An 82,118-nucleotide genomic window follows, 5' to 3' on the forward strand; every position below is an offset into this window, starting at 1 on the left:
GCATGCCGACATCTTCTGCGCCCTGCAAACGCGACTCTCACGTCTGGGCGCGGCATGATCGGCCAGCGGCGAAAAACGATACGATTGACTGGGCAACTTCATGATTCCGGCGCACCGGAGGGAGAACGCATGGGCTGACGCAGCCAAACTGGCCGGAAATCTTGCCATTTAACTTCAAGCGTGACGGATAAGCGCAGCCTGGAGCGCAACAGCGCTGGACAACGGCCCGAGCACAGCAGAAAATCCGCAAAAAATAGTCGCTTTGCGGATGGGAATGTGTCTGTCAATTTCGGAGCACGGATTCAGGTGTATGCATGTCCAATAGAACTGAGGACAAACAACGTCAAAAGTTAGAGTTTTTTGTGCTCTTGAACTTGAGCTAGCCTTAATTTTAGACATAATTTTCTCTAATAAATTCTCATGGCGAAATTAAGGGGCGAGCACGGCTCGGCACGTTCAATTTCGTTATGCAACCAGGGGTCTGCTATAAACTGCATTTGTGGACTGAGTTGCTAAAAACAGTAATGCCGGCTAAGCGCCAGGCCAAGAGTGTTACGAGAAGCAATATGTCGTTCGATGTATTCATTGCACCAGCGCGCAGCTTCGGTTGTTGAATATCTGATGAGTCGATGCTGGCGACCGGTTCCTGCGCATCTGAAAGCTATCGAAGTAGGAATTGTGCTGCGACTTTAAAAGCTTCGCTTTACGAAGGCGCGCGTCGCAGCAGAATATGCCTGCTGGAACAACGTCGACCTGCTCGATTCGCTCAATGAGCGGCAGTGAACAACGCGGGGACATCTAGTCCGGCCTACTAGCCGGCCAGAGCGGTTCGTGGCTTGACGTGGGCGTGGCCGCGCCGTTGATATTGGCTGGGATTGGAGGGCGCCTTGCTAGTCGCGGTGCCTCGCGAGAGGCGCGGGTGACGTACAAAGTGTCGCTCTCCACCCACCGCACCGGAGTTTGCCGGACAGCTAAGTAAGTGCGCATAATTCTTGTCATTTCCAGCTTCCATAAGCGGCGCCTTGCTGCGTTGCTCACCGCCGCAGTACTCGCACTGCGGCGCGGCGTGCGCCTTGCAAGGCATCCGCTTCTGTTCGCTATCAACCACGATAATTTCTGCACGCTTGCTTAGTCGTGCGATTCCGGCTGCAGGGTCACATGGTCGATGCCGTGTTTGGCGAGCAGCATCTCCTTGACCGTGGCCAGCACTTCCGGCCAGTCGCGCAGGTTGCCGATGCGCAGGTGGCCGATCAGGGCTGGCTGGCCGGGCGACATGTCCCACACGTGCAGGTCATGCACCGACAGCACGCCCGGCACGGCGGCCAGGTCGGCGCCCACTTGCAGGTAGTCGATCTGGTGCGGCACGCCTTCCATCAGCGCATGGTAGGAGTCGCGCAGCACGCCGATGGTCGACTGTAATATCAACACCGATACAAACAGCGACAGCAGCGGGTCGATCGGCATCCAGCCGGTGAAGTAAATCACGGCGCCGGCGGCAATCGCCGCGATCGAGCCGAGAATGTCGCCCATCACATGCACCAGCGCGGCGCGGGTGTTGATGCTGTCCTGGTCGCGCGCGAGCAGCCATGCCACCAGCAGGTTGACGGCCAGGCCGATCACGGCGACCACGAACACGGCGCCGCCCTCGACCTGCTGCGGGCTGCGGAAGCGGTGCAGCGCTTCGAACACGATCCAGCCGACCACGGCCAGCATGGCGAGCGCGTTGACGAAGGCGGCCAGCGCTTCGGCGCGGCCGAAGCCGAACGAGTGGCGCGCCGAGGGAGGACGCTTGGCGATCAGTTGCGCCAGCAGGGCCAGGCCGAGCGCGGCGCCGTCGGTGACCATGTGGCCGGCGTCGGAGATCAGGGCCAGCGAATTGGAGAGGAAGCCGGTCAGCACTTCGATCACGGCGAACGCCAGGGTCAGGCAGAGGGCGAAGGCGAGCGCGCCCTCGCTGCGGCCGACGCTGACGTGGGTATGTTTGGCGTCGCCCTTGTGGTGGGCGTGCAGATGGGCGGAGGAGGGGGTGGGTTTGGCGTGCATGACAGGAGTGTAATAGAAAACGCCAGCGCATTTCCCTGCCGTCAGGCGGGGTACTTCAAGGCGCTTGAACATCGTGTTGAAAAAGCGCTTGTCATTCGGGGAATGGCTCTCTATAATGCTGGTCTTCGGGCGGTTAGTTCAGCTGGTTAGAATACTTGGTCGACATCCAAGGGGTCGGGGATTCGAATTCCTCACCGCCCACCAGAACATGCAGTACTGAGTAAGAGAGAGAAAGGCACCATGGTTATGACACCGCGAACTACGACGGAGTTGTTCCAGCGACGCTAGTCGAGGTGCTTCCTTTTGCTTGTTCAAAATGAAAAACGCGGCTAGTCCGCGTTTTTTTTCGTCCGCATTTTTGCGCACCCCTTTGTTTGTACTTTATTTGTCATTCCCTATCAGTTTCGTTCAGGAGAACAGCATGGTTTCAGTCCGCCTTCCCGATGGTTCAGAGCGCCAGTTTGATGGCCCAGTCACCGTAGCCCAGGTTGCAGCGAGCATCGGTACAGGCCTGGCCAAAGCGGCGCTGGCCGGCAAAGTCGACGGCAAGGTCGTCGACACCTCCTTCCTGATCGGGCAAAACGCCGATCTGGCCATCATCACCGATAAAGATCCCGAAGGCCTGGACGTGATCCGTCACTCCACCGCCCACTTGCTGGCCTACGCGGTCAAGGAACTGTATCCGGAAGCCCAGGTCACCATCGGCCCGGTGATCGAGAATGGTTTCTTCTACGATTTCGCCTACAAGCGCCCGTTCACGCCGGAAGACCTGATCGCGATCGAAAAGAAGATGGCCGAACTGGTCAAGAAAGATGAAAAAGTCACGCGCACCGTGTTGCCGCGCGACGAGGCGGTGGCTTACTTCAAGTCCATCGGCGAAGCCTACAAGGCCGAAATCATTGCCTCGATTCCCGCCGGTGAAGACGTGTCGCTGTACGCCGAAGGCGGTTTTACCGACCTGTGCCGCGGCCCGCACGTGCCCAACACGGGCAAGCTGAAAGTATTCAAGCTGATGAAGGTGGCGGGCGCCTACTGGCGCGGCGACTCCAAGAATGAAATGCTGCAGCGTATCTACGGCACCGCCTGGCTCAAGAAGGAAGACCAGGAACTGTACCTGCACAACCTGGAAGAAGCGGAAAAGCGCGACCACCGCAAGCTGGGCAAGGCGCTCGACTTCTTCCACTTCCAGGATGAAGCGCCGGGCTTGATCTTCTGGCATCCGAAGGGCTGGACCATCTGGCAACAGGTTGAGCAATACATGCGCAATGTGTATCAGGTCAATGGCTACCAGGAAGTGAAGGCGCCGCAGATCCTCGATCGCGGCCTGTGGGAAAAGACGGGTCACTGGGACAATTATCGCGAAAACATGTTCGTCACCGAGTCGGAAAACCGCTCGTACGCCCTGAAACCGATGAATTGCCCTGGCCACATCCAGATTTTCAATTCCGGCATGAAGAGCTACCGCGACCTGCCGCTGCGCTACGGCGAATTCGGCCAGTGCCACCGCAACGAGCCGTCCGGCGCGCTGCACGGCATGATGCGGGTGCGCGGCTTTACCCAGGATGACGGCCACATTTTCTGTACCGACGAGCAGATTCCGGGCGAAGTCGCCGCCTTCCACGCGCAGGCGATGGAAGTCTACACCGCCTTCGGCTTCGAGAATATCGACGTCAAGCTGGCCCTGCGCCCGGACAGCCGTATCGGCAGCGAGGAAAGCTGGGACATCGCCGAGGAAGCGCTGCGCAGCGCGCTGCGTGCCTGCAAGGTGGAATGGACCGAGCTGCCGGGCGAGGGCGCGTTCTACGGCCCCAAGATCGAATACCACCTCAAAGACAGCCTGGGCCGCGCATGGCAGGTCGGCACGGTGCAGATCGACCCGTCGATGCCGGGCCGCCTGGGCGCCGAGTACACCGCCCCGGACAACACCAAGAAGGTGCCGGTCATGCTGCACCGCGCGATCGTCGGTTCGCTCGAGCGCTTCATCGGCATCCTGATCGAAAACTATGCCGGCGCGATGCCGCTCTGGTTGTCGCCAGTGCAAGTGTCGGTGCTCAATATTTCCGATGCGCAAGCCGACTACACCCAGGAAGTCGCAACGAAGTTGCGCAAACTCGGGTACCGCGTTCACGCTGATTTGCGCAACGAGAAAATTACGTTTAAAATACGTGAACATTCCGTCCAAAAAGTACCGTACATCCTCGTGATCGGTGACAAAGAACGGGATGCCAACACTGTGGCCGTGCGAGCTCGTGGCAATGTCGACTTGGGAGTCATGTCCCTCGATGCCCTGGTGGAGCGCCTCAAACACGAGGTCGATTCCAAAGCTTGACGAGTTAAATCTCGACGCGGCTAATTCATCAGATTTTAAAAGGAAACAACATAGCTACTGACAAGTCGCATCGCATCAATGGCGAAATCACCGCCCCCGAAATGCGTTTATCCGGGGTGGAAAACGAGCCGCTTGGCATTGTGAGCCTGGCTGAGGCTTTTCGTCTGGCCGAAGAAGCGAACGTAGATCTGGTGGAAATTGCGCCGACCGCGCAACCACCGGTATGCCGTCTGATGGACTACGGCAAGTTCAAATATTCGGAGCAGAAGAAGGCGCACGAAGCCAAATTGAAGCAAAAGATCATCCTCGTGAAGGAAGTCAAATTCCGTCCGGGTACCGATGATGGCGATTACAATATCAAGCTGAAAAACCTGATGAAGTTCCTCGATGAGGGTGACAAAACCAAGATCACGCTGCGTTTCCGCGGTCGTGAGATGGCTCACCAGGACATCGGCTTCCGCATGCTGGAACGTTTGAAGGCCGATCTTGAGCCGTATGGCCAGGTCGAGCAGTTCCCGAAGATGGAAGGTCGTCAGATGATCATGATCCTCTCGCCGAAGAAGAAGAAGTAAGCAAAGAACGGGCTGCCCAGGCAGCTTGTGCAAAGAAGCGCCCCGCCACGCAAGTGCCAGGGGCGCTTTGTTTTGTGGGCTTGCCATCGGCTATCCCCGGCGCCGTCATCCCCGTGCAGGCGGGGATCCAAGATCGTCGCTCAGGGGCCAGGCTACGGAGCAAACTTGGGTCCCCGCCTGCGCGGGGACGACGGTTTTTACGCCGGCAACTGAGGAAATGCGCTTGGCTGCGGGTGTGTCCAAGGCAACTTTCCCCCAATAAGCTTGCATTCGCACCCAACTTCTGTGTTATGATCTCCGGCTTCCTCCTTCACTGGCGGAAGACAATGTGAAAGCAGGCATCTAAGTGCAGCACAGCGTTGCCACCTGCAATCCTATAATGGAGCTGTCCGACAAGGACAGAACTGCTATGCCTAAAATGAAGACCAAAAGCTCCGCGAAGAAGCGTTTTCGCGTGCGTCCAGGTGGAACCGTTAAATCGGGTCACGCTTTCAAACGTCACATCCTGACCAAGAAAACCACCAAGAGCAAGCGCCAACTGCGCGGAATCACGAACGTCGATGCAGCGGATGTCAAGTCCGTCATGCGTATGATGCCGTCGGCTTAATCTCACCACTCACATTAAGGAGTTACTATGCCTAGAGTAAAACGTGGGGTTACAGCTCGTGCCCGTCATAAGAAAATTCTTGTACAAGCTAAAGGCTACCGTGGTCGCCGCAGCCGAGTATACCGTGTTGCCAAGCAAGCAGTCATGCGCGCTGGCCAATACGCTTACCGCGATCGCCGCAACAAGAAACGCGTATTCCGCCGCCTGTGGATCGCCCGTATCAACGCCGCTTCCCGTGAGCATGGCGTAACGTACAGCGTATTCATGAACGGCCTGAAAAAAGCATCTATCGAACTGGACCGTAAAGTCCTGGCCGATATGGCTGTGATGGACAAGCCGGCCTTCGCCGCGATTGTCGCAGCAGTGAAAGCCAAGATCGCTGCGTAAGCAATGATCGATGCAAGCGCCGCCCCCGGGTGGCGCGCAAAGAGCGGGGCAGAGGTTCAAACCTGTGCCCCGTTTTTGATTGTGGCGCGTGCGCCAGTCCCGCTCAACAGGAAAAAAACATCGCATGAACTCCCTGGAAGAACTCGTCGTCTCGGCACAGGCTGACTTTATCGCCGCCGAAGATGCTGCCGCACTGGAAAACGCCAAAGCCAAGTACCTTGGCAAGACTGGCCAGATTACCGAGCAAATGAAGGGCTTGGGCAAGCTCGACCCGGAACAGAAAAAGACCCAGGGCGCGCTGATCAACGCCGCCAAGGTCCGGATCGAAGCGGCGCTTGGCGCACGGCGCGACGCGCTGGCCAACGCCCAGCTCGAAGAGCGCCTGAACGCCGAAGCGATCGACATCACCCTGCCGGGCCGTGGCCGCGCCAAGGGCGGCATCCACCCGGTGATGCGTACCTGGGAACGGGTCGAGGAAATCTTCCGCTCGATCGGTTTCGACGTGGCCGATGGCCCGGAAATCGAAAACGACTGGACCAATTTCACGGCGCTCAACAGCCCGGAAAACCACCCGGCCCGTTCGATGCAGGACACCTTCTACATCGAAGGCAATGACAGCACCGGTAAACCCTTGCTGCTGCGCACCCACACCAGCCCGATGCAGGTGCGCTACGCGCGCACCCACACGCCGCCGATCAAGGTGATCGCGCCCGGCCGCACCTACCGGGTCGACAGCGATGCGACCCACTCGCCGATGTTCCACCAGGTCGAAGGCCTGTGGATCGCCGAAGACATTTCGTTCGCCGACCTCAAGGGCGTGTACCTGAATTTCGTCAAGGCCTTCTTCGAGACCGACGACCTGCAGGTACGCTTCCGTCCCTCGTACTTCCCGTTCACCGAACCGTCGGCCGAGATCGACATCGCCTTCGGCAGCGGCCCGCTCAAAGGGCGCTGGCTGGAAGTGTCGGGCGCCGGCCAGGTACACCCGACGGTGGTGCGCAATTTCGGGCTCGACCCGGAAAAATTCATCGGCTTCGCGTTCGGCTCCGGCCTCGAGCGCCTGACGATGCTGCGTTACGGGATCAACGACCTGCGCCTGTTCTACGAAGGCGACCTGCGCTTCCTGAAGCAATTTAACTAATTCAAGGTGTACTGATTATGCAATTTTCCGAAAATTGGCTCCGTACCATGGTCGATCCGAAGATGACTTCGGATGAATTGGCTCACCTGCTGACCATGTCCGGCCTGGAAGTGGAAGAAGTCGACGCGGTCGCGCCGCCATTCTCGAACGTGGTCGTGGCCGAAGTGCTGGAAGTGGCCAAGCACCCGAACGCGGACCGCCTGAACGTGTGCAAGGTCAATGTCGGCACCGGCACCTTGCTCACTATCGTGTGCGGCGCGCCCAACGTGCGCGCCGGCATGAAGGCCATCTGCGCCATGGCCGGCGCAATCCTGCCGCCGGGCGCGGACGGCAAGCCTTTCGTGATCAAGGTCGGCGAACTGCGCGGCGTGGAATCGCAGGGCATGATGTGCTCGGCCAAGGAACTCAAACTGTCCGAGGAAACGAGCGGGCTGATGGAGTTGCCGGAAGATGCGCCGGTCGGCCAGAATATCCGCGACTACCTCGCGCTGAACGACCTCAAGTTCACCATCAAGTTGACGCCGAACAAGGCGGACTGCCTGTCGGTGCTGGGCGTGGCGCGTGAAGTGTCGGCCCTGACCGGCACCCCCCTGGTCTTGCCGCAAACGCGACAGGTCGCGGTCAACGGCAGCGAAATCCTGCCCGTCAAGATCAGCGCGCCGGACCTGTGCGGCCGCTTTAGCGGGAGGATCATCCGCGGCCTGAACGCCAAGGCCGCCACGCCGGACTGGATCCGCCAGCGCCTCGAGCGCAGCGGCCAGCGTCCGCTGTCGGCCCTGGTCGATATTTCCAATTACGTCATGCTGGAGCTGGGCCGTCCATCGCACGTGTTCGACATGGACAAGATCCATGGTTCGCTGGACGTGCGCTGGGGCAAAAAGGGCGAGTCGCTCAAGCTGTTGAACGGCAACACCGTGGAAGTCGACGACTGGATCGGCGTGATCGCCGATGAGCAGGAAATCGAATCGCTGGCCGGCATCATGGGCGGCGATTCCACCTCGGTCTCGCTCGAGACCACGCATATTTACCTGGAAGCGGCGTTCTGGTGGCCGAACGCGATCCAGGGGCGCGCGCGCCGTTTTAACTTTTCGACCGATGCGGCGCACCGCTTCGAGCGCGGCGTCGATTTCGCCACCACCGTCGAGCACATCGAGCGCATCAGCGCCCTGATCGTGGAAATCTGCGGCACCCAGGATACCGTGGTCAGCCCGATCGACGACCAGATCGTCAACGTGCCGCTGCCGAAAGCGGTCACCCTGCGCACCGCGCGCGCGCAAAAGGTGATCGGCGTGCCGATCACGGACGCCATGGTGGCCGACATTTTCACCCGCCTGGGCTTGCCGTTCACGCAGGAGCCGGGCGTGTTTTCGGTGACCGCGCCGACCTACCGTTTCGATATCGAAATCGAGGAAGACCTGATCGAGGAAGTGGCGCGCGTGTACGGCTTCGAGAACATTCCAGCCTTGCCGCCGGTGGCCGCCAGCCAGATGATCATCGCCCCGGAAAACACCCGCTCGCTGTTCGCGGTGCGCCACCAGTTGGCCGACCTCGGTTACCAGGAAGTGGTCAACATGAGTTTCGTCGATTCCGCGTGGGAAACCGACTTCGCCGACAACAAGGACCAGATCAAGCTGGTCAACCCGATCGCCAGCCAGATGAACGTGATGCGTTCCTCCCTGATCGGTTCCTTGGTCGCCAACGTGCGCTACAACCTGAACCGCAAAGCGGGCAGGGTGCGCGCCTTCGAAGTGGGCGCCATCTTCCGCCGCAACGCGCAAGCGCTGGACGGTCCGTTGTCGATCGCCGGTTTCGAGCAGCCCAAGCGCGTCGCCGCCATTGCCTACGGCCCGGCGCTGGACGAACAATGGTCGGTCAAGTCGGTAGCGGTCGATTATTTCGATGTCAAGGCCGATGTGGAAGCCCTGTTCGCGCCGCGCACCTTGCGTTTCGTCAAGACCAGCCACCCGGCCCTGCATCCGGGACGCTCGGCGGTGATCGAACTGGACGGCCAGGAAATCGGCTTCATCGGCGAATTGCACCCGCGCTGGCTGCAAAAGTACGATTTGCCGCAGGCCCCGGTCCTTTTCGAAGTGGATGCCATTGCGTTGCAGCAACGATCCGTGCCAAAATATGAAGAGATTTCGAAATTCCCCGGCGCCACGCGCGACCTGGCCTTTGTCGTGAAAAACACGCTGGCGGCGCAGGACCTGCTGGACGCTTTCACTGCGGAATTGCAGGTAAATCCGGCAGGAAAGATTGTGCAAGCCATTGTTTTGTTTGATGAATATCGCGGAAAAGGATTGGAGGCTGACGAAAAAAGCCTTGCTTTCCGCTTTAGCTTGCAAGATACTCAAACCACCCTGCAGGACGATGTGGTCGAAGGCGTCATGAAGGCGCTGGCTGCGTCGGCCGAGCAGAAACATGACGCGAAGCTGCGTTCATAACCGATCCCACCAGCAGTAACGACACGAGGCAGGGCTGTAAAATTAATAACAACGACGTTGATTCCGCCGTACTCCAGTCGGCGCTGGCGGCCGACCTGCACCGCGCGATGCAGGACGCCAGGGTTCGCCAGGACGCGGCGAAGAATCTGCCGACCCTGACCAAGGCCGAGCTGGCCGAACTGCTGTTCGAGCAGGTCGGCCTGAACAAGCGCGAAGCCAAGGACATGGTCGAGACCTTCTTCGACGAGATCAGGAACGCGCTCGAGCGTGGCGAGGCGGTGAAGTTGTCGGGCTTCGGCAACTTCCAGCTGCGCGACAAGCCCCAGCGCCCTGGCCGCAATCCCAAGACTGGCGAAGAAATTCCCATCACGGCGCGCCGCGTCGTGACCTTTCACGCCAGCCAGAAGCTCAAAGGCATGGTTGAAGAAACCAGCCCGATGGCGCGCGCCGCCTGAAGTGACCCATGAATGATCGTGCGAGCAAGTCCGACCTGATCGTGTTGCCGGCCATCCCGGCCAAGCGCTATTTCACGATCGGCGAGGTCAGTGAGTTGTGCGGCGTCAAACCGCACGTACTTCGCTACTGGGAGCAGGAATTTACCCAGCTTAAACCGGTCAAACGACGTGGAAACCGCCGCTATTACCAGCACCACGAGGTGTTGCTGATCCGTCGTATCCGCGAACTGTTGTACGAACAAGGCTTTACGATCAGTGGGGCGCGCAATAAACTCGATAGCCGCATCGGCGCGCTGCTGGCGCCGCCCGAGGACGATGCCGCCCCTGACCAAGAGACGGCGGCGCCGCCCGAGATCGACCGCGCCCTGATCCGCAGCGAACTGCTGGCCATCCTGGCCGTGCTCAAGGGCGCAAGCTAGGACGGCGGCGAGCTCCCGTGGCAGATTGCAGGGGGCCTCGTGCCCCCTGTTTTTTGCGGTCCATCCGGGCGGGCCGGGCCGCGCGGAGCGTCATACGTGTTTGTACTGAACAGCCAGAGTGCTAGAATACTAACGCATGCGCAGTGCCGGGCGCGCGGTTCGCCTCGGCTCTTTCCTATGCAAGGATAATTTAAGGGAAGACAATGATACGCGTTGCCATATGTGACGATCACCAGATAGTACGTGCAGGTTTCAAACAGATCTTTTCTTCGTCACCCGACTTCGATGTCGTGGCCGAAGGGGCCACCGGGCGCGAAGCCCTGGACATCGCGCGCCGCGAAATCTGCGACGTGCTGCTGCTCGATATCGCCATGCCGGACCAGAGCGGGATCGACATCCTGCGCACCATCCGCCAGGGGCAGCCGAACCTGCCGGTGCTGATCCTGTCCGGCTATCCGGCGCAGCAATATGCGCTGAACCTGTTCAAGATGGGCGCCAACGGCTACCTCAACAAGGAATGCGAAGCCGACGAGCTCAAGACCGCGGTACGCACCGTGTTCCAGGGCCGCCGCTACGTCAGCTCCACGGTGGGCGAACTGCTGGCCCAGAGCTTCGACCGCGATCCCAACACGGCGCTGCATACCGAGTTGTCGGACCGCGAGTTCCAGGTGTTCCTGCGCCTGGCCAAGGGCGCGACCGTGTCCGACATCGGCGTGGCGCTGTCCCTCTCGATCAAGACGGTGTCGACCTACCGCACCCGGATCATGGAAAAAATGGGCTTGCAGTCGAACAGCGACCTGACCTATTACGCCATGAAGAACAACCTGCTCGACTGATCTTGCGGGCGCGCCGGCCGCGCCTGACGCCTGTTTTGCCCGCCGCGCGGCCTGCCGCGCCGGCGCGTCCCTCTCTCCTACAGTCCAGCTTGGCTGCGGCACGGCTTTTCCCGGTCTATAATTTGTTTCTGCCCGGCTCTGCAGTGCGCAAAAGGATTCCCAGGATGTATTTTTCCACCGAACCAGCGGTCACCACCGGCTTGCCCTTGTATAAGACCGTGCTGTGCCTGACGTGCGTGCTGATCCTCATCATCAATGGCGTGAGCCTGTTCCACAACCTCGGCCAGCTCAAGGGCGCCAACGACATCCAGGGCCAGACCGCCAAGGTGATCGACAAGGTCCAGTACGTCAATGTGCTGATCATGGATGCCGAAAGCAGCTTGCGCGGCTACTTCCTGTCCGGCTCCGAAGTCTACCTGGGGCCGCTGCGTACGGCCTCGTCCGAGATCGACGCCCAGTTCGCCGAGCTCGACCGACTGCTGGCCGAGACCCCGTCCCAGCGCCGCAGCCTGGCCCAGCTGCATACCCTGGTCTACCGCAAGCTCGACACCATGAACCAGGTGCTCGACGTCTACCGTGCGGGCGGGCTCGATGACATCGTCAAGATCGCCGGTTCGTCCGACAGCAAGTCCGACATGGATGAAATCCGCCTGCAGGTGGTGATTTTGGTGCAGGAGCAAAACGAATTGCTGGCCGCCCGCAGCGCCACGTTTGCGCGCGAATACCGGAACGCCGTGTTTTTGGGCATCAGCATCAACGCCATGGCGATCCTGGTGCTGGCCTTGTTCTACCGCCTGATCCGGCGCAGTTATGTTGCCCGGGCGACTACCCAGCGCGCGCTGGAAAGCGCCAACGACAAGCTCGAATCGATGGTGGTGCTGCGTACCGAGCAATTGTCGGTGCTCTCGCGCCACCTGATCAGCGTGAGCGAAGAAGAAAAGGCGCGCCTGGCGCGCGAACTGCACGATGAACTGGGGGCCAACCTGACCTCGATCAATATCGACTTGAACGCCGTGGCCGACACCGTGCGCGCCGGCGCGCCCGAGCTGGCGTTGATGCTCGACCGCGCGCGCGCCACCCTGGTCGAGACGGTCGAACTGAAGCGCCGCATCGTCGACAACCTGCGCCCCAGCCTGCTCGACCACCTGGGCCTGGCGGCCGCCGTGCAAAGTTACTGCGAGGAATTCGGGCGGGTCACCAAGCTCGACTGCGAAGCGCTGATCGACGGCGATATCGATGTCGCCGGCCCGACGCATGCGATCGCGGCGTTCCGGATCATCCAGGAGTCGCTCAACAATATCGCCAAGTATGCGCGCGCGCGCCACGTGATCGTCCACCTGGGGCGCGAAGCGGGCGGTCTGGCGCTGGAAGTGAGCGATGACGGGGTCGGCATCGACGCCGACGCTGTGGCCAAGCCGAAATCGCATGGCTTGCTGGGCATGCGCGAGCGCGCCTTGCTGCTGGGGGGAAGCTTGCGGGTGAAGCGGGGCGTAAACAACGTGGGAACCTGCGTGGAAGCCTTCATTCCGCTCTCGCGCGTGGCCGACAGCGGCGAGGCGGCGCCGCTCCCTTTTAGGTCCCATGACGGCCGATAGTCCTCCTATCGACCGTCATGGGCGCTAGCGGGCTACATCCATCAGAAGGCGATCGTATTCGGTCTTTGCGACCTTATAGCACTCGCCGGCGTACGCTTCGAGGCCCTGGCGGTCAATCACGGTGATGTTGCCGCGACGGTATTGAATCAGGCCATCGTCCTGCAACTTTCCGGCCGCGGCGGTAATGCTTTCGCGACGCACGCCGAGCATGATCGAAATCAGTTCCTGGGTCACTTTCAGCTCGTTCGATGCGGAACGGTCGAGGCGGTCGAGCAGCCAGCGGCACAGCTTTTGTTCGATCGAGCTGTGGCGGCCGCCGACGGCGTTCTGGGCCATCTGGGCGAACAGCGCATTGGTGTAGCGCATCAGAAGCTGGGGCAGGGCGCCGCCCTGGTTGAAGGCGTCGCGCAGGTACTGGGTCTTGAGGCGGTAGCCGTAGCCGGCGCTCTGGACCACGGCGCTGCACATGGCGCGTTCGCCCATGAACAGCGACATGCCGACCACGCCTTCATGGCCGACCACGGCGATCTCGGTGGTGGCGCCGTCTTCCATCACGTACAGCAGGGACACGATGGCCGTGGTCGGGAAGTAAACGTTTTCGAGCTTGCTGCCGTATTCAAACAGTTCTTTGCCGAAAGGCAGGGCGACCAGTTCCAGGTGGTCGAACAGGGTTTCGAGATCCTTGCGGGGAAGCGCGGCCAGCAATTCGTTTTGCTGGGTGCCGCTAAAGCTGACAACGGGGCGGGCTGCAACTTTTGACTCGTGCGCGCTGGCAGGAATCTGGCCCACCGGCGATGTGTTCTGGGCGGTAGTACCAAGTTGAGTGTTGTTCATTTTTATTCCTCACTATCTGAAACGGACTTCAAGGGCGCTTCACTTTCACTTGCAGCGAATCGCGATGTACGAACAGTAAAGCTTCCGTCTGTTGGCGAACATAAGACTGGCAGTCGCCCCCATGTAGGTTCAATGCATAAATTCTTGTAATCCCAGTCCTACTGGGGAAAAATGCGAAAAATTGTCATTTTGCTCATGCTTTAAGGTGGGGAAACGCACAGAAGATGCACAAAACCACGTTTTCGAGGGGTGCCAATCCTTGGAAGCTGCCCCCGCCATGCCCCATAATATGAATATCGCAACTTACTGAAAGCCCCGGCATGCACGTACTACTGGTCGAAGACGATGCCGTGCTGGCCGACGGCCTGACCCGCCTGCTGCAGGGACACGCGATGGTGGTCGACGTGGTCGGCAGCGGCACCCAGGCCGACCAGGTGCTGCAGCGCGCCGAGGTGGCGGTGGTGGTGCTCGACATCGGCCTGCCCGGCATCGACGGTTTCGAGGTGGTGCGGCGCCTGCGCGCGCGCGGCAGCGCGGTGCCGGTGTTGCTGCTGACCGCGCGCGACGCCATCGAGGACCGCGTGCGCGGCCTGGAGCTGGGCGCCGACGATTACCTGGTCAAGCCCTTCGCCACCGCCGAACTGGTGGCGCGCATCAAGGCCCTGGCGCGCCGCAATACGCCCAAGCCGGTCAGCCTGTCGCTGGGCCGCCTGACGCTCGACACCTCGTCCAAGCGCGCCCATATCGAAGGGCGCCCGGTGGAGCTGTCGGTGCGCGAATGGGCCGTGCTCGAATACCTGTTGCAGCACAGCGCCCGCGTGGTATCGAAGCAGCAGATCATCGACGCCATCCTGCCGTGGGGGGAAGATGTCAGCCTGAACGCGGTCGAGGTCTACATTTCGCGCCTGCGCATCAAGATCGCCGACGCCGGCATCAGCATCCGCACCATCCGCGGCTTCGGTTACATGCTCGAGCAGGATGTATGACCAGCATCCGGGTGCGCCTGCTGCGATGGCTGATCGTCCCGATCCTGCTCATCAACCTGGCGGGCGCGGCGCTGACCTACATGCTGGCCTGGATTCCGGCCCAGCTGGCTTTCGACCAGAGCCTGGCTGACGCCGGCGGGGCGCTGGCGGCGCGCCTGTACGGCGGCCCCGGCCAGCCGGGCATCGACTTGCCGACCCAGGCCGAGCAAGTCTTGCGCGCCGACGATGTCGACGCCCTGTACTTCATCGTGCGCACCCACGACGGCAAGGTGATTGCCGGCGATGTCGATTTTCCGCGGCTGGCCGCGCCGTCCAGCCGCGCCTACGACGACGTCATGCGCGGCGAGGAGGTGCGGGTGTCGAGCCGGGTTGCCGGCAAGGGCGCGCGCGCGGTCCACATCGGGGTGGCGAAAACCATGCGCAAGCGCCTGCAGGTACGCTCGGCCACCTTGCGCGCCCTGGTCTTGCTGGAAACCCTGTTCACCCTGGCCCTGGTCGGCCTGATCTGGATTTCGGTGACCAACGGGCTGCAACCGCTGGCGCGCATGCGCGCCAACCTGCTGCAGCGCGACGCGACCGAGCTGGCCGCGATCGAGCATGCCGGGGTGCCGCTCGAGTTGACCCCGGTCACGGCCGCCTTCAATGAACTGCTCGACAAGGTGCGTTCCGGCGCCAAGGCCCAGCACGATTTCCTGGCCGATGTCGCGCACCAGCTGCGCACCCCGCTGGCCGGCATCAAGCTGCAGCTCGAATGGCTGGCGGCGCGCTACCCGGGCGAGCCCGAGACCGTCCATTCGGTGCGCCTGATGCTGCTCTCGAACGAGCGCATGATCCGCCAGACCAACCAGTTGCTGGCGCTGGCCCGGGCCGAACCGTCGCGCTTCGAGAAAACCCGGCTCGAACGGGTGGACCTGGCCGTCCTGGTCGAGCAGGTGATCCAGTATTTCGTCGACGAGGCCGGCAAGAAGCGGATCGATATCGGCTTCGAACTCAAGCGCGCCATCGTACCCGGCAACAGCTTTTTGCTGCGCGACCTGATCGATAACCTGATCGACAACGCGGTGCGCTACACGCCGCGCGCCGGCACCGTCACGGTGCGCTGCTTTACCGAGGACGGCGTGGCCGTGCTGCAGGTGGAAGACTCCGGGCCCGGCATCGCGCCGCACCTGCGCGGTCGCGTGTTCCAGCGCTATGTGCGGCTCGACGACAAGACCGAAGGCAGCGGCCTGGGCCTGGCGATCGTGCGCGACATCGCGCTGGCCCACAAGGCGCGTATCGATGTTGCCGCCGGCCCCGGCGGGAAGGGCACCCTGATGAGCGTGCATTTTCCGCTGATTTAGCAAAAAAACATCAGTTTACGTGCATTTGTCAGGCTTTTGTCAGCCTTTCCTCAGGGAACTGCAAGGTTGGGTATTTATAATAAGCAATATCCAAGGAGCCTGTCCGCTCCCAACCTTTTGAAAGTTCATCCATGACCTATCCGGCGTTTCATGCCAGTGTGCGCGGCGCGGGCCTTGCCCGGCTCCCCGCGCCACGACGCGCACGCGGTTTCACGATGGCCGAGTTGCTCATCACCGTCGTCATCGTCGGTGTCGCCACCGCCGTCGGCTTGCCGCTCATGAAAGATTTTGTCGATGATTCGGCGGTGTCGGCGCAGGCCGAACAAATGCTGGCGGCGGTCAACTATACCCGTTCCGAGGCGGTCAAGCGCAACACCCGGGTCAGCATGTGCCGCAGCGCCGACGGCGCCGCCTGCGGCGGCGGCACGGCTGGCGACTGGCACGCCGGCTGGCTGGTTTTCGTCGATGGCGGCACTGTCGGCAGCATGGACGGCGACGACCTGCTGCTGCGCGTGCAGCGCGGGGTGCCCGGCAAGGCCGTGCTGACGGCGAAAGGCGACGTGGCCGATTTCATTTCATACAACGGCACCGGCCAGACCCGCACCGCCGCCAATGCCGGGCAGGACGGCTCGGTGTATTCCTGCCAATCCTCGATCAATGCCAAGCGCCGCGTTCTCGAGTTCCGGCCCGGCACAGGTTGGGTCGGCGTCAAGATTGTTAATGGAGCAACTGCATGTTCAGACTAAGCAAGGAGAAAACGATGAAGCGCCAGCAAGGATTTTCGCTGATTGAAATTTTGGTCACGATGTTGGTCATGAGTGTGGGGCTGCTCGGCATCGCCGGCATTATCCTGACCAACCTGAAAAACAACCAGAGCTCCCAGGCCCGCGGCCAGGCCACGGTGCTGGTCAACGACATCATCGACCGCATGCGCGCCAACCGCACGACGGCCGAGACCCTGGTCGGCGGCGTGTCGCCGTATGCACTTGCCATCGGCGCCAATGCGCCGGTCGACACCAGTGTGGCCTCGGTCGACCTGGCCCAGTGGCGCGCGGCGGCGGCGCAGGCGATACCGAAAGGCGTCGGTTCGGTAAGCTACACCCCCGCTACCCGCAAGTTCGTCATCGTTGTGCAATGGGACGATTCGCGCGTCAAGGCCGACGCCACGACGAACGGCCCGGCGGCCCAATCAATTTCCGTGGAGACGCAATTATGAGCGGTCCTATTCCCTTCGCGCCGCCCAGGACGCCGCACGCCGGCGCCGGCGGTTTTGGCCTGATCGAGGTGCTGGTCGCCATGACCTTGGGCCTGGTGTTGCTGGGCGGGGTGGGCTACCTGTTCATCGGCAGCAAGCAGATGTCCGTGGCCCAGAGCGATGGCGTGCGCATGAATGAGTCGGCGCGCAATGCAACCGATGTGATGGGGCGGGCCTTGCGCCAGGCCGGCTACAAGCTGAACGTGGACGTGCCGCTCCAGCCCGGCCCGCTCGGTGGGTTGGATGGCGGCGGCGCCGCCGCGACGGCGGGGTCGGATATCCTGATCGTGCGGCATGATCCGGCCTGGACGGCGACCTCGGCGACCGGGCTGCGCACCGGATCGGAAGCGAACTGCGAAGGCGCGACGGTGGCGTCGAATAATCCGAATGACCCCGGCACCGGCGCGCCCGGCCTGAACACGGCGCAGGTGGTCTACCAGTTCCGTGTGGTGGAGACCCAGCTCAAGTGTTTCGCCACGGACAATCAAGCGGTCGACACCAAAACCGGCGTGGTGGTGGCCGAGAATGTCGAAAACATGCAGGTTTCCTACGGCATCGGTAGCGGCGGCGAAGTCGTCAACGCTTACGTCGACAGTCCGACCGCGGCGGAGTACCGCCAGGTTTCGGCGGTACGGATCAGCCTGCTGGTGCGCGGCCCGTCCACCAAAGGCGTGGTCGGCGGTACCCAATCGATCAACTTCAACGGCGGCGCAGTGGCCATTGCCGATGGCCGCCTGCGCAGCGTGGTCACGACCACGTTCATGGTGCGTAATCAGACAAGGTGGAATTGATGAGAACGAATACGATTGCGCGCTACCGCGCGTCCCAACAAGGCGCGGTGCTCGTCAGCGGCCTGATTTTCCTGGTGGTGCTGACCATGTTCGTGCTCGCGCTGGTGCGTGGCGGCACGCTCGAAGAACGCCTGGCGCGCAACTCGCGCGACCAGCAAGTGGCGCGCGAAGCGGCCGAAACGATGCTGCGCTTTGCCGAAGAAACGGTGTTCAACCGCGCCCCGTTCGACCCGTTCGACAGCACCCAGTTCACTGCGGGATGCGCAAACGCATTGTGCCGCAACCAGGTGGAAACCGAGAATTCCGCCACCGTCGACTGGAAGAATGACAAGGTGACATCGAGCTTCGTCAACGACGTCGATCACGTCGGCAAGCTGACCGTGCAACCACGTTACATCATTGAATTGATCAAGGCGCCCGTGTATATCAATTCGAATACGCCATGTTCGCCCGGCATCGCCAAAGTGACGGCGCGGGCCACGGGTAATGGCGGTGCGGTCGCCATCGTGCAGTCGACCTACCGTTTTCGTGTTTTCAGCAAAATTTGCGACTAGTGCAGTACTCACAACCGTCGGAGAATCATCATGCAACTAAGAACTAAAATAATCGCGGGGGGCGGCCTGGTGGGCTTGGCCGTTGCCGCGCTCGTGACGGTGAATGCGGCCGGCGGCTTCGACCCGCGGACGCAGCCGGTCGGCTATATCGGCCAGCCGGTGCCGTCGAGCCTCGACGTCTCGAAGGGCACCGAGAAAATGTTTTCGATCGACTATAACTCGTTCGACTGGAGCGGCAACCTGCACGCCTATCCGATCACCGCGGCCGGCGTCGTCAGCCCGACCGACTCCTGGACCGGCGGCGCCGCCGCCCAGATCGCGAAACAGTCGGCGGCCAGTCGCATCATCGTCACCCGCAACGATGCCGGCACCAGCCCTGCGGGCATCCCGTTCCGCTGGGCCAGTATGGCCAAGGGCGACACCGGGCACCGCAAGCTGCTCGACGCCGCGGCCATGGATGCGGCCGACTCGGACATCCTCAATTTTGTGCGCGGCGATACCAGCAAGGAACTCAAGAACGGCGGCGGCTTGCGCTCGCGCGGCAGCGTCCTCGGCGACATCATCCACTCGACCCCGGTCTACCACACGGAAGGCGCCAACAAGACCGTGTTTGTCGGCGCCAACGATGGCATGCTGCACGCAATTAATGCTGCCACCGGCGCGGAGCGCTTCGCCTATGTTCCCGGCGCGGTCATGACCAACCTGCCGGAGCTGACCAAGGCAACGAACTTCCAGCACCGCTACTTTGTCGATGGCGGCATTGCCTTGCGCACCATGAACGCGCAAACGATCCTGGTCGGCGCCCTCGGCGGCGGCGGCAAGGCCCTGTATGCGCTCGATGTGACCACCCTGCCGACCGACGAGGCCAGCGCCGCGTCCAAGGTCTTGTGGGAGGTGAGCAACAAGACGCCCGACTTCGAAGACCTGGGCTATACCTACAGCACGCCGGTGCTGTTCAAGCTCAACGCCACCACTCCGGTGGTTGTGGTCGGTAACGGCTACGACAGCGCCCCCGCCTCGGGGTCCGGTCATGCCGTGCTGTACGTGATGAACGCCAAGACCGGCGCGCGGATCCGCCAGATCGACACCGGCGCGGGCTCCAAGGACGCGCCGAACGGCCTGTCGTCGCCTTCCGTGCGCGACAGCGATAACGACGGTTTCCCCGATACCGCGTATGCCGGCGATCTCCAGGGCAATATGTGGATGTTCGACTTGGTCAACGGCGGAACGCCGAAATTGCTGCATGCCGCGACCGGTACGGGGCGCGCGATCACCATGGCCCCAGGCCTGGCGCCCCATCCGTCGGGCGGCTCGATGGTGCTGTTCGTCACTGGACGGCTGTTGAGCCCGGACGACCTGACGTCGCCGGAGGTGCATTCTGCGGTTGGTGTATGGGACAAGGCCGACATCACCAAGGGCACCTATGTCACGCAGGTCTTGACCGAGCGGGAGTACACCAAAGGCGCGGAGAAAGTGCGCATTCGCAGCGTCACCAACAATCCGCTGAACTATACCGGCAGCGTCAACAAGGGCTGGCAAGTGGCCTTTCCTGCTGGGGGTGAGCGGGTGGTGGGCGATGGCGCCTACGTGAACGGCAATGTGTTCCAGTTTTTCAGCACCAACCCGACCCTCACGCCCGATGCCAAACCGCCCGGCGAGAACTGGTGGATGCAGTTGAACTACCTGACCGGTGGCGACACCCACAGCGTGGTGTTCGACCTGAACGAAGACCGCAAGTTTACCACCGACGATCTGATCTACGTTACCGAAGGGGCGACCAGCGCGGCCATCTATCCGGTCGGGCGCCACATGGGCGGCGGCGTGCGTTCGCAACTCGTTGGCGTATCGGCCGGCGGGGTTGACGTGTTCCAGGCCGGCTTCGACCGCAATGGCGCGCCAAAACCGCCGGTTGTCGTGAGTGTTCCCGACAAAGTCGTCAACGGCGAGCGCGGCGTGGAAGGCGGTCACTTCGATACCGACTTCTTCTGCTACGTGCGCTGCGGTAACACGAAACGCACTGACGGCAGCCCCGTGTACACCACGAACTATTTCGACACCGGCTACTGGTCGCGCGGCAGGGCTGCCGATAGCAGCGCGGTAGACCGCATCGGGATCAATTATGTTCACGTCCACGAGTACGATGACATCTATGACGTGATCGGCTTGAGCATGATTAACCCGAGCCAGGAGATGCAACGCCTGCATACGGTCAACGCACCCGTCGTCACCACCGCGTCCGCACCGGACACGCCGACCTTGAAATCGGCACTCCAGTATCCGGCTGCCGCGCAGACGGTCGGCACGCCCGAAGTGTTGACCACCAAGGAGAAGACAAATACGCAGAAAACCGAGATCAGTTATCTGCCTGATTCGGCGATCGAGTACGTGTCCGGCCCGGTTCCGACCCTGGTCAACTCAAAACTTGTAATGGTAACAACGAAGAAATATACCTCGACCGTCGTCGTGATCACGTACAGCTATTCGGCATCGGGTGATAACAAACTGCCCTACTTGCAGAAACGGACCAGGACCGAAAAAGCATGGGACACCGTCCTCACCGAATCTGCGACCTCGACCAACACGGAGTTCAAGCTGCTCATGGCCAACCAGCAGCATTCGCCGGCCATCAGCTTCAAGGTGGTGGGCGCGCTGATCGCGGGCAAGCAGGCTGAGTACGACGGCCCCGTGACCGGATACCAGACCCAGGACGCAATGAAGGTGTCGGAAATGACGAAGTATTCAATGGCGTCGGTGAAGGAGATGATGTGGTCGATGCCCTTGAAAGCCTTTACGGTCCTGGAGTGGGTGCCCGGAGAAAAACGCACGGGCGTACACCCGATGCATCCGAATTGCGCCGGCGTCGCCACGAGCAAGCCGGAACCGGGCACAGGCGGTGCATGGCGCAATGGCGCGCTGACCCTGCAGGTCGTCGCGGCCGACATCACCCAGAATGACATTGAAATGAATGTGGCCGGTCAGCCGAAGCTCGGTTACCGCCTCAAGCCCTCACGCTACGAGTCAACCGGCGGCAAGCTGATCGCGGAGTACCTGATCTATTGGCACCATCCGGTGGTCAGGTGCATGAACAGTACAGGCGATGCGGCCTACTCGATGGCCCCGGCGTTGACGGATAAACTGGCAGGCGATCCAGCCATTCCGGGCGTGCCAGCAGGGGGGTCGAAAGATCCGCACGGCGTGTTTGTGCCGAAGCCGGGGACGACCGTAGGCGACATTCCGCCGCCACCGAAAGATACCGTCATCACGAACCTTGACGGCAGCATCACCACGATCGTGTGGAGCCATGTTCCACAGGGGACCGACGGCGCCTACATCGTCAAGGGCGTGTCGACGACCGTGTGGCCGAATGGCGGCACTGGCGGCGGCCCGGGCACCGGTAACTCTGGCGGCGTGCTGGTCGGCGGCGAGACCGAGCCTTGCGTCGGTGCTGATTGCGACAAGACGGATGGAACGGGGGGGCCAACCCTTACCGGGCCAAAGAACGCGAAATCGCCCGATATCGGCCGCATCAACTGGCGGGAGCTGCAGCGATGAGGACAGGCGCACGCACCATGCCGGGGCGGCGCCGCTCCGGCGGCTTCACCCTGATCGAGTTGATCGTGGCGTGCGCCGTGGTGGGCGTCCTGTCCGCCATCGCGTTCCCGTCCTATACCGAGTATGTGCTGTCCTCGCACAGGTCGACCGCCAAGGCCATCCTGAGCGAGCAGGCCCAGTACATGGAGCGCTACTACACGAGCAAGGGCAATTACACGGGCGCCAAGGAGCTGGTCTTGCAATCGCCGAAAACGGGGCAGGCGCGGTATGTGATCAAGCTCGACCCGTTGGCGGCCGACAGTTTTTCAGTCACCGCCACGCCGCAGGGCAAGCAGGAAGCCGATAAATGCGGCACGCTGACGCTTGACAGCACCGGTTCGACCAAGGCCAGTACGAGCGCGACCAACTGCTGGTAAGGCGGCGGCAGGCAGTAGCAGCAGGCGCGGCTCCCCGCCGCGCCTGAATCAGTTCACACGAGCAGGGCAAGTATCGGTAAAATCGTGGGTTTTGTGCGAGGCCATGTTATGGCTGAGAATATGGCCAACGATACCGATACTTCCCTTCCCGCTTCAGACCTTCCCGATTCCGACACGCCAGTATCCGGCGCGACGCTCGCCCCGGCGGCGATTGCCCGCGAAGTGGCGCGCCGCCGTACTTTCGGCATCATTTCCCACCCCGACGCAGGCAAGACCACCCTGACCGAAAAGCTGTTGCTGTTTTCGGGCGCGATCCAGATGGCCGGCACGGTCAAGGCCCGCAAAAGCGGCCGTCACGCCACTTCCGACTGGATGGAGATCGAAAAGCAGCGCGGCATTTCCGTGGCCAGCTCGGTGATGCAGTTCGAGCACCGCGAGCACGTCATCAACCTGCTCGACACCCCCGGCCACCAGGACTTTTCGGAAGATACGTATCGGGTGCTCACGGCGGTCGACTCGGCCCTGATGGTGATCGACGCGGCCAAGGGCGTGGAAGCGCAGACCATCAAGCTGCTGGCCGTGTGCCGCATGCGCAACACCCCGATCGTCACCTTCATGAACAAGATGGACCGCGAAACGCGCGATCCGCTCGACCTGCTCGACGAACTCGAATCGGTCCTGAAAATCCAGTGCGCCCCGGTGACCTGGCCGATCGGCATGGGCAAGAACTTCCGCGGCGTGTACCACCTGCTGCGCGATGAAATCATGCTGTTCAAGGCCGGTGAAGAAAAGGCCGATGGCGCTTTCGAGATCGTCAAGGGCATCGACAATCCGAAGCTGGCGGCCATGTTCCCGCTCGAAATCGAGCAGCTGAAAATGGAAGTCGAACTGGTACACGGCGCCTCGCACCCGTTCGAGCTGGAACAGTTCCTGGCGGGCGTACAGACCCCGGTGTTTTTCGGTTCGGCCATCAACAACTTCGGCGTGCGCGAAATTCTCTCGGCGCTGGTCGACTGGGCGCCGGCCCCGCGCGAGCGCGACGCCACCGTGCGCGTGGTGAGCCCGGGCGAACAGCGGTTTTCCGGGTTCGTCTTCAAGATCCAGGCCAATATGGACCCGGCCCACCGCGACCGCATCGCCTTCCTGCGCGTGTGCTCGGGACGCTTCGAGCGCGGCATGAAGGTCAAGCACCTGCGCCTGGGGCGCGAGATCAAGGTGTCGTCGGTGGTCACCTTCATGGCGTCCTCGCGCGAACAGGTCGAGGAAGCCTACGCCGGCGACATCATCGGCTTGCCGAACCACGGCAACATGCAGATCGGCGACAGCTTCTCGGAAGGCGAGATGCTGCAATTTACCGGCATTCCGTATTTTGCCCCGGACTTCTTCCGCTCGGTGCGCATCCGCAATCCGCTCAAGATCAAGCAGTTGCACAAAGGCTTGCAGCAACTGGGCGAAGAAGGCGCGGTGCAGGTCTTCAAGCCGGTCCAGGGCGGCGAGCTGGTACTCGGCGCGGTCGGGGTGCTGCAGTTCGAAGTGGTGGCCAGCCGCCTGCTCAACGAGTACGGCGTCGACGCCGTGTTCGAAGGCACCAGCATCAGCAGCGCGCGCTGGGTCAGCGGCGACGACAAGCGCATCCTGTCCGACTTCGAAGCGGCGCTCGGCCACAACGTCGCCTACGATGCGGCCGGCAACATGGCGTACCTGGCCACGTCCAACGTCAACCTGCGCCTGACCGAAGAGCGCTGGCCCAAGCTGACCTTCCACGCCACGCGCGAACACGCGGTCAAGCTGGCGTAAGGCGCCGGCCGGCGGCTACCCCCGCAACCGTCGTCCCGCATCACTGCGGGCGACGGTTTTTGCGTTAACACGACAACCATGACACCCGCCGGCCGGCGCTTACTTGGCCGGCGTGGCCAGCGGCTGCTTCCTGTCGACCATGAACACGCCGACCAGGCGCATGCCGGCGCTGCCCGGGTTGTGGGCGTCATGCACCACCCCGGCCGGCACCACGAAGGCGTCGCCGGCGCGCAACAGGCGCGCCGGCGCGCCATCGACCAGCAACTGGCCTTCGCCTTCGAGCACGTAGCCGATTTCGTCGCCCGGGTGGGTGTGGCGCCCGGCGCGCGCGCCGGGCGCCAGTTCGACCCGCATCACCACCGCATCGGTGCCGGGAAACGAAGCCGCGGCGCGGTGTACCAGGGTGCGCACGATGCCGCCCGCCGCCGGGGTGAGCGTGAGCGTGGGCGTGGGCGTGGCGCAGCCGGCCAGGCCCAGGCCGAGCAGGCAAGCCAGGGCAGGACGCCTCATGGCGTCGCTTTCGCGTCGCGCGCGATGGCGCGCGCCAGCAGCCAGGCGTCGATCACGCTGGCCAGCCAGCACACCAGCATCACGCTGGCGGCCAGGTTCATCATGGGCGAGGCGGCGTCGCCCTGCTGGTGCAGGCGTTCGGCGATCAGCACCGGATCGGCCGGCAGCGCGCCGCGCAGGACTTCATCGACCAGCGCCGAGGCGCTGTCCATCACTTTTTTGAAAAAATAGATGGCCGCCATCAGGGTCGGCACGATGAACAGGCAGGCGCGCGCGCGCCGGCGCAGGTAATACTGGCCGGCACCCGGAAACACCAGGCCCGACAATAACAGGGCGACAACTGAACGATCCATCTCTCTTCCTAGACTGGTTGGCGCGGTCCGCACGATTGATCCTGCGCAAACCGGCGCCCCGCGCGAACGCGTAAATTAACCTATGCGCTCAGGAAACATTGCGCAAACTCATCTTGCGCAGGCCGGCTGGCAGACAATGATACCTGCGCCGGCGCCGGAATGCGCGTTCATCGACGTTGAAGGACATCATAGTGAAGATTCTCATCAAGGCTGGCGTCTGGCTGGCCTGTTTCTGGGGCGCGGCGGGGGCGTGCGGCGTGGCGGCGGCGGCCGAGCCGAGCGAAAAGGATGCGGTCGCGCTGGCCGAAAAGGGCGCGCGCTTCATGCGCCTCAAGGGCAAGGAAGAAATGATCCGCCTGATCATTGCCCGGGACCCCGAGTACAACCAGGGCTCGCTGTACCTGGCCATGCGCGACCTGGGCGGCATCACGGTAGCCCATCCGACCGTGGCCCTGATCGGCAAGGACCTGCGCGATGTCCCGGATGCCGACGGAAAACTGTTCCGCCACGAGATGATTGCGGTTGCCAACGGCCCGGGGCGCGGCTGGGTCGACTACAAGTTCAAGAATCCGGTCAGCGGCAAGGTCGAGGCCAAGACCACGTATGTGTTGCGCATTGGCGACGTGGCCCTGGAAGCCGGCGTCTACAAGCACTGACATGCTCGCGCGCCTGCGTATCGGTCCCAAGCTGCTGCTCGCGCCGTGCATGGTGCTGCTGCTGCTGGTCGCCTCGTCCGGCAGCGCCTGGCATGCGATGGCGCGCCAGAACCAGGCGCTCGGGATCGTCGTCAACGAGCGCGCCGCGCGCATCCGCGAGGCCGGCGAACTGGCGAGCGAGCTCCAGCAGGTACACGCGCGCATGTATCAGCTGCTGACCTGGATCGGCGCCAGTTTTTCGGCGCCGCGCATCGATGGGCTGGGCCAGGATATCTATCGGCGCCACGCCGCCATCGAACACAGGTTCGCGGCCCTGGCGCGGCGCGGCGGCGGTCATGGCCCCGAGCAGCGCTTCATCGCCCAGGCCGGGGCCGCGCACGCCACCTATGTGCGCGCCATCCTCGAGGTGATCGAGTTTTCCCCGGTCGATCATTCGATGAGCGCGAACGCCATGTCCAAGGCTGAACAAGCCTTCGCCGTGGTGGCGCAGCGACTGGCCGAACTGGCGCGCTTCGAGCAGGAACTGAGCGAGCAGGCGTGCAGCCGCGCGGCGGCCGACCTGGCCGCCTGGTCGGTGCTGCTGCCGCTGCTGGTGGCGCTGGCGCTGGCGGCCACGCTCGGCATCAGCATGCTGGTGCGGCGCGCGCTGTTGCGCGGCGTGGCGGGCATCAGCGAGGCGGCCGGCGAACTGGCCGGCGGCAAGCTGACCCCAAAAAACCGCAGCTACAGGCGCGACGAAATCGGCGACAGCGCGCGCACGCTCGACGCGGCCGTCGGCGCCCTGAACGCCACCCTGAAAAGCATGTTGGCCTCGGCGCGCTCGATCGACACCGCCTCGCGCGACATCGCCACCGGCAGCGCCGGCCTGTCCACCCATGCCAGGGCCCAGGCCGGGGTGCTGCGGCGCGCGGCCGGCACGGTGGGCGAGCTTGGCGCGGCGGCCGGCGTCGCGCAGGAGGGCGCGCGCGGCGCCAACCGGCTGGCCGACGAAGCGTCGATGCAAGCCCTGTGCGGCGGCGGCGTGCTCGATCGCCTGGTCTTGTCGATGGCGGCGCTGCGCGCCAGCGCGCAGCGCATGGCGCAGGTGGTGGGGGTGATCGACAAGCTCGCTTGCCAGACCAATGCGCTGGCGCTCAATGCGGCGCGGGAAGCGGCCAGGATCGGGGAGCAGGGCAGCGGCTTTGCCGCCGTGGCGGGAGAAGTGCGCACGCTGGCGCAGCGCACGGCTGGCGCGGCGCAGGAAATCGAGGTCCTGATCGCGCATGCGCTGGCCGGCATCGACGGCGGCAGCGCCATCGCCTCGGAGGCGGGCGCGCGCATGGCCGGGATTGCGCAGTCGGTGCAGCAGGTGGGGGAGATGGTCGGCCGGATCGGGCAAGCGAGCGTGGACCAGGCCGGCGTGATCGGCGCGGTGAGCAAGGCGATCGTCGAGATCGACCAGATGACGCGCCACAATGCGGTACTGGTGAAAGAAGCGGCAGCGGCGGCCCGGCGGCTGCAAGGCCAGGCTTCAAGCCTGTCGACAGCGCTCGGCGGATTCGAGCTTGACGAGAGCGGGCCCGAGATGACGGGGCCGCCGAGGAAAGCGGCGCCGCATCTGCGGCTGGCCTCCCGGCGGCCCTCACTTTAGAGGGGGGGAGGTCCCCTTTACTCGTAGTCGCTGATCGGCGCGCAGCCGCAGAACAGGTTACGGTCGCCGTACACATTGTCGGCGCGGCCGACCGGCGGCCAGTACTTCTGCTTGCGCAGCGACGCCACCGGGAAGGCAGCCGCCTCGCGGCTGTACTTGTGCTCCCAGACGTCTGCGGTGACCACTTCGGCCGTGTGCGGCGCACCCTTGAGCGGATTGTCCATGCGGTCGTACTCGCCGCGCTCGACCTTCACGATCTCGGCGTGGATGGCGATCATGGCGTCGATGAAGCGGTCCATCTCGGCCTTCGACTCGCTTTCGGTCGGCTCGATCATCAGCGTTCCCGGCACAGGGAAGCTCATGGTCGGCGCATGGAAACCGAAGTCCATCAAGCGCTTGGCCACGTCTTCGTTGCTGATGCCGGTGGCGTCGGTGATCGGGCGCAGGTCCAGGATGCACTCGTGCGCCACCAGGCCGTCGTGGCCGGTGTACAACACCGGATAGTGCGGCGCCAGCCGGCGCGCGATGTAGTTGGCGGCCAGGATCGCCGTTTCGGTGGCGGCGGTCAGGCCTTCGCCGCCCATCATCGCGATGTACATCCACGAAATCGGCAGGATGCTGGCCGAGCCGAACGGCGCCGCGCTGACCGCGCCGATGCCCGCCTCATCGCGTGTGTAGCCGGTCGAACGCTGGTTCGGCAAGAATTTGGCCAGGTGCGCGCCCACGCCGATCGGGCCGACGCCGGGGCCGCCGCCGCCGTGCGGGATGCAGAAGGTCTTGTGCAGGTTCAGGTGGCTGACATCGCCGCCGAAGCTGCCCGGCGCCGCCACGCCGACCAGCGCGTTCATGTTGGCGCCGTCAATGTAGACCTGGCCGCCGTGCGAATGGATGATCTCGCACAATTCCTGAATGCCTTCTTCGAACACGCCGTGGGTCGATGGATAGGTGACCATCACGCAGGCCAGGTTGGCGCTGTGCTGCCCGGCCTTGGCCTTCAGGTCCGCCAGGTCGACGTTGCCGCTGGCGTCGCAAGCGGTGACGACCACCTTCATGCCGACCATATTGGCCGACGCCGGGTTGGTGCCGTGCGCCGACGAGGGGATCAGGCAGATATTGCGATGGCCTTCGCCGCGCGATTCATGGTAAGCCTTGATCACCAGGAGGCCCGCGTACTCGCCCTGCGAGCCGGCGTTCGGCTGCAGCGACACGGCCGCGTAGCCGGTCAGCGCGCACAGCATGTCTTCCAGCTGGCCGATCATCTCGCGGTAGCCGACCGTTTGCGCGTCGGGTGCGAACGGGTGGATGTTGGAGAACTCGGGCCAGGTGACCGGGATCATCTCGCTCGTTGCGTTCAGTTTCATGGTGCAGGACCCGAGCGGGATCATGGTGCGGTCCAGCGCCAGGTCCTTGTCGGCCAGGCCGCGCAGGTAGCGCAGCATTTCGTGTTCCGCGTGGTAGCGGTTGAAGGTCGGATGCGTCAGGTAGGTGCTAGTGCGCGCCAGCGCTTCCGGGAAGCCGTCCTGCGCGCTCGCATCAAACGCGTCGAAATCCGGCGCGGCCGGGGCGTTCGGGACGCCCTGCGCAAAGATGGTCCACAGCAGCGCGATATCGTCGCGGGTAGTGGTTTCGTCGAGCGAGATGCCGACGTGCTTGTCGTCGACCTTGCGCAGGTTCACGCCGTGTTCGGTGGCGATGATGTGCAGTTCGGCCGCGCGCGCGCTCTTGACGGTGAGCGTGTCGAACCAGGTCGTGTTGACGATCTCGTAGCCGAGCTGGCCGAGCGTGGCGGCGGCGATGGCGGTGAAGCGGTGTACGCGCCGGGCGATGCGCTGCAAGCCCTTTGGACCGTGGTAGACGGCGTACATCGAGGCCATCACGGCCAGCAGGACTTGCGCGGTGCAGATGTTGGAGGTGGCTTTTTCGCGGCGGATGTGCTGCTCGCGCGTTTGCAGCGCCAGGCGGTACGCCTTGTTGCCTTGCGCGTCGATGGTCACGCCCACCAGGCGGCCGGCCATGCTGCGTTTGAATTCGTCGCGCGTGGCCAGGTAGCCGGCGTGCGGGCCGCCGAAACCGAGCGGCACGCCGAAGCGCTGGCTGTTACCGACGACCACGTCGCAGCCCCAGTCGCCCGGAGGCGTCAACAGGGTCAGGGCCAGCAGGTCGGCGCAAGCGACAACCATGGCGCCGGCCGCGTGCAGTTTTTCGACGGCGGCGCGGTAGTCGCGCACATCGCCATTGACGCCGGGGTACTGGATCAGCACGCCGAAGCAGGGCTCGCTCAGGGCGCCGATGTCGGCCGCCGCGATGGTGCGCACTTCCACGCCGATCGGCTGGGCGCGCGTCTGCACTACTTCGAGCGTTTGCGGCAGCACGTCGTCGGCGACGTAAAACACGTTCGAGGCCGACTTGCCGACGCGCTGGATCAGGGTCATGGCTTCGGCGGCGGCGGTGCCTTCATCGAGCATCGACGAATTGGCGATGCCCATGCCGGTCAGGTCGGTGATCATTTGCTGGAAGTTCAGGATCGCTTCCAGGCGGCCTTGCGAAATCTCGGGCTGGTAAGGCGTGTAGGCGGTGTACCAGGCCGGGTTTTCGAAAATATTGCGCAGGATGACGCCCGGCGTATGGCTGTTGAAGTAGCCCTGGCCGATCATCGACTTCATGACCTTGTTCTTGGCGGCGAGCGCCTTGAGTTTGCCCAGCGCCGCCTGCTCCGGCATCGGCTCGAAGAACTGGCCCAGTGCCAGCTTGCTCTTCTTGCGGATATTGGCGGGCACGATGGCGTCGATCAGCGCCGCGCGCGACGGGTAGCCGAGCGTGGCCAGCATGGCTGCCTGTTCGGCGGGGGACGGGCCGATATGGCGCGGGATGAACGAGTCGCGTGCTTCGAGTTGGGTCAGGCTGGTGCGGGTCATGGTAGTGGGGGCCTGTAGTGGAGCCGAAAAAGGGACTGCCGCCGCTGGACGCGGCGGCGGACTGAAAAGAAAAGGCCGCCGGCGACGGGGGTCGCGGCGGCCGGGAGTTTTTACTCTGCGGTGGCTTTGCCGTAAGCGGCGGCGTCGAGCAGACCGTCGATGGCGCCGGCGTTGCTCGGCTTGAGCTTGAACAGCCAGGCCGCGTAGGCGTCGGTGTTGATCGAGTCCGGCGCGTCGGCGACGCCGTCGTTGACGGCGATGCACTCGCCCGAGACCGGCGAATAGATGTCGCTGGCCGCCTTGACCGATTCGACCACGGCGGCGTCATCGCCGGCAGTGAAGACCTTGCCCACTTTTGGCAGTTCGACGAACACGATGTCGCCCAGCGCGTCCTGCGCGTATTCGGTGATGCCGACGGTGAGGGTGCCGTCAGCTTCGGCGCGCACCCATTCATGGGACTCGGTGTATTTCAGGTCGGCTGGGATGTTCATAGTGTTTGCTCCAAGAGGTCGCGGTAATGTAAATGCTACTGAATGAATGTGATGCCCGGATCAGGCGGCGAGGATTTTACCGTTTCGCACGAACGGCAGCTTGACCACGCTGGCGGCCAGTTTTTTGTCGCGGATTTCGACATGCACGGTGTCGCCCACAGCCACGCCCATCGGCACGCGCGCCAGCGCGATCGCTTCCTGCATGGTCGGGCTGAAGGTGCCGCTGGTGATTTCGCCGGCGCCGCCGTCCTGCGCCAGCACTTTCTGGTGGGCGCGCAAAATGCCGCCTTTTTCGCGCAGGATCAGGCCCACGTACTGGGCATTCTGGCCCATCGCCTTGAGCGCGGTCTTGCCGATGAAGTCGCGCTCGGAGACCAGGTCGATGGTCCAGGCCAGGCCGGCGTCGAGCGGGTTGACCGTGTCGTCCATGTCCTGGCCGTACAAATTCATGCCCGCTTCCAGGCGCAAGGTGTCGCGCGCGCCCAGGCCCGCCGGCTTGACGCCGGCCGCCACCAGCGCATTCCACAGGTTCTCGGCCTGCCCGGCGGGGAAGGCCAGCTCGAACCCGTCTTCGCCGGTGTAGCCGGTGCGCGCCACCATCACCTCGCCGAACGCGGTGTCCTTGACGATGACGGCGTTGAACGGCTTGAGTGGCTCGGAGGCGGCCTGGGTGCTTGGCAGCACCTGCCACACCTTGGCGCGCGCGTTCGGGCCCTGCACGGCGATCAGCGCCATTGGCTCGTTGCCGTCGCGGCGCTGGGTAATGGTGACGCCGCTCCTGGTGGCGTCGTTCTGGGCTTTGACCCAGGCCACGTCCTTTTCGGCGGTGCCGGCATTGACGACCAGGCGGAACCAGGTCTCGCTGAAGAAGTAGACGATCAGGTCGTCGATGACGAATCCCTGCGGATTGAGCATGCACGAATACAGGGCCTTGCCGGCCACTTGCAGCTTGTCGACGTTATTGGCCAGCAGGGCGCGCAGGAAAGGGCGCGCGTTGGCGCCTTCGATATCGACCACGCACATGTGCGAGACGTCGAACATGCCCACATCGCCGCGCACGGCGTGGTGTTCTTCGATTTGCGAGCCGTAATTGACGGGCATGTCCCAGCCGCCGAAATCGACCATCTTGGCGCCGGCGGCGCGGTGTGCGGAATTGAGCGGGGTCGTTTTAAGCGTCATGGAATCCTCAAGGCAGAGTGAATGGGGGGTACGACGAGCAGACATGGCGCGGCCAAGGGTGTACCTTTTGCCGTTCCGTCTTGCTTCGCGCCCCTCTGTCCTTGGTACCTGAGAGATAGCGGATGGTGCTCCGCCTGCCCCTTCGGTGGGCCGCCGGCATGCTGCCGCGGCCGCTCTCCAGAGTTCAGCCGTTGGCGCTGTGCGCCGCCGACCCCTGACCGGTCCTTTTGCCTGAGAGTTTTTGGGTGATGCCCCTTCGGCGGCAGCGTGCGCTGCCCTCTCCCGATCAAGACTGTGGAGGATATGCCAGCAGGGCGGAACTGTCAACCTTGCCAGGGGCGCGCGCGGGTGCGCACGAATGAGGTGCGCGGAAAACCATGCTTGGCGCGATTTGTTAAAATAATTCATCCACTTTGCGAGCAGACAGCCATGAGCGAAGAAAAAACGATCCCATCGACGGATGCCTGGTTCACTTTGTCGGGCGATGTCAACAGCGATATGGTACACCGCGTGTTCGACGCGGTGGCTGGCATGAGCGAAAACGGCGTCGAGACGGCGCACGTCTTGATCCAGTCGAACGGCGGCTATGTCAGCGACGGGCTTTGCCTTTACAACTTCCTGGCGAATGCGCCGGTCAAGTTTGTGATGTACAACGCGGGGGCGGTGGCGTCGATCGCCGTGATCCTGTTTTTGTCCGGCAAGCGGCGCTACGCCAGCGAAACGGCGCGTTTCATGGTACACAAGTCGCATGCAACGGCCTCGCCGGGTGCGCGTCCGGATGCGCTCAACATCATAGTCGAAGGCTTGCGCGCCGACGACGCCCGCACCGAATCGATCTTGCGCAAGCACATACAACTGTTGCCCGAGCAGTGGGCGATCCACCAGTATTCCGACCTGCACCTGACCGCGCGCGACGCCAAGGTGGCGCGCATGGTCAATGACGTGGCCGACTTTTCCCCGCCCAAGGGCGCGCGCATCCGCAATATCTAGGGCCGCCGGTCCAGCCGCTCGCCGGGCCGGTGTACGCCACAGGGCCGCCAGCGGGCAAAAAAAGAGCCTGTCAACGGCCAGGCCGAGGCAGACTCTTTCTATTGCTTCCTGTTGGTGTGGTGCATGGCGCCCTCCGCAAGCCCGGCGACGCCGCTGGCGTCACGCTAATCAGCTTTTGCCGCTGCCGCTTTTACTGCCGCTGCCGCTGCCGCTGCCGCTGCCGGAACCCGAACCCGACTGTTTGCTGCCCGAGCCGGAACCGGACTGTTTCGAGTTGCTGTCATCATTCTTGTGGCTTTGACGGCCCGCTTCCACGTGCTGCTCGTGGGTACCGCCCTGGGTGCCGCCGCTCTTGCCGCCCGAGCCGCTGCCGGATCCTTGCGAGCCCGATTGCTTGTTCGAGCCGGAGCTATCGCTTTGCTTGTTGCCCTGACCGCTTTTCTGATTCGAATTCATGTTCATTCCTTTTCAAAGTTTGAAAATGTCGTGCCCGCCGGTGGAGCTGAAGAGGCGCTATCGTCAGCGTTTCCGGTGACACAATCATGCGAGCCGCACTGTTGAAGAGGTATCGGAATGCGCCTTGAACTCGTGTAGGATTAGTTCCTACAAAATTGAAATAAATGCTGACAGGAACATTCTTAAGGATGCGGCGGGATGCGGCTGCCGCGTTGCGCCTCGACGGCGGCGTTGACCGCCAGCAGGGTGGTCTGGAACGCCAGCTTGTCGATGATGCGCGTCATGTGTGCCAGGCGCGCCGCTGCCTCTGTGGAACACGACGCTGGCGCTGCCGGCCGGCCGGGGAGGGCGGCGCGCGCCGCGCTGTCGATGCGCGCGCCGTGCGCGCCGCCGCGTTGCATGGCCCGTTCGATCAGGTCGCCGCGCGGCGCCGGCAGCGTTGCGGGCAGGCGCCGCGCCGGGGCGGGCGGCGCGCTCATGCCGGCCCTGAGCCAGAGGCCGAGCAGGGTCACGCCGGCGCCGTTGGCAGCGATACAAAACCAGACCCACCCGCGCGCGGTGGCGTAGCTGGCCTCGGCCCCGGTAGCGATCGTGCCGGACGCTGCAAAGCGCAGGGCGTCGCGATTGTCGGCTAAACTTTGGGCTGCCGGCGCCGGCGCCGTTACCGGGTCCGTTACCGGGTCCGTTACCGGTTCCATCAGGGCAAGCTGGCTCAGCAGTACAACGGCCAGCCAGGCGCTGAGTGCGACCAGGATGGCGAAGCAGAGCGTCACGGTCAGCTTGAGCTTGGCATGGCGGCTGCTTGTCATGGCATGGTCCTTGAGAAAGGGGTTGCTCTATGGAATTGTTATTATGTTAGAGAAACGATCAAGCTCGGATTTGTTTTTAATCAACAGTTGAAATGACGATGTAGGGCTTCTTATTGAGGGAAAAGCAAGAATGGGCATACTCACCGTGCGATTAAACAAAAAATAACACTTTGTTTCAAACTTTCCGGTTGCCGGTCGGCAATAATGTGAGAGAATGTTTGTTATGGCAAAAGATCTTTAACCCCGAACGAGCAGACAATGGCTCCACCTTCACCCTCCACAGCTTCAAGGAAGACAGGTCCGTCACGCCACGAGTTGCTGGAAACGCTGCTGGGCAGCGTGACCAAGCACGTCAATGACCAATTGATGGCGGTAGCGACACGTCTCGTTGCGGCGTTGCTGGATGTGACCGACCCCGCGCTCGATGCGCGCACGGTGTTCCTGCGGGTGAAGTCGGGCAATTTGCTGAAAAACAACACTTACGCCTTCTTTCACGTAGCCGCCTCCGGCCTCGTGCGCGCCATGCGCGCCGAAATCGACTTGCTGGCACCCTCGCCCAAGAAGACCGTGGCGAGCTTGCCCACCACGCTCGAACTGGTGCCTTACGAAGAAATGGACAGCCGGGTCGCGTTCGACGCCATCAGCCGCCCCTTCGAAATGCAGTATGCGACCCAGATCGCCACGCTCAATGTCCGTCTCGGTTTCTTGCTCGAACGCGAAGTGCTGCGCATCAGCCAGAATCCGTTCCGGCCCGAGATGTTCCTGTCGACGCTGCAACAGGCCTGGCGCGAGTTCGAACCGGATATCGAGGCCCATGGCCTGATCCTGCCGATGCTGCGCCCCGCGCTGCTGTTCGACTTCGCGCCGATGTACGACGCCCTGTGCGACCTGCTGATCAACAAGAACGTGCAGCCCGGTTCGGTGGAAGCGTTCAAGATCAAGAAAACCGAAAGCGCGGTCGCCGCCAAGAAAGCGCGCGCCAGCAGCCAGGCCGAGCTGGCCAAGCAATTGCGCCAGTTCCTCAGCGATGAGGAACAAGCGCCGGCGGCGTCGTTCGACATTCCGATGATCCCCGACCTGCCGGCCATGGCGCCGTCCGCCGGCGGCTGGCGTCCGAGCGGCGCGGCCGCGTTCCAGGGCGCGCCCGGCGCCGACAGCGCGGCGGCCAGCCTGCCCGCGCCGTGGCAGGGCGGCGCGCCGGCCCAGGGTGGAGCAGCAGGGCCGGGTACGCATGCCGCCGCCGGCTTTGCGGCGCCGCAGTTTGCCGGGGGCGGCGGCATCGCCGCGGGCGCGTTCGGTCACTCGGCCGAGGCTGGCCAGGTGATGGTGCCGGCCTCGCTGCTTGAGGTGCTCAAAGGCTTCCAGGGTGTCCAGGGCGGCCTGCCGGCCCAGTTCGGCAACGTCGCGCCGACCCCGGTGGAAGCCCAAACGGGCAATCTCTTCTATTTGCCGCGCTTGAAGGAAAGCATTCCAAAAGGAACACTTTCGCGTGGCGACGAGAGCACCATCGACCTGCTGTCGAAGATTTTCGAGACGGTGTTCCTCGACCCGAACATTCCCAAGGATTCGCGCGACCTGATCCAGTCGCTGCAAATTCCGGTGCTCAAGGCCGCGCTGGCCGACAAGAATTTCTTCTTCGAAGAAACGCACCCGGCGCGCCGCATGATCGACCTGATGTCGACCATGGGCCTGGAGCAGCGCTCCGGCCCGGACGATCCGCTGTTCCAGGTGATGCAGCGCAGCGTCGAGCGGGTCGGGCGCGACCAGGACGAGGGCCGCGAGCCGGCCGATGTGTTTTCGGAAGTGGTGGCCGAGCTCGAAGAAACCATCAAGGCCGAGGAGCATGTGGCGGCCAGCGCCATTGCCGCCCCGATCGCGGATGCCTTGCGCAAGGAAAAAGTTACCGCCGCCACGCGCTCGGCCAGGACCGCGGTTGCGGCCCGGGTCGGCAGCGGCCAGGTGGTCGCCATGCTGGAAACCTTCCTCGAAAAGAAGTGGACCTCCGTGATGACGGTCGCCTACAGCGTCGAGGAAGACAAGCCGGGGGCGGTCGGCAACGCCACCAAGACCATGGATGAGCTGATCTGGAGCGTCAAGCCGAAGATCACGCACGAGCAGCGGCGCGACCTGATCGGCAAGCTGCCGAGCCTGCTGGCAACCCTGAACAAATGGCTCGACGTCATCAAGTGGCAAGATGCCGACCGCATCCAGTTTTTCGCCGACCTGGCCGAGTGCCACGCGTCGATCGTGCGCGCGCCGCTCGACATCACGCCGGAACGCCAGCTCGAAATCGCCGTTGAAGTTGCCCAGCAAGACGCGATGCGCCGGCTGGAAAAGGAAAACGAAGCGCTGGCCGAGGCCGAGCAAGCCGCCCATGCCGAGCTGGACGACGCGGAATTGGGGGTCGACGCCCTCGAACGCAATATGTGGATCGAATTTACCGATCCGGACGGCAGCATCCGCAAGGTCAAGCTGGCCTGGATCAGCCCGCTGCGCACGCTCTACATTTTTTCGACCGGGGCGCGGCAGGAAGCGTTTTCGCTCTCGTCCGACAAGCTCATCGAAGCCTACCGCGCCCAGCGCGTGCGCGTGATGACGGTCGAAGGCGTGGTCAGCCGGGCGCTGTCGCAAGCCATGGACGAGGCGCTCAGCGACTCGGAGAAGGCGCAATCGGTCGCCGCCTGAGGGGGCCGGGCACGCGCGGGTGTTTCCTTAGTATCCGCACATTGTTAACATTCGCGTATCATGCGGGCCGGGCAAGGCCGGTGCCGCGGCGCCGGCCTTGCCCGGCTTTTTTCACTTCCGGTTGTTGTCTATGAATTGGTATCACCTTAGCGCGCTGGGCGGCATCGCCGTCACCGCACCCCTGGGCGTGGCGATCGCCGTCTGGCTGGCCGCCGCCCATTGCCGCCGCCGCGCCCTGTACTGGTGCCTGCTGTTCGGCGCCACCCTGCTCGTTGTCATCGGCAGCAAGATCGCCTTCCTCGGCTGGGGCGTCGGCATCGAAGCGGTCCATTTCGCCGGTTTCAGCGGCCACGCCACGCGCGCCGCCGCCGTGTTCCCTGTGGCCGCCTACCTGGCCCTGTGCGGACGGGCCAAGGCCTGGCGCTACGTGGCCGTGGCCCTGGGCGTGGCGCTGGCCGTGGCGGTGACGCTCTCGCGCGTGATGGTCGGCACGCACAGCGTGTCGGAAGCGATCCTCGGCTGCCTGCTGGGGCTGGCCTGCGCCGCCGCCTTCATCGCCCTGGTGCGCTCGAACCGCCAGTTCCAGCCAAGCCCGGTCCTGATCGCCGTGAGCCTGGCGCTGCTGTGCATTCCCTACAAGGGCGAGGCGCACAGTTCCCAGCAATGGATGACGGGCCTGGCGCTCGGCCTGTCCGGCGCCGACCGCGTCTACACCACGGCCACCTGGGGCCCGACCCGCAATCCCTACTCGCCGCCATGCCCGAAGGCGGAACGCTACTTCAATTACGTGTGTTTTTGACGCCGCAAGCGCAGGCCCGGTGGGCAGGCGCCGCGCGGGGGCGCTTTCGCAGGCCGCGCGGACGGCTCATCCCCGAAAACATGACAACAAATGGTATGATGGACACCTTCAAGATTCCCGAGCTATCTATACAACGTGCGCCTGTCTTCCATTAAATTGTCGGGATTTAAGTCATTCGTCGATCCCACCAATTTCCAGGTGCCGGGGCAGCTCGTTGGCGTGGTCGGCCCGAATGGTTGCGGCAAGTCGAACATCATCGACGCGGTGCGCTGGGTGCTGGGCGAATCGAAAGCGTCCGAGCTGCGCGGCGAGTCCATGCAGGACGTCATTTTCAATGGCTCGACCCACCGCAAGCCGGCCGGGCGCGCCTCGGTCGAACTGGTGTTCGACAATAACGACGGCAAGGCGTCCGGCCAGTGGGGCCAGTACGCCGAAATCGCCGTCAAGCGCACCCTCACGCGCGACGGCACCTCGACCTACTACATCAACAGCCAGCCGGTGCGCCGGCGCGATATCCAGGACATCTTCCTCGGCACGGGCCTGGGTCCGCGCGCCTACGCCATCATCGGCCAGGGCATGATCTCGCGCATCATCGAATCGCGCCCGGAAGAGTTGCGCGTGTTCCTGGAAGAAGCGGCCGGCGTATCGAAGTACAAGGAACGCCGGCGCGAGACCGAAAACCGGCTGGGCGACACGCGCGAAAACCTGCTGCGTGTGGAAGACATCTTGCGCGAACTGAACGCCAACCTCGAAAAACTCGAGGCCCAGGCGGTCGTCGCCAACCGCTTCCATTCGCTGCAGGCGGACCAGGAAGAAAAACAGAAGCTGCTCTGGCTGCTGCGCAAGAACGAAGCGCAAACCGAGCAGAATCGCTACTTGCGCGAGATGGAACAGGCCCAGACCGGCCTGGAAGAGCAGACCGCCAGGCTGCGCCACGTCGAACTCGATCTCGAACACCTGCGCCAGGCGCACTTTTCGGTGGGCGACCGCCTGCACACGGCGCAGGGCCACCTGTACCAGACCAACTCCGAAATCGGCAGCCTGGAAGCGCAGATCAAGTTCGTGATCGAATCGCGCAGCCGCCTGCATAACCAGTTGGCCGCGCTGAACGCCCAGCGCAACCAGTGGCAGGCGCAAAGCGGCGACTACCAGCAGCAGATCGAGGAAGCCGAGTACCTGCTCGAAGAGCTGGGCGGGCGGGTGGAGCAGTCGCAGATGAACGCCGAAGCGCAGGGCGAGCGCTTGCCCGAGCTGGACGCGGCCTGGCGCGCGGCGCAGCACAAGACCACCGAATCGCGCGCCCGCATCATGCAGGCGCAGCAGCAGATCGAACTCGAATCGGCGCACCAGCGCAACGCCTCGAATATCCTCAATGGCCTGCAAACGCGGCGCGAGCGCCTGCAGCAGGAAAAGAACGGCCTCAACCTGCCCGACAGCAGCCACCTGGCCAACCTGCGCATGCAGCTGGAGGAAAAGCAGCAGGCGCTGGAAGAGCAGACCATGCTGCTCGAAGAAGCGAGCGAACAGCAGCAGCGCACGGAAGAAGAACGCGGCGCCGCCCAGGCCCAGGTCAATCTTGAGGCGGCGGCCAACGCGCAGCTCGAAGCGCGCCTGTCGGCCTTGAAGCAACTGCAGGAACGCGTGCAAACCCAGGGCAAGGTCCAGCCCTGGCTGCACAAGCACGAACTCGATGCGCTGCCGCGCCTGTGGCAAAAGCTCGGCATCGAACAAGGCTGGGAAACCGCGCTCGAATCGGTGCTGCGCGAGCGCACCGGCGCGCTCGAAATGTCGAACATCGAATGGGCCAAGGCTTTTTTCAGCGATGCGCCGCCGGCCAAGCTGGCGCTGTACGCGCCCTCCATCGCCGGCGTCGCCGCGGCGCCCGATACGCCGGGCATGAAATCCTTCGCCAGCCTGCTCAAGCTGAACGAGCCGGGCCTGCGCGGTTTGCTGCAAGACTGGCTGCACAATGTGTTCGCCGCCGACGACACGGCCAGCGCCTTTGCCGAGCGCGCGCGCCTGCCGCAGGGCGGCTCCTTCATCACGCGCCAGGGCCATGTGGTGACGCAGTCGAGCGTGCGCTTTTACGCGGCCGATAGCGAGCAGGATGGCATGCTGGGACGCCAGCAGGAGATCGACAACATCGGCAAGCAGCTGCGCGCGCAAACCATGCTGGCCGACGAAGCGCGCGCCCGCGCGGTGCGCGCCGACGCCGCCATGTCGGACCTGACGCGCCGCCTGCAGGATGCGCGCCAGCGCGTCGCCATGCTCACCCAGGGCGTGCATGCGCTGCAGATCGAGGTGGTCAAGCAGTCCGAAGTCGAAGCGCGCTTCAACCAGCGCAGCACGCAGATCCACGCCGACCTGGCCGAGATCGCGGCGCAGGAAGAAGAGCAGCAGCAGATCCGCATGGAGTCCGAAGAAAAATTCGAACAGCTCGACATGGAACTGGCCGACCTGCAGGGCGCGCACGAAGATGGCCAGACCGAATTCCTGGCGCGCGAACAGGCGCTGGCGGACGCCCGCGAAAAACTGCGCGAGCTCGAACGGGCCGCGCAGGAAGCGCAGTTCGCCGAAAAATCCCAGCGCAGCAAGATCGAAGAACTGCGCCGCAGCATCGCCACCGCCACGCAGCAGGCCAGCCAGGTGGGCGAATCGATCGCGCTCGGCCAGATGGAGCTCGAAGCGCTGGAAAGCGGCGCCGCCAGCGACGGCTTGCAAGACTTGCTCGAGCGCCGCACCAACCAGGAAAAGGCGCTGTCGGACGCGCGCCATGAACTCGACCAGATCACGCAGCAACTGCGCGCGGCCGAAGACGCGCGCACCCAGTCCGAACGCAGCCTGCAACCGCAGCGCGACAAGATCATGGAAATGCAGCTCAAGGAACAGGCCGCGCGCCTGAACCAGGAGCAGTTCGCCGAAGCGTTGAAGACGGTCGACGCCGACGAAGCGGCGCTCAGCGAAAAGCTCCATCCCGACATGAAGCCGTCCTACCTTCAGGGCGAGGTGACGCGTTTGACGAATGCCATCGCGCTGCTCGGGGCGGTCAACCTGGCCGCGCTCGACGAGCTGGCGCAGGCGTCCGAGCGCAAGAATTTTCTCGATGCCCAGAACAACGACCTGGTCGAGGCGATCAACACGCTGCAAGACGCGATCGCCCGCATCGACAAGGAAACGCGCGAACTGCTGCAAGATACCTTCGACAAGGTCAATCACCATTTTTCGGAACTGTTCCCGATCCTCTTCGGCGGCGGCAACGCCAAGCTGGTGATGACGGGCGACGAGATCCTCGACTCCGGCGTGCAGGTCATGGCGCAGCCGCCGGGTAAAAAGAACGCCACCATCCACTTGCTGTCGGGCGGCGAAAAAGCGCTGACCGCGACCGCGCTGGTGTTTTCGATGTTCCGTCTCAATCCGGCGCCATTCTGCCTGCTCGACGAGGTCGATGCGCCGCTGGACGACGCCAACACCGAGCGCTTTTGCCGGATGGTGAAGCGGATGTCCGACCATACTCAATTCCTTTTCATCTCGCACAATAAAATTGCGATGGAAATGGCCAATCAACTGATCGGTGTGACGATGCAGGAGCAGGGCGTATCGCGCATTGTGGCGGTGGACATGGAGTCCGCCGCGAATTTTGCTACCGAGGCACAAGCAGCATGACAGATTTACAAATGAGCCTGATCGGCGCGGCCGGCGTATTCGTCGCCGGCGTCTTCGCGTATAACAAATGGCAGGAGCACAAGGCCAAGAAGAGCGTCGAACGCGCCTTCGCGTCCGAGCACGACGACGTGCTGCTGCGACCCGGCGACATCGTGCGCAACGAACCGACCCTGGACCCCAATCCGGCGCCGGTGCTGACCGACGTCGTGGCGCCGGTAGCGGCGCCTGTTTCCGCGCCGCCCGCCGCCAGTGGGGCGGTGACGGCGCCGCCCGCCGCGCGCGCCGACGACGACGCCCCCGTGGCGCCCGCCGTTCCGATGGCGCCCGTGGCGGCGCCGGTGGAATTGATCACGCCGGCCGCCGAACAGGCCACCAGCCTGGTCGACCCGCTGATCGATGTGCTCATTCCGCTGGCGCTGGAAGCGCCCGTGCGGGGCGACAAGATCCTGCCGATCCTGCACACCCTGCGCCACGTCGGCAACAAGCCGGTCCATTTCATCGGCCTGCACGTCAACGGCGACTGGGAGCCGATCGTCCACGGCGGCGTCTACACCAAGCTGCAGGCCGGCGTGCAGATGGCCAGCCGCACCACGGCGCTGAACGAACTCGAATACTCCGAACTGGTCACGCGCCTGCGCGCGCTGGCCGACGACATCGGCGCCGAGCCGGAAATTCCGGACATGATCGAAGTCATGGGCGAATCGCGCACCTTGCACCGCTTCGTGGCCGGGCACGACGCGCAATTGGGCGTGAACCTGATGTCCTACGGCGCGCCGTGGTCGATCGCAACCCTGATCGGGGCGCTCGAAAAGCAGGGCTTCGACGTGCGTCCGGACGGCCGTTACATCATGCCCGACGGCGATGGCGGCCAGCTGTTCACCCTGACCACCAACGTCACCCTGGGCGCCGATACCACCTCGCGCCTGACCTTGCTATTGGACGTGCCGTGCGTGGCGCCGGCGCGCAACGGCTTCGGCGCCATGCTCGATTGCGCGAGAGCCCTGGTGGGCCGCCTGGACGCCGTCATCGTCGACGACAGCGACCAGCCGCTGACCGACCAGGCGCTCAACGAAATCAACAGCCAGGTGCTCGATTTCTACCAGGAGATGGACGCGGCCGACATTCCGGCCGGGTCGACGCGCGCCATGCGCTTGTTCAGCTAACAGAAGAAGATCACCGTGACCACCACAACAACAACGCAGGACAGCGATTACCTCGGCCGCATGGCGCAGCTGACGGCCGAACTGAATCGCCATATCTTTTCGTATCACGTGCAGGACGCGCCGACCATCCCGGACGCCGAGTACGACCGCCTGTTCCGCGAACTGCAGGCGCTCGAAGCGGCCCACCCGGAAGCGGTATCGGTCGATTCGCCCACCTACCGCGTGGGCGCGACCCCGCTGCCGGAGTTCAAGCAGGTCACGCACAGCATTCCCATGCTGTCGTTGAATAACGGCTTCGACGACGACGACATCGTCAACTTCGACCGCCGCGCGCGCGAAGGGCTGGAGGCGGAGCAGGTCGAGTATGCCGCCGAACTCAAATTCGATGGCCTGGCGATCAGCCTGCGCTACGAAAATGGCGTGTTCGTGCAGGCCGCCACGCGCGGCGACGGCGCCACCGGCGAAGACGTCACCGCCAACATCCGCACGGTGCGCGCGATTCCGCTGCGCCTGCACGGCGAGACGGTGCCGGCGGTGCTGGAAGTGCGCGGAGAAGTACTGATGTACAAGGCCGATTTCGCCAAGCTCAATGCGCGCCAGCGCGACGCCGGCCAGAAAGAATTCGCCAATCCGCGCAACGCCGCCGCCGGCAGCCTGCGCCAGCTCGACTCGCGCATCACGGCCACGCGCAGCCTGCGCTTCTTCTCGTACGGCGTGGGCGCGCTGGAAGGCGCCGACATGCCGCCATCGCACTCGGCCCTGCTGGACTGGTACCAGACGCTCGGCCTGCCGGTATCGGGCGAGCGCTCAGTGGTCAGCGGCGCCCAGGGCCTGATCGACTACTACCGCGACATCGGCAAGCGCCGCCCGACCCTGGCCTACGAAATCGACGGCGTGGTCTATAAAGTGAATCGCCTCGAACACCAGCAAAAACTCGGATTCGTCTCGCGCGCGCCGCGCTTTGCCATCGCCCATAAATTCCCGGCCGAAGAAGCGCTGACCCAAGTGCTCGACATCGAAGTACAGGTCGGCCGCACCGGGGCCATTACCCCGGTGGCGCGGCTGGCGCAGGTCAATGTGGGCGGCGTGAACGTGACCAACGCCACCTTGCACAACGAAGGCGAAGTGCGGCGCAAGGATATCCGCATCGGCGACACGGTCATCGTGCGCCGCGCCGGCGACGTGATTCCCGAAGTGGTGTCGTTCGTGGCGGACCGACGCCCGATAGATGCGCGCGAATTCGTCATGCCGGCCAACTGCCCGGTGTGCGGCTCGCCGATCGTGCGCCTGGACGACGAAGCCGTGGCGCGCTGCTCGGGCGGCTGGACCCATTGCAGCGCCCAGAAGAAGGGCGGCCTGATGCACTTCGTGTCGCGCCGCGCGATCGACGTCGAAGGGCTGGGCGACCAGCTGATCGAACAATTGGTCGACAAGGGCCTGGTCAACACCGCCGCCGACCTGTACACGCTCGACAAGGCCAAGCTGGCGGGCCTGGACCGGATGGCCGCCAAGTCGGCCCAGAACGTGATCGACGCGCTCGAAAAATCGCGCGACACCAGCATGGCGCGCTTTATCTACGCGCTCGGCATCCGCAACGTCGGCGAGTCGACCGCCAAGGCGCTGGCCCAGCACTTCGGCAACCTGGAGGCGCTGCTGCACGCAGCCAGCTTCGAAGGCGGCCTGCAACTGCTGGAAGTGCCCGACGTCGGCCCGATCGTGGCGCGCTCGATCAGCGAATTCCTGACCGACGCCGACAACCTGGCGCTGGTGCGCACCATGGCCGGGGTGCTGCGCTGGAAGGAAGGCGAGCATGTGATGAAAAACACCGGCGCCATGGCCGGCAAGACGTTTGTCATCACCGGCACCCTGCCGACCCTGTCGCGCGACGAAGCCGGCGCGCTGGTCGAAGCGGCCGGCGGCAAGGTATCGGGCTCGGTATCGAAAAAAACATCGTACGTCGTTGCCGGGGCGGATGCCGGCAGCAAACTGGCCAAGGCGCAGGAGCTCGGCATCACGCTCCTCGACGAAGCGGCCCTTCTTTCACTGCTGGCGACAGCATCTTCCACGGAACCGAATCAAGATGAATCCAGTTAGAAAAGCAGTCTTTCCCGTAGCCGGTCTGGGTAGCCGTTTTCTGCCGGCCACCAAGGCCCAGCCGAAGGAAATGCTGCCGATCGTCGACAAGCCGCTGATCCAGTATGCGGTCGAAGAGGCAGTCGCCGCCGGCATCACCGAAATGATCTTCATCACGGGCCGCAACAAGCGCGCCATCGAAGACCATTTCGACAAGGCCTACGAACTCGAATCGGAACTCGAAGCGGCCGGCAAGGAAGCGCTGCTCGAGCTGGTGCGCAATGTCATCCCGAAGAACATCAACTGCATCTACATCCGTCAATCGGCGCCCCTGGGTCTGGGACATGCGGTGCTGTGCGCGCGCCCGGTGGTGGGCGACGAGCCGTTCGCGGTGCTGCTGGCCGACGACTTCATGGACACCGATCCGGGCGAGCGCCCGGTGCTGGCGCAGATGACCGACGTCTACGCCTACGAGCAATGCAGCGTGCTGGCGGTGCAAGAGGTACCGCGCGCGAACACGCGCCAGTACGGCATCGTGAAAGCCACCTCGTACCGCGAAAACCTGGAGCTGGTGTCGCAGATCGTCGAAAAGCCGATGCCGGAAGTGGCGCCGTCGACCCTGGCGGTGGTGGGGCGCTATATTTTGTCGCCCAAGATTTTCCGCTACCTGGAACACATCGGCACCGGCGCCGGCGGCGAAATCCAGCTCACCGACGGCATCGCCGCGCTGATGGCGGCCGAACGCGTGCTGGCCTACCGCTATACGGGCCAGCGCTACGATTGCGGCTCCAAGCTGGGCTACCTGACGGCGATGACGGCCATGGGCCTGAAGCACCCCGAAACCGGCGAGGGCTTCCGCACCTTCCTCGAACAACTCCACCGCGAGCAGAACTTCTCATGACGGTCCGCGAGATTCTCAAGATGGGCGATCCGCGCCTGCTGCGCGTGGCCGAACCGGTCACCGAGTTCGGCACGCCGGCCATGGACGCGCTGATCGCCGACATGTTCGACACCATGCACCATGCGAATGGAGCCGGGCTGGCGGCCCCGCAGATCGGCGTGAACCTGCAGCTGGTGATTTTCGGCTTCAAGGACAACGGCCGCTACCCCGACGCGCCGGCGGTGCCGCAGACGGTGCTGATCAATCCTGTGCTCACGCCGCTCTCCGACGAACAGGAAGAGGCGTTCGAAGGCTGCCTGTCGGTGCCGGGACTGCGCGGCAGCGTGCCGCGCTTTACCCGCCTGCGCTACGTAGGCGTGGACCAGCATGGCAATCGCATCGATCGCGAAGTCGATGGTTTTCATGCGCGCGTGGTGCAGCATGAAGTCGACCACCTGCTCGGCATCCTGTATCCGATGCGGATCACCGATTTCAGCAAATTTGGCTACACCCAGGTCATGTTTCCCGACCTCGATCCCGACGACGACGATTGATCACCATGATATTGAAAAATTTGACGGCCATCGGCCTGGCGCTGCTGGCCTGCGCTCCGGCGCTGGCGCAGGATGCGGCCACTCCCGAGGCCAAGGCGTTCGACGGCAGCGCAAAACGCAGCCAGCTGTGGCTGACCAGCGGCTTTGCGACCTACCACTTCCAGAGCGACCAGGACCTGAACGGGCGCAATCCCGGGCTTGGCGTCGAGTACCGCCTGTCGGAAGACTCGGCGCTGACGGCGGGGCGCTTCTTTAACAGCGACCGCCAGCACTCGAAGTACGCGGGCATGTATTACCAGCCGCTGTCGTATATGGGCGTGCGCTTCGGCGCGGTGTTCGGCGGCTTCGACGGCTATCCCAAAATGCGCGACGGCGGCTGGTTCTTCGCTGCGATTCCGACCGCCACGTTCGAATACCAGCGCGTGGGTGTGAACGTGGCGGTGGTGCCGACCTATAAAGACCGGCTGCATGGCGGGATTTCGGTACAGCTCAAGCTCAAGCTGTTCGAATAGCCGCTATTTGAGGTGCTGCGCGAAAAAGGCCCGCGTCCTGTCGTTGGCCTGGGCTGCCGCTTGCGCGTCGAAGTGTACGCCGTTCCAGCGCCCGAAAGCGTGCTTCTGGCCGGGATAGGTAAACAGATGCACCAGCGGGTTGCCCTCGGCGGCCCTGGCGATGCTGGCGCGCGCGTCCGCCGAGATGTATTCGTCGGCTTCGCCCAGGTGCATCATGAGCGGGCAAGCGAGCGTCTTGAAGGCGTCGATGTGCTTCTCGGTCCCGCCGCCGTAGTAGGCAACGGCGGCGTCGGGGCTGGCCCGGGTGGCTGCAAGAAAAGTCAGCAGGCCTCCCATGCAAAAGCCCATGACGCCGGCCTTGCCGGTGGCGCCAGGCAAGGCACGCGCCGCCGCCAGGGTGGCGGCGATGTCGTCGACGCCTTTGTCGATGTCGAACGCCTTGTACAGCGCCGTGGCTTTTGTCCATTCGGCGTCGCTTTTGTCGGTCAGTTGCACGTTCGGTTCGAGGCGCCAGAACAGGTCGGGGCAGACGGCGATGTAGCCTTGCGCGGCCAGCCGGTCGCAGGTCTCGCGCAGGTCGGCGTTGATGCCGAAGATCTCCTGCAGGACGACGACGATTGGTGCCGGCGTGGCGGCCGGACGGGCGACATAGGCGCCAAAGCTGCCATCCGGCGTGTCGATGGTGATGCGTTCGTTCATATGCTGCCTCCTCTCGGTAGTGAGGAGGCGATCATGGCACAAACCGGCAAATCGGCTCGCCCGCCTAGCAGGCGGGAATCCTGGGCCAGCGTTATGCAGACCGACTTGGGTTCCCGCCTGCGCGGGAACGACGCTCTAGCGCTTGGTTCGCCCCAGCGGATCGCCCTTGTTCCAGGTCGGCATGCTTGCCGCATTCGCCACGTCGTATCCCAGGTTGAGCGTGAACTGCGCCTGCTGCACCATGCCGCGCAGGTCCCAGGCCGGGTTGTACTCGTCGCTGACCTGATGGTAGTGATCCTTGAAGCCCACCATCTTTGCGCTGGACGCGCCGTGCTCATGATCGAACTCGAAGCTGCCGTCGCCCGAGAACACGGCCGATCCCACATTAAACGCCGGCACGCCCGCTTTCGCGAAATTGAAATGGTCGGCGCGGAAGTACGCTCCTCCCAGGTCGGGCATCGGCGGCGCCAGGCGCAGGCCCATCGCCCCGGCTACCTTGGCGGCGCTCGCTTGCAGGCTGCTGCGCTCCGCGCCGGCCACGCCGATGTCGCGCGTGAGGCCCACAAAATTCATGCTGTCCAGGTTCAGGTCCGCCGCCGTTTTCGCCAGCGGCCAGAGTGGCTCGCGCACGTAAGCGAGGCTGCCGATCAGGCCCTGTTCCTCGGCGCACGGCCACAGGAAAATCTGGGTGCGCCTGGCCGGCTGGCGCACCGCCGCCTGCGCCATCGCCAGCAGCGCCGCCGAACCGGAGGCGTTATCGACCGCGCCATTCCAGATGTGGTCTGGCTTGCCGTCGGCGCTGTCGATGCCCAGGTGGTCCCAGTGCGCCGAGTAGATCACGGCCTGCTCCTTGAGCTTGGGATCGGTGCCGGGCACGATGCCGGGCACGATGCCGGCCACGTTGAACTGTTCGACCGGGCGGATCGCGCTGTCGATGGCGACCTTGGCGCGCGCGTTCAGTTCGACCGCCTTGAAGCCGCGTACTTCGGCGCTGGCGCGCAGCGCATCGAGGTCCTGGCCGGCGGCGGCGAACAGGGCGCGCGCGGTCTCTTCCTGCAGCCAGCCTTGCAGCGCGTTGCCGGCGCCGGCCAGGTGGAACTGCTCCTTGCTCATGCCGTTGGCCGGCACGCTCCACGGGTAAGATGCCGACTCGGTGGTGTGGATCAGCAGCACGCCGGCCGCGCCACGGCGCAGCGCTTCTTCGTACTTGTACATCCAGCGCCCGGGGTAGGTGAGCGACTTGCCGCCGAAGCGGTTCGGTTCCGCCGCCGTCGGCCTGGGATCGTTGACCATGACGATCAACAGCTTGCCCTTGACGTCGACGCCCTTGTAGTCGTCCCAGTGTTCGTCGTCGGCGCTGATGCCGTAGCCGACGAACAGCAGCGGCGCATCGAAGCGCACCCGGGACTTGCCGCTGGCGTTGTTGAAGACGATCTCCGTGCCCAGCTTCGGCGCGAGCGTCTTGCCGCCCACCTCGAAGCTGACCGCGCTGGTCGGCAGCGTCCTGGTGCCGATCATTTTCACGGACTGGCGGTAGCTCTTGCCGGCGCCGGGCAACAGGCCAATGGCGGCGGCTTGCGTTTCGAGGTAGCGCACGGCCAGTTCGCCGCCGCGCTGGCCGGTGCCGCGCCCTTCGAGCATGTCGTCGGCGAGGAAGGACAGGTGCGCGCGCAGCGGCGCTTCGGCGACCGTCGGCGTGGCGGGCGCGCCGGCGGCGCGTTTCTGGGCGAGGGCCGGGGCGCTGGCGAGGACGAGGCCGATAGCGAGTGCGGAAACGCGGCGCATTGATGCTCCAATGAAAATGTACAGGGAAGGCATCCTGCCATGAATGGGGCAGGGAAGCAATGCGGGCTCGCCGCAGGCGCTGGTCGCCATGCGGGTCGCTACGCAGCTTGGTATTTACTTACGCGCCGCTTATCAATTACAATTTTGCAACTTTGGCGGCCCTCGGGTGTGCCCGGGACATTGTCCCATTCCCTTGCCGCCATTCTTGCCGTAGCCAGCCTGATCGGAAAAGCCGCATGATTCATCTCTCCGCCGCCCTCGTAACGACCTACGGCCTGCTGGCGCTCGCAGTCTGTTCGCTGTGGCTCGCGCCCGTCAAGCTGCGCCCCGGATGGCGCGTGGCGCCGTGGCTGTGCCTGCTGGTGCTGGCCTGCGCCAGCGGGGTGGCGACTGGCCTCTTGTCGCTGCAAGCGATCGCGGCCATCGCCGTCCTGGGTGCGCTGGCGTATGCCGCGCGCAACTGTCAAAGCGGGCCGCTGCAGGTGCTGTTGATGGTGGCGATGGGATGCATGATGCTGGCGCTGTCGATGCACCGTTTTCCGGGATTCGTCAATCCGCCGCTGGTGACCGATCTGCTGATCAGCGCGGCGGCCAAACCGGTGACGCAGCGGCTCAATTTCGATACGGCCGCCGCCGGCCTGATCCTGTTCGCGCTGTTTTGCGTGCCCGCGCGCAGCCGCGGGCAGTGGCGCGAGGTCGGGCGGCATTACTGGATCATCCTGGGCACGCCGCTGCTCGTGCTGGCGGTCGGGCTGCTGGTCGGGTATGTGGATGTGGACTTCAAGCTGTTCGCGTACACGCCGCTCTTCATTGCGCTCAACCTGCTGTTTACCTGCGTGACGGAGGAAGCGTTTTTCCGTGGCTTGATCCAGGGACAGTTGACGCGGGCGCTGGGCCGCTGGAAGGCGGGTCCGCTCATCGCCATGTGCGTGGCGGCGCTCCTGTTCGGGCTTGCGCACGCGCGCGGAGGGTGGCTGTTCGTCGGCCTCGCGACCCTGGCCGGGCTCGGCTACGGCTATGCCTACCTGCGCTCGCAGCGCATCGAAACGGCCATCTTGACGCACCTGGCGCTCAACAGCATTCACTTCCTTGCATTTACTTATCCACGCCTGGGCGAGGTGTGATCTGGCGGGCGCACGCAAGGACCCGATTCGCATGATCAAATGCCCAATTTTATTGTTGCGATAATTCTTTATCACTGGCAACATGCTTTCTAAGCGGACACAGCTTTAACTGTCGCGCCGGATGTTTTTTTCGAAACCATGTCAGTGATAAGGATAATTTTATGAAACAGTACAGCGCCGAGTTTCTCGGTACATTCTGGCTCGTGCTCGGCGGTTGCGGCAGTGCCGTGCTGGCGGCGGCGTTTCCGGGCGTCGGCATCGGCTTGCACGGCGTCTCCCTGGCCTTCGGCCTGACGGTGCTCACCATGGCCTACGCCATCGGCCATATCTCGGGCTGTCACCTGAACCCGGCGGTGTCGATCGGCTTGTGGGCCGGCGGGCGCTTTCCAGCCTCCAAACTGCTGCCGTACATCGGCGCCCAGGTCATCGGCGCCATCGCGGCCGGTGGCGTGCTGTATATCATCGCCAGCGGCGCCGCCGGCTTCGATGTCAGCAAGGGTTTTGCATCGAATGGCTACGGCGCGCATTCGCCGGGCGGCTACTCGATGCTGGCCGCGCTGGTGACGGAAGTGGTGATGACGATGTTCTTCCTGATCGTCATCATGGGTGCGACCGACAAGCGGGCCCCGGCCGGCTTTGCGCCACTGCCGATCGGGCTGGCATTGACCCTGATTCACCTGATTAGTATTCCGATCACCAATACCTCGGTCAATCCGGCGCGCAGCACCGGCGTGGCGTTGTACGTGGGCGATTGGGCGGTCGGGCAACTGTGGCTGTTCTGGGTCGCGCCGATCGTCGGCGCCGTGCTGGGCGCGCTGGTCTACCGCTTCATTGCCAGCGAGGAAACGCAAAGCGCCGCCGCCGTGGCGAACAAGCCGGCCTGATCGGCAGCGTCCTCCCGCTTGCGCCTGTGTTGCCGCGATCGTCCCGATCGACAGGCCAGCTCATGGCGTTGCTGGGAGGACACTTATAGCGCAGGGCGGTGTGCTACAGTTCGGCACACTTCATTGACCGGCCTTGCGCATGCACTTCCAATCCCGTCTTTCCCGTCTTTTCTGTTCCCATGCACTGGTCGCCGCAAGCGGCGTTGTCGCTTGCGGCGCCGCTGCCGCCAGCGTCCCATCCGACCTCGATACCCAAGCGCCGCCGATTTTTTGTTCCATGGTGGTGGCGGGCATCGGCGATGTGGCCGATGCCCGTGACCAGGGTGCTTCCAAAGCGCTTGTCTTGGTCGGGATTCATCCGGGCCGGCCACACCTTCACGCCCGAGCGCTAGTTCGCCCGCTCCAGGCGCCAGCGTTGCGGCGCCAGTCCGTTGCCGGTCCACTGCAAGATCACGGCGCCGTCGAGCAGGCTGCCATCGCGGTTGTCGAGCATTAATCCACTGTTGCGGTTGCGCATGCCGACATACTGGGTCGTCCCCGGCACCAGCAGCCATTGCTGGTTATCGGTCGCCTTGTAGGGGACGGTGTTGACCGCTACCCCGGGCGCGCTACTGTGGCCGGCCACGTCGAGCACGTTCGCGTTGTAGTTCGAGGTGAGCTTGAACCAGGCGCCGTCGACCGGGTCGAGCGACCATCGCTGATCGGTCTTGTTTAAGTTCGTAAATTGCCAGATGGCGGTGCCGTTGGCGGCGTGGCCCGGTCGATGCTCATCACCTTGCCGCTGGCCTCGTTACGCACGCGGTACCAGATCGTGGCGCTTCCTTCGCCCGACGGGCGCGTGACCGGCGTGGCGGCCGCCACCGGCGCGCCGATCACGGGAAGGTCGCCGTTCCAGCTCACTTTCTCGATGCGCGTGGTGCGCGCCTCGCCGCAGCCCTGGCCGCTGGCCGGATTGGCGTGGTAGACGATCCAGTCCCCGCTGCCGTCGGGCGACTTGGTGAAACTGTTGTGGCCGGGACCGAAGGCGCCGTTGCCTTTTTGCAGGATCGGCGTGGCCGCCTTGCTCCAGTTGGACGGCATGGTCAGGTCCGCGCCGAGGTCGGCGGTAAGCAGGCCGAGCTTGTAATCGTCGGTCCAGCAGCCGCTGGCCGAGATACTCATGTGGACCTTGTTGCCATGCACGATGAACGCCGGCCCTTCGTTGACGGCGGCGCCGGATTTTTCCCAGGCGAGCGTGGGCGTGGAGATGATCGCGCCCTTGCCGATGAGCGTGGTCGGGCTGCTCATGCGCGCGATCTTGATGCGCTGCGGCTGTCCGCCGGAAATATCCGACCACGCCATGTAGAGCTGGCCGTTGATGTTGGTCACGGTCTGGTCGATCGCCCAGCTGTGCTCGCTGTCGGCCACCTTGACCGGCGCGCTCCAGGCGCCCGTGGTGGGGTCGGCGCCGGGGTTGCGGATGGCGAACACGCGGTGCTGCTGGTCGCTGCCCGCGCCCGAAAAGTAGATGTACCAGGCGCCGTTGATATGGTTGATTTCGGGCGCCCAGATTTCCTTGCTGGTGCAGTTGTTGCCGCTGCAGGCGGCGCTTTTGACGAACACGGTGACCGGCGTGCGCGCGCCGATGCCGGTCAGCGAGGGCGACTTGCGCAACTCGAGCTTGTCCCAGCCGGGGGGGCGGTGGAAACGAAGTAATAGTTGCCATCGCTATGGCGCAGCACGTGCGGATCGGCCGAGGAGGCGGTGGCGGGGCCGACCGGGTTGATGTCAAGAAGGTGGTCGAGGCGGCGCCCGCCAGGGCGGGCAGGACCAGGGCGGCGAGGCAGGCGGCAAGCCGGCCGGGATGACGGGGTGTTTGAACATCGGCAGTCTCCGTTGTGGACCGCCGCCTGCGGGCGACGGTACGGCCATGGTGTGCCACGGCTCGCCAGCAGAGTATGGTCGTCAGTTCAAGGCCCGTCCAATCCCGAAGCGGACATCGGAGCGCGCAAAAAAGTGATCGCAGCCGGCGCGCTCAGAACTGCTCGTCAGGCCGCAGGTAACGCCATTGCCCGACTGGCAAATCGCCGAGCTTGACCTTGCCGATGCGTACGCGCTTGAGGCCGATCACTTTCAAGCCCACCATGTCGCACATGCGGCGGATCTGGCGCTTCTTGCCTTCTTTTAAGGTGAAGCTGAGCTGGTCGTCGTTTTGCCAGCGCACCTTGGCCGCCAGCAAGGGCTTGCCGTCCATCCAGAGTCCGAAGCACAGTTTCTTCAGGTCCGATTCGGGCAGCTTGCCTTCCTTGGTGTACTGTACGCGCACCAGGTATTCCTTTTCGATGGCGGTATCCTGCCCGATCAGGGTCTTGGCCACCCTCCCGTCCTGGGTCAGGATCAACAGGCCGACCGAGTCGATGTCGAGCCGCCCGGCCGGCACCAGCGAGCGCAGCTGGGTGGGGTGGAAGGTTTCCGGCGACGGGTCGTCGGCCCAGCGGTTCTCGGCCTTGATCAGCGCGATCGCCGGCGTGTAGCCGTCCTCGGCCTGGCCGCTGACATAGCCCATCGGCTTGTTGATCAGCACGGTGACGCGCTTCGATTGCTCGGCTGCGGCCTGGCGCTCGACCGTGATTTTCTGGTGCGGCAGCACTTTGCTGCCCAGTTCGGAGATGACCTGGCCATCGACCCGCACCCAGCCGCGTGCGATCCATTCATCGGCTTCGCGGCGCGAAGAGAGCCCGAGTTCGGACATGCGTTTGGAGAGGCGTACTAATTCAGTCATGGCTTGCTTTGCTAAGGTTACGTAAAAGGGTTTCTGGAAAGGGAGTCCTGCAACGCTACACGCGCAGCACGTCGAGCAGGTCGGTTTCGAGCTGGATCTGGTTGCGCGCGTTGTTGAGCACGGCGCCATCGACCAGGAACACGTCTTCGACCCGCTCGCCCAGCGTCATGATCTTGGCCGTGTGCAGGTTGATGCGGTAGCGCGTGAGCACGTTGGCGATCGCGTACAGGAGCCCGGTGCGGTCGTTGGCCGCGATCGAGAGCAGGTAATACTGGCCGCGATCGTCGGGCCGCAAATCGACCGTCGGCGTGATCGGGAAGGTGCGCGACAGGCGCGACAGCCGTCCGCGCGTGGGCGCCGGCAAGGGCGCCTGCGAGCTCAGCAGTTCGCAGATTTCGTGCTCGATCAGGTTGATGATGTCGCGGTAGCTCTTGGCGAAGCTTTGCTCGGTCACCATGAAGGTGTCGAGCGCATAGCCGTGCCTTGTGGTGTGGATCTTGGCGTCGAGAATGCTGAAATTCTTGCGGTCGAAATAGCTGCAAATGCGCGCGAACAGGTCGGGCTGGTCCTTGACATAGACCGCCACCTGCAAGCCTTCGCCGATCGGCGCCAGGCGGCATTTGACGACCGGCTTGCCGCTGTTGAACTTGTCCCACAGGCAGCGCGTCTGCCAGGCGATGTCGGAGGCGTCGTGGCGCAAAAAATAGGCGACGTCGAGTTGCTTCCAGAAGTCGACGTGGGCGATGTCGGGCAAGCCGTACAGGCGCAGGGTGGCCATCGCTTCTTCCTGGCGGTTCTTCAGTTCGCGGTCGGCCGAGTGCGGCTCGCCCCCCAGCACGCGCAAGGTGATGCGGTACAGGTCTTCGAGCAGCTTGGCCTTCCACGCATTCCACACCTTGGGGCTGGTGCCGCGAATGTCGGCCACGGTCAGCAGGTACAGCGCGGTCAGGTGGCGCTCGTCCTTGACCACGTTGGCGAAGGCTTCGACCACGTCCGGGTCCGACAGGTCCTGCTTTTGCGCGACCTGCGACATGGTCAGGTGATTTTCGACCAGGAACACCACCAGTTCGGTGTCTTCCGAGCCGATCGCGTGTTCTTCGCAGAACTGGGCGGCGTCGACCGTGCCGAGCTTGGAATGGTCGCCGCCGCGGCCTTTGGCGATGTCGTGGAACAAGGCCGCCACATACAGCAGCCAGGACTTGCGGAAGTTGGCGATCAGCTGGCTGCAGAAGGGGTACTCGTGCGCGTGCTCGGTCATGGTGAAGCGGCGCATGTTACGCACCACCATCAGGATATGCTGGTCGACCGTGTACACATGAAACAGGTCGTGCTGCATCTGGCCCACGATGCGGCGAAAGTTCGGCAGGTAGCGCCCCAGGATGCTGGTGTCGTTCATGCGCCGCAGCGCATGCACCAGGCCCACCGGCGCTTGCAGAATGCGCAGGAAGAGGGCGCGGTTGACGGGGTCTTCGCGGAACTTGGCGTCGATCTCGAAACGCGCGTGCCACAGCGCGCGCATGGTGCGCGCCGTCATGCCCTTGAGGTGCGGGTGCCCGGTCATCAGCACGAACACTTCCAGCACCGTCGAGGGCTGCCGGGTGAAGGTGTCGTCGTGGGCGATGTCGATCAGGCCGTTGACATCGTTGAAGCGCTCGTTGATCGCCTCGGCCTCGTTGGCCTCGGGGAACAGCTGCGCTTCGATATTCTGCAGCATGATGGTGTTGAGCTGGGTGACCGTCTTGGCCGCCCAGTAGTAGCGCTGCATCAGGTATTCGCTGGCGCGGCGCGCGTTGATGCCTTCGCCGGTGGTTTTCAGGCCGAAGCTTTCGGCGATCGGCGTCTGCACGTCGAACACCAGGCGGTCTTCGCGCCGGTTGGCGTGCAGGTGCAGGCGCACGCGGATATCCTTGAACGCGCGTTCCTTTTCCATCAGCTGGCGCGCTTCGGTCTGCGTGATCAGGCCGCGCGTGGCCAACTGGCTCCACGAGTTGGCCAGCCCGGCCGCCTTGGCCACCCACAGGATCACTTGCAGGTCGCGCAGGCCGCCAGGGCTTTCCTTGACGTTCGGCTCCAGGCTGAAGGCCGTGTCTTCGTACTTGGCGTGGCGCAGGCGCATTTCGGCCGACTTGGCGTGGAAAAACGCTTGCGGGTCGAGCGCTTCAAGGTAGCGCTCCTGCAACTGCTCGAACAGGAGCGCATCGCCGCACACCAGGCGCGCTTCGAGCAGGCTCGTTTGCACGGTGATGTCGGCCTTCGATTCGCTCATGCACTCGTCGATGGTGCGGATGCTCGAGCCGATTTCCAGGCCCAGGTCCCACAGCATCTGCACCAGTTCTTCCAGCCTGGCCTGGGTGATGGCGTCGGCCGCTTCCGACAGCAGGATCAGCAGGTCGACATCGGAAAACGGAAACAGTTCGCCGCGCCCGTAGCCGCCCACGCCCACCAGCGCGGTGGCGGCGGGCAGGCCGATCGTTTGCCACGCTTCGCTGAGCACCTCGTCGACGCTGTGGCGCAGGCCGCGCAGCAGCTTTTCGGGCTTGCCGTCGGCGCGGAAGGCGGCGATCAGCAGCACCCGCTCGGCCTTGAGCCTTTGCTTGAGGAGGTCGCGGGACTGCTTCTTGAGCGCGGCGGCGGGCATGGCGGTGGGTGCTTTACGCCACCGGGGCCGCAGCGGCGGCGGCCTGGGTGATGAAGGCCGGCGGCGGCGGCGAGCCGGCCGAGACGGTCAGCACTTCGTAGCCGGTCTCGGTCACCAGGATCGTGTGTTCCCATTGGGCGGACGGTTTCTTGTCCTTGGTCTTGATGGTCCAGCCATCGCCCATTTCCTTGATGTCGCGACGGCCGGCGTTGATCATCGGCTCGATGGTGAAGATCATGCCCGCTTCCAGGCGCTCCAGGGTGCCCGGACGGCCGTAGTGCAGCACTTGCGGCTCTTCGTGGAAGACCTTGCCGATGCCGTGGCCGCAGAATTCGCGCACCACGCTGTAGCCGTTCTTTTCGGCGTGTTGCTGGATCACGTGGCCGATGTCGCCCAGGTGCGCGCCCGGCTTGACCTGCGCAATGCCGAGCCACATGCATTCGTAGGTGACTTCGTTGAGGCGCTTGGCCAGGATCGACGGTTTGCCGACCAGGAACATGCGGCTGTTGTCGCCGTGGTAACCATCCTTGATGACGGTGATGTCGAGGTTGACCATGTCGCCGTCCTTGAGCGCCTTGTCGCCCGGGATGCCGTGGCAGATCACGTCGTTGACGGAGGTGCAGATGGCTTTCGGGTAGGGCGTGTAGCCCGGCGGGCAATAGTTCAGCGGGGCCGGAATGGTGCCCTGTACCATCACCATGTATTCATGGCAAAGACGGTCCAGCTCGCCGGTGGTGACGCCGACCTTGACGAAGGGCGTGATGTAGTCGAGCACTTCGGAGCCAAGACGGCCGGCGATGCGCATGCCTTCGATGTCGGCGGGGGTTTTGATCGAGATGTTGGACATAAGTTGGCAATCAGCAATAACAGTAAGATTGAGTAACAGCGGGAGGATATGGCGAAGACCCGTGCAAATATGCCGACCATTATAAGGGATAAGCTGTACGTCGTTTCCGCAAGCGTCGTCGTGCGCCGGCTGCTGGCGTCGTTGAAGCCAGGAGCGAGGCAGTGGTGGATCGAACTGCGCGGTACTTGAAAAAATCCCGCATTCCGGTTAGAATCTCGGGTTGCTTGAATTCGCTTTCGAGCAATGTTGTTTAAGAAATGCCACAAATCTTGTTAAAATCGCGAATCCGGTCGCAAAGGGTGCCTGTATGGTGACTGACCGGATTCCAGACCCAACCCTGGAGAATTACATGTCCGTAACAATGCGTGAAATGCTGGAAGCCGGTGTCCACTTCGGTCACCAAACCCGTTTTTGGAACCCAAAAATGGCGCCGTTCATTTTCGGCCACCGCAACAAGATTCATATCATCAACTTGGAAAAGACGATGGGTATGTATCAGGAAGCCATGAAAACCATCAAGCAGGTCGCGTCCAACCGCGGCACCATCCTGATGGTCGGCACCAAGCGTCAAGCGCGCGAAATCATCGCCGCTGAAGCTGCACGCGCCGGCGTTCCTTTCGTCGACCAGCGCTGGTTGGGCGGCATGCTGACCAACTTCAAAACCATCAAGACCTCGATCAAGCGCCTGAAAGACATGGAAGCGCAAGTTGAAGACGGTTCGGTTGAGAAGCTGTCGAAAAAAGAAGGCCTGATGTTCCAGCGCGAAATGACCAAGCTGCAAAAGGCCATCGGCGGTATCAAGGACATGGGCGGCGTTCCTGACGCAATCTTCGTCGTCGACGTCGGTTACCATAAAGGCGCGATCACCGAAGCCGGCAAGCTGGGCATCCCTGTTATCGGCATCGTCGATACCAACCACTCGCCAGAAGGCGTGACCCACGTCATTCCAGGCAACGACGATTCGTCCAAAGCGATCATGCTGTACGCCCGCGGCGTTGCCGATGCGATCCTGGAAGGCCGTGCAAACGCCTCCAACGAAATCGTTGAACTGGTTAAATCGGCTGGCGACGAATTCGTCGAAGTCTCCGAGCAGGCGTAATTGCTTCAGGCGCCCCTCTGGCGCCGCGGAAAACAAAAGGGGTAGCAGCAGCTCCCCCTTTTTTTTAAACAGAATATGTCACAAATTTAGGAGAAACACATGGCAGCGATTACAGCAGCGATGGTAGGCGAACTGCGCGCGAAAACCGACGCACCGATGATGCAATGCAAAAAAGCACTGACCGAAGCCGATGGCGACATGGCGCGTGCGGAAGAAATCCTGCGCGTCAAACTGGGCACCAAAGCGACCAGCAATGCGACCCGCATCACCGCTGAAGGCGTTGTAGCAACCTTCATCGCTGGCAATATCGGCGCCCTGGTTGAAGTCAACAGCGAAACCGACTTCGTCGCCAAGAACGACGACTTCCTGGCCCTGGCCAACAACGCCGCGCGCCTGGTTGCCGAAAACAATCCGGCCGACGTCGCCGCCCTGCTGGCCCTGCCACTCGATGGCAAGACCCTGGACGAAGTGCGTATCGCCCTGATCGGCAAGATCGGCGAAAACATGACGATCCGCCGCTTCCAGCGTTTCGACACCACCAGCAAGCTGGCGTCGTACCTGCACGGCACCCGTATCGGTGTCGTAGTCGACTTCGACGGCGCCGACGAGCAAGTTGGTAAGGACGTGGCCATGCACATCGCCGCCATGAAGCCGGTATCGCTGTCGTCGGAGCAGGTTCCTGCCGAACTGATCGAAAAAGAGCGCTCGGTTGCTGCTCTGAAAGCTCAGGAAGATGCAGATGTCGCCGTTGCCGCAGGCAAGCCGGTACAATCGGCTGAGATCCTGGCCAAGCGCCTGGAAGGCTCGATCCAGAAGTATCTGAAAGAAGTCTCGCTGCTGAACCAGTCGTTCGTCAAGAACGACAAGCAGTCGATCGAACAGATGCTGAAAGAAAAAAGCACCAGCGTGAAAGCATTCACGATGTATGTTGTTGGTGAAGGCATCGAGAAAAAGCAAGACGATTTCGCTGCAGAGGTTGCGGCGCAAATGGCTGCTAACAAGCAGTAAGTGTGAAAGCGGGCCGGAAGGCCCGTTTTTTTAATCTGCGCACATGAAAGTGTGCGCACGGCAAGACCGAATACAAACCGTCATTTTTTGGAGCCCACCCCCATGTCGAAACCAGCCTACAAACGCGTACTCCTGAAATTGTCTGGCGAAGCACTGATGGGCGATGATCCTTACGGCATCAACCGCGCCACCATCGAGCGCATGGTCGCCGATGTCGCGGAAGTAGCGAACCTGGGCGTGGAACTGGCCGTCGTCATTGGCGGCGGCAACATCTTCCGCGGCGTCGCACCCGGCGCCCAGGGCATGGACCGCGCCACCGCCGATTACATGGGCATGCTGGCCACCGTGATGAACGCGCTGGCCCTGGCCGACGCCATGCGCCACGTCGGCATTGTCGCCCGCGTCATGTCGGCGATCGCCATCGAACAGGTGGTCGAGCCCTACGTGCGCCCGAAAGCGCTGCAATACCTGGAAGAAGGCAAGGTTGTCGTGTTCGCCGCCGGCACCGGCAACCCCTTCTTCACCACCGATACCGCCGCCGCCCTGCGCGGTTCGGAAATCAGCGCCGAAATCGTGCTCAAGGCCACCAAGGTCGATGGTGTCTACACCGCCGACCCGAAAAAGGACCCGAACGCCACCCGCTACGAGTCGATTACCTTCGACGAAGCCATTTCCAAGCACCTGCAGGTGATGGATGCGACCGCGTTCGCGCTGTGCCGCGACCAGAAACTGCCGATCAAGGTGTTTTCCATCGTCAAGCCGGGCGCGCTCAAACGCGTGATCATGGGCGAAGACGAAGGTACACTGGTACACGTTTAATATCATTCAGAGCTACAGGAGAGCAGCATGACTATCGCTGACGTCAAGAAAAACGCGCAAGAGCGCATGAACAAGTCGATCGACACCCTTAAAAGCGATCTGGCCAAGGTCCGTACCGGGCGCGCCCACACCGGCATCCTCGATCACGTGATGGTCGATTACTATGGTTCGGCCACCGCGCTGACCCAGATCGCCAACGTGACCCTGATCGACGCCCGCACCATCGGCGTGCAGCCGTGGGAAAAGAAGATGCTGACCACCGTCGAAAAGGCGATCCGCGACGCCGACCTCGGTCTCAATCCATCGTCGCAGGGCGACATGATCCGCGTGCCGACCCCGCCGCTGACCGAAGAACGCCGCAAGGAAATGGTCAAGCTGGTCAAGGGCGAGGCGGAAGATGCCAAGATCGCGATCCGCAACATCCGCCGCGATGCCAACGAATCGCTCAAAAAGCTGGTCAAGGACAAGGCTTGCTCGGAAGATGACGAGCGTCGCGCATCGGAAGAAATCCAGAAACTGACCGACAAGTTTGTCATCGATGTCGATAAACTGGTTGCTGAAAAAGAAAAAGAAGTCCTGACAGTGTAGAGTCGGGGAAAGCGCGAAGGCAGGGTCTGCCCACGCTGAGGCGGACCCGGCGTCCGCTTCCCATGCATTTGTTCTAGATAGTCTGGATTTATGATCTATAAAAGTTCGACGACAGCAGTACCCGAAGTGGCCCGCGTGCCGCGTCACGTTGCGATCATCATGGACGGCAACGGCCGCTGGGCCACCAAGCGCTTCCTCCCGCGCGTGGCCGGCCACGTCAAGGGCGTCGAAGCCGTGCGCGGCTGCGTCGAAGCCTGCATCGAGCGCGGCATCGAGTACCTCACCCTGTTCGCCTTTTCATCCGAAAACTGGCGTCGCCCCGAAGAAGAAGTCTCGCTCCTGATGCGCCTGTTCGTCACCGCGCTCGAACGCGAAGTGGCGAAGATGCACGCAAACAATATTCGCCTGAAAGTCGTCGGCGATTTGTCGCGCTTCGATTCCAGGCTGCAAGACATGATTGCCTCGGCCCAGCGCCGCACGGCCAACAACACGCGCCTGACGGTGACCATCTGCGCCAATTACGGCGGCCGTTGGGACATCATGCAAGCCACCAGCAAGATGGTCGCCGCCAATCCCGGCATCACCACCTTTGCCGAAGAACAACTGGCCGAGCACCTGGTCATGGCTTACGCGCCCGAGCCGGACCTGTTCATCCGCACCGGCGGGGAAGAGCGCATTTCCAACTTCCTGCTGTGGCAACTGGCGTATTCCGAGCTGTATTTTACCGATACCTACTGGCCCGATTTTTCGATCGAGTCCCTGGACGCGGCCATCGCGTCCTATCAAAACCGGGAGCGCCGTTTCGGGCGCACCGGCGACCAACTGGCTGGAAAGAAAAGCTGATGCTAATTACCCGGATCATCACCGCTGTCGTCTTGCTTGTCGTCCTGCTGGCGGTGCTGTTTGGCGGGTATTACCCCGCCTTTGCCGCGGTGGTGCTGCTGTTCCTCACGGCCGCCGTCACTGAAAGCTTTCAGCTGTTCAAGTCCTCGCGCAAGCAAGCCTTCCTGGTCGCCCTGTTCTGGAGCGCCGCGTTCGCCTACGCCTTCCTGTACAAGGACAACAGCGCGGTCAAGTTCTGGTTCGGCCTGTCGACCCTGCTGTGGCTGTTCCGTTTTGTGCCGGCCCTGAAAACCGGCCTGCCGCCGCCCGAAGGCGGGCGCAACACCATGCTGGCGACCATGTACGCCATTTCCATCGTCGCCTGCTTCGCCGCCATCGTGCTGTTCTTCAAGCATTCTGCCGTGTATTTGCTGTCGGTCATGGCGCTGGTCTGGATCGCCGACATCGGTGCTTACTTCTCCGGCAAGGCGTTCGGCAAGCGCAAGCTGGCGCCGACCATTTCCCCAGGCAAATCGTGGGAAGGCGCGATCGGCGGCGGCATCGCCGTGCTGGTCCTGTCGAGCCTGTTGATCCAGTTCGCCGGCCCGCTGCTGGCCGACACCTTCCCGGTCCACCTGCAGGCCAGGCTGGGCTGGGGTGGGGCGCTGGCGGTGCTGGTGGTGCTGGTCGCGGCCAGCGTGGTGGGCGACCTGGTCGAATCGCAGCTCAAGCGCCGCGCCGGCGTCAAGGACAGCAGCAATCTGCTGCCCGGCCATGGCGGCGTGCTCGACCGTATCGATGCGCTGGTGCCGGTCATGCCGCTGGCCGCCCTGATCTACACCGGGATGCTGTGAACCTCGTTTGAAAAAAGTTTGAAAGAACGCCTATGCAACGCATCACCATTCTAGGCGCGACCGGTTCGATCGGCGTGTCCACCCTGGACGTGCTTGCACGCCATCCTGATAAATACCAGGTGTATGCCTTGAGTGCGCATGCCAAGGTGGAAGAACTGGCCGAACAGTGCGCGCGCTTTCGCCCGTCCCGCGCCGTGGTCGGCAGCGCCGACGCGGCAAGGCGCCTGGACGCCTTGCTGCGTACACGCGGCCTTGCTGTCGAGGTCGACCACGGCGAAGCGGCGCTGTGCGCGATCGCCTCCAGCGCCGACGTCGACACGGTCATGGCCGCCATCGTCGGCGCCGCCGGCCTGGCCCCGACCCTGGCCGCGGCCCGTGCCGGCAAAAAAATTCTTCTCGCCAACAAGGAAGCCCTGGTCATGTCGGGCCAGCTGTTCATAGACGCGGTGCAGGAGCACGGCGCCACCTTGCTGCCGATCGACAGCGAACACAATGCGATTTTCCAGTCGCTGCCGCAAGCGTACGCGCGCCAGCCCGGCGCGGCCGGCGTGGCCAGGATCGTGCTGACCGCCTCCGGCGGCCCGTTCCTGAACCGCGCGGTCGAGACGCTCGAACACGTCACCCCCGACCAAGCCTGCAAGCATCCGAACTGGTCCATGGGGCGCAAGATCTCGGTCGACTCGGCCACCATGATGAACAAGGGCCTGGAAGTGATCGAAGCGCACTGGCTGTTCGGCGCGCCGGCCGCGCTGATCGAGGTGCTGATCCACCCGCAAAGCGTGATCCATTCGATGGTCTCGTACGTGGACGGCTCGGTGATCGCCGAACTGGGCAACCCCGACATGCGCACCCCGATCGCCAACGCGCTCGCATTTCCTGAGCGCATAGAATCCGGCGTGGCCCAGCTCGATCTGGCCAGCATCGGCACCTTGCAGTTTTACCAGCCCGATCTGGGGCGCTTTCCCTGTCTGGCGCTGGCCTTCGAATCGCTCGACGCGGGCGGCACCGCGCCGGCCCTGCTCAACGCCGCCAACGAAGTGGCGGTGCAAGCCTTTCTGGAGCGCCGCATCGGTTTCCGCGATATCGACCGCGTGATCGCGCGCGTCATGCACGAGAACGCACACCACGCCGCCACCAGCATCGAGGCCGTGATGGACTGCGACGCCCGCGCCCGCGCCGCCGCCCAGGCCCTCGTCGCCGGCCTCGCCAGATGACCTTGTTCACCACCATCCTGGCGTTCCTGTGCTCGCTGGGGCCGCTGATCATCTTCCACGAACTGGGCCACTACACGGTGGCCCGCCTGTGCGGCGTCAAGGTGCTGCGTTTTTCGCTCGGCTTCGGCAAAGTGATCTGGTCGCGCCGCTTCGGCGCCGACCAGACCGAGTGGGTCATCTCGATCCTGCCGCTGGGCGGCTACGTGCGCATGCTCGACGACCGCGATCCCGGTACCCGGGCCCTGTCCGAGGCCGACCAGGCGCGCGAATACACGCGCAAGAGCGTCTGGCAGCGCATCGCCATCGTGGCCGCCGGCCCGGTCGCCAATTTCCTGCTGGCGATTGCGGTGTTCGCTGGCCTGTACATGGTTGGCATGGACGAGATCGGCACCCGCGTGCGCAGCATGGAAGCGAACACGCCCGCTTACCAGGCCGGCCTGCGCGGAGGCGACCGCATCGTCGCCGTCAACGGCGCGCCGGTCGCCACCTACGCCGAACTGCGCTGGGAAACCCTGAAGGCGGTGCTCGATAAAAACGGCGTGCGTTTCGACGTGGCCCAGCAGGGCGGGGCGCGCTACCGCGCCACCTTGCCGCCGGCTGCGCTGGCCGGCAAGAATGTCGAAGGCGAACTGCTGGGTGAGCTCGGCATTTCCACCTTCCTGACCCCGGTTACGATAGGCAAGATTCCCGATCCGGCCGGCCCGGCGGGACGCGCCGGCATGCAGCCGGGCGACCGCGTGGTCAGCATCGACGGTCAAGCGGTGGCGGACGGCTCGGTGCTGATGAAACTGGTGGGCAATGCGTGCGGGCGCACCCTGCAATTCGTGATCGAGCGCGGCGGTCGCAGCTTGAGCCTGGCGGTTACGCCGGAACTGAGTAAAGCTACTAATATCTCGCGCATCAATGCCCAGATCATGTCGTCGCCGGAGATGGTGAAGGTCACCCTGGGGCCGTTCGAGGCCATCGGCGCCGGCGCTGCGACCACCTGGCAGCAAAGCGTGATGAGCCTGAAGATGATCGGCAAGATGGTGACAGGACAGGTCTCGCTGGCGAACCTGACCGGCGTGGTGACGATCGCCGACTACGCCGGCAAGACCGCGCGCCTGGGCCCGATTGAATTTTTAAGCTTCATCGCCGTCGTCAGCGTCAGTCTCGGGGTGATGAATCTGTTACCAATTCCGGTTCTGGACGGTGGGCTTTTGCTGTATTATTCGCTGGAAGTTTTGACCGGGCGCCCCCTGCCGGGCCGGATAGTCGAGCTGGCGCAGTATGCCGGCATGGCGTTGCTGGTGATGCTGATGGGCCTTGCGCTCTTCAATGACGTGAACCGCCTGACGCAAGCGGCGCCCACGCCTCCCGCGAATACATATATACGTTGTCCAAACGATTGACCATTGAATAACCCCAATGAAATTAAATTCTGAACGTTTTGCCTTGCCATTCTTTCGTCGCAGCTTAATCGGCGCTGCCGTCCTGGCGCTGTGCGCCGGACAAGCCCTCGCAGTGAACCCGTTCGTGGTCAAGGATATCCGGGTCGAGGGCATCCAGCGTACCGAAGCCGGTACCGTGTTCAGCTACCTCCCGGTGCGCGTGGGTGAAACGTTCAACGACGAAAAGAGTATCGCCGCCATCAAGGCCCTGTACGCGACCGGCTTCTTCAAGGACGTGCGCCTGGAAGAAGAAAAGGGCGTGCTGGTCGTGCTGGTCGAAGAACGGCCGGCGATTGCCACGGTCGATTTCACCGGCACCAAGGAATTCGAAAAGGACGTGCTGGTCAAGGCGCTCAAGGAAATCGGCGTCGGCGAGACCAAGATTTTCGACAAGGCCTCGGTCGACCGCGCCGAGCAGGAGCTCAAGCGCCAGTACCTGTCGCACGGCCTGTACGGCGTGAAGATCACCACCACCGTCACCCCGATCGAACGCAATCGCGTCACCGTCATGTTCAACGTCGACGAAGGCGAGGTCGCGCGCATCAAGCAGATCAGCATCGTCGGCAACAAGACCTTCTCGGACAAGGAACTGCGCGAAGTGCTGCAACTGGGCACCTCCGGCTGGTTCACCTGGTACACCAAGGCCGACCAGTATTCCAAGACCAAGCTGACCGGCGACATCGAGTCGATCAAGTCGTTCTACCTGAACCGCGGCTACCTGGAAGCGAACGTCGAATCGACCCAAGTGTCGATCACGCCCGACAAAAAAGACATCTACCTGACGATCAACATCACCGAAGGCGAGAAGTACACCGTCTCCGGCATCAAGCTCGAAGGCGAAATGTTCGGGCGCGAGGACGAGCTGAAAGAACTGGTGCGCCTGCGCGAAGGCCAGACCTACTCGGGCGAGCTGCTCACCTTGAGCAACAAGCTCATTTCGGACCGCATGGGCACCTTCGGCTATGCGTTCGCCAACGTCAATGCGAACCCGGAAATCGACCGCGAAAAGCGCCAGGTGGCGTTTACCTTCTTCGTCGATCCGGGCAAGCGCGCTTACGTGCGCCGCATGAACATCGCCGGCAATACCACCACGCGCGACGAAGTCATCCGCCGCGAGTTCCGCCAGTTCGAAGGCTCCTGGTACGACGGCAACAAGATCAAGATGTCGCGCGACCGCGTCGACCGCCTCGGCTACTTCAAGGAAGTGACCATCGACACGCCGGAAGCGCAGGGCACCTCCGACCAGGTCGACGTGAACCTGACCGTGGTCGAAAAACCGACCGGTAACTTCCTGATCGGCGGTTCGTTCTCGCAGGCGGAAAAGTTCACCTTCACCGCGTCGATCCAGCAGGCCAACTTTGCCGGCAGCGGCAACACGGTCGGCATGGAGCTCAACACCAGCGACTACAGCCGCACCATCGCGCTGTCGCACACCAATCCGTACTTCACCGAAGACGGCGTGTCGCAGCAGTTCGAACTGTATTTGCGCACCCTGAACCCGCCGGCGCTGAACCAGGGCACCTACAAGGTCAAGCAGACCGGTGGCCGCGTGAGCTACGGCGTGCCGTTCTCCGAAACCGACACCGTCTACTTCGGTATCGGCCTCGAACGCACCACCATCGAAACCGATATCACCAGCCCGACCCGCTACCAGGACTACGTGCGCCAGGTTACCGGCATCGAGAGCGGCATCGGCAGCGCCACCACCAACGCCTTGCCGCTGACGGCCGCCTGGCAGCGCGACAGCCGCGACAGCGCGATCACGCCATCGGCCGGCCGCTACCAGCGCGCCAACCTGGAACTGGACCTGGCCGGCGACACCAAATACTACCGCATGATCTACAACCACGAGTGGTTCCGTCCGTTGACCAACAAGATCACCCTGGCGCTGCGCGGTGAATTCGATTACGGCCAGGGCATCAAGGGCAGCCCGTACCCGGTTTTCAAGAACTTCAACGGCGGCGGTATCGGTTCGGTGCGCGGCTACCTGAGCTCCTCGCTCGGCGTGGTCGACCGCAACGGCGACGCGGTCGGCGGCGCCAAGCGCATCATCGGCAATGCCGAACTGCAGCTGCCTTTCCCCGGCAGCGGCACCGACCGCAGCCTGCGCTGGTTCGGCTTTGCCGACGCCGGCCAGGTCTACAGCGAAGACCAGAAAATGCGCCTGAACGAACTGCGTTATTCGGCAGGCCTGGGCGTGAGCTGGATTTCGCCGGTCGGCCCGCTCAAGTTGAGTTATGCTAAGCCTTTGAACGCGAAACCTGGCGATCGCCTGGAACGCTTCCAGTTCCAGATGGGTACCGGTTTCTGATCGCTAACGCGACCGTTTCCATTTTAGATTGCGGAGAACTATGTTGAACACTGTGACTGCCTCCTGGCCCAAGCATCTTGCCCTGCTGGCTTTGTGCGCGTGCTCGCTGGCCCAGGCGCAAACCGCGCCGAGCAGGATTGGCTACGTTTTCACCGAACGCCTGATGACCGAGTCCAAGCTGGCCAAGGCCGCCGACGCCAAGATCGAAGCCGAGTTTTCCAAGCGCCAGAAGTCGATCCAGGACACGGTAACGCGCTTCAAGTCGATGGAGGCGAAGTTCGAGACCGAGGCACCGACCCTGCCCGAACTGGAACGCACGCGCCGCGCGCGCGAACTGCTCGACCTCGAAAAGGACGTGCAGCGCACCCAGCGCGAGTTCCGCGAAGACCTGATCCAGCGTAAGAGCGAAGAGCGCGCCAACATCGCGCAAAAGGCGTACAAGCTGATCGAACAGATCGCCGAGCAGGAAAAGCTCGATATCGTGCTGCAGGAATCGGCCTGGACCAGCCCGCGCATCGATATCACGGACAAGATCCTGAAACAGCTCGACAAATAACACCAATACAAACTCAAGACAGGACTAAAAAGATGGGCACTCGACTAGGTCAATTGGTCGAACGCTTGGGAGGACAGCTGATTGGCGACCCGAATACCGAGGTATCCGGGGTCGCGCCATTGGCTGACGCAGGCGTTTCGCACATCAGTTATCTGAGCAACAGCAAACTGCGGGCCCAGGCCGCGCAGAGCGGCGCGGCGGCCATGATCGTATCAAGCGCCGACGACGAGATCGTCGGCGCGAGCTACCAGGGCGCGCGCATCGTCGTCAAGAACCCGCACGTCTACTTCGCCTACGCCGCCCAGTATTTCGCCTCGCTCGATCCGGTCGTGGCGCCGGCCGGCATCGACCCGACCGCCAGTGTGCATCCGACCGCCAAGGTCGACCCGAGCGCGCATGTCGGCCCGCAGGTGACGATTGAAGCGGGCGCCGTCATTGGCGCGAACGCCGTCATCGACGCCGGCAGCTTCGTCGGGCGCGACGCCGTCATCGGCGAAGGCACGCACCTGTTCGCGAACGCCACCTTCCATGCCCGCTGCCAGATCGGCAAGCGCGGCATCATCCACTCGGGCGCCGTGATCGGCACCGACGGCTTCGGGTTTGCCAACGAAGGCGGCGTGTACATCAAGATTCCGCAGACCGGTCGCGTGATGATCGGCGACGACGTCGACATCGGCGCCAACACCACGGTCGACCGCGGCGCCATGGCCGACACCATCATCGAAGACGGCGTCAAGCTCGATAACCTGATCCAGATCGGCCATAACTGCCATATCGGCGCGCACACGGCGATGGCCGGCTGCGTCGGCGTGGCCGGCAGCGCCACCATCGGCAAATACTGCACCTTCGGCGGCGCGGCCATGGTCTCGGGCCACATCACCATCGTCGACAAGGTGTACGTCACCGCCGGCAGCCTGGTGGCCAACTCGATCAAGGAAGCGGGCCAGTACACGGGCTTTTACCCGATCGCCAAGAACAGCGACTGGGAAAAGAACGCCGTCCTGCTGCGCAACCTGACGTCGATGCGCGAAAAAATCCGCGCGCTCGAAAAAGCCGTCAAGGCACTCACAGAACAAAAATAGAAGACATATGACCATTACCGACAACAAAGGCGTACCCGGCAAGACCCTCGACATCTGCCAGATCAAGGAATACCTCCCGCACCGCTATCCGATGCTGCTGGTGGACCGCGTGCTGGACTGGGAAGCGCACAAGTCGATCAGCGCGATCAAGAACGTCACCGCCAACGAAGAATTCTTCAACGGGCACTTTCCGCACAAGCCGGTCATGCCGGGCGTGTTGATGATCGAAGCGATGGCGCAGACCGCGGCGATCTTGTCGTTCATGTCGATCGGCGTCAAACCGGACGCCAATTCGGTGGTCTACTTTGTCGGCATCGACAACGCGCGCTTCAAGCGCCCGGTCGGCCCTGGCGACCAGCTGCGCATGGATATCGAGATCATTCGCTGCTCGCGCGGCATCTGGAAATACAAGGCCGTCGGCAGCGTCGATGGCGCCATCGCCCTCGAAGCGGAGCTGATGTGTACCATCCGCAGCGCGAGCGACGCGAGCCAGCCGATGGGGAACTAAATGGCCACGATCCATCCCAGCGCCATTGTCGATGCGCGCGCGCAGCTCGACTCCAGCGTCGAAGTCGGCGCCTTTTCGATCATCGGCCCGCATGTGTCGATCGACGCCGGCACGGTGGTTGGCCCGCACGTGGTCATCGAAGGCCACACCACCATCGGCAAGGACAACAAGTTCTTCCAGTTCTCGTCGATCGGCGCGCCGCCGCAAGACAAGAAATGGGACGGCGAGCCGACCCGCCTCATCGTTGGCGACCGCAATACGGTGCGCGAATTTTGCACCTTCAATACCGGCACCGTCCAGGATGAAGGCGTCACCCGCCTGGGCCACGACAACTGGATCTCGGCCTACTGCCACCTGGCGCACGACTGCCAGGTGGGCAGCAACACGATTTTCTCGAACAACGCGCAACTGGCCGGACACGTGGAAGTGGGCGACTGGGCGATCTTGTCGGGTTTCGTCGGCGTGCATCAGTTCTGCAAGATCGGCGCGCATGCCTTCCTCGGCATGTACACCAGCCTCACGCAAGACGTGCCGCCGTTCGTGCTGGTGTCGGGCAATCCGGCCAGTGCCCACGGCGTCAACATCGAAGGCATGAAGCGGCGCGGCTTTACCCGGCCGCAGATCGACGGCGTGCGCGCGGCCTACAAGCTCATTTACCGCTCCGGCATGACGCTCGAACAAGCCAAGGGGGCCCTGGTCGACCAGCAGCACGAGTCGCCCGCCGCCGCGCTCGATATCGGCGCCATGCTCGCTTTCCTGGGGACTGCGTCCCGTGGCATTGTCCGCTGATTCAGTCCGCGCTGCTTCGGCCGGGGTATCTGTCGCGCTGGTGGCGGGCGAAGTATCCGGCGACATGCTCGCCGCGCGCCTGCTGGCCGGCCTGCGGCCGCACCTGCCCGAGGCGCGCTTTCACGGCATTGGCGGCCCGCGCATGATGGAGCAGGGTTTTGTGTCGGACATCGAGATGGACCGCCTGACCGTGCGCGGCCTGTTCGAAATCATTCCGCGCTACCGCGAAATCAAGGGCATCCAGAACACGCTGCGCGACCGCCTGCTGGCCGAGCGCCCGGACGTGTTCATCGGCGCCGACTATCCCGGCTTTAACCTCGGGCTGGAACAGCAGTTAAGACAAGCCGGGATACCGACCATGCACTTCGTCAGTCCGCAGATCTGGGCCTGGCGCGGTGGGCGCATCAAGAAGATCATCAAGGCCGTTTCGCACATGCTGGTGATCTTCCCGTTCGAGGAAGAGATTTATCGCAAGGCCGGCGTGCCGTGTACCTACATCGGCCATCCGCTGGCCGAAGTCATTCCCATGGAGCCCGACGTGGCGGCGGCGCGCACGGCGCTCGGCATGCCGCCGGGCGCGCGCGTGATCGCGCTCATGCCGGGCAGCCGCATGGGCGAACTCAAATACCTGGCCGAGCCCTTTGTGGGCGCGGTCAAGCTGCTGGCCGCGCGCGACCCGGACCTGCGCTTTGTCGCGCCGATGGCGGGCGAGCGCCAGCGCCAGTATTTCACCGAATTGATCGCCAAAGCCGGCTTGCAGTCGGTGCGCATCGACCTGTTAGAGGGCCGCTCGCACGACGCCATTGCCGCCGCCGACGCGGTGCTGGTGGCGTCCGGCACGGCGGCCCTGGAAGTGGCGCTGTTCAAGAAGCCGATGGTCATTGCGTACAAAGTCATGCGCGCCTCGTACGAGATCATGCGCCACATGGGCTACCAGCCGTGGATCGGGCTGCCGAATATCCTGGCGCGCGAATTCCTGGTGCCGGAAATCCTGCAGCATGACGTCACGCCGCACAAGCTGGCCGACGCCATGTGGGAACAACTTAATAACGCGGCCAAGCGCAAGCTGCTGGTGCAGCGCTTCACCGAGATGCACCACAGCCTCTTGCGCAACAGCGCGCAGGAAAGCGCGGCCGCCGTCATGCGCGTTATCGCGGCATCGAAAAAGTCATCATGAGAACCAAAAAAGTCAATTTTTATCCGGGGCTGAAAAAGAACGCCTATCCGTTCACGCCAGAGGATATCGTCTGCGGCGTGGACGAAGCAGGGCGCGGCCCGCTGGCCGGCCCGGTGTTCGCCGCCGCCGTGATCTTGCATCCGGACCGCCCCATCGAGGGCCTGCGCGACTCCAAGAAGCTCACCGCCGAGAAGCGCGAAGCGCTGGCGCCGCAGATCAAGCAATACGCGCTGGCCTGGGCGATCGCCGAATGCTCGCACGACGAAATCGACAGCATCAACATTTTGCAGGCGACCATGCTGGCCATGCGGCGCGCGGTGGAAGCCCTGTCGACCATGCCGACCATTGCCCTGATCGACGGCAACCGCAGCCCGGTGATGCAGGTGCGCTGCCATCCGATTATCGAAGGCGACGACAAGGTACATGCCATTTCGGCCGCGTCGATCCTGGCCAAGACCGCGCGCGACGCCGCCCTGGTGGCGCTGCACGCACTGTATCCGCAGTACGGCTTCGACCAGCACAAGGGCTACGGCACCGCGCTGCACCTGGCGCGCCTGCGCGAGCATGGCGCTTCGCCGGTGCATCGGCGCTCGTTCGCGCCGGTGCGCGCCACCTTGCCGGTTTCGGTGGCCAACACCATCGTCGGAATGGACATGTCGTTCGATTTTGGAGCGGCGGCATGAAAACCATCACCTCGCGCGACAATCCGCTCTATAAAGACCTGAAACACCTCGCCGGCAGCTCGCAGGCGCGGCGCAAGGCCGGCCAGACCCTGCTCGACGGCGTGCATCTGTGCCAGTCGTATTTGCAGCTGCGCGGCGCGCCGCTGCACTGCCTGGTCTCCGAAGGCGCGCTGGCCAACCCGGAAGTGGCCGAGATCGTGATGCAGTGCGAAACAGCGCGCGCGCATGTCACCGCCATGCCGGACGCCTTGTACAACGCCTTGAGCCAGGTCGAACACGGCGTCGGCCTGATGTTCCTGATCGCCACCCCGGCGCTGGCCGCGCCCGGGGTGCTCACCGCCTCGGCGGTCCTGCTGGATAACCTGCAAGACCCGGGCAACGTCGGCTCGATCCTGCGCAGCGCGGCGGCGGCCGGCATCACCCAGGTCTATTGCAGCGGCGGCACGGCCTTTTGCTGGTCGCCCAAGGTGCTGCGCGCGGCCATGGGGGCGCACTTCGTGGTCGACATCCACGAAAACGTCGACCTGGCCGACCTGGTGAAGGCGTCGGCCATTCCGGTGCTGGCCACCAGCGGCTACGCCACGCAGCGCCTGTACGACGTGGACCTGGCGCGCCCGGTGGCCTGGCTGCTCGGGCACGAAGGGCAGGGCGTGGCGCACGACCTGCTGGCGTTGGCAACGCATCAAGTCGTCATTCCGCACATGGGCCAGATCGAGTCGCTCAACGTGGCCGCGTGTGCAGCTGTCTGTTTTTTTGAACAGTTGAGGCAGATTCAATCAAAGTAAGGCGAAACAGTTTCTTGACAGCATAGACGAAGCTGCTTTCCGGGGGTAATGTCAATACTCGGACTTCAGCGGAGATATGATGGACATCGCCCACTTGCACTTTCTGGTCGCCGACGGCGACGCAGCGCAGCGCCAGACCCTGATCGACATGCTCGGCCGCCTGGGCGCCACCCGCATCAGCGCGGCGGCCGACGGCGAAGCGGCGCTGCGCCAGATCGAAGCGCCGGCCGGGCCGCCGATCGACATTGCGGTGATCGACCTGGCCCTGTCCGGGCGCGACGGCTTGGCGCTGATACGCGACATCACCGTGCTCAATGCCGGCACGCGGGCGATTATCACCGGCTCCTGCCACGCCAGCCTGCTGTTTTCGGTCGAAAGCCTGGCGCTCGCGTATGGGCTCGACCTGCTCGGCACCATCCCCAAGCCGCTTACCAGCGGCCATCTGGAAGCGCTGCTGTCGCACTACACGCCGCCTGTCGCCCAGGTACAGGAGCGCCGCGCGCTGCCGCGTTTCAGCTTTGCTCAGGTGGGCGTGGGCCTGCAGGCGCGCCAGTTCGAACCGTTTTTCCAGCCCAAGATCGAACTGGCCAGCGGCGAGGTGAAGGGGCTGGAAGTGTTCGCACGCTGGATCCACCCAGAGCACGGGGTGCTGGGGCCGGCCGCCTTTATCGACGCGCTGGAGCAAAACCACCGCATCGATTTTCTGGACTGGACCATGATTGAAGGCGCGGCCGCGCATTGCCGCGCCTTCCACGACAAAGGCCTGCCGGCCGCGATCTCGCTCAATCTGTCGGCGGAAACCATCGGCCATCCGGATTTTCTGCGCCAGATCGGCGTCTGCACCGACCGGCATGGCGTGGAGCCGGCGCTGCTCACGTTCGAGTTGCCCGAATCGGCGGTGCTGACCAACGACCCGAGTTTTCTGGAACGCCTTCTGCGCCTGCGCATGATGGGGTATGGGCTGGCGGTGGACGACTACGGCACCGGGCGCTCGAACGTGCAGCAACTGGCGCGCGTGCCGTTTTCGGAACTGAAGATCGACCGCAGCTTTGTCGACGGCGCCTCGCGCAAGCGCTCGCTGGCGACCGTGCTCAGTTCTTGCCTGGGACTGGCGCGCAGCCTTGACCGCAAGTCTTGCGCGGTGGGCGTGGAGACGCGCCAGGACTGGGATTTTTTGCAGGGGCTGGGCTGCACGTATGCGCAGGGCCACCACATCGCCCGGCCGATGGAGGCGGCGCGCTTTCCGGACTGGCTGGCCGACTGGCGGCAGTTTTTTTAGCTGCTACGTGAGCTCAGCGCGAGGGTTGGGAGTATACATCCGCCGTGCGATACACTATACCGATACTGGCATTTACCTGATCGGAGGTCTGTTATGGCAACCTTGAAGCACTGACGCGATGATCCTCGTGTTATCGCTGCGACCGGGCCAGCGGACGCGGTAGCCGACGCGGTAGCGGAAGGGTCGATCGAAAAACGCCGTGCCCGACGTATGGCTCCCCTAAAGAAAATTGCAGGTAATCGCTTTGCCCAAACGCGGTGTACGGCGGAGGATGACTAATGAAGGAAACAGTCCGCCTCATGCCGGACTTGCGCCAGTAGTAGACTCCCCCGCTGGTTCGCTCTTACGCCCCCATCGACTTCATATCGATGACAAACCGGTAACGCACATCGCTCTTGACGACGCGCTCGTAGGCGTCGTTGATCATTCCGATATCAATGAGTTCGATATCCGCAGTGATGTTGTGCTTGCCGCAGAAATCGAGCATTTCCTGGGTTTCCTTGATCGAGCCGATCATCGAGCCGGCCAGGGTGCGGCGCGCGCCGATCAGGTTGAAGGCATTGACCGGCGGCGTGGCCGCGTCGGGCACGCCCACCAGGGTCATGGTGCCGTCGATCTTGAGCAAGCGGATGTAATCGTTCCAGTCGACGGCAGCACCGACCGTATTGATGATCAGGTCGAACTGGCCGGCCAGCTTGTTGAACGTCTCCTTGTCGCTGGTGGCGTAATAGCTGGCGGCGCCGAAACGCAAGCCATCTTCCTGCTTCGACAGCGACTGGCTCAATACCGTTACCTCGGCGCCCATTGCGTGCGCGATTTTCACGCCCATGTGGCCCAGGCCACCCAAGCCGATGATGGCGACTTTTTTGCCCGGACCGGCTTTCCAATGGTTCAGCGGCGAATACAAGGTGATGCCGGCGCACAGCAGCGGCGCGGCCTTGTCCAGCGGCAGATTGTCGGGAATCGACAGCACGTAGCCTTGCTTGACGACGATATGGTTGGAATAGCCGCCGAAGGTGGGCGTGACGCCGTCGGCCTCCACGCTGTTGTAGGTCTGGACCAGCCCTGGCATGTACTGCTCCAGATCGACGTGGCGGGTGCCGCAGGTGGTGCAGGAGTCGACGAAGCAGCCGACGCCAACATGGTCGCCCACTTTGAATCTGGTGACATCGGCGCCGACGGCGGTGACGACGCCGGCGATTTCGTGCCCCGGCACCATGGGGAAGGTCGCACCGCCCCATTCGTCGCGCGCCTGGTGGATATCGGAGTGGCATACGCCGCAAAATTTGATGTCGATGGCCACGTCATCGGCGCGCGGGGCGCGGCGCTCGAATGAAAAGGGGACCAGTTTTTCCTTGGCGGCCAGCGCCGCGTAACCTCGTGCGAGTGTCATGGGTGATAATCCTGTTTAGATGAGATGAGAAGAGGGATGGGTACGGGGCATGGCGTATCGCCGCGCCGGTCTGCGGATCGGCTACAGGAACAATATACGCGCTGCCGGGCGATTCGACAGGACTGTACGATGCCCGCGTTCTCTCGACACCAGTTTATTGAACATGGTAAGGGCGGCCTGAATGGAATTCATTGTGTTGTAGATGCCGTAGTCGGGAAATGCGTCGTTTGTGCAGGCGCGTCAAAAGAACAGATAAGGCGCCAGATTGGCCATATTGCGCGCGTCGTCGATCCCGCGGTGGGGTTGCCCTTCAAACTCAAGTCCGACTTTGGCCAGCGCCTGTTCGAGTCCGCACGGCTTTCGCATGCTCATATTGTCGGCGAAGCGCTTCTTGATGTTGATGTGTTCATCGCCGAACGGATAGCGAACCTCATGGTACGCACAGTCTTGTCGCAACGGATGCTTGTCGTAGTCGCCCCAGCTGCAAAAAACTGCGTCATCGAATGAGGCTATCCAGGTGGAGAAACGCTCCATGACGGCGCCAAAGGCGTCGGCGCTGTCCACTTTCTGTTGCGGGATGTTGGTCAGCTGCTTGCAAAAGTCGGTCAGCTGCGTGTGCCGGACTGGTTTGACGAATGACTGGAACTCGCCAAGCGTGAACGGGCCATTGCCGTGTAATGCAACTGCACCGATCTCGATAATCTCCATTTCATCCCGGGTAATGTGGCCCTCGTTGCAGCAGCTTGCCTCGAAATCGACAATGATGTAAGTCATGATGGCTCCAGGTTGTGCCGTGCGCGTGTGTCGTCGGCTTGGCCGGCTAGCGTGCATCAGCGGGTGTTGAACATGTGAGCGAGCCAGAAGAGCAGGGCAGGTCATGGCACCACCAGAATACAAATCGGCACCAGTAGCACCGGGAAAAACAGGCGCTTGCCCTTCCGGCGGTCAACGGCATGCCGGGCAGCGCGGTAAAGACGGCGGGGACGGTATTGGGCGACTTGCCTTGCCTGAGGAGAGCAACGATAGCGCTGTAGCATAATTCACGGATGACAACATTGACACTTGGTAAACTCCAAGTTGTTATGTATAATGCAATTTTGGCAGCATGTTGGCAAGGCGGACGACATCGCTAAAACCGAGGCGATCGGCTTTTGCGCGGTCGATCTGGTGAACGCGATACCTCCTCGGGTAGGGCAAGCAATCTGGTACATCTGTGCAGTTTTCCTGTGCAAGAGTGATCACAGTCCAGATCGATGAGCCCAGCATCGCTCAGCGGCACATGATGGCCGCCGCGATGCAGCATCGTGTGCGCCTGAATCTCTTGTCAGCATCTTCCTCGACAACATCACGTTGACCTGCGCAGCCGGTGAAAAAGCCGTCACGTCGCTGCGCAGTCAAGTTCCATCGCGGGTTTAGCACCCCCACCTACTCTACCAACGATAAACACAGCAATGAGCCAATACAATATCGACGAAGCCAGCTTCGAGCTGCATCCCAGCTTGAAAGACCGCACGGTCAATCAATTCATCATCAATGACTCCGGTCCGAGCGATTTCTCTTTCGTTATCTCGCGCGCCGAGGCCTTCGCCGAAACGGCCGTCGATGCTTTCGCCGATACGCTTGCCAACGAGATGCGCAAGGCATTGCCAAAGTTCGAACTGCTCAACAAGCGCGCTCGTCGTCGACGGCTCGGCCGCGATGGAATTGCACTTTACATGGCGCAACGGCGACACCGAAATGCATCAGCGCCAGGTTGCTGTTTTCGTCCAGTCCGCAAGCGCTGACCGTTCCAAGGCATTGCTGCTGACCGGCACCAGTCATGGCGCCTTCAAGGACGAGTGGAATCTGGCGTTCGAGGCCATGCTCGGCAGCATGCGCCTGCACGCGCCAGTGCCCGCTGTGGCCCAGTCGGCGCAGGAGTCCTGATTGGGCGCGGCGGCCGGACGTGTCGACGATCCCATTGCCCATAGCCATGCCATGGCCGGCCTGGTGGTCGGTTTGGCGGTGGGCGCGGTGGCGGGCGTGGTGGCGGGCGCGCTGGTCGGTGCCGCCGTCATCGCCACCGGCGGCCTGGCTCTGGTCGCCGTCGCTGGGGTGGTGGCGGCAGCGGCCGGTGGCGCTGGTGTCGGGGAAGTGATCGGTTCGATGGACATAACGAGCCAGATATTCGGCGCCAACGTGACCGGGATGGTCAAGACCGGCTCGCCGAACGTGTTTGCGAACGGCAAGGCGGTGGCGCGTGCCCAGGTCGATATCGCCGCCTGCTCCAGCCACGGCCCCACGCCCCAGCTTGTGGCGGAAGGCTCGTCCACGGTGTTCGTCAACGGCAAACCCTTTGCCCGCGTGGGCGACATGATACTGTGCAGCGCAAAGATACAGTCCGGCTCGCCCAATGTCTTCGTGGGCGGCCCGACGGACACCACGATGGCAGAACTGATCACGCCCGAGGTTTCGGACGAGGTGCATATGGCACTGCTGGTCGCAGGCGTGGGCGCCGGCTTGTTGGTGGCCGGCCCGGTGGTTGTGGGCGTCGCACTGGTGGGCGGCTACGTGGGCGGTGCGGTCGGCGCTTGGGCCGGTGGCGTGCTGTTCGGCAAAGGTTCGGATGGCCAGAAGGCGATGATGCTGCTTGGCGCTTGGCGCCTGGCGCGGGGGCGCGTTGGGCGCCAAGGTAGGGACTGGCGTTGGCAACAGGGTCATTGCCGATCCGAAGACACCGGCCACTGCCTTTATCAAAGAAGGCTTGCCCGGCATGAAGAAATTCAACGCCGCCAAGGAACGGCCGGACGAGACCATCTGCAAGTGCGGCGATCCGATCGACGTCATCACCGGCAATGTCATCCTGGAACAGCCCGATATTGCCTTGCCGGGCGCATTGCCGATCGTGCTGCGCCGTCTGCACAACTCGGGCAATCCGAGCGGCACGGTATTCGGCAAGGCATGGGCCAGCACCTGGGGCCAATGGATCGAAGTCGTCGGCGAGGCGGAGCTGGTCTTTCATGCCGAGGACGGCGCATCGATGCGCTTCGACATGCCGGAGCCGGGCGCGAGCGTCACACATTGCGTCTATCAAGCTTACAGCGTGAGCCGGCGTGACGACCACTTCTTGCTCGAGCAGCGGCACCAGCCTACGTTGCGTTTTGATCAGCGCAACGCGAGCCACTGGCATCTGTCGGCCATTACCGACCGCAACGCCAACCAGATTGGGCTGGTCTACGACGGCGCGGTGCTGACCGAGGTGCGCCACAGCGGTGGCACGCGGCTCAAGGTCGATGCCAGCGAGCACGCCATCAGCCGCATCAGTTTGCTGGAAGCGAACGGCGCACTGACCACACTGGTCAGCTACATTTACCATGATGACGGCGAGCTGTCAGCCATCGTCAACAGCAGCGGCTTGCCGCTTACCTACAGCTATGACGATGCCCATCGCCTGACGCGTTGGCAAGATCGTAATGGCGTGTGGATTGGCTACCGTTACGACGCCAAGGGGCGTTGCGAGCAGACCAGCGGCGGTCGAGGCGGCCACATGACCGGCGGCTTCGTCTACGACGACGAGCGCAAGGTCAACACGTACACCGACTCGCTGGGTCACCCGACCGAATTCCACTACAACGACGCACTCCAGGTCATCAAGCAAGTCGATGCCCGCGGCGGCGTCAGCCAGTTCGACTACGACGCGCACTACAACCTGGTCGCTGCGCTCACGCCGGGCGAGGCGGTTCTGCGCTGGGCATACGACGCGCGTGGCAATCTGGTCGGGCACATCGATGCGTTGAGCAAAGAAACGGTGGTGAACTACAACCAGCTCGACCTGCCGGTCGCCGTGATCTCGCCAGACGGCAAGCGCGTTGAGCGCGTGTACGATGAACGCGGCAATCTGGTCCAGGTCGGAGAGAGCGGCGCGTGGACGCGCTTCGAGCATGACGCGCACGGTAATGTGCTGCGCGTCATCAATCCGGCCGGTGCCACGGCCGCCTTCGCGCACGATCAGCGCGGTTTGCTGACCAGTGCCACCGATTGGCTGGGCAACCCGACCCGGCTCACGCGCGACGCCTTTGGCCGCGTTAGCGCACGTACCGATCCGCATCAACATACCAGCCACTATGTCTACAACGTCGAAGGGAAGGCGCTGGAGATCGCTTTGCCCGACGGCGCGCGCCACCTTGCCAAGTACGATCCCGAAGGCAATTGCATCGCCCGTACCGATGCGCTGGGCAATGTGACACGCCATGCCTACGGCGCCTTCGACAGGCTGACACAGACTACCGAGGCCAACGGCGCCGTCACGCACTACGAGTACGATACCGAGCTGCGCCTGGTTGCCGTTATCAACCCGACGGGCGAGCGCTGGCATTATGTGCGGAACGCTACAGGCGACGTGATTGCGGAAACCGATTTCGCCGGTCGCAAGGTCGAATACGACGTCGATGCCGACGGTCTGGTGATCGGGAAACGCACGCCTTCGGGCCAGCACACGCGTTACCGGCGCAACCACGCCGGCCAGTTGCTCGAGCAGATCGCCAGCGAGGGTAGCACCCACTATACCTACGATGTGCTGGGCCGCTTGAGCAGCGCCGTCAACGCCGACAGCGACATCCGCTTCGAGCGCGATGAGCAGGGCCGCGTTGTCAGGGAAACCCAGAACGGCCGCAGCATCAGCAGCGATTACGACCTGATGGGCCGGCGCACCGAGCGCGCCAGTTCCGGCGGACATAGCAGCGTTTGGGAATTCGACGCCAACAGCCTGCCGATCGAGTTGACGCTGCCGGATGCGCAGACGTTCAGCTTCCTTCATGACAGTAGCGGGCGCGAAACGGGCCGTCAATTGCCGGGTGGCGTCCGCATCGACCAGCAATATGATCAGCTCAATCGTCTGACCCGGCAGTGGACGGGTATCGGGCCGGACAAAGGCGGGCAGGCGCGCACGCTGCAGGAGCGCGCGGTCAATTACGACGGCAACGGCAACCCGCGCAAGCTGGGCGAGCGCAGCGCCGGCGTCATCGAAATCGGTTACGACAAGGTTGGCCGGGTTACGCAAGCGAGCCGCGACAATGGCAGCGAGCAGTATGCCTATGATCTGGCGGGCAATCTGATCGACGCCATCAAGCAAAAGGCGCTGCTCGGCACGGACGAGAGCAATGCCGATACGAGGGGGCAACGTGTTCATCGGCGCGGCAGGCTCATGCAAGCTGGCAAGGTCAAGTATGAATACGATCTTGAAGGCCGCGTGATTACCCGCATCGAAGGCAAGCGCTGGGGCCGGCAACAGCATTGGCATTATGTCTGGAACAGTGAGAACCGTCTCAAGCGCGTGATTACGCCCGATGGCGATGCCTGGGAATACACGTACGACGCTTTAGGTCGCAGGCTGACCAAAAAGCAGGTTCCGAGCGATGGCACTGCGCGCTTTACGGAAGTCGATTACCTGTGGGATGGTCACACGGTCGCCGAAGAGCGGCGCTTCGGCAGGAAGCCCGATGGCAATGGCGGATCGGAGATCCTCGAGGAGATCTGCGCGACCTGGGACTACGAGCCCGACAGCTTCCGCCCGCTCGCCAAGACCGAGACGATCCGGCGCAAAGGCAAGGAAACCAGCCAGACGTATGCGGTGGTGCTGGACCATATCGGAACGCCGAAGGAACTGATCGATGCCGACGGCGATATTGCCTGGCAGGCGAAAAGCAGCCTGTGGGGCGAGACCGAGGAAACGACGATCAGCAAGACCGACTGCCCGATCCGCTTCCAGGGGCAGTATTACGATGACGAATCGAAGCTGGCTTACAACTGGCACCGCTATTATGATGCGAGTACGGGGCGTTATCTGACACCGGATCCGCTGGGGCTGGCGGGCGGTCCAAATCCGTATAGCTATGTGAATAATCCGCTGACTTCCATTGATCCGCTTGGGTTAATGCATGAATGTGGAGTGCCGCCAGGCGACGAAGCGGTGACCTTGCCTGGCATGAGTCGGCCAGTAAGACCGGTAAATGAAAATTTTCCTGCAAATCAAGGTGCGCGCGATTTTATGAATAGCCAACGAGGAAGGGACCTGGCAAATGATACGCACAGTGTCGATTGTTCCGATATCGCACCGCAAATTCAACGCGCAGCCGGCGGTGGTGGTCATATATTAGAGGGTAACCGTTCACGTCCCGGACGGAATCGGCGGCAGCGAGGGTGTGGCGACGCCCTTTCTGGCGGCGGCGATCACAGTGGCGATGTAGACCCAGGAGGAAACGGCCCGCTTGCGGCAAGTCTCGATGACGCTGGCGAGCAATGCAAACGCCCGGGTGCCAGCCTCGCTTCTGGTGC

At 63.3% G+C, this 82,118-nt stretch carries 69 protein-coding genes, 1 tRNA gene, 2 pseudogenes and 2 riboswitches; of the genes and pseudogenes, 53 read left to right on the top strand and 19 right to left on the bottom strand.

Translation table 11 applies throughout. The features are described from left to right. Positions 1-1,128: 1,128 nt before the first annotated feature. Positions 1,129-2,043: a cation diffusion facilitator family transporter gene (locus F1735_RS09415; RefSeq protein WP_167236700.1), complete on the bottom strand. Its 915-nt coding sequence runs from the start codon at positions 2,041-2,043 to the stop codon at positions 1,129-1,131. A gap of 127 nt (positions 2,044-2,170) precedes the next feature. Between F1735_RS09415 and F1735_RS09420 the strand changes: the two genes are divergently transcribed. The 11 genes from F1735_RS09420 to F1735_RS09470 all read left to right on the top strand — a co-directional run bounded on the left by F1735_RS09420 (position 2,171) and on the right by F1735_RS09470 (position 12,828). Then, positions 2,171-2,247, top strand: a tRNA-Val gene (locus F1735_RS09420). A 217-nt stretch (positions 2,248-2,464) separates the two neighbouring features. Next, the gene (thrS, locus tag F1735_RS09425) at positions 2,465-4,372 is read left to right on the top strand and encodes a threonine--tRNA ligase (protein WP_167236701.1); all 1,908 of its coding nucleotides are present in this window, start codon (positions 2,465-2,467) and stop codon (positions 4,370-4,372) included. 32 nt (positions 4,373-4,404) lie between these two features. Then, a complete protein-coding gene (gene infC / locus F1735_RS09430; protein ID WP_099878062.1) occupies positions 4,405-4,944 on the top strand; it encodes a translation initiation factor IF-3 in 540 nt (179 codons plus the stop codon). A gap of 409 nt (positions 4,945-5,353) precedes the next feature. Continuing rightward, positions 5,354-5,551, top strand: coding sequence for a 50S ribosomal protein L35 (rpmI, locus tag F1735_RS09435; protein ID WP_054262960.1), 198 nt, complete (start codon positions 5,354-5,356; stop codon positions 5,549-5,551). 27 nt (positions 5,552-5,578) lie between these two features. After that, on the top strand, positions 5,579-5,938 hold the full coding sequence (rplT, locus tag F1735_RS09440; RefSeq protein WP_054262959.1) for a 50S ribosomal protein L20: 360 nt from the start codon (positions 5,579-5,581) through the stop codon (positions 5,936-5,938). A 124-nt stretch (positions 5,939-6,062) separates the two neighbouring features. Continuing rightward, entirely contained in the window at positions 6,063-7,079 is a 1,017-nt protein-coding gene (gene pheS, locus F1735_RS09445; RefSeq protein WP_167236702.1) for a phenylalanine--tRNA ligase subunit alpha, read from the top strand. A 17-nt stretch (positions 7,080-7,096) separates the two neighbouring features. After that, complete coding sequence (gene pheT, locus F1735_RS09450; protein WP_167236703.1) at positions 7,097-9,523, top strand: phenylalanine--tRNA ligase subunit beta; 2,427 nt, start codon at positions 7,097-7,099, stop codon at positions 9,521-9,523. A gap of 107 nt (positions 9,524-9,630) precedes the next feature. Further along, complete coding sequence (locus F1735_RS09455) at positions 9,631-9,978, top strand: integration host factor subunit alpha (RefSeq protein WP_166879215.1); 348 nt, start codon at positions 9,631-9,633, stop codon at positions 9,976-9,978. A gap of 8 nt (positions 9,979-9,986) precedes the next feature. After that, a complete protein-coding gene (locus F1735_RS09460; RefSeq protein ID WP_167236704.1) occupies positions 9,987-10,397 on the top strand; it encodes a MerR family transcriptional regulator in 411 nt (136 codons plus the stop codon). Positions 10,398-10,600: 203 nt separating this feature from the next. Continuing rightward, positions 10,601-11,233 (top strand): response regulator transcription factor, encoded by a 633-nt coding sequence (locus tag F1735_RS09465; protein WP_054262954.1) that lies wholly within the window; start codon positions 10,601-10,603, stop codon positions 11,231-11,233. A 164-nt stretch (positions 11,234-11,397) separates the two neighbouring features. Then, positions 11,398-12,828, top strand: a complete 1,431-nt coding sequence (locus F1735_RS09470) for a CHASE3 domain-containing protein (RefSeq protein WP_167236705.1) — start codon at positions 11,398-11,400, stop codon at positions 12,826-12,828. A gap of 24 nt (positions 12,829-12,852) precedes the next feature. On the opposite strand, the gene F1735_RS09475 is transcribed toward F1735_RS09470, so the two are convergent. Beyond that, positions 12,853-13,662, bottom strand: coding sequence for a Crp/Fnr family transcriptional regulator (locus tag F1735_RS09475; protein WP_167236706.1), 810 nt, complete (start codon positions 13,660-13,662; stop codon positions 12,853-12,855). A 320-nt stretch (positions 13,663-13,982) separates the two neighbouring features. Here F1735_RS09475 and F1735_RS09480 point away from each other — a divergent pair, with 320 nt between their 5' ends. The 9 genes from F1735_RS09480 (at position 13,983) to F1735_RS09520 (ending at position 24,353) form a co-directional block, all read left to right on the top strand. After that, on the top strand, positions 13,983-14,648 hold the full coding sequence (locus F1735_RS09480) for a response regulator transcription factor (protein WP_167227200.1): 666 nt from the start codon (positions 13,983-13,985) through the stop codon (positions 14,646-14,648). Further along, the gene (locus F1735_RS09485; RefSeq protein ID WP_167236707.1) at positions 14,645-15,988 is read left to right on the top strand and encodes a sensor histidine kinase; all 1,344 of its coding nucleotides are present in this window, start codon (positions 14,645-14,647) and stop codon (positions 15,986-15,988) included. The genes F1735_RS09480 and F1735_RS09485 overlap by 4 nt, the downstream gene beginning before the upstream one ends. A 131-nt stretch (positions 15,989-16,119) precedes the next feature. Then, on the top strand, positions 16,120-16,734 hold the full coding sequence (locus tag F1735_RS09490) for a GspH/FimT family pseudopilin (protein ID WP_167236708.1): 615 nt from the start codon (positions 16,120-16,122) through the stop codon (positions 16,732-16,734). Positions 16,735-16,748: 14 nt separating this feature from the next. Continuing rightward, positions 16,749-17,204, top strand: a complete 456-nt coding sequence (gene pilV, locus F1735_RS09495; protein WP_167236709.1) for a type IV pilus modification protein PilV — start codon at positions 16,749-16,751, stop codon at positions 17,202-17,204. Next, positions 17,201-18,034 (top strand): PilW family protein, encoded by an 834-nt coding sequence (locus tag F1735_RS09500; RefSeq protein ID WP_167236710.1) that lies wholly within the window; start codon positions 17,201-17,203, stop codon positions 18,032-18,034. Before pilV ends, F1735_RS09500 begins: the two co-directional genes overlap by 4 nt. Next, entirely contained in the window at positions 18,034-18,588 is a 555-nt protein-coding gene (locus F1735_RS09505; RefSeq protein ID WP_167236711.1) for a pilus assembly PilX family protein, read from the top strand. The genes F1735_RS09500 and F1735_RS09505 overlap by 1 nt, the downstream gene beginning before the upstream one ends. Positions 18,589-18,618: 30 nt before the next feature. Continuing rightward, positions 18,619-22,140 carry a pilus assembly protein gene (locus F1735_RS09510; RefSeq protein ID WP_167236712.1) on the top strand — a complete coding sequence of 1,174 codons (3,522 nt, stop codon included), beginning with the start codon at positions 18,619-18,621 and terminating at the stop codon, positions 22,138-22,140. Next, positions 22,137-22,556, top strand: a complete 420-nt coding sequence (locus tag F1735_RS09515; RefSeq protein ID WP_222852966.1) for a type IV pilin protein — start codon at positions 22,137-22,139, stop codon at positions 22,554-22,556. The genes F1735_RS09510 and F1735_RS09515 overlap by 4 nt, the downstream gene beginning before the upstream one ends. 120 nt (positions 22,557-22,676) lie before the next feature. Next, positions 22,677-24,353, top strand: a complete 1,677-nt coding sequence (locus tag F1735_RS09520; protein WP_167236755.1) for a peptide chain release factor 3 — start codon at positions 22,677-22,679, stop codon at positions 24,351-24,353. Between the two features lie 99 nt (positions 24,354-24,452). Here the strand turns inward: F1735_RS09520 and F1735_RS09525 are convergent, their stop codons facing one another. Further along, complete coding sequence (locus F1735_RS09525; RefSeq protein WP_167236713.1) at positions 24,453-24,863, bottom strand: cupin domain-containing protein; 411 nt, start codon at positions 24,861-24,863, stop codon at positions 24,453-24,455. After that, positions 24,860-25,216, bottom strand: a complete 357-nt coding sequence (locus tag F1735_RS09530; RefSeq protein WP_167236714.1) for a hypothetical protein — start codon at positions 25,214-25,216, stop codon at positions 24,860-24,862. Before F1735_RS09530 ends, F1735_RS09525 begins: the two co-directional genes overlap by 4 nt. A 221-nt stretch (positions 25,217-25,437) precedes the next feature. On the opposite strand from F1735_RS09530, the gene F1735_RS09535 reads away from it, so the two are divergent. Together F1735_RS09535 and F1735_RS09540 are read left to right on the top strand one after the other, a co-directional pair. Next, on the top strand, positions 25,438-25,872 hold the full coding sequence (locus tag F1735_RS09535; protein WP_229505697.1) for a cache domain-containing protein: 435 nt from the start codon (positions 25,438-25,440) through the stop codon (positions 25,870-25,872). A 1-nt stretch (position 25,873) separates the two neighbouring features. After that, positions 25,874-27,502, top strand: a complete 1,629-nt coding sequence (locus F1735_RS09540; RefSeq protein WP_167236715.1) for a methyl-accepting chemotaxis protein — start codon at positions 25,874-25,876, stop codon at positions 27,500-27,502. 17 nt (positions 27,503-27,519) lie between these two features. Here the strand turns inward: F1735_RS09540 and gcvP are convergent, their stop codons facing one another. The 3 genes from gcvP to gcvT all read right to left on the bottom strand — a co-directional run bounded on the left by gcvP (position 27,520) and on the right by gcvT (position 32,087). After that, the gene (gcvP, locus tag F1735_RS09545) at positions 27,520-30,417 is read right to left on the bottom strand and encodes an aminomethyl-transferring glycine dehydrogenase (RefSeq protein WP_167236716.1); all 2,898 of its coding nucleotides are present in this window, start codon (positions 30,415-30,417) and stop codon (positions 27,520-27,522) included. 110 nt (positions 30,418-30,527) lie between these two features. Continuing rightward, positions 30,528-30,908, bottom strand: coding sequence for a glycine cleavage system protein GcvH (gene gcvH / locus F1735_RS09550; protein ID WP_167236717.1), 381 nt, complete (start codon positions 30,906-30,908; stop codon positions 30,528-30,530). Positions 30,909-30,968: 60 nt separating this feature from the next. Continuing rightward, complete coding sequence (gcvT, locus tag F1735_RS09555; RefSeq protein WP_167236718.1) at positions 30,969-32,087, bottom strand: glycine cleavage system aminomethyltransferase GcvT; 1,119 nt, start codon at positions 32,085-32,087, stop codon at positions 30,969-30,971. 85 nt (positions 32,088-32,172) lie between these two features. Next, a riboswitch (glycine riboswitch) is annotated at positions 32,173-32,278 on the bottom strand. Between the two features lie 18 nt (positions 32,279-32,296). Continuing rightward, positions 32,297-32,382, bottom strand: a riboswitch (glycine riboswitch). Between the two features lie 134 nt (positions 32,383-32,516). Between gcvT and F1735_RS09560 the strand changes: the two genes are divergently transcribed. Then, on the top strand, positions 32,517-33,077 hold the full coding sequence (locus F1735_RS09560; RefSeq protein WP_167236719.1) for an ATP-dependent Clp protease proteolytic subunit: 561 nt from the start codon (positions 32,517-32,519) through the stop codon (positions 33,075-33,077). A 168-nt stretch (positions 33,078-33,245) separates the two neighbouring features. Here F1735_RS09560 and F1735_RS09565 read toward each other — a convergent pair whose 3' ends face one another. Continuing rightward, positions 33,246-33,533, bottom strand: coding sequence for a hypothetical protein (locus tag F1735_RS09565; RefSeq protein ID WP_167236720.1), 288 nt, complete (start codon positions 33,531-33,533; stop codon positions 33,246-33,248). Positions 33,534-33,715: 182 nt separating this feature from the next. Continuing rightward, a complete protein-coding gene (locus F1735_RS09570) occupies positions 33,716-34,342 on the bottom strand; it encodes a hypothetical protein (protein ID WP_167236721.1) in 627 nt (208 codons plus the stop codon). 258 nt (positions 34,343-34,600) lie between these two features. Here F1735_RS09570 and F1735_RS09575 point away from each other — a divergent pair, with 258 nt between their 5' ends. From F1735_RS09575 to F1735_RS09610, 8 genes are all read left to right on the top strand, one after another. Beyond that, entirely contained in the window at positions 34,601-37,027 is a 2,427-nt protein-coding gene (locus F1735_RS09575) for a DUF1631 family protein (protein ID WP_167236722.1), read from the top strand. Between the two features lie 130 nt (positions 37,028-37,157). Beyond that, positions 37,158-37,826, top strand: a complete 669-nt coding sequence (locus F1735_RS09580; RefSeq protein ID WP_187364203.1) for a phosphatase PAP2 family protein — start codon at positions 37,158-37,160, stop codon at positions 37,824-37,826. 135 nt (positions 37,827-37,961) lie between these two features. Further along, positions 37,962-41,489, top strand: a complete 3,528-nt coding sequence (gene smc, locus F1735_RS09585) for a chromosome segregation protein SMC (protein WP_167236723.1) — start codon at positions 37,962-37,964, stop codon at positions 41,487-41,489. Then, a complete protein-coding gene (locus F1735_RS09590; RefSeq protein WP_167236724.1) occupies positions 41,486-42,652 on the top strand; it encodes a cell division protein ZipA C-terminal FtsZ-binding domain-containing protein in 1,167 nt (388 codons plus the stop codon). The genes smc and F1735_RS09590 overlap by 4 nt, the downstream gene beginning before the upstream one ends. 60 nt (positions 42,653-42,712) lie before the next feature. Further along, positions 42,713-44,746, top strand: coding sequence for an NAD-dependent DNA ligase LigA (gene ligA / locus F1735_RS09595; protein WP_167236758.1), 2,034 nt, complete (start codon positions 42,713-42,715; stop codon positions 44,744-44,746). Continuing rightward, on the top strand, positions 44,733-45,626 hold the full coding sequence (galU, locus tag F1735_RS09600) for a UTP--glucose-1-phosphate uridylyltransferase GalU (RefSeq protein ID WP_167236725.1): 894 nt from the start codon (positions 44,733-44,735) through the stop codon (positions 45,624-45,626). The genes ligA and galU overlap by 14 nt, the downstream gene beginning before the upstream one ends. Continuing rightward, positions 45,623-46,159 carry a peptide deformylase gene (gene def / locus F1735_RS09605; RefSeq protein ID WP_167236726.1) on the top strand — a complete coding sequence of 179 codons (537 nt, stop codon included), beginning with the start codon at positions 45,623-45,625 and terminating at the stop codon, positions 46,157-46,159. Before galU ends, def begins: the two co-directional genes overlap by 4 nt. Positions 46,160-46,164: 5 nt before the next feature. Continuing rightward, positions 46,165-46,671 (top strand): hypothetical protein, encoded by a 507-nt coding sequence (locus F1735_RS09610; protein ID WP_229505696.1) that lies wholly within the window; start codon positions 46,165-46,167, stop codon positions 46,669-46,671. A gap of 3 nt (positions 46,672-46,674) precedes the next feature. Here the strand turns inward: F1735_RS09610 and F1735_RS09615 are convergent, their stop codons facing one another. Continuing rightward, the gene (locus F1735_RS09615; RefSeq protein ID WP_167236727.1) at positions 46,675-47,370 is read right to left on the bottom strand and encodes a dienelactone hydrolase family protein; all 696 of its coding nucleotides are present in this window, start codon (positions 47,368-47,370) and stop codon (positions 46,675-46,677) included. A 135-nt stretch (positions 47,371-47,505) separates the two neighbouring features. Further along, on the bottom strand, positions 47,506-49,155 hold the full coding sequence (locus tag F1735_RS09620; RefSeq protein ID WP_167236728.1) for a M28 family peptidase: 1,650 nt from the start codon (positions 49,153-49,155) through the stop codon (positions 47,506-47,508). Positions 49,156-49,391: 236 nt separating this feature from the next. Here F1735_RS09620 and F1735_RS09625 point away from each other — a divergent pair, with 236 nt between their 5' ends. Next, positions 49,392-50,279: a CPBP family intramembrane glutamic endopeptidase gene (locus tag F1735_RS09625; protein WP_167236729.1), complete on the top strand. Its 888-nt coding sequence runs from the start codon at positions 49,392-49,394 to the stop codon at positions 50,277-50,279. Between the two features lie 161 nt (positions 50,280-50,440). Further along, complete coding sequence (gene aqpZ, locus F1735_RS09630) at positions 50,441-51,163, top strand: aquaporin Z (protein ID WP_167236730.1); 723 nt, start codon at positions 50,441-50,443, stop codon at positions 51,161-51,163. A gap of 103 nt (positions 51,164-51,266) precedes the next feature. Here the strand turns inward: aqpZ and F1735_RS09635 are convergent, their stop codons facing one another. The 6 genes from F1735_RS09635 to map all read right to left on the bottom strand — a co-directional run bounded on the left by F1735_RS09635 (position 51,267) and on the right by map (position 57,409). Next, complete coding sequence (locus tag F1735_RS09635; RefSeq protein ID WP_167236731.1) at positions 51,267-51,521, bottom strand: hypothetical protein; 255 nt, start codon at positions 51,519-51,521, stop codon at positions 51,267-51,269. Positions 51,522-51,551: 30 nt separating this feature from the next. Then, positions 51,552-51,896 carry an RICIN domain-containing protein gene (locus tag F1735_RS38215; protein ID WP_373888491.1) on the bottom strand — a complete coding sequence of 115 codons (345 nt, stop codon included), beginning with the start codon at positions 51,894-51,896 and terminating at the stop codon, positions 51,552-51,554. Further along, complete coding sequence (locus F1735_RS09645; RefSeq protein ID WP_167236733.1) at positions 51,875-52,816, bottom strand: glycoside hydrolase family 43 protein; 942 nt, start codon at positions 52,814-52,816, stop codon at positions 51,875-51,877. Before F1735_RS09645 ends, F1735_RS38215 begins: the two co-directional genes overlap by 22 nt. 361 nt (positions 52,817-53,177) lie before the next feature. Then, the gene (locus F1735_RS09650) at positions 53,178-53,924 is read right to left on the bottom strand and encodes a pseudouridine synthase (protein WP_167236734.1); all 747 of its coding nucleotides are present in this window, start codon (positions 53,922-53,924) and stop codon (positions 53,178-53,180) included. Between the two features lie 55 nt (positions 53,925-53,979). Then, positions 53,980-56,562 (bottom strand): [protein-PII] uridylyltransferase, encoded by a 2,583-nt coding sequence (locus tag F1735_RS09655; RefSeq protein ID WP_167236735.1) that lies wholly within the window; start codon positions 56,560-56,562, stop codon positions 53,980-53,982. Between the two features lie 13 nt (positions 56,563-56,575). After that, positions 56,576-57,409 carry a type I methionyl aminopeptidase gene (gene map, locus F1735_RS09660; protein ID WP_167236736.1) on the bottom strand — a complete coding sequence of 278 codons (834 nt, stop codon included), beginning with the start codon at positions 57,407-57,409 and terminating at the stop codon, positions 56,576-56,578. Positions 57,410-57,758: 349 nt separating this feature from the next. Between map and rpsB the strand changes: the two genes are divergently transcribed. From rpsB to F1735_RS09745, 17 genes are all read left to right on the top strand, one after another. Beyond that, positions 57,759-58,508 carry a 30S ribosomal protein S2 gene (gene rpsB, locus F1735_RS09665; protein WP_054262917.1) on the top strand — a complete coding sequence of 250 codons (750 nt, stop codon included), beginning with the start codon at positions 57,759-57,761 and terminating at the stop codon, positions 58,506-58,508. A 99-nt stretch (positions 58,509-58,607) separates the two neighbouring features. Continuing rightward, positions 58,608-59,516 (top strand): translation elongation factor Ts, encoded by a 909-nt coding sequence (gene tsf, locus F1735_RS09670; protein ID WP_167236737.1) that lies wholly within the window; start codon positions 58,608-58,610, stop codon positions 59,514-59,516. 102 nt (positions 59,517-59,618) lie between these two features. Beyond that, positions 59,619-60,335: a UMP kinase gene (gene pyrH, locus F1735_RS09675; protein WP_054262915.1), complete on the top strand. Its 717-nt coding sequence runs from the start codon at positions 59,619-59,621 to the stop codon at positions 60,333-60,335. 27 nt (positions 60,336-60,362) lie between these two features. Beyond that, the gene (gene frr / locus F1735_RS09680) at positions 60,363-60,923 is read left to right on the top strand and encodes a ribosome recycling factor (RefSeq protein WP_166879124.1); all 561 of its coding nucleotides are present in this window, start codon (positions 60,363-60,365) and stop codon (positions 60,921-60,923) included. A gap of 90 nt (positions 60,924-61,013) precedes the next feature. Next, complete coding sequence (gene uppS / locus F1735_RS09685) at positions 61,014-61,766, top strand: polyprenyl diphosphate synthase (protein WP_167236738.1); 753 nt, start codon at positions 61,014-61,016, stop codon at positions 61,764-61,766. After that, complete coding sequence (locus F1735_RS09690) at positions 61,766-62,599, top strand: phosphatidate cytidylyltransferase (RefSeq protein ID WP_167236739.1); 834 nt, start codon at positions 61,766-61,768, stop codon at positions 62,597-62,599. Before uppS ends, F1735_RS09690 begins: the two co-directional genes overlap by 1 nt. 32 nt (positions 62,600-62,631) lie before the next feature. Further along, complete coding sequence (gene ispC / locus F1735_RS09695; protein ID WP_167236740.1) at positions 62,632-63,813, top strand: 1-deoxy-D-xylulose-5-phosphate reductoisomerase; 1,182 nt, start codon at positions 62,632-62,634, stop codon at positions 63,811-63,813. After that, positions 63,810-65,204: an RIP metalloprotease RseP gene (gene rseP / locus F1735_RS09700; RefSeq protein WP_167236741.1), complete on the top strand. Its 1,395-nt coding sequence runs from the start codon at positions 63,810-63,812 to the stop codon at positions 65,202-65,204. Before ispC ends, rseP begins: the two co-directional genes overlap by 4 nt. Positions 65,205-65,220: 16 nt before the next feature. Beyond that, a complete protein-coding gene (bamA, locus tag F1735_RS09705) occupies positions 65,221-67,554 on the top strand; it encodes an outer membrane protein assembly factor BamA (RefSeq protein ID WP_167236742.1) in 2,334 nt (777 codons plus the stop codon). Positions 67,555-67,594: 40 nt separating this feature from the next. Further along, positions 67,595-68,110 (top strand): OmpH family outer membrane protein, encoded by a 516-nt coding sequence (locus F1735_RS09710; RefSeq protein ID WP_166891167.1) that lies wholly within the window; start codon positions 67,595-67,597, stop codon positions 68,108-68,110. Between the two features lie 32 nt (positions 68,111-68,142). Then, positions 68,143-69,192, top strand: coding sequence for a UDP-3-O-(3-hydroxymyristoyl)glucosamine N-acyltransferase (gene lpxD / locus F1735_RS09715; protein ID WP_167236743.1), 1,050 nt, complete (start codon positions 68,143-68,145; stop codon positions 69,190-69,192). Between the two features lie 7 nt (positions 69,193-69,199). Next, entirely contained in the window at positions 69,200-69,700 is a 501-nt protein-coding gene (fabZ, locus tag F1735_RS09720; protein WP_054262906.1) for a 3-hydroxyacyl-ACP dehydratase FabZ, read from the top strand. After that, the gene (gene lpxA / locus F1735_RS09725; protein WP_167236744.1) at positions 69,701-70,489 is read left to right on the top strand and encodes an acyl-ACP--UDP-N-acetylglucosamine O-acyltransferase; all 789 of its coding nucleotides are present in this window, start codon (positions 69,701-69,703) and stop codon (positions 70,487-70,489) included. Continuing rightward, on the top strand, positions 70,473-71,666 hold the full coding sequence (lpxB, locus tag F1735_RS09730) for a lipid-A-disaccharide synthase (protein ID WP_167236745.1): 1,194 nt from the start codon (positions 70,473-70,475) through the stop codon (positions 71,664-71,666). The genes lpxA and lpxB overlap by 17 nt, the downstream gene beginning before the upstream one ends. After that, positions 71,663-72,349 carry a ribonuclease HII gene (rnhB, locus tag F1735_RS09735; RefSeq protein WP_167236746.1) on the top strand — a complete coding sequence of 229 codons (687 nt, stop codon included), beginning with the start codon at positions 71,663-71,665 and terminating at the stop codon, positions 72,347-72,349. The genes lpxB and rnhB overlap by 4 nt, the downstream gene beginning before the upstream one ends. Continuing rightward, a complete protein-coding gene (locus F1735_RS09740) occupies positions 72,346-73,134 on the top strand; it encodes a TrmH family RNA methyltransferase (protein WP_167236747.1) in 789 nt (262 codons plus the stop codon). Before rnhB ends, F1735_RS09740 begins: the two co-directional genes overlap by 4 nt. 79 nt (positions 73,135-73,213) lie before the next feature. Then, positions 73,214-74,413, top strand: a complete 1,200-nt coding sequence (locus tag F1735_RS09745) for an EAL domain-containing response regulator (RefSeq protein WP_167236748.1) — start codon at positions 73,214-73,216, stop codon at positions 74,411-74,413. Between the two features lie 343 nt (positions 74,414-74,756). On the opposite strand, the gene F1735_RS09750 is transcribed toward F1735_RS09745, so the two are convergent. After that, entirely contained in the window at positions 74,757-75,806 is a 1,050-nt protein-coding gene (locus F1735_RS09750) for an NAD(P)-dependent alcohol dehydrogenase (RefSeq protein WP_167236749.1), read from the bottom strand. A 240-nt stretch (positions 75,807-76,046) separates the two neighbouring features. Further along, positions 76,047-76,580, bottom strand: a complete 534-nt coding sequence (locus tag F1735_RS09755; protein ID WP_167236750.1) for a 3'-5' exonuclease — start codon at positions 76,578-76,580, stop codon at positions 76,047-76,049. A 677-nt stretch (positions 76,581-77,257) separates the two neighbouring features. Here F1735_RS09755 and F1735_RS09760 point away from each other — a divergent pair. The 3 genes and pseudogenes from F1735_RS09760 to F1735_RS09770 all read left to right on the top strand — a co-directional run. Then, a pseudogene (locus tag F1735_RS09760) lies at positions 77,258-77,732 on the top strand (DcrB-related protein). A 261-nt stretch (positions 77,733-77,993) separates the two neighbouring features. Next, a pseudogene (locus F1735_RS36425) lies at positions 77,994-78,203 on the top strand (PAAR domain-containing protein); the annotation flags it as partial. Between the two features lie 355 nt (positions 78,204-78,558). Continuing rightward, a partial coding sequence (locus F1735_RS09770) for an RHS repeat-associated core domain-containing protein (RefSeq protein WP_167236753.1) occupies positions 78,559-82,118 on the top strand: 3,560 nt, incomplete at its 3' end.

Origin of the sequence: Massilia genomosp. 1 (genome assembly GCF_011682185.1) — a bacterium.
Classification (GTDB): Bacteria; Pseudomonadota; Gammaproteobacteria; order Burkholderiales; family Burkholderiaceae_D; genus Telluria_A; species Telluria_A rubra.

Coding starts and splice junctions, on each gene's coding strand:
- thrS (WP_167236701.1), top strand. CDS start 2,465: ATGGTTTCAGTCCGCCTTCCCGATGGTTCAGAGCGCCAGTTTGATGGC.
- F1735_RS09570 (WP_167236721.1), bottom strand. CDS start 34,342: ATGACAAGCAGCCGCCATGCCAAGCTCAAGCTGACCGTGACGCTCTGC.
- rnhB (WP_167236746.1), top strand. CDS start 71,663: ATGAGAACCAAAAAAGTCAATTTTTATCCGGGGCTGAAAAAGAACGCC.
- F1735_RS09520 (WP_167236755.1), top strand. CDS start 22,677: ATGGCCAACGATACCGATACTTCCCTTCCCGCTTCAGACCTTCCCGAT.
- F1735_RS09470 (WP_167236705.1), top strand. CDS start 11,398: ATGTATTTTTCCACCGAACCAGCGGTCACCACCGGCTTGCCCTTGTAT.
- F1735_RS09475 (WP_167236706.1), bottom strand. CDS start 13,662: ATGAACAACACTCAACTTGGTACTACCGCCCAGAACACATCGCCGGTG.
- F1735_RS09625 (WP_167236729.1), top strand. CDS start 49,392: ATGATTCATCTCTCCGCCGCCCTCGTAACGACCTACGGCCTGCTGGCG.
- F1735_RS09480 (WP_167227200.1), top strand. CDS start 13,983: ATGCACGTACTACTGGTCGAAGACGATGCCGTGCTGGCCGACGGCCTG.
- fabZ (WP_054262906.1), top strand. CDS start 69,200: ATGACCATTACCGACAACAAAGGCGTACCCGGCAAGACCCTCGACATC.
- F1735_RS09500 (WP_167236710.1), top strand. CDS start 17,201: ATGAGCGGTCCTATTCCCTTCGCGCCGCCCAGGACGCCGCACGCCGGC.
- F1735_RS09460 (WP_167236704.1), top strand. CDS start 9,987: ATGAATGATCGTGCGAGCAAGTCCGACCTGATCGTGTTGCCGGCCATC.
- F1735_RS09530 (WP_167236714.1), bottom strand. CDS start 25,216: ATGGATCGTTCAGTTGTCGCCCTGTTATTGTCGGGCCTGGTGTTTCCG.
- F1735_RS09740 (WP_167236747.1), top strand. CDS start 72,346: ATGAAAACCATCACCTCGCGCGACAATCCGCTCTATAAAGACCTGAAA.
- rpsB (WP_054262917.1), top strand. CDS start 57,759: ATGTCCGTAACAATGCGTGAAATGCTGGAAGCCGGTGTCCACTTCGGT.
- F1735_RS09455 (WP_166879215.1), top strand. CDS start 9,631: ATGCAGGACGCCAGGGTTCGCCAGGACGCGGCGAAGAATCTGCCGACC.
- F1735_RS09415 (WP_167236700.1), bottom strand. CDS start 2,043: ATGCACGCCAAACCCACCCCCTCCTCCGCCCATCTGCACGCCCACCAC.
- pheS (WP_167236702.1), top strand. CDS start 6,063: ATGAACTCCCTGGAAGAACTCGTCGTCTCGGCACAGGCTGACTTTATC.
- bamA (WP_167236742.1), top strand. CDS start 65,221: ATGAAATTAAATTCTGAACGTTTTGCCTTGCCATTCTTTCGTCGCAGC.
- F1735_RS09490 (WP_167236708.1), top strand. CDS start 16,120: ATGACCTATCCGGCGTTTCATGCCAGTGTGCGCGGCGCGGGCCTTGCC.
- uppS (WP_167236738.1), top strand. CDS start 61,014: ATGATCTATAAAAGTTCGACGACAGCAGTACCCGAAGTGGCCCGCGTG.
- map (WP_167236736.1), bottom strand. CDS start 57,409: ATGTCCAACATCTCGATCAAAACCCCCGCCGACATCGAAGGCATGCGC.
- F1735_RS09690 (WP_167236739.1), top strand. CDS start 61,766: ATGCTAATTACCCGGATCATCACCGCTGTCGTCTTGCTTGTCGTCCTG.
- lpxD (WP_167236743.1), top strand. CDS start 68,143: ATGGGCACTCGACTAGGTCAATTGGTCGAACGCTTGGGAGGACAGCTG.
- aqpZ (WP_167236730.1), top strand. CDS start 50,441: ATGAAACAGTACAGCGCCGAGTTTCTCGGTACATTCTGGCTCGTGCTC.
- F1735_RS09525 (WP_167236713.1), bottom strand. CDS start 24,863: ATGAGGCGTCCTGCCCTGGCTTGCCTGCTCGGCCTGGGCCTGGCCGGC.
- F1735_RS09610 (WP_229505696.1), top strand. CDS start 46,165: ATGATATTGAAAAATTTGACGGCCATCGGCCTGGCGCTGCTGGCCTGC.
- frr (WP_166879124.1), top strand. CDS start 60,363: ATGACTATCGCTGACGTCAAGAAAAACGCGCAAGAGCGCATGAACAAG.
- F1735_RS09580 (WP_187364203.1), top strand. CDS start 37,158: ATGAATTGGTATCACCTTAGCGCGCTGGGCGGCATCGCCGTCACCGCA.
- F1735_RS09635 (WP_167236731.1), bottom strand. CDS start 51,521: ATGAATCCCGACCAAGACAAGCGCTTTGGAAGCACCCTGGTCACGGGC.
- F1735_RS09620 (WP_167236728.1), bottom strand. CDS start 49,155: ATGCGCCGCGTTTCCGCACTCGCTATCGGCCTCGTCCTCGCCAGCGCC.
- F1735_RS09575 (WP_167236722.1), top strand. CDS start 34,601: ATGGCTCCACCTTCACCCTCCACAGCTTCAAGGAAGACAGGTCCGTCA.
- F1735_RS09485 (WP_167236707.1), top strand. CDS start 14,645: ATGACCAGCATCCGGGTGCGCCTGCTGCGATGGCTGATCGTCCCGATC.
- F1735_RS09745 (WP_167236748.1), top strand. CDS start 73,214: ATGGACATCGCCCACTTGCACTTTCTGGTCGCCGACGGCGACGCAGCG.
- F1735_RS09540 (WP_167236715.1), top strand. CDS start 25,874: ATGCTCGCGCGCCTGCGTATCGGTCCCAAGCTGCTGCTCGCGCCGTGC.
- pheT (WP_167236703.1), top strand. CDS start 7,097: ATGCAATTTTCCGAAAATTGGCTCCGTACCATGGTCGATCCGAAGATG.
- lpxA (WP_167236744.1), top strand. CDS start 69,701: ATGGCCACGATCCATCCCAGCGCCATTGTCGATGCGCGCGCGCAGCTC.
- F1735_RS09750 (WP_167236749.1), bottom strand. CDS start 75,806: ATGACACTCGCACGAGGTTACGCGGCGCTGGCCGCCAAGGAAAAACTG.
- F1735_RS09615 (WP_167236727.1), bottom strand. CDS start 47,370: ATGAACGAACGCATCACCATCGACACGCCGGATGGCAGCTTTGGCGCC.
- galU (WP_167236725.1), top strand. CDS start 44,733: ATGAATCCAGTTAGAAAAGCAGTCTTTCCCGTAGCCGGTCTGGGTAGC.
- ispC (WP_167236740.1), top strand. CDS start 62,632: ATGCAACGCATCACCATTCTAGGCGCGACCGGTTCGATCGGCGTGTCC.
- F1735_RS09755 (WP_167236750.1), bottom strand. CDS start 76,580: ATGACTTACATCATTGTCGATTTCGAGGCAAGCTGCTGCAACGAGGGC.
- pyrH (WP_054262915.1), top strand. CDS start 59,619: ATGTCGAAACCAGCCTACAAACGCGTACTCCTGAAATTGTCTGGCGAA.
- gcvT (WP_167236718.1), bottom strand. CDS start 32,087: ATGACGCTTAAAACGACCCCGCTCAATTCCGCACACCGCGCCGCCGGC.
- F1735_RS09590 (WP_167236724.1), top strand. CDS start 41,486: ATGACAGATTTACAAATGAGCCTGATCGGCGCGGCCGGCGTATTCGTC.
- F1735_RS09505 (WP_167236711.1), top strand. CDS start 18,034: ATGAGAACGAATACGATTGCGCGCTACCGCGCGTCCCAACAAGGCGCG.
- F1735_RS09710 (WP_166891167.1), top strand. CDS start 67,595: ATGTTGAACACTGTGACTGCCTCCTGGCCCAAGCATCTTGCCCTGCTG.
- pilV (WP_167236709.1), top strand. CDS start 16,749: ATGAAGCGCCAGCAAGGATTTTCGCTGATTGAAATTTTGGTCACGATG.
- F1735_RS09650 (WP_167236734.1), bottom strand. CDS start 53,924: ATGACTGAATTAGTACGCCTCTCCAAACGCATGTCCGAACTCGGGCTC.
- ligA (WP_167236758.1), top strand. CDS start 42,713: ATGGCGCAGCTGACGGCCGAACTGAATCGCCATATCTTTTCGTATCAC.
- def (WP_167236726.1), top strand. CDS start 45,623: ATGACGGTCCGCGAGATTCTCAAGATGGGCGATCCGCGCCTGCTGCGC.
- gcvH (WP_167236717.1), bottom strand. CDS start 30,908: ATGAACATCCCAGCCGACCTGAAATACACCGAGTCCCATGAATGGGTG.
- F1735_RS09655 (WP_167236735.1), bottom strand. CDS start 56,562: ATGCCCGCCGCCGCGCTCAAGAAGCAGTCCCGCGACCTCCTCAAGCAA.
- F1735_RS09510 (WP_167236712.1), top strand. CDS start 18,619: ATGCAACTAAGAACTAAAATAATCGCGGGGGGCGGCCTGGTGGGCTTG.
- rpmI (WP_054262960.1), top strand. CDS start 5,354: ATGCCTAAAATGAAGACCAAAAGCTCCGCGAAGAAGCGTTTTCGCGTG.
- F1735_RS09515 (WP_222852966.1), top strand. CDS start 22,137: ATGAGGACAGGCGCACGCACCATGCCGGGGCGGCGCCGCTCCGGCGGC.
- F1735_RS09560 (WP_167236719.1), top strand. CDS start 32,517: ATGAGCGAAGAAAAAACGATCCCATCGACGGATGCCTGGTTCACTTTG.
- rplT (WP_054262959.1), top strand. CDS start 5,579: ATGCCTAGAGTAAAACGTGGGGTTACAGCTCGTGCCCGTCATAAGAAA.
- rseP (WP_167236741.1), top strand. CDS start 63,810: ATGACCTTGTTCACCACCATCCTGGCGTTCCTGTGCTCGCTGGGGCCG.
- F1735_RS09465 (WP_054262954.1), top strand. CDS start 10,601: ATGATACGCGTTGCCATATGTGACGATCACCAGATAGTACGTGCAGGT.
- gcvP (WP_167236716.1), bottom strand. CDS start 30,417: ATGACCCGCACCAGCCTGACCCAACTCGAAGCACGCGACTCGTTCATC.
- F1735_RS09565 (WP_167236720.1), bottom strand. CDS start 33,533: ATGAATTCGAATCAGAAAAGCGGTCAGGGCAACAAGCAAAGCGATAGC.
- tsf (WP_167236737.1), top strand. CDS start 58,608: ATGGCAGCGATTACAGCAGCGATGGTAGGCGAACTGCGCGCGAAAACC.